Origin of the sequence: Rhodococcus sp. C3V, assembly GCF_029269915.1 — a bacterium.
GTDB lineage: Bacteria > Actinomycetota > Actinomycetes > Mycobacteriales > Mycobacteriaceae > Rhodococcus_F > Rhodococcus_F qingshengii.
The window spans coordinates 1-113,977 of sequence record NZ_JARJBE010000007.1 but is presented as its reverse complement, the minus strand read 5'-3'; the positions used below and the strand labels follow the sequence as shown (position 1 = coordinate 113,977).

General features: G+C 62.5%; 110 protein-coding genes, 2 tRNA genes and 1 pseudogene (1 of these 113 cut by a window edge). 64 read left to right on the top strand and 49 right to left on the bottom strand.

Going from position 1 to position 113,977, the window contains the following annotated elements:
* Positions 1-85, bottom strand: partial view of a MurT ligase domain-containing protein gene (locus tag P3G66_RS19090; RefSeq protein ID WP_276117000.1) — the start only. It extends 1,169 nt beyond the left edge of the window; only the first 85 of its 1,254 coding nucleotides appear in the window; its start codon is at positions 83-85; the stop codon falls past the left edge of the window.
* Between the two features lie 25 nt (positions 86-110).
* Positions 111-1,052 (bottom strand): EamA family transporter, encoded by a 942-nt coding sequence (locus P3G66_RS19085; protein WP_276116999.1) that lies wholly within the window; start codon positions 1,050-1,052, stop codon positions 111-113.
* Between the two features lie 89 nt (positions 1,053-1,141).
* Between P3G66_RS19085 and P3G66_RS19080 the strand changes: the two genes are divergently transcribed.
* On the top strand, positions 1,142-2,035 hold the full coding sequence (locus tag P3G66_RS19080; RefSeq protein ID WP_003943476.1) for a LysR family transcriptional regulator: 894 nt from the start codon (positions 1,142-1,144) through the stop codon (positions 2,033-2,035).
* Positions 2,036-2,179: 144 nt separating this feature from the next.
* Here P3G66_RS19080 and P3G66_RS19075 read toward each other — a convergent pair whose 3' ends face one another.
* Together P3G66_RS19075 and leuA are read right to left on the bottom strand one after the other, a co-directional pair.
* Positions 2,180-2,557, bottom strand: a complete 378-nt coding sequence (locus P3G66_RS19075; protein WP_003943489.1) for a PLDc N-terminal domain-containing protein — start codon at positions 2,555-2,557, stop codon at positions 2,180-2,182.
* Positions 2,558-2,797: 240 nt separating this feature from the next.
* Positions 2,798-4,606 (bottom strand): 2-isopropylmalate synthase, encoded by a 1,809-nt coding sequence (gene leuA, locus P3G66_RS19070; protein ID WP_003943488.1) that lies wholly within the window; start codon positions 4,604-4,606, stop codon positions 2,798-2,800.
* A gap of 270 nt (positions 4,607-4,876) precedes the next feature.
* Here leuA and P3G66_RS19065 point away from each other — a divergent pair, with 270 nt between their 5' ends.
* Genes P3G66_RS19065 through P3G66_RS19050 form a run of 4 tightly spaced genes read left to right on the top strand, consistent with a single transcriptional unit; the run spans position 4,877 to position 8,551 of the window.
* On the top strand, positions 4,877-5,242 hold the full coding sequence (locus tag P3G66_RS19065; protein ID WP_003943492.1) for a hypothetical protein: 366 nt from the start codon (positions 4,877-4,879) through the stop codon (positions 5,240-5,242).
* A complete protein-coding gene (locus P3G66_RS19060) occupies positions 5,242-6,195 on the top strand; it encodes a hypothetical protein (protein ID WP_054825738.1) in 954 nt (317 codons plus the stop codon). The genes P3G66_RS19065 and P3G66_RS19060 overlap by 1 nt, the downstream gene beginning before the upstream one ends.
* 49 nt (positions 6,196-6,244) lie before the next feature.
* Positions 6,245-7,510, top strand: a complete 1,266-nt coding sequence (locus tag P3G66_RS19055) for an aspartate kinase (RefSeq protein ID WP_003943494.1) — start codon at positions 6,245-6,247, stop codon at positions 7,508-7,510.
* 6 nt (positions 7,511-7,516) lie between these two features.
* The gene (locus P3G66_RS19050) at positions 7,517-8,551 is read left to right on the top strand and encodes an aspartate-semialdehyde dehydrogenase (RefSeq protein WP_003943474.1); all 1,035 of its coding nucleotides are present in this window, start codon (positions 7,517-7,519) and stop codon (positions 8,549-8,551) included.
* Positions 8,552-8,613: 62 nt separating this feature from the next.
* Here the strand turns inward: P3G66_RS19050 and P3G66_RS19045 are convergent, their stop codons facing one another.
* Entirely contained in the window at positions 8,614-8,955 is a 342-nt protein-coding gene (locus tag P3G66_RS19045) for an Imm51 family immunity protein (protein WP_003943507.1), read from the bottom strand.
* A gap of 43 nt (positions 8,956-8,998) precedes the next feature.
* Positions 8,999-9,640, bottom strand: coding sequence for a TetR/AcrR family transcriptional regulator (locus P3G66_RS19040; protein ID WP_037130914.1), 642 nt, complete (start codon positions 9,638-9,640; stop codon positions 8,999-9,001).
* Positions 9,641-9,798: 158 nt separating this feature from the next.
* Between P3G66_RS19040 and P3G66_RS19035 the strand changes: the two genes are divergently transcribed.
* Complete coding sequence (locus P3G66_RS19035; RefSeq protein WP_276116998.1) at positions 9,799-11,580, top strand: acyl-CoA dehydrogenase; 1,782 nt, start codon at positions 9,799-9,801, stop codon at positions 11,578-11,580.
* A 1-nt stretch (position 11,581) separates the two neighbouring features.
* Complete coding sequence (locus tag P3G66_RS19030; protein WP_007731493.1) at positions 11,582-12,514, top strand: oxygenase MpaB family protein; 933 nt, start codon at positions 11,582-11,584, stop codon at positions 12,512-12,514.
* Positions 12,515-12,602: 88 nt separating this feature from the next.
* Here the strand turns inward: P3G66_RS19030 and P3G66_RS19025 are convergent, their stop codons facing one another.
* Together P3G66_RS19025 and P3G66_RS19020 are read right to left on the bottom strand one after the other, a co-directional pair.
* Positions 12,603-13,907, bottom strand: coding sequence for an HNH endonuclease signature motif containing protein (locus P3G66_RS19025; RefSeq protein ID WP_276116997.1), 1,305 nt, complete (start codon positions 13,905-13,907; stop codon positions 12,603-12,605).
* A gap of 49 nt (positions 13,908-13,956) precedes the next feature.
* On the bottom strand, positions 13,957-14,733 hold the full coding sequence (locus tag P3G66_RS19020; RefSeq protein WP_042922815.1) for a TetR/AcrR family transcriptional regulator: 777 nt from the start codon (positions 14,731-14,733) through the stop codon (positions 13,957-13,959).
* Positions 14,734-14,798: 65 nt separating this feature from the next.
* Here P3G66_RS19020 and P3G66_RS19015 point away from each other — a divergent pair, with 65 nt between their 5' ends.
* From P3G66_RS19015 to P3G66_RS19000, 4 genes are read left to right on the top strand one after another with little or no spacing between them, the layout of a single operon-like run.
* Entirely contained in the window at positions 14,799-15,638 is an 840-nt protein-coding gene (locus tag P3G66_RS19015; RefSeq protein ID WP_042922817.1) for an alpha/beta fold hydrolase, read from the top strand.
* Positions 15,639-15,694: 56 nt separating this feature from the next.
* Positions 15,695-17,461, top strand: coding sequence for a multicopper oxidase domain-containing protein (locus tag P3G66_RS19010; protein ID WP_276116995.1), 1,767 nt, complete (start codon positions 15,695-15,697; stop codon positions 17,459-17,461).
* A gap of 35 nt (positions 17,462-17,496) precedes the next feature.
* Positions 17,497-18,711: a CoA transferase gene (locus P3G66_RS19005; RefSeq protein WP_007732303.1), complete on the top strand. Its 1,215-nt coding sequence runs from the start codon at positions 17,497-17,499 to the stop codon at positions 18,709-18,711.
* A 1-nt stretch (position 18,712) separates the two neighbouring features.
* On the top strand, positions 18,713-19,624 hold the full coding sequence (locus P3G66_RS19000; RefSeq protein ID WP_003943493.1) for a hydroxymethylglutaryl-CoA lyase: 912 nt from the start codon (positions 18,713-18,715) through the stop codon (positions 19,622-19,624).
* A gap of 6 nt (positions 19,625-19,630) precedes the next feature.
* On the opposite strand, the gene P3G66_RS18995 is transcribed toward P3G66_RS19000, so the two are convergent.
* From P3G66_RS18995 to P3G66_RS18975, 5 genes and pseudogenes are all read right to left on the bottom strand, one after another.
* Entirely contained in the window at positions 19,631-19,936 is a 306-nt protein-coding gene (locus P3G66_RS18995) for a hypothetical protein (RefSeq protein ID WP_073513342.1), read from the bottom strand.
* Between the two features lie 47 nt (positions 19,937-19,983).
* Positions 19,984-21,096 (bottom strand): hypothetical protein, encoded by a 1,113-nt coding sequence (locus tag P3G66_RS18990; protein WP_042922819.1) that lies wholly within the window; start codon positions 21,094-21,096, stop codon positions 19,984-19,986.
* Positions 21,093-22,307: an ATP-binding protein gene (locus P3G66_RS18985; protein ID WP_082920527.1), complete on the bottom strand. Its 1,215-nt coding sequence runs from the start codon at positions 22,305-22,307 to the stop codon at positions 21,093-21,095. Before P3G66_RS18985 ends, P3G66_RS18990 begins: the two co-directional genes overlap by 4 nt.
* A gap of 20 nt (positions 22,308-22,327) precedes the next feature.
* A pseudogene (locus tag P3G66_RS18980) lies at positions 22,328-22,549 on the bottom strand (LuxR C-terminal-related transcriptional regulator); the annotation flags it as partial.
* Positions 22,550-22,737: 188 nt separating this feature from the next.
* The gene (locus P3G66_RS18975; protein ID WP_007732315.1) at positions 22,738-23,448 is read right to left on the bottom strand and encodes a response regulator transcription factor; all 711 of its coding nucleotides are present in this window, start codon (positions 23,446-23,448) and stop codon (positions 22,738-22,740) included.
* Positions 23,449-23,571: 123 nt separating this feature from the next.
* On the opposite strand from P3G66_RS18975, the gene P3G66_RS18970 reads away from it, so the two are divergent.
* Genes P3G66_RS18970 through P3G66_RS18955 form a run of 4 tightly spaced genes read left to right on the top strand, consistent with a single transcriptional unit; the run spans position 23,572 to position 27,980 of the window.
* Positions 23,572-24,156, top strand: coding sequence for a TetR/AcrR family transcriptional regulator (locus P3G66_RS18970; protein ID WP_276116994.1), 585 nt, complete (start codon positions 23,572-23,574; stop codon positions 24,154-24,156).
* On the top strand, positions 24,153-25,637 hold the full coding sequence (locus P3G66_RS18965; protein ID WP_276116993.1) for an NAD(P)/FAD-dependent oxidoreductase: 1,485 nt from the start codon (positions 24,153-24,155) through the stop codon (positions 25,635-25,637). The genes P3G66_RS18970 and P3G66_RS18965 overlap by 4 nt, the downstream gene beginning before the upstream one ends.
* Positions 25,634-27,349: a GMC family oxidoreductase gene (locus P3G66_RS18960; protein WP_003943453.1), complete on the top strand. Its 1,716-nt coding sequence runs from the start codon at positions 25,634-25,636 to the stop codon at positions 27,347-27,349. Before P3G66_RS18965 ends, P3G66_RS18960 begins: the two co-directional genes overlap by 4 nt.
* The gene (locus P3G66_RS18955) at positions 27,333-27,980 is read left to right on the top strand and encodes a hypothetical protein (protein ID WP_054825733.1); all 648 of its coding nucleotides are present in this window, start codon (positions 27,333-27,335) and stop codon (positions 27,978-27,980) included. Before P3G66_RS18960 ends, P3G66_RS18955 begins: the two co-directional genes overlap by 17 nt.
* 258 nt (positions 27,981-28,238) lie before the next feature.
* On the opposite strand, the gene P3G66_RS18950 is transcribed toward P3G66_RS18955, so the two are convergent.
* From P3G66_RS18950 to P3G66_RS18920, 7 genes are all read right to left on the bottom strand, one after another.
* Positions 28,239-28,541 carry a hypothetical protein gene (locus tag P3G66_RS18950; protein ID WP_276116991.1) on the bottom strand — a complete coding sequence of 101 codons (303 nt, stop codon included), beginning with the start codon at positions 28,539-28,541 and terminating at the stop codon, positions 28,239-28,241.
* A 26-nt stretch (positions 28,542-28,567) separates the two neighbouring features.
* Entirely contained in the window at positions 28,568-29,401 is an 834-nt protein-coding gene (locus tag P3G66_RS18945; protein WP_054187020.1) for a mycofactocin-coupled SDR family oxidoreductase, read from the bottom strand.
* 49 nt (positions 29,402-29,450) lie between these two features.
* Complete coding sequence (locus tag P3G66_RS18940) at positions 29,451-30,302, bottom strand: mycofactocin-coupled SDR family oxidoreductase (protein ID WP_054825732.1); 852 nt, start codon at positions 30,300-30,302, stop codon at positions 29,451-29,453.
* The gene (locus P3G66_RS18935) at positions 30,299-31,312 is read right to left on the bottom strand and encodes an ABC transporter permease (protein WP_168421999.1); all 1,014 of its coding nucleotides are present in this window, start codon (positions 31,310-31,312) and stop codon (positions 30,299-30,301) included. The genes P3G66_RS18940 and P3G66_RS18935 overlap by 4 nt, the downstream gene beginning before the upstream one ends.
* Positions 31,313-31,320: 8 nt before the next feature.
* Positions 31,321-32,850, bottom strand: coding sequence for a sugar ABC transporter ATP-binding protein (locus tag P3G66_RS18930; RefSeq protein ID WP_158170264.1), 1,530 nt, complete (start codon positions 32,848-32,850; stop codon positions 31,321-31,323).
* A 17-nt stretch (positions 32,851-32,867) separates the two neighbouring features.
* On the bottom strand, positions 32,868-34,166 hold the full coding sequence (locus P3G66_RS18925; protein WP_143542547.1) for a sugar ABC transporter substrate-binding protein: 1,299 nt from the start codon (positions 34,164-34,166) through the stop codon (positions 32,868-32,870).
* Positions 34,167-34,238: 72 nt separating this feature from the next.
* Entirely contained in the window at positions 34,239-35,156 is a 918-nt protein-coding gene (locus P3G66_RS18920) for an alpha/beta fold hydrolase (protein ID WP_054187024.1), read from the bottom strand.
* A 279-nt stretch (positions 35,157-35,435) separates the two neighbouring features.
* Between P3G66_RS18920 and P3G66_RS18915 the strand changes: the two genes are divergently transcribed.
* The 7 genes from P3G66_RS18915 to P3G66_RS18885 all read left to right on the top strand — a co-directional run bounded on the left by P3G66_RS18915 (position 35,436) and on the right by P3G66_RS18885 (position 43,818).
* Complete coding sequence (locus tag P3G66_RS18915; protein ID WP_199267496.1) at positions 35,436-37,406, top strand: dehydrogenase E1 component subunit alpha/beta; 1,971 nt, start codon at positions 35,436-35,438, stop codon at positions 37,404-37,406.
* Positions 37,400-39,019 (top strand): AMP-binding protein, encoded by a 1,620-nt coding sequence (locus tag P3G66_RS18910; RefSeq protein WP_276116990.1) that lies wholly within the window; start codon positions 37,400-37,402, stop codon positions 39,017-39,019. Before P3G66_RS18915 ends, P3G66_RS18910 begins: the two co-directional genes overlap by 7 nt.
* Positions 38,988-39,716, top strand: coding sequence for an XRE family transcriptional regulator (locus tag P3G66_RS18905; protein ID WP_276116989.1), 729 nt, complete (start codon positions 38,988-38,990; stop codon positions 39,714-39,716). The genes P3G66_RS18910 and P3G66_RS18905 overlap by 32 nt, the downstream gene beginning before the upstream one ends.
* Positions 39,717-39,828: 112 nt before the next feature.
* Positions 39,829-40,383 (top strand): Fur family transcriptional regulator, encoded by a 555-nt coding sequence (locus P3G66_RS18900; protein WP_003943517.1) that lies wholly within the window; start codon positions 39,829-39,831, stop codon positions 40,381-40,383.
* 31 nt (positions 40,384-40,414) lie between these two features.
* On the top strand, positions 40,415-41,866 hold the full coding sequence (locus tag P3G66_RS18895; RefSeq protein WP_003943483.1) for a catalase: 1,452 nt from the start codon (positions 40,415-40,417) through the stop codon (positions 41,864-41,866).
* Positions 41,867-42,135: 269 nt separating this feature from the next.
* Entirely contained in the window at positions 42,136-42,822 is a 687-nt protein-coding gene (locus tag P3G66_RS18890) for an HAD family hydrolase (protein ID WP_003943463.1), read from the top strand.
* A 6-nt stretch (positions 42,823-42,828) separates the two neighbouring features.
* On the top strand, positions 42,829-43,818 hold the full coding sequence (locus P3G66_RS18885) for an LLM class F420-dependent oxidoreductase (RefSeq protein WP_007732341.1): 990 nt from the start codon (positions 42,829-42,831) through the stop codon (positions 43,816-43,818).
* On the opposite strand, the gene P3G66_RS18880 is transcribed toward P3G66_RS18885, so the two are convergent.
* Both P3G66_RS18880 and P3G66_RS18875 read right to left on the bottom strand, forming a co-directional pair.
* Positions 43,715-45,094, bottom strand: a complete 1,380-nt coding sequence (locus P3G66_RS18880) for a HAMP domain-containing sensor histidine kinase (protein WP_042446646.1) — start codon at positions 45,092-45,094, stop codon at positions 43,715-43,717. The genes P3G66_RS18885 and P3G66_RS18880 overlap by 104 nt on opposite strands.
* Positions 45,091-45,795 (bottom strand): response regulator transcription factor, encoded by a 705-nt coding sequence (locus P3G66_RS18875; RefSeq protein ID WP_042922831.1) that lies wholly within the window; start codon positions 45,793-45,795, stop codon positions 45,091-45,093. The genes P3G66_RS18880 and P3G66_RS18875 overlap by 4 nt, the downstream gene beginning before the upstream one ends.
* A 167-nt stretch (positions 45,796-45,962) precedes the next feature.
* Between P3G66_RS18875 and P3G66_RS18870 the strand changes: the two genes are divergently transcribed.
* The 3 genes from P3G66_RS18870 to P3G66_RS18860 all read left to right on the top strand — a co-directional run bounded on the left by P3G66_RS18870 (position 45,963) and on the right by P3G66_RS18860 (position 49,315).
* Complete coding sequence (locus P3G66_RS18870) at positions 45,963-46,427, top strand: hypothetical protein (RefSeq protein ID WP_050656940.1); 465 nt, start codon at positions 45,963-45,965, stop codon at positions 46,425-46,427.
* 220 nt (positions 46,428-46,647) lie between these two features.
* Positions 46,648-47,451: a metal-dependent hydrolase gene (locus tag P3G66_RS18865; RefSeq protein WP_047270024.1), complete on the top strand. Its 804-nt coding sequence runs from the start codon at positions 46,648-46,650 to the stop codon at positions 47,449-47,451.
* Positions 47,452-47,569: 118 nt separating this feature from the next.
* Entirely contained in the window at positions 47,570-49,315 is a 1,746-nt protein-coding gene (locus tag P3G66_RS18860) for a cholesterol oxidase substrate-binding domain-containing protein (RefSeq protein ID WP_042446738.1), read from the top strand.
* Between the two features lie 5 nt (positions 49,316-49,320).
* Here P3G66_RS18860 and P3G66_RS18855 read toward each other — a convergent pair whose 3' ends face one another.
* Together P3G66_RS18855 and P3G66_RS18850 are read right to left on the bottom strand one after the other, a co-directional pair.
* Positions 49,321-49,989: a hypothetical protein gene (locus tag P3G66_RS18855; protein WP_042446741.1), complete on the bottom strand. Its 669-nt coding sequence runs from the start codon at positions 49,987-49,989 to the stop codon at positions 49,321-49,323.
* Positions 49,990-50,093: 104 nt separating this feature from the next.
* Positions 50,094-51,710 carry a DHA2 family efflux MFS transporter permease subunit gene (locus tag P3G66_RS18850; RefSeq protein WP_058227113.1) on the bottom strand — a complete coding sequence of 539 codons (1,617 nt, stop codon included), beginning with the start codon at positions 51,708-51,710 and terminating at the stop codon, positions 50,094-50,096.
* A gap of 120 nt (positions 51,711-51,830) precedes the next feature.
* Here P3G66_RS18850 and P3G66_RS18845 point away from each other — a divergent pair, with 120 nt between their 5' ends.
* Positions 51,831-52,307: a helix-turn-helix domain-containing protein gene (locus tag P3G66_RS18845; protein WP_003943458.1), complete on the top strand. Its 477-nt coding sequence runs from the start codon at positions 51,831-51,833 to the stop codon at positions 52,305-52,307.
* Between the two features lie 57 nt (positions 52,308-52,364).
* On the opposite strand, the gene P3G66_RS18840 is transcribed toward P3G66_RS18845, so the two are convergent.
* The gene (locus P3G66_RS18840) at positions 52,365-53,396 is read right to left on the bottom strand and encodes an iron-siderophore ABC transporter substrate-binding protein (protein WP_042446652.1); all 1,032 of its coding nucleotides are present in this window, start codon (positions 53,394-53,396) and stop codon (positions 52,365-52,367) included.
* 189 nt (positions 53,397-53,585) lie between these two features.
* On the opposite strand from P3G66_RS18840, the gene P3G66_RS18835 reads away from it, so the two are divergent.
* Positions 53,586-55,142: an acyl-CoA synthetase gene (locus tag P3G66_RS18835; protein ID WP_007732369.1), complete on the top strand. Its 1,557-nt coding sequence runs from the start codon at positions 53,586-53,588 to the stop codon at positions 55,140-55,142.
* A 1-nt stretch (position 55,143) separates the two neighbouring features.
* Here P3G66_RS18835 and P3G66_RS18830 read toward each other — a convergent pair whose 3' ends face one another.
* The 4 genes from P3G66_RS18830 to P3G66_RS18815 form a co-directional block, all read right to left on the bottom strand.
* A complete protein-coding gene (locus tag P3G66_RS18830; protein WP_058227115.1) occupies positions 55,144-55,497 on the bottom strand; it encodes a VOC family protein in 354 nt (117 codons plus the stop codon).
* Positions 55,498-55,597: 100 nt separating this feature from the next.
* Positions 55,598-55,921 carry a hypothetical protein gene (locus P3G66_RS18825; protein ID WP_003943496.1) on the bottom strand — a complete coding sequence of 108 codons (324 nt, stop codon included), beginning with the start codon at positions 55,919-55,921 and terminating at the stop codon, positions 55,598-55,600.
* 74 nt (positions 55,922-55,995) lie between these two features.
* Positions 55,996-56,069 (bottom strand) — tRNA-Pro (locus P3G66_RS18820).
* A 54-nt stretch (positions 56,070-56,123) separates the two neighbouring features.
* On the bottom strand, positions 56,124-57,092 hold the full coding sequence (locus P3G66_RS18815; protein WP_042446661.1) for a metallophosphoesterase: 969 nt from the start codon (positions 57,090-57,092) through the stop codon (positions 56,124-56,126).
* 132 nt (positions 57,093-57,224) lie between these two features.
* Here P3G66_RS18815 and P3G66_RS18810 point away from each other — a divergent pair, with 132 nt between their 5' ends.
* Positions 57,225-57,701, top strand: coding sequence for a GatB/YqeY domain-containing protein (locus P3G66_RS18810; RefSeq protein WP_003943491.1), 477 nt, complete (start codon positions 57,225-57,227; stop codon positions 57,699-57,701).
* Positions 57,702-57,796: 95 nt separating this feature from the next.
* On the opposite strand, the gene P3G66_RS18805 is transcribed toward P3G66_RS18810, so the two are convergent.
* The gene (locus P3G66_RS18805) at positions 57,797-60,166 is read right to left on the bottom strand and encodes a transglycosylase domain-containing protein (RefSeq protein ID WP_003943525.1); all 2,370 of its coding nucleotides are present in this window, start codon (positions 60,164-60,166) and stop codon (positions 57,797-57,799) included.
* 291 nt (positions 60,167-60,457) lie between these two features.
* On the opposite strand from P3G66_RS18805, the gene P3G66_RS18800 reads away from it, so the two are divergent.
* Positions 60,458-60,781, top strand: a complete 324-nt coding sequence (locus tag P3G66_RS18800) for a WhiB family transcriptional regulator (RefSeq protein WP_007732375.1) — start codon at positions 60,458-60,460, stop codon at positions 60,779-60,781.
* Positions 60,782-60,799: 18 nt separating this feature from the next.
* Here P3G66_RS18800 and P3G66_RS18795 read toward each other — a convergent pair whose 3' ends face one another.
* Both P3G66_RS18795 and P3G66_RS18790 read right to left on the bottom strand, forming a co-directional pair.
* On the bottom strand, positions 60,800-61,978 hold the full coding sequence (locus P3G66_RS18795) for an ArsA family ATPase (protein ID WP_007732380.1): 1,179 nt from the start codon (positions 61,976-61,978) through the stop codon (positions 60,800-60,802).
* Entirely contained in the window at positions 61,978-62,991 is a 1,014-nt protein-coding gene (locus P3G66_RS18790) for an ArsA-related P-loop ATPase (RefSeq protein ID WP_037130910.1), read from the bottom strand. Before P3G66_RS18790 ends, P3G66_RS18795 begins: the two co-directional genes overlap by 1 nt.
* A gap of 53 nt (positions 62,992-63,044) precedes the next feature.
* Here P3G66_RS18790 and P3G66_RS18785 point away from each other — a divergent pair, with 53 nt between their 5' ends.
* From P3G66_RS18785 to P3G66_RS18745, 9 genes are all read left to right on the top strand, one after another.
* Positions 63,045-63,209 (top strand): hypothetical protein, encoded by a 165-nt coding sequence (locus P3G66_RS18785; protein WP_003943454.1) that lies wholly within the window; start codon positions 63,045-63,047, stop codon positions 63,207-63,209.
* A gap of 5 nt (positions 63,210-63,214) precedes the next feature.
* The gene (locus tag P3G66_RS18780; RefSeq protein WP_003943508.1) at positions 63,215-63,685 is read left to right on the top strand and encodes a RidA family protein; all 471 of its coding nucleotides are present in this window, start codon (positions 63,215-63,217) and stop codon (positions 63,683-63,685) included.
* Positions 63,685-64,470 carry an MBL fold metallo-hydrolase gene (locus tag P3G66_RS18775; protein ID WP_007732381.1) on the top strand — a complete coding sequence of 262 codons (786 nt, stop codon included), beginning with the start codon at positions 63,685-63,687 and terminating at the stop codon, positions 64,468-64,470. Before P3G66_RS18780 ends, P3G66_RS18775 begins: the two co-directional genes overlap by 1 nt.
* A 126-nt stretch (positions 64,471-64,596) precedes the next feature.
* Complete coding sequence (locus P3G66_RS18770) at positions 64,597-66,072, top strand: 2-hydroxymuconic semialdehyde dehydrogenase (protein ID WP_042446666.1); 1,476 nt, start codon at positions 64,597-64,599, stop codon at positions 66,070-66,072.
* A 42-nt stretch (positions 66,073-66,114) separates the two neighbouring features.
* Positions 66,115-66,888 (top strand): fumarylacetoacetate hydrolase family protein, encoded by a 774-nt coding sequence (locus P3G66_RS18765; protein ID WP_221742612.1) that lies wholly within the window; start codon positions 66,115-66,117, stop codon positions 66,886-66,888.
* Entirely contained in the window at positions 66,885-67,337 is a 453-nt protein-coding gene (locus P3G66_RS18760; protein WP_003943520.1) for a RidA family protein, read from the top strand. Before P3G66_RS18765 ends, P3G66_RS18760 begins: the two co-directional genes overlap by 4 nt.
* On the top strand, positions 67,334-67,855 hold the full coding sequence (locus P3G66_RS18755; RefSeq protein WP_003943511.1) for a 3-hydroxyanthranilate 3,4-dioxygenase: 522 nt from the start codon (positions 67,334-67,336) through the stop codon (positions 67,853-67,855). The genes P3G66_RS18760 and P3G66_RS18755 overlap by 4 nt, the downstream gene beginning before the upstream one ends.
* A gap of 3 nt (positions 67,856-67,858) precedes the next feature.
* A complete protein-coding gene (locus tag P3G66_RS18750) occupies positions 67,859-68,854 on the top strand; it encodes an amidohydrolase family protein (RefSeq protein WP_042446676.1) in 996 nt (331 codons plus the stop codon).
* A gap of 184 nt (positions 68,855-69,038) precedes the next feature.
* A complete protein-coding gene (locus tag P3G66_RS18745; RefSeq protein ID WP_003943460.1) occupies positions 69,039-70,397 on the top strand; it encodes an MFS transporter in 1,359 nt (452 codons plus the stop codon).
* A gap of 58 nt (positions 70,398-70,455) precedes the next feature.
* Here P3G66_RS18745 and P3G66_RS18740 read toward each other — a convergent pair whose 3' ends face one another.
* The 6 genes from P3G66_RS18740 to P3G66_RS18715 form a co-directional block, all read right to left on the bottom strand.
* Positions 70,456-71,382, bottom strand: coding sequence for a LysR substrate-binding domain-containing protein (locus tag P3G66_RS18740; RefSeq protein ID WP_003943516.1), 927 nt, complete (start codon positions 71,380-71,382; stop codon positions 70,456-70,458).
* A 50-nt stretch (positions 71,383-71,432) separates the two neighbouring features.
* On the bottom strand, positions 71,433-72,725 hold the full coding sequence (locus P3G66_RS18735; protein ID WP_058227135.1) for a carboxylesterase family protein: 1,293 nt from the start codon (positions 72,723-72,725) through the stop codon (positions 71,433-71,435).
* 85 nt (positions 72,726-72,810) lie between these two features.
* Complete coding sequence (locus P3G66_RS18730; RefSeq protein WP_276116988.1) at positions 72,811-73,371, bottom strand: TetR/AcrR family transcriptional regulator; 561 nt, start codon at positions 73,369-73,371, stop codon at positions 72,811-72,813.
* A 15-nt stretch (positions 73,372-73,386) separates the two neighbouring features.
* Positions 73,387-73,857, bottom strand: a complete 471-nt coding sequence (locus tag P3G66_RS18725; protein ID WP_054827457.1) for a nuclear transport factor 2 family protein — start codon at positions 73,855-73,857, stop codon at positions 73,387-73,389.
* A gap of 130 nt (positions 73,858-73,987) precedes the next feature.
* Positions 73,988-74,662 (bottom strand): Crp/Fnr family transcriptional regulator, encoded by a 675-nt coding sequence (locus P3G66_RS18720; protein ID WP_003943506.1) that lies wholly within the window; start codon positions 74,660-74,662, stop codon positions 73,988-73,990.
* A 255-nt stretch (positions 74,663-74,917) separates the two neighbouring features.
* Positions 74,918-75,190: a hypothetical protein gene (locus P3G66_RS18715; RefSeq protein WP_064112040.1), complete on the bottom strand. Its 273-nt coding sequence runs from the start codon at positions 75,188-75,190 to the stop codon at positions 74,918-74,920.
* An 80-nt stretch (positions 75,191-75,270) separates the two neighbouring features.
* Between P3G66_RS18715 and nth the strand changes: the two genes are divergently transcribed.
* The 4 genes from nth to P3G66_RS18695 are packed head-to-tail and all read left to right on the top strand — an operon-like array spanning position 75,271 to position 78,619.
* Positions 75,271-76,056, top strand: coding sequence for an endonuclease III (gene nth, locus P3G66_RS18710; RefSeq protein WP_003943471.1), 786 nt, complete (start codon positions 75,271-75,273; stop codon positions 76,054-76,056).
* Between the two features lie 6 nt (positions 76,057-76,062).
* The gene (locus P3G66_RS18705; RefSeq protein WP_116057385.1) at positions 76,063-76,716 is read left to right on the top strand and encodes a TlpA disulfide reductase family protein; all 654 of its coding nucleotides are present in this window, start codon (positions 76,063-76,065) and stop codon (positions 76,714-76,716) included.
* Entirely contained in the window at positions 76,713-77,432 is a 720-nt protein-coding gene (locus tag P3G66_RS18700) for a CoA pyrophosphatase (RefSeq protein WP_007732411.1), read from the top strand. The genes P3G66_RS18705 and P3G66_RS18700 overlap by 4 nt, the downstream gene beginning before the upstream one ends.
* Entirely contained in the window at positions 77,429-78,619 is a 1,191-nt protein-coding gene (locus tag P3G66_RS18695; RefSeq protein WP_003946095.1) for a MarP family serine protease, read from the top strand. The genes P3G66_RS18700 and P3G66_RS18695 overlap by 4 nt, the downstream gene beginning before the upstream one ends.
* 3 nt (positions 78,620-78,622) lie before the next feature.
* Here P3G66_RS18695 and P3G66_RS18690 read toward each other — a convergent pair whose 3' ends face one another.
* From P3G66_RS18690 to nhaA, 3 genes are read right to left on the bottom strand one after another with little or no spacing between them, the layout of a single operon-like run.
* Positions 78,623-79,558, bottom strand: a complete 936-nt coding sequence (locus P3G66_RS18690) for an alpha/beta hydrolase (protein ID WP_007732412.1) — start codon at positions 79,556-79,558, stop codon at positions 78,623-78,625.
* A gap of 15 nt (positions 79,559-79,573) precedes the next feature.
* Positions 79,574-80,083 carry a phage holin family protein gene (locus P3G66_RS18685; protein WP_007732413.1) on the bottom strand — a complete coding sequence of 170 codons (510 nt, stop codon included), beginning with the start codon at positions 80,081-80,083 and terminating at the stop codon, positions 79,574-79,576.
* Positions 80,080-81,330 (bottom strand): Na+/H+ antiporter NhaA, encoded by a 1,251-nt coding sequence (gene nhaA, locus P3G66_RS18680; RefSeq protein WP_039973295.1) that lies wholly within the window; start codon positions 81,328-81,330, stop codon positions 80,080-80,082. The genes P3G66_RS18685 and nhaA overlap by 4 nt, the downstream gene beginning before the upstream one ends.
* A 257-nt stretch (positions 81,331-81,587) precedes the next feature.
* Here nhaA and P3G66_RS18675 point away from each other — a divergent pair, with 257 nt between their 5' ends.
* Positions 81,588-82,979, top strand: a complete 1,392-nt coding sequence (locus P3G66_RS18675) for an MFS transporter (protein WP_276116987.1) — start codon at positions 81,588-81,590, stop codon at positions 82,977-82,979.
* Between the two features lie 55 nt (positions 82,980-83,034).
* Here the strand turns inward: P3G66_RS18675 and P3G66_RS18670 are convergent, their stop codons facing one another.
* The 5 genes from P3G66_RS18670 to P3G66_RS18650 form a co-directional block, all read right to left on the bottom strand.
* Positions 83,035-84,720 (bottom strand): hypothetical protein, encoded by a 1,686-nt coding sequence (locus P3G66_RS18670; protein WP_058227137.1) that lies wholly within the window; start codon positions 84,718-84,720, stop codon positions 83,035-83,037.
* Positions 84,721-84,855: 135 nt separating this feature from the next.
* Positions 84,856-85,914 (bottom strand): AAA family ATPase, encoded by a 1,059-nt coding sequence (locus P3G66_RS18665; RefSeq protein ID WP_007732419.1) that lies wholly within the window; start codon positions 85,912-85,914, stop codon positions 84,856-84,858.
* A 10-nt stretch (positions 85,915-85,924) separates the two neighbouring features.
* Complete coding sequence (locus P3G66_RS18660; RefSeq protein WP_003946093.1) at positions 85,925-86,962, bottom strand: aliphatic amidase; 1,038 nt, start codon at positions 86,960-86,962, stop codon at positions 85,925-85,927.
* A gap of 26 nt (positions 86,963-86,988) precedes the next feature.
* Positions 86,989-87,609, bottom strand: a complete 621-nt coding sequence (locus tag P3G66_RS18655) for an AmiS/UreI family transporter (protein ID WP_003946099.1) — start codon at positions 87,607-87,609, stop codon at positions 86,989-86,991.
* Between the two features lie 138 nt (positions 87,610-87,747).
* Complete coding sequence (locus P3G66_RS18650; RefSeq protein ID WP_221742616.1) at positions 87,748-88,827, bottom strand: substrate-binding domain-containing protein; 1,080 nt, start codon at positions 88,825-88,827, stop codon at positions 87,748-87,750.
* Positions 88,828-88,934: 107 nt separating this feature from the next.
* On the opposite strand from P3G66_RS18650, the gene P3G66_RS18645 reads away from it, so the two are divergent.
* Complete coding sequence (locus P3G66_RS18645) at positions 88,935-89,360, top strand: MarR family transcriptional regulator (RefSeq protein ID WP_276116986.1); 426 nt, start codon at positions 88,935-88,937, stop codon at positions 89,358-89,360.
* 38 nt (positions 89,361-89,398) lie between these two features.
* Here the strand turns inward: P3G66_RS18645 and acs are convergent, their stop codons facing one another.
* Positions 89,399-91,330: an acetate--CoA ligase gene (acs, locus tag P3G66_RS18640; RefSeq protein WP_276116985.1), complete on the bottom strand. Its 1,932-nt coding sequence runs from the start codon at positions 91,328-91,330 to the stop codon at positions 89,399-89,401.
* 364 nt (positions 91,331-91,694) lie between these two features.
* Here acs and P3G66_RS18635 point away from each other — a divergent pair, with 364 nt between their 5' ends.
* The 5 genes from P3G66_RS18635 (at position 91,695) to P3G66_RS18615 (ending at position 97,848) form a co-directional block, all read left to right on the top strand.
* On the top strand, positions 91,695-93,311 hold the full coding sequence (locus P3G66_RS18635; protein WP_037132624.1) for an ABC transporter substrate-binding protein: 1,617 nt from the start codon (positions 91,695-91,697) through the stop codon (positions 93,309-93,311).
* Between the two features lie 125 nt (positions 93,312-93,436).
* Positions 93,437-94,363 carry an ABC transporter permease gene (locus P3G66_RS18630; protein WP_007732434.1) on the top strand — a complete coding sequence of 309 codons (927 nt, stop codon included), beginning with the start codon at positions 93,437-93,439 and terminating at the stop codon, positions 94,361-94,363.
* Entirely contained in the window at positions 94,356-95,312 is a 957-nt protein-coding gene (locus P3G66_RS18625; RefSeq protein ID WP_019746638.1) for an ABC transporter permease, read from the top strand. Before P3G66_RS18630 ends, P3G66_RS18625 begins: the two co-directional genes overlap by 8 nt.
* 5 nt (positions 95,313-95,317) lie before the next feature.
* Positions 95,318-97,042 carry an ABC transporter ATP-binding protein gene (locus P3G66_RS18620; RefSeq protein ID WP_087503825.1) on the top strand — a complete coding sequence of 575 codons (1,725 nt, stop codon included), beginning with the start codon at positions 95,318-95,320 and terminating at the stop codon, positions 97,040-97,042.
* A gap of 56 nt (positions 97,043-97,098) precedes the next feature.
* Positions 97,099-97,848: a hypothetical protein gene (locus tag P3G66_RS18615; protein WP_003946100.1), complete on the top strand. Its 750-nt coding sequence runs from the start codon at positions 97,099-97,101 to the stop codon at positions 97,846-97,848.
* 391 nt (positions 97,849-98,239) lie between these two features.
* On the opposite strand, the gene P3G66_RS18610 is transcribed toward P3G66_RS18615, so the two are convergent.
* Positions 98,240-99,058 carry an HAD-IB family hydrolase gene (locus P3G66_RS18610; protein ID WP_276116984.1) on the bottom strand — a complete coding sequence of 273 codons (819 nt, stop codon included), beginning with the start codon at positions 99,056-99,058 and terminating at the stop codon, positions 98,240-98,242.
* A gap of 312 nt (positions 99,059-99,370) precedes the next feature.
* On the opposite strand from P3G66_RS18610, the gene ssd reads away from it, so the two are divergent.
* The 7 genes from ssd (at position 99,371) to P3G66_RS18575 (ending at position 103,984) form a co-directional block, all read left to right on the top strand.
* Positions 99,371-100,465, top strand: coding sequence for a septum site-determining protein Ssd (ssd, locus tag P3G66_RS18605; protein WP_003946126.1), 1,095 nt, complete (start codon positions 99,371-99,373; stop codon positions 100,463-100,465).
* Positions 100,462-101,643, top strand: coding sequence for a TadA family conjugal transfer-associated ATPase (locus P3G66_RS18600; protein ID WP_276116983.1), 1,182 nt, complete (start codon positions 100,462-100,464; stop codon positions 101,641-101,643). The genes ssd and P3G66_RS18600 overlap by 4 nt, the downstream gene beginning before the upstream one ends.
* Positions 101,640-102,428, top strand: coding sequence for a type II secretion system F family protein (locus P3G66_RS18595; protein ID WP_050655292.1), 789 nt, complete (start codon positions 101,640-101,642; stop codon positions 102,426-102,428). The genes P3G66_RS18600 and P3G66_RS18595 overlap by 4 nt, the downstream gene beginning before the upstream one ends.
* On the top strand, positions 102,425-103,009 hold the full coding sequence (locus P3G66_RS18590) for a type II secretion system F family protein (protein ID WP_007732447.1): 585 nt from the start codon (positions 102,425-102,427) through the stop codon (positions 103,007-103,009). The genes P3G66_RS18595 and P3G66_RS18590 overlap by 4 nt, the downstream gene beginning before the upstream one ends.
* A 65-nt stretch (positions 103,010-103,074) precedes the next feature.
* On the top strand, positions 103,075-103,278 hold the full coding sequence (locus P3G66_RS18585) for a DUF4244 domain-containing protein (RefSeq protein WP_007732448.1): 204 nt from the start codon (positions 103,075-103,077) through the stop codon (positions 103,276-103,278).
* Positions 103,278-103,637, top strand: a complete 360-nt coding sequence (locus P3G66_RS18580) for a TadE family type IV pilus minor pilin (protein ID WP_047270007.1) — start codon at positions 103,278-103,280, stop codon at positions 103,635-103,637. Before P3G66_RS18585 ends, P3G66_RS18580 begins: the two co-directional genes overlap by 1 nt.
* The gene (locus P3G66_RS18575; protein WP_007732450.1) at positions 103,634-103,984 is read left to right on the top strand and encodes an Rv3654c family TadE-like protein; all 351 of its coding nucleotides are present in this window, start codon (positions 103,634-103,636) and stop codon (positions 103,982-103,984) included. The genes P3G66_RS18580 and P3G66_RS18575 overlap by 4 nt, the downstream gene beginning before the upstream one ends.
* Here P3G66_RS18575 and P3G66_RS18570 read toward each other — a convergent pair.
* A complete protein-coding gene (locus P3G66_RS18570; RefSeq protein ID WP_276117031.1) occupies positions 103,977-106,265 on the bottom strand; it encodes a DEAD/DEAH box helicase in 2,289 nt (762 codons plus the stop codon). The two genes, P3G66_RS18575 and P3G66_RS18570, sit on opposite strands and share 8 nt — an antisense overlap.
* A gap of 456 nt (positions 106,266-106,721) precedes the next feature.
* Here P3G66_RS18570 and P3G66_RS18565 point away from each other — a divergent pair, with 456 nt between their 5' ends.
* The 8 genes from P3G66_RS18565 (at position 106,722) to P3G66_RS18530 (ending at position 113,682) form a co-directional block, all read left to right on the top strand.
* Positions 106,722-106,925 carry a cold-shock protein gene (locus P3G66_RS18565; RefSeq protein WP_003946117.1) on the top strand — a complete coding sequence of 68 codons (204 nt, stop codon included), beginning with the start codon at positions 106,722-106,724 and terminating at the stop codon, positions 106,923-106,925.
* A 183-nt stretch (positions 106,926-107,108) separates the two neighbouring features.
* Positions 107,109-107,693 (top strand): hypothetical protein, encoded by a 585-nt coding sequence (locus P3G66_RS18560; protein ID WP_003946106.1) that lies wholly within the window; start codon positions 107,109-107,111, stop codon positions 107,691-107,693.
* 192 nt (positions 107,694-107,885) lie between these two features.
* On the top strand, positions 107,886-110,822 hold the full coding sequence (topA, locus tag P3G66_RS18555) for a type I DNA topoisomerase (protein ID WP_003946104.1): 2,937 nt from the start codon (positions 107,886-107,888) through the stop codon (positions 110,820-110,822).
* A 33-nt stretch (positions 110,823-110,855) separates the two neighbouring features.
* Entirely contained in the window at positions 110,856-112,085 is a 1,230-nt protein-coding gene (locus tag P3G66_RS18550; RefSeq protein WP_019746652.1) for a DNA polymerase III subunit delta', read from the top strand.
* 30 nt (positions 112,086-112,115) lie between these two features.
* A tRNA-Thr gene (locus P3G66_RS18545) sits at positions 112,116-112,188 on the top strand.
* A 121-nt stretch (positions 112,189-112,309) separates the two neighbouring features.
* Positions 112,310-112,879, top strand: a complete 570-nt coding sequence (locus tag P3G66_RS18540; RefSeq protein ID WP_042446733.1) for an RDD family protein — start codon at positions 112,310-112,312, stop codon at positions 112,877-112,879.
* Positions 112,880-112,909: 30 nt separating this feature from the next.
* The gene (locus P3G66_RS18535; protein ID WP_276116982.1) at positions 112,910-113,332 is read left to right on the top strand and encodes a DUF2752 domain-containing protein; all 423 of its coding nucleotides are present in this window, start codon (positions 112,910-112,912) and stop codon (positions 113,330-113,332) included.
* 152 nt (positions 113,333-113,484) lie between these two features.
* Positions 113,485-113,682 (top strand): hypothetical protein, encoded by a 198-nt coding sequence (locus P3G66_RS18530; protein WP_003946112.1) that lies wholly within the window; start codon positions 113,485-113,487, stop codon positions 113,680-113,682.
* Positions 113,683-113,977 lie beyond the last annotated feature (295 nt).

The following is a 113,977-nucleotide window of genomic DNA, read 5'->3' as shown; positions in this document are numbered from 1 at the left end:
CGGCCTTCTGCGATGCCCAAGATGCTGCTGCGGCAGCTCGCATGGCGAGCTTTCCGCGCGCTGTGATCGATAGTCCAGTTCCCACGGCCCGAGTTTGGCACAGGGCGTCGTCAGACGCCGAGTCGCGCCGGTGGTGAGGCTGCAGGTGTGTCCGAGAAAACAGTGTTCGCGGGCTTGCGCCTCATCTGTGCGGCACTCGCTCCGGCGATCACGATTACTGCCCCGACCAGTGACAACGGGCTCGGATCCTCGTGCAGGAACAGCCAGGACGCGCCGATTCCCACGACCGGCACCAGGAGCGAGAGCGGCGCCACCATGCCGGCCGGGTAGCGGCCCATGAGCATCGTCCAGAGCCCGGATCCGGCGATGGTGCCGAGCAAGATGATGTAGGCCAGTCCGACCAGCGACGGCCAGGCGTCGGCGCTGAATGCGGTGCCGAGTGCGTGCCAGCCGACGGTGGGGCCTTCGACCACGGCTGACAGTGCGAGCATCGGTAACGGCGGGATGACACACATCCACAACATCAAGCGCATCGGTGCAGGCTCGCCGACGGTGTTCGCCGCGGCCAAGCGGCTGCCGAGATTGCCGAACGCCCAGGACAGGCCGCCGAGGAGTGTGAGGACGACGGGCAGCAGTGCCGCGTGGTGCGAGCGGTCCCAGCCGATCAAGGACATCCCGGCAACAGCGACGGCGATACCGGAGACCTGCCAGACGCTGAGCTTCTCGCGGAGCAGGAAAGCGCCGAGTAGGACGGTGAACGGTGCTGACGACTGCAGGACAAGTGATGCAAGGCCCGTCGGCATCCCCGAATGCATCGCCCAGAAGAGGAAGACGAACTGGCCGAATCCGAAACCGAATCCGTAGAGCAGCAGCCAGCGGAGCGGCACCTGTGGACGCGGCACGAAGATGACCACCGGAATCGCGATGATCAGAAATCGCAGCGCTGCGAAGAAGAATGGCGGGAAATGATCCAGGCCGACGCGAATGGCCAGGAAGTTCAGACCCCACAAGACGATCACGGTCAGGCCGAGGAGACGGTCGCGGGGAGTCATGCGTTAATCGTGAGCCGTACGAAGCATCAGAACAAGCGAATATAGATGCACTATCCATGTAGTTTTGCTACATGGATATTCGTCACCGTATGGATGCCACGCGCCTGCGAATCCTCCGCGAGCTCGCCGACCGAGGAACCGTCGGCGCTACTGCTCTTGCCCTCTCGATGACGCCGTCCGCCGTCTCGCAACAACTCAAGATCCTCGGACGAGAAGCGGGGGTCTCGCTCCTCGAACCGGACGGGCGCACGCTGCGCCTCACCGACGCGGGCAGAGCGCTGGTGCTTCGCGCCGACGACGTGGTGGCGGCGCTAGACCGGGCGGCGGACGAGATGGCGTCGTACCGAGGCTCGCCGCGGGGAAAGGTGCGAGTCGCGTTCTTTCCCTCCGGCGCGGCGCTCCTGCTGCCCGGTGTCCTGACGGCGCTGAAGAACTCGGACGTGGACATCGACGCCTACGACGTCGACAAACCGGCGTCGGCCGTCCCTGGGCTGTTGGCCGATCACGATGTGATCCTCACTCACCGTGACGAACGCGGAGCCGAGACGTCGTTTCCCCGGGTCAGCGTGCAACCGCTGATGCGTGAACCGATCGATCTGGTGCTGCGGCCTGATCATCCACTCGCCGAGCAGGATTCGGTCCGGCTGGAACAATTGGCCGACGAGAACTGGATAAGCGTGCGCGGCGGGTTTCCGGTCGACGACGTTCTGCTGTCGGTTGCGTCGGTAACCGGCGTCCAGCCTCGCGTCGCTCATCGGATAAACGATTTCCGCGTCATCGAAGAGCTGGTGGCGGCGGGCCACGGCGTGGCTTTGATGCCGCGATACGCGATCACGCATCCCGGAGTTTCGAGGAAACCGGTGGCGGGAGTGCGCGCTGCACGAGTTTATGAATTGGCAACTCGGTTACACGCCAACCGCAGTCCGGCTATCGGAGTCGTGCTCGACGCCTTTCGTGACGTCGCGCGTGCTGTCGGTGAATGAAGGCCGTTGGTGAATGAACGGCTGTCGGTGAATGGGCAGCTGTTGGTGAATGAACACAAAACGGGAGCGACACGATTAGTGTCGCTCCCGTTTCGCTAGTGCAATCCTCACGGTTTAGTGAGGGTCGCTTAGTGAGGGCCGGTATCAGGCGAGAGCCTTGGCCTTCAGTGCTGCGAATTCTTCTTCACTGATGGTGCCGGCGTCGAGAAGTGCCTTTGCATCTGCGATGGATTCGGCCGGGGACTTTCCGGCAACCTCACGAATGTAGCTGTCCTGCGCGTTCTTGACCTGCTGCGCAGCCTCGAGGGACCGCTGTGCCATTCCGTCACTGCGAACGATCAGGTAGACGAGCGAGGTGAGCAGCGGAATGAAGAACAGGAAGACGATCCAGATTGCCTTCACCCAGCCAGAGGTCTTGTGATCGCGGAACAGGTCGGTGATGATCGAGAAGAGCAGGATCAAGTACGCGATGAACGCGAAGCTGATGATGATCAGCCAGAGGAAGTCCCAAAAGGAATCCATTGTCGAGCTCCATTTCACAAGTCGGATTTGTCTGAGCTGACTATCTCACGCGCACGGGGCGTCTGCATCATCCTCGATGGGTGAATTCTTTTTGTTAACTTCGCTAACCGACTCTTTCGGGACCAATGTCATGCCGAATCGAAAACATCGACCGAAAATCTTCAGTGCTCTGAAAACGACCCTGGCCCCACCCGAAAATCGGGTGAGACCAGGGATTGTTCACGAGTCGGGAGCTGAGTGTCAGCTGGCGCGGTTCACTGCCGAGACCACAGCGCGCAGCGAGGCCGTCGTGATCGACGTGGCGATACCCACACCCCAGACGACGGTGCTCTGACCCTCCGGGCCCGTCACGGCGCACTCGACGTAGGCCGCGGCCTGGGCGTCGTCACCGGCGGACATCGCGTGCTCGGAGTAGTCGAGGACACGAACGTCGAAGTTGATGCTTCCCAGCGCGTCGACGAAGGCAGCGAGTGGGCCGTTGCCGGTACCCGAGATCTCCTGCTCCTTGCCGTTCACCTTGACGATCGCGGTGATCGCATCGGTGCCGCCGTCCTCCTCGGACGCGGTGACCTTCTGCTTCATGCGCTCGAGCGGGGTGATGGGAGCGAGGTACTCCTCGTGGAAGACGTCCCACATTTCCTTCGGCGAGACCTCGCCACCCTCGCCGTCGGTGATCTTCTGGACCGACTGCGAGAACTCGACCTGCAGACGACGCGGCAGCACCAGACCGTGATCGGCCTTCATGATGTATGCGACGCCGCCCTTGCCGGACTGCGAGTTCACACGGATGACGGCCTCGTAGCTGCGGCCGACGTCCTTCGGGTCGATCGGCAGGTAGGGGACCTGCCAGAGAATGTCGTCGACGTCGGAGTTCTGGCTGTCGGCGTCGACCTTCATGGCGTCGAGGCCCTTGTTGATCGCGTCCTGGTGGCTGCCGGAGAACGCGGTGTAGACCAGGTCGCCGCCGTACGGATGACGCTCGTGGACGGGCAGCTGGTTGCAGTACTCGACCGTGCGACGGATCTCGTCGATGTTCGAGAAATCGATCTGCGGGTCGACGCCGCGCGTGAACATGTTCAGAGCGAGAGTGACCAGGCAGACGTTGCCGGTGCGCTCACCGTTGCCGAACAGGCAGCCTTCGATGCGGTCCGCGCCGGCCTGGTAGCCCAGCTCGGCTGCAGCGACACCCGTGCCGCGGTCGTTGTGGGGGTGCAGCGACAGGATGACCGAATCGCGGCGGGCCAGGTTGCGGTGCATCCACTCGATGGAGTCGGCATACACGTTGGGTGTAGCCATCTCGACGGTGGCGGGCAGGTTCAGGATGACCGGGTTGGCCGGCGTCGCACCCAGGGTTTCGGTGACGGCGTCACATACTTCCTTGGCGTACTCGAGCTCGGTGCCGGTGTAGGACTCGGGCGAGTATTCCCAGCGCCAGTTCGTGTCCGGGTACTTCTTCGACTCGGCGAGGACCAGTTCAGCGGCGTCGGTGGCGATCTTCTTGATCGTGTCCTTGTCGGCGCGGAACACGACGCGGCGCTGCAGAATCGAGGTGGAGTTGTAGAAGTGCACGATCGCGTTCTCGGCACCTTCACAGGCCTCGAACGTGCGCTTGATCAGCTCGGGACGCGACTGCGTCAGCACCTGGATGGTGACGTCGGACGGGATGGCGCCGTCCTCGATGATCTCGCGAACGAAATCGAAGTCCGTCTGGCTCGCGGACGGGAAGCCGACCTCGATCTCCTTGTAGCCCATACGAACCAGGAGATCGAACATACGACGCTTGCGCGCCGGGCTCATCGGATCGATCAGCGCCTGGTTGCCGTCGCGCAGGTCAACGGCACACCACTGGGGTGCTCGGTCGATGATCTTGTCCGGCCAGGTGCGGTCGGGCAGCGTGACCGTCTCGACCTCTTCGGCGAACGGGCGGTAGCGGAACGTCGGCATCGACGAGTTCTTCTGCGTGTTCCACGCAGGCTGGTCGGACGGTGCCGGCTTCGTGGGCGGGGTGATGGTGCGAGTGCCGGTGGTGAATGCGTCAGCGGGGGACATGGGTGTGATCTCCAGGATTGTGGACCCGGCCTGTTGACCTGTTGGTCAAGACCATGAGTCCGGAAGGCTTGGTCGACCGGCGCACAAAAACCCCGCGGCGGGAGGCCAGTCTGGATCAGACCCCGTCGCGGCAACCAAGAAGGAGTGCGCGCTGCATGCACAGCACTCTACTCCTGGATTTCGCGAGAAATCGGTGGGGTTCGCCCTCATGTCCAATTTGTCGCCGAATTGTGCTGCCGTTTCGGCCCCGAAAATGGTGGACTGTCGTCCATGGATCCCCGAATCGCCGTGGCGAGCACGTACCTCGACGCGCTCCGCAGTCACGATGGCAGTTCCGTACCGCTGGCTCCGGACGCGGTACGCCACGAGGTCGGGCTCAAGACCGGATTTTCGGGGAATCATTTGCGGCGCAGCCTTTCCGGAGGTCCTCAGTATCGCGTGATCCGCGACATTCGTGAGGTGGAGTGGACGGTCGACGGGGACGACCTGACGGCTGACTACCTCCTCGACGCCGGGTTGTTCGGGCGGAACCTGATGACCGTTCGGGTTACCGAGACCTTCCGGATACCCGCTGACGATCACCGCATTCACCACATCACCGCGAAGATTCGACCGGCGCGCGCCAAGCACACGTGATGCGCTCGATCCGCTGGATCGTCTGTTCACTGCTGATCGTTCTCGCTGGTCTCGGTGCTGCCGGCTCGGTGCTCGCGCTGTTCGTCCACACCCAGGTGAACGACACCGACAGCTACGTCGAGACGGTTGCCCCGTTGGCTTCCGAACCTGCTGTCCAAGCGGCTGTCGTTGATCGGCTGACCGAGGAACTGACGCAGCGGTTGGACCGGTTTCCGCAGGTGGTGACGAGACAAGCCGAGAAACTTGTTCGGGAGGCGGCTCAGTCGTTGGTCTCCAGCGACCAGTTCGCGACGCTCTGGACCGCGGCCAACCGTCAGGCGCACGCGCAACTTGCTGCGATGGTGACCGGCAGAGCCACCGACGGCATCGTTCGGTCCGACGACAGCGGAACAGTCACCTTGTCCCTCGAGCCGATCATGACAGAACTGCGGACGAACCTCCGCGATCGAGGATTCACCGTCGTCGATCGTCTTCCGACGTTCGATCCGCAGTTCGAGATCCTGCAGTCCGACGAGCTGGTGCGGGCCCAGGACCTCTCGAACACTCTCGACCGGGCAGCGGCCTGGCTGCCGTGGGTATCGCTGGCCTGTGCGATCGCGGCCGTCGCAGTTGCGCCGAGGCGAATGCGAGCACTGTCCCTGGTCGGGCTGGCGACGGCGGTGGCGATGATCGCCCTGTTGGTGGCGCTGGCCGTCGTGCGGCGGGTCTATTTACAGAATTCAGACATACCGTCATCTGAGGCGGCAGTCGCGGTGTACGACGCGCTGGCAGTTTCGCTGGTCAGCAGTATTCGCGTGCTTCTCGCCTGCGGAGTTGCCGTCGCGGTGGTCGGTTACGTTGCCGGTGGCTCGCGTTCTGCGACGTTGATGCGAGCGCGGATCTCGCAACTGATCCCGCGCGGATCTGAGGCGAACAGCAGTACGCATCGGGAAGTCCCAGGACCACCTCGGTAAGCTCGACCTCTGGTATCTGTAAACAATTTCGACCTGGAGGTAGAAACGCGTGGCTCTCGTCGTCCAGAAGTACGGCGGATCCTCGGTGGCAACCGCCGAGCGCATCCGACGAGTCGCTGAACGGATCGTCGAGACCAAGAAGGCCGGCAATGATGTCGTCGTCGTGGTGTCAGCGATGGGCGATACCACCGATGAGCTGCTCGATCTGGCTCAGCAGGTGTGCCCTTCCCCGCCGGCCCGTGAAATGGACATGCTGCTGACCTCGGGTGAGCGCATCTCCAACTCCTTGGTAGCGATGGCAATTCACTCCCTCGGCGCCGAAGCTCGTTCGTTCTCGGGCTCACAAGCCGGAGTCATCACGACCGGCAGCCACGGAAACGCCAAGATCATCGACGTCACGCCGGGCCGTGTTCGCACTGCGCTGGACGAAGGCTCGATCGTTCTGGTCGCCGGATTCCAAGGCGTCAGCCAGGACAGCAAGGACATCACGACGCTCGGACGCGGTGGCTCGGACACCACTGCCGTGGCGTTGGCAGCTGCACTCAACGCCGACGTCTGCGAGATCTACACCGACGTCGACGGCGTTTTCTCCGCCGATCCGCGCATCGTCCCCGACGCTCACCGCCTCGAGACGGTTTCCTTCGAGGAAATGCTCGAACTCGCAGCGTGTGGTGCCAAGGTGCTCATGCTCCGGTGCGTCGAGTACGCCCGTCGTTACAACGTGCCTGTGCACGTCCGTTCGTCATACACCACCAAGCCCGGAACAATCGTGTCCGGATCGATGGAGGACATTCCTGTGGAAGAGGCCCTGATCACCGGAGTCGCGCACGATCGCGGCGAAGCCAAGATCACCGTTGTCGGATTGCCGGACACACCGGGACACGCTGCCAAGGTGTTCCGCGCAGTCTCCGATGCCGAGATCAACATCGACATGGTGCTGCAGAACATCTCCAAGGTGGAGACAAACAAGACGGACATCACCTTCACGCTTCCGACGGCCGACGGCCCCCGCGCCGTCGAGATCCTGACCAAGCGTCAGGAAGACATCGGTTTCACGCAGATCTTGTTCGACGACCACATCGGCAAGGTTTCCCTGGTCGGCGCCGGAATGCGGAGCCACCCGGGCGTCACCGCCACGTTCTGCGAGGCGCTGGCCAAGGCAGACATCAACATCGACCTCATCTCGACCTCTGAGATCCGCATCTCAGTGCTGGTCAAGGACACCGAATTGGACGACGCTGTACGTGTCATCCACGACGCTTTCGGGCTCGGTGGCGAAGAAGAAGCAGTAGTACACGCTGGAACGGGACGGTAATTTCTCATGACGACTATCGCTGTTGTCGGTGCGACCGGTCAGGTCGGCATCGTCATGCGCACTTTGCTCGAAGAGCGGAACTTCCCCGCGGACAAGGTGCGGTTCTTCGCATCTGCACGCTCCGCCGGTAAGAAGCTGCCCTTCCGCGGCGAAGAGATCATCGTCGAGGATGCGGCCGCCACATCGGATGAGGACCTGAAGGGCATCGACATCGCCCTGTTCTCAGCCGGTGCGACGCTCTCGCGCGCCCAGGCTCCGCGCTTCGCTGCTGCCGGCGCGACCGTTGTCGACAACTCTTCGGCATGGCGCAAGGATCCCGAGGTTCCCCTCGTGGTCAGCGAGGTCAACCCGCAGGACACGCAGAACCTGGTCAAGGGCATTATCGCGAACCCCAACTGCACCACCATGGCAGCGATGCCGGTGCTGAAGGTTCTGCACGACGAAGCCGGTCTGCAGCGTCTGATCGTCTCCAGCTACCAGGCCGTGTCCGGTAGCGGCATCGCCGGCGTCGAGGAACTCCTCGGCCAGGTGCGCGCCGTAGTCGGAGACGCGGAGAAGCTGGTTCACGACGGCAGTGCCGTCGACTTCCCGGCCCCGAACAACTACGTCGCCCCCATCGCGTTCAACGTCCTGCCTCTCGCAGGTTCGCTGGTCGACGACGGAAGCGGCGAGACCGACGAGGATCAGAAGCTCCGCAACGAGAGCCGCAAGATCCTCGGACTTCCCGATCTGTTGGTTTCGGGTACGTGCGTGCGCGTTCCCGTCGTGACCGGGCACTCGCTCGCGATCAACGCAGAGTTCGCCAACCCGCTCTCGGTTGCTCGCGCCAAGGAGATCCTCGCCGACGCTCCGGGCGTCGAGCTGGTCGAGGTTCCGACGCCGCTGGCCGCTGCCGGTGGCAACGCGTCGCTGGTCGGTCGTATCCGTCAGGATCCGGGTGTCCCGGAGGGACGCGGACTCGCGCTCTTCGTTTCGGGCGACAACCTGCGTAAGGGTGCCGCGCTCAACACGATTCAGATTGCCGAGCTGTTGGTCGGCTAGATCTTTCGTTCGGTACCGGCCCCGCACCTAGGTGTGGGGCCGGTGTCGTTTCGACAGGCGCTCTAGTCGAGTTCGGAAATGGCGACCAGGCCACCGAGGTACTCGGCATCCGAATACGCTTTGGCGAGTAGCGCTCCGAGCTCACCGAGAGCTCCGTTGTCGCTGCCGTACGCAACAAACATGCCCGCTTCGGGATCGGTGCCGAAGCGGCCCTCCAGATGCGGTGCATCGCGGCCTACCACTGCGTGGGCGACCGACGCCCAGTCGTAACCGGAGCCTTCGAAACCCTCTACCTGCTCGAATATCGATGCCACCTTGCCGAAATGCTGGTCGGTGAGCATCAGTGACCAGTTGCCCGGAGACGTTTCGAAAAGCTGTAGCGGTTCGATCGATGGTGATGTCATGCGTGTATTGAAGCAGATCCGACCGACAGGTTTCAGTCGGCCGCTAACGCCCGACTGATTGGGCGAGGGCCACGGCAAAACTGGAAAGTCGTTCTCGGGTATAGGTTTCGGGGTCGCTGACGGCCAGTCGTCCGAGCATTTCGGCAAACGACATCATGGTGTGTGCGAGGAGGACCGGATCAAGGCCTTCGAGCTTCGACTCGAGGGCAATCCCGGCGCGGGCCAGTTCTTCGGCGCGGGCGAAGACAGCTCCGCGAGAGAGCTTCAACAAGCCGTGATACTCGCTGGGGGCGTTCTCGACAGACGTCAGAATCAGGCGCCAGCGCGTCGGGTTCTCCAGTACGGCGTCGACGAAGGCGCCGACGGTCCCGGTGTACGACGCCGCTGGGCCGAGTTCGCTCAGATCTGTCGGCATGGTTTCGAGCACCTGAGCGATGGCACGCTCGTGCTCGCGGCGCAGCAGTGCAGCGACGAGATCGGTCCTGGTATCGAAAATCGTGTAGAGGACGGGCTTGCCGACACCGGCTTCGGCAGCGACGGATTCCATGCTGAGGTTGTGCAGGCCAACGCGGCCGGTGACCTCGAATGCTGCGTCGAGGAGCTGCTCGCGACGTTGCTCGGGCGCCATGCGAGGGGCGTACTTGCGCCGCGGTGTATCCGTTGCGTCAGCTTGTGACCTGGTCATCGTGTGCATCACCTCCGCTCTCACCCTAATCTGCCTGCCACTTCTTCGTGAATAATACGCAACCGTTGTATTCATCGTCTGCAATTGTTACGGTGGCGTTGTATTCGAATGGTGCTCAGTGAGGCGCCTCTGCCGAGATCTCGAGGAGAACAACCGCTATGACAGCGTCGACCTCTTTAGTGCCGAATGATCTGCTGCTCCATCCCTCCATGTACGATCGGCCGGAGTTCGACGCGACCACGCGGAGACTGCTGGGCGCGACCGTCGACTGGTTCGAGGCGCGTGGAAAGAACCGACTCCTGGCCGACTATCACAACAAGATCTTCTACTCCGATTTCCTCGATTTCGCGGCGAAGGAAGGTCTGTTCGCCACATTTCTGACGCCCGCCCGCGACAGCGGCGGTGACTCCGACAAGCGCTGGGATACCAGCCGTATCGCCGCGCTGTCCGAGATCCTCGGCTTCTACGGACTCAACTACTGGTACCCGTGGCAGGTGACCATCCTCGGTCTCGGGCCGGTGTGGCAGAGCGACAACGAGACGGCAAGGGCGCGAGCAGCTTCCGCTTTGGCTTCCGGAGGCGTTGCGGCATTCGGACTGTCCGAGAAAGAGCATGGCGCGGACGTCTACTCCACCGACATGGTCTTGACGCCCAACGGCAGCGGCGGGTACCTGGCCAGCGGTTCGAAGTACTACATCGGAAATGGCAACTGCGCCAACACGGTCTCTGTCTTCGGTCGTGTCGACGGAGTGGAGGGCACTGATCAGTACGTCTTCTTCTACGCCGACTCGGACCATCCGGCATTCACCGTGGTGAAGAACATCGTTCCGGCGCAGATGTACGTAGCGGAGTTCTCGCTCGTCGACTATCCCGTTGCGGCAGAGGATATCCTGCATACCGGCGAGGCAGCATTCAGTGCCGCACTCAACACCGTGAACATCGGAAAATTCAACCTGTGTTTCGGCGGAATCGGTATGTCGACTCATGCCTTGTACGAGACGATCACCCACGCGCACAATCGAATTCTATTCGGCAATCCCGTCACTGCCTTCCCCCACGTGCGACGAGAATTCGTCGACGCGTACGCACGCCTGCTGGCGATGAGGCTCTTCTCGGATCGCGCGGTGGACTACTTCCGGACGGCATCTCCCGAAGACCGCCGTTACCTCTTGTTCAACCCCGTCACCAAGATGAAGGTGACAACCGAAGCGCAGAAAGTGATCGGACTGCTCTCCGACATCGCTGCGGCAAAGGGCTTCGAGAAGGACAGCTACCTCGCGGTGGCCAAGATAGATGTCGACGGGTTGCCCAAGCTCGAGGGGACCGTCGCCGTCAATCTCGCCCTGATCGCCAAGTTCATGCCGGCGTACCTCTTTGCCCCCGAGTCATTTCCGGCGATTCCGACGCGCAACGATGCAGCCGACGACGAGTTCCTGTTCCGTCAGGGTCCGGCACGGGGGTTGTCGAAAGTTCGATTCGACGACTGGCGAGCGGTGTACGCGAAGTTTGCGGATGTTCCCAACGTTGCACTGTTCGTGGACCAGGCAGAAGCGCTCGTGACCCTTCTAGCCGAAGCTGCACCGGATGCGGCGCAGCAGGTCGACTTGGACTTCGGCCTTGCGATCACCGAACTCTTCACCCTCGTCGTCTACGGCCAGTTGATCCTCGAACAAGCCGAGATCTTGGGATTGGACGAGGAGCAGCGGAACGGTGGGGTGCTGGATCAGATCTTCGATGTCCTGGTCCGCGACTTCAGTGCTGCAGCGGTGGAGTTGTACGGAAAACCCAGCGCCAGTGAAGATCAGCAACGGTTGGCACTGGCATCTATCCGGCGCCCCACGTTCGCGGCGGAGCGATTCGAGTACGTCTGGCAGCAAGTAGTCGCCTTGTCTGGTGCCTACGAAATGAACGGTGCAGGCTCAACGAACGGGGAGGAATGAAATGTCTGAACTGACGATGAATCGACCGCGTGAGGATTACGGCTTCTTCGGCCCAGGATCACCCAGTTGGAAGATCTGGGCCGCGCCGACAGCGCTGATCGGGTTCCAGCGGTCGGTGGTGCTCGAGCACTTCGACCCCTTCTTGGCTGCCGCAGTGGCAGACATGAGCGGGATTTACAGCGATCCGGCCGGGCGACTCGACCGAACCTTGGCGTACTTCCTGACCGTCGCCACTGCCGACGGGCGGACGGCATTGGCCTTGTCCGACCACCTCATGACAGTTCATGCTCAGGCCACGGGCATTGAACCGATCACCGGAACTCGTTACAGCGCAAACAATCCGGCGTCACAGCTCTGGATCCACGTGACGGGTTGGCATTCGGTGCTCAAGTGCTACGAGATGTATGGGCCGGGCCCGCTTTCAGCTGTCGAAGAGCAGCGGTACTGGGAAGAATGCGTGATCGCTGCCGAACTACAGACATGCAAGACCTCCGACGTTCCACGCTCCCGAGAAGAGGTACGTGAGTACTTCGCTGAAGTCAGGCCCAGATTGTGTACCTCCGAGCGTGCCAACCGGGCGATGCACTACTTGTTGAGAACACCGAGAGCGCAGGGGAAGACGAAGTTCGCGACATTCAGCCGATTGGTCGCGCCGGCCACTATCGCGACTTTGCCCGGCTGGATGCGAACCATGGGTGGGTTCGATCAGCCAGCGTTGTTGGACAGAGCAATTGCGCCCGCGGTGCGAACGGCAGTCCGGTTGGGTAGTTCACCGAAGAACATGACCACTGCTCTGAAAGTCATTGCGCCGATGACGGGCAAGGTGTTGGAGCGCCACCTGCGTGACGAGCAACCCCTGGACCCGAGAGTTGTCACGCCAGCGGAGATTCGGGAGCGATTCCCGCGAGCCGCCAAGGTTGCGCAGGCCGTCTGACGGGTTCGCCACGGTCTGTTGGCACCGCATCGGGGGGATCCCTTCGATGCGGTGCTCGGCCGTGTTCTGTTGTGCCTGAGGTTCGTTCTCAGGTTTTGAATGTGGTGTTCGCTGGGCGCGGTTGCTGCCCGGGGTCGATCGAGGGCGGCGGGATGAACCAGGGTTTGTTGTCGACTCCGATTCGGATTTCCCATTTCCCGACGAACCCTGATTTTCGGTGCATCAGTCGGTGGTGTGAACGGCACAGCAGGACCAGGTTGTTCATCACCGTCGGGCCACCGTTGGCCCAGTGCTTAATGTGGTGCGCATCGGTCCAGGCGGGTACGCACGTGCAGCCGGGGAAGGCGCAGCCCTTGTCTCGGGCGATCAACGCCACTCGCTGTTCGGGGGTGACCAATCGTTTTCCGGGTTTCGCATCGAGCGGTGCGCCGTGATCGTCGAGCAGGACGGTGGAGAGGAAACAGTCACACCCGAGGAGCCTGGTCTGCGACACCGACAGCGGCCCCAGCCAGGGCATGTGCCCGACATCGAGATCCGATACAGCCATTCCGTCATCAGCAGTGGAGGGTGTTGCGGCGCAGTCCCGGTGCTCGGCGAGATCGCAAGCATTGATGTGCACGTTCACGTGCGGGCGTTGACCACCGTCGGTGCCTGTTTTGGCGCAGTCGAGATAGCGGCGGATCAGTTCGGTGAACCCGTCGGCAGTTCGTTTCGCTGCCGACCGAGCATCCGGGGTTCCATCGGGTGCCGGGGTGGGCATCGTCAGATTCGACAACGCCGACAGCAGCATTTCGCCGGTGAGGGCGTCGAAATCGCCGCGCACCACCACTCGACCGTTCAATGTCGACGCGATCCGCAGCTCATTCCGGTCGACGTCTTCGGCGGGTGGAATTTCATCGGATTCGAAGATTCGCTCCAAGGTCGCGATCACGTTCCGCACTTTCGTGGTCGTCGCTTCCACGCCCGACGCAGCCGCAAGCAGTAGGTCGATACAGCGAGGGAGCGCGGCGTCTGGCATGCCTTTCGGCGGTGACTCACAGAACGCCACGATCAACACCGCATGCTCGAACGAACAGTCCCCGCAATCGAACCGAGCCGCCACCGCCGGAAACGGCCGCAAAGCTGCACCCAGCGCGGCGATCTTCTTCCCGTCCCGAACCTGCAGCATCGTGTTGGCCGCCAACCAGGACCCCACACCGCGGCTGGCAATCACCTGATCATCGGAACGCAACGAGAGTTCGTCGACCACGGCCACTCGAACGGCTTCCAGGCGCAGAATCTCCGCGCTCGCCGACACCGCAGCCGCACGTAACTCAGAAGCAGGTAACCGCCACAGACGTCCGCGTAACCCCACCGCAGAACCCGACACCACATCCGACAACAAGACGCTCATTGAACCCCCCCGATCCCCTCCCCAAATCATACTCGAACATGCGTTCGAGTCAAGAGCGTTTTCGAATCCTCGATTCGATACCGTCAAGGAGGATCTGTAGGCCCTGAGTAAATGACTCTTCGGTTTCTCGTTCGAGATAGAAGTCGCCGCCCGGTACCGGTGGGGCCTCCCGACCCAACTGCATCGTGTGGGGGAAGTCGTCCGCGAAATCCGGTGCAGCATCGGCCAGTGCAGCAGAAGACTCTGCCCACCAATGAGATTCGGAATCTCCGATGGTCGAGGCGCTCCGGATCTCAGCTAAGGTCCGCGCGGACCCCCGGATGAAATGGAAAAGCATGCTCACCGATCTGCGGATGGTCGGAGCATCGAGACCTGTGGAGTAGAGAATGGACAGGAGTGATTCGAGTCCTGTCTGCTCGTGCGGACCCAGGACGGGGCGCGCCAACGAGACATCCAATGTCCACGGATGGCGTGTATGTAGGGCGAAGAGTGCGGCGGCCCAGTCGGAGAGTGCCATGCGCCAGTCGCCGGTGTCTGCGATCGGCGGTAGCTCGGCATGCACCCGGTCGTACATCAGGTCCAGTAGTTCGTCCTTTCCCGGTATGTAGGTGTACAACGACATCGCAGTTCGGCCGAGGTGGTCGCCGATCATGCGCATCGACAACGGTGTCGTGGGGTTGGCGTCGGCGACTTCGATCGCGGCGTCAACGACTGTGTCAGTGGACAGCGCGGGCTTCGGTCCTCGGCGGCCGGAAGGCGCCTCGGGTTGACGCCACAGAAGTGAAATCGTGCGTGCGATATCGCGTCGGCCTGCCTGTTTGTTCATCTTGTCGCTTTCGTGGAGTCGCGCTATTCTTAATTACTTTACAGTGTAAAGATTTGGGAGTGGGCATGGTTGAGGCAAGACTTCACGACGGGACAACTATCGATGTCGAGGTTCTCGGACATGGCCCTGCCGTGCTGATACCTGTGAATCCGATTTCGGCTACCGGCATCAAGGCGGACGAACTGCGCGCCTGGGGCGTTGACCCCTCGCTCGGTCGAACGTTCCTGGAAGGGTTGGCGTCGAACTTCACTGTGGTTGCCTTCGACTACGAAGGGCACCGGATGGCGTCGCCCGCGCCGGACACGCTCACTCCCGACAACATCGCGTCCGACATTCTGGCTGTGGCGAATTCGGCTGGGATCGACCAGTTCGCCTACTACGGATACTCCTGGCTGGCTCTGTGCGGATTGCAGTTGGCGCTGCGCACCGATCGTCTGACCGCACTGGTCATGGGTGGTTTCCCGCCGGTGGATGGGCCGTACAAGGCGATGCTCCAGGTTACCGAAGCTACACACCGCATGGCGAGTGAACCGCCCCAGCACACATCACAGCCCACGGCATCATCAGACGAATTCGATTGGAACTCCATCGACATTGCGTTGACCGGAGCGCAGACCCGGCAGTTCGTGACGCTGTACCGCGCACTTGGTGAATTCGACGATCGAACGATTCAAGGGCGCATCCTTTGTCCGCGAATGTGTTTCGTCGGTTCGCGAGACGTCATCGAATACGGTGACCGATGGGGTGGGGTACGGGTCGCGCCGGCCGATCTCGACCTCGACGCCGTTCGGTCGGCAGGGTGGGATATCGAGGTACTCGACGGTCTGGATCACACGCAGGCAATGCAACCGGCTCATGTTCTACCCATTCTCAAACCCTGGTTGGAGAAGGTGGTCGGTGTTTGACCGTGCGAGCACGCGGGTAACCCGCTCCGGATGCCGTCAGCGTGAGGGGGCCGTGAGTGGACGAGTCACACAAGATCCGTCGCCGATCGTTTGTTCAAGGGCTTGGCCTGCTGGCCGGTCTGAGCGCGTTGTCCGCTGGATCAGCGACGGCTCGACCACCTGATGTCGATCCACTGCGCCCGTTCCAACTTCCGTCGCCCCGTCTGGAACCGTTTCGGGAGACCCTTCCTGTCCTGCCGGGCATTTCGGGTGGCAACCTGGAGCTTCGTGCGGCATCGTCGATGCACCGATTCCATCCGGACCTACCGTCGTCGCCGTCGCTGGGTTACGGCGGAATGGATTATCTGGGCCCCACCATCGAAGCTCACGTCGATCAGCTCGTCACAGTCCGATATGCCAATGACATTTCTGCGTATCCGCTTGCCGCGGATGTCGATCCGGGTCTGCACGGCGTCAGCGACCTCGACCGCACACAGGTCCCCACCTCGCTTCACCTGCACGGAGGAGTTACTGCACCGCAGTTCGACGGGCATCCGGAGCTGATTCAGCGTCCGGGCGAAGGTTTGGTTCACGAGTACACGAATGGTCGTGCCGCCGGCAATCTTTGGTATCACGATCACGCCATGGGAATGACGCGCCTCAACGTCTACGCCGGGCTGGTCGGGATGTATTTTCTCCGTGACGACGCAGATACAGGCACCACCGGGAATTCTCTCGGCTTGCCGTCCGGCGAATTCGAGCTTCCGATGATTCTGCAGGACAAGGTCTTCACCTCCGACGGTCAACAGAGTGTCCGTTCCACGTGGCTCACTCCGCAGGGTTCCTGGGATCCGGCGACTCCCGGTGACGTGGGTGTAGTGAACGGCGTCGTATGGCCGAAAGTGGAGGTGGCTCGCGGACTGTACCGATTGCGACTGCTCAATGCCGCAACCTATTCGGTGTGGAATCTGCACTTCGCAAATCGTATGCGGTTCTGGGTGATCGGTTCCGAAGGCGGTTTTTTGGCCGCTCCTGCGCCGACGGATCACGTCCGGCTTGGTCCGGGTGAACGCGCTGATCTGCTGGTCGACTTCAGCATGCTCGAGCCGGGCGCGACGGTGGAATTGCGCAACGACGAACCGGTACCCCTTGCGGTGGCGCAACGCGGCACACAGGTGATGCCGGTCTTCTGTCGGTTCGACGTGGGCAGCGCAAAGGGATTCACCGGCTCGATCCCGCAGCAGCTGAATTCCGTTGCTGCCGAACCGGCGTCCCCGGATATGGTGCGAAATCTCACGATCATGCAGCTGTCGCGTCCCTCGGATTACCCGTCGATCACTATGTCGCTCAACAATTTGCGGTTCACTGATTCAGATATCGAACTGCCGCGTCAGGGAACCATCGAGCAATGGAATTTGATCAACATCACCACAGAACCGCATCCGATTCATCTGCATCTGGTGGCGTTCCGCGTTGTGGGGCGCCAGAACATCGACACTGCAGCGCTCATGCAGCGGTATCCGGTACCTGACCTGGGAGTCCGGTGGACGCCGTCGGCAGAGGAATTCGTGACCTCTTCGCTGCGGCCTCCCGAAGTGTGGGAAACGGGGGAGAAGGACACGGTCATCGTGGATGCCAACTCGATCACCCGCGTGATCGTGCGTTTTCCGACGGCCGACGAGTTGGGCTTCGATCCGGATGCAACTTTCGCGAGAGGTTCCATGGCAGATCACTCGGCACACGGAGAAGTCGGCATGGGGGACCTTCAGGGGTACGTCTGGCACTGCCACATGCTCGATCACGAAGACCACGACATGATGTTGCGATATCGGGTGGTGACGTAGCCTTCAAGGGGAGAAAAGTTCCAGAGGAGGCAGCTGTGTCGGAAGGTGCGCCCACCGGGCCCCTGGACGGATATCGGGTGATTGAACTCGGAACCTTGATCGCCGGGCCCTTCGCCGGGAAACTGCTCGGCGACATGGGCGCCGACGTGATCAAGATCGAATCGCCGGACCGCCCGGACCCGCTTCGTACCTGGGGTCAGGCCGAGCAGGACGGTCATCGATTCTTCTGGACGGTTCACGCCCGCAACAAGCGGTGTGTGACGTTGGACCTTCGCGTCGACGCGGGGCGAGACCTGTTTCTGAATCTGATCGAACATGCCGATGTGGTGGTCGAGAACTTCCGGCCGGGCACCCTCGAGAAGTGGGGCCTGGGATTCGACGTTCTCAGTGCGCGCAATCCGAAGTTGGTGTTGGCCAGGGTATCCGGTTACGGGCAGAGCGGACCGCAAGCCAAGAGCGCCGGCTACGCCTCGGTTGCCGAAGCGGTCAGCGGATTTCGGCATCTGAACGGTTATCCAGGGCAGGCGCCTCCGCGTATTGCCCTTTCGCTCGGAGATTCTCTCGGCGGGATGTTCGCCGTTCAGGGAGTGCTGGCGGCGTTGCTCTCACGAGAGCGGACCGGCCGTGGTCAGGTGGTCGACGTTGCCCTCACGGAATCCTGTCTGGCGGTGCAGGAATCCACGATCCCGGATTACGATCGGGGCGGGATCATCCGGCAGCCCTCGGGAACGAGATTGGAGGGTATTGCGCCGTCCAACATCTATCAGACCTCTGAAGGAAACTGGGTGGTGATCGCAGCCAATCAGGATACGCTCTTCGTGCGTCTGTGCACCATCATGGGGCGACCGGAACTAGCGCATGACGACCGCTTCTCCAATCATGTTGCCCGTGGCAAACATCAGGACGAGCTCGACGAACTGATCAGCGCCTGGGTCGCGCTCCAAGATCCCACCAGCCTGGTGGAACGCCTCACCGAAGTGGGAGTTGTTGCCGGGCCGATCAATACGGTTGAAGATGTCGTCAAGGATCCGCAGCTGATCGAGCGGGGGATGCTCGTCGACCACTACGACGAGCGGATCGGTGAAAACGTCCTCGGCTTGGGCGTCGTGCCTACCTTCAGTGAGACACCCGGATCCGTGCGCAACGCGGGAGCGTCGGCGCCGGGTCACGACAACTCCTCGGTGTGGGGCGGGCTCCTCGGACTCTCGGACGACGAGCAGGCAGAACTGAAGATGAAGGGCGTGATCTGACATGTCGGTACCTGGCGTGGGTATTCCAGCAGTCAGTATTCGTGAAGTCGGACCACGGGACGGGTTGCAGATCGAAGACCCGGTGTCGCTGGCGGAGAAACTTCGTCTTGTCGACGCTCTGGCTGCGACGGGTGTTTCGCGTATCGAGGCGACGTCGTTCGTCTCACCGCGCGCTGTGCCGGCGTTGGCCGACGCGGAATTGTTGGCAGCAGAACTGCACCAGTGGCCCGGCATCGAGTTCTCGGCATTGGTCGCCGGAATCGGTGGAGCGAAACGGGCCGTCGCCGCAGGAATGAAAACCGTCGAATATGTTGTGTCGGCATCGAATGGCCACAGCGAGGCCAACACTCGGTCGACGACGGAGCAAGCGACCGAACGTATCGGAGAGGTCGTCAGGATCGTCCACGACGCCGGAGGACGGGTGGAGGTCATCGTGGCCACAGCCTGGGACTGTCCGTTCGACGGTCCAACCGACCCGGATCGTGTTCTGCGGATTGCGGAGCAGGCCAAGGAGTTCGGTGCTGATCAGTTCTCGATCGCAGATACCATCGGCACTGCCACGCCGGGACGTGTCGGACGATTGATCGACGCTGTGGGCGAAAGAGTAGGTGACTTCGGCTTGGGTGCGCACTTCCACAACACGCGTGGCGCTGGTCTTGCTTGCGCGTTTGCGGCTGTGCAGCACGGTGTTCGAAACCTCGACGCGTCCACCGGAGGTCTCGGCGGTTGTCCGTTCGCTCCCGGTGCCAGTGGCAACATCGCGACGGAGGAACTGGTCTACATGCTCGAAGATATGGGCATTGCGACGGGTATCGACCTGGATGCGAGCATTCGTGCCGCTGCCGTTGCAGAGGAGATAGTGGGCCATACGGTTCCCAGTAATCTTCTCCGCGCCGGCGATCGGAAGCGGTAGGGACCTTTACTCTTCTCGGTTGGGTGATGCCAGCTGCAGTCTGACCAGCTGCTCGTGCGCCGCCGGCGGCCAACCGATGCGCTGCTTCTCCAGATACCAGGCACCGGCGGCAAATGCGATCGCGAGGACGATCCAGATCGCGACGCTTCCGATCTGAGAGCCCAGGTCGCTCGACGAGGACACTTCGCCTGTGCTGTAGTCGTATTCCGTTGTCGTGGTGATTCCCTCTACTGCGAAGGTCCACAGAATCGGAAGGGCACACAGTGCGGCGAGGGCACGTGCGACATGCGCTGGACGCAGTTCGAAGATCATTCATTTCTCCTGGTGATCGACCCGGTGAATCTCACTCTCCTCGAAAGCTATTCGGGTTCGACGGCGCTGTCTGTAGTCGGATCGACGGACATGGACGAGGTGCCGAGCTCTCCCCGGTCCCCCTGCCGTAGCAGCTGCATGCCGTTGTGATCGAACTCGATTCGTCGAACGTCTTCAGTGTCGACCAGCATCGTGGCCATAGCGGTACGCCGAGGTGGAAGGATCCGTATGGTCACTTTTCCTCGCGTGATCGCGGTGAGTTCCCGGACGATGCTCGAGTGGATTCGGTCGCGCACGTCGGCGTTCGCGCCATCCATTCCGTGGTCGTCGAGCAGGACTACTTCGACGCCGCGGTTTCGAGCGGCACGCACAGCATCGATCACGTGATTCTTCTGAAATCCCGGCGCTCGGAGCGAGTCACGTAGTTGAGCTTCGAGTAATTCACATGCCAATTTCTCGGTGGAATCCATTGGCACGCCTGAAGCAATCCGCTCGAGCAGAGGCCGGGCCAGTATGTTGAGTCTGTCGAGTTGGGCGTCTCTTTCTTCGATGACTGCCGACGTGGCTGCTCCTGCGGCGATGCGTTCGGTAGACGCTTGGCGTAGTTCGAAGATCGTCTTGGCTCGTGGCCGAATCGTAAGTGCGAAGACCGTCGACATTAGAACTGGTCCGACGTTGGCGAAAGACTCGGCGAAGCCGTACAACGGTCCTTGACCTGTCACAGTCGCCCAGGCAACCGAGGAGGCAATCAAAAGAATCACGCCAAGCCAGGCGTAGCCCGTCCTTCCCCGCACACACATGAAGGTGAAGACGACAGTACACATTCCGAAAGGCCAGAGTTGGGCCGGATTATGCACAGGTACCGGCAATACCATGAACACCGCGCCGCAGGCGACTAAGCCGGTAGCACTGAGCAGGATGCTCTGGTGAAGGGGCATGGGGTCCCCGTCAGTCAGGACGATGGAGAAAGCAGCTGCTGACCCAACGAGTACCGCGACTGCCAGCGGCCACGAGGACCTGACTCCGCTTGTCCCGTACGCGGCGGAAATCGAATACGTGACGGTGAAGCAGGCAACGAGAAGGAGAGCGGATCTACTACGCATTCCGAGTAGGTCGCGGATGTCTTTGCCTACGGCGATGTTTCCCGCATCGAAGTTCATCGAGGAGCCATCTCAGCTCGTTGCCAGGACAGAGTGACTTTGGTTCCTGCTCCTGGAGAAGACGCGACGTCTGCTGCCCCTCCGGGGATACTGCGTACCCTGGCATGAATGCTCACGGCGATGCCGAGTCGATGCGTCGGTACGGTGCGAGGATCGAAACCGATTCCGTTGTCACATACCGTCACCTCCATTCGAGTTTCTTCGACAATTGCGTCGACCGAACGACGTGCGTCCGGCCCGGCGTGTTTCTTACTGTTACGCAGTGCTTCACTCAAGGCTCCTGCGAGAGCACTCACCGGTTCCGACGGGAACTCGGCATTGTTGGCGTTTGACTCCACGTGTGATGTGAAGGTGACATTCTCATCGACTTCCGAGGCTGCCGAACGGAGTTGAGCAAGAACCGCATCCGGGTCCAATCGCTCTGCGGTCTCGACTCCCGAACGAAGATGGTCCAGGCGGGCCAGTGTGCGCCGTGACTGCCCGGCGACGGTGGAGTCGGAGTCCGTTCGTGCAGCAGCCAACAAGGTCGACATCACGGTGTCGTGGATCAGGGCGTTGAAGCGTTCGCGTTCGACGTCTTTTGCAGCTGCAGCCGCGGCTCCGGCGGCCGCAGCGTGGGTACTCGCGATGGTGGCGTCAAGGGTTTGCCCGGTGCGAAGTGCGACAACAGATGCTGCAACAAAAACTGTGCAGAACATCAGCGCAGCACTGAGATCCGGAATCAGAAGATAGAACAGGGGTGCTTCGCGGATGGCGTGATTGATCAGTTGGACGAGCGTGACTCCCACCCCGAGGTATAGCAGAGCCCAGGCAGGCTGCCATGCAGCTGCGGCTGCTAGCCCGGCGACACCAGGGATGTTGGCGAGCCACGTCCCGAAGCCTTGGACATGTTCACCGGTCCAGGCAGGCCACCACGCGCACGCAACGAGAATATAGGCAATCGCATTAATTGCGGCAGCTCGACGAATCCAGATTGTCTGGGGCAGGAACGTCGAAAGTCCCAACACCATGGCTGTTCCGAATATCGCGAAGATGGCCACAGGTGTCCACCAGGCCGCGGTGGTTGCCGCTGCGTCTCTGATATTCGGAATCAGGATGAGCAGGTAGAACAGGTAGCCGGCGCACACGAATCTACCGAACAGACGAAGGATCTTGTCGGTGAAGGTGGAATCGGTAGTACTTGATTGACTCTCTGCTGAATCATTCGCCAAGGATGGGTGAGGCAGTCTGATCAGAGTTCGTCGATCGTCACTATCTGATCTTGTATCGCTCGCACGAGTAATTCGCATTTCGTCGGTGCGTTCCTTCCAACGTCGGCATACTTCTCGCGAATCCGCGACAGGTGGGTCCCCACCGTTCCCACGCTGATGTAGAGGTTTTGAGCAACGCGTGACTTCGAATCACTCAGTAGCCATTCCCGGAGAACCTCGATTTCGCGCTCCGAAAGGTGCGGTCCTACGGGATCCTGTGCCATGCAGTTTTCCACAGTGACTGTCATGAGTTTCGTCCTTACTTCTCTGTAGCGGAATGACAGACCCCCGACAGTGCCGTCTTCTTGTCAGATGAATGTAATTCGAAGAGGGAAATTTTTCCCAGACATCAATTCCTCTGCCCATATTTTCAGGGGCAGCGCTGTGAGAGTTATTGTTGCCGAACCTCATTGTTAGTCAAAGTCAGCTTTTTTCCGGAAGTAGGCCGTTCAGGAATTGGTAACACCCCGTCTTCGACCGCGCGTTTGTACAAATCCGTTTTTGTCGGTGCGGGTCGTCCGACAGCCGCATATTTCTGCCTGATGCGCTGGAGGTAGTCGTTAACCGTCTGCGGCGCCAAACCGGTGAGTCGCGCAACTCGATCCGCCTTCTCTCCGGATGCGTAAAGTTCGAGGACCTCGAGTTGTCGAGGGCTCAGACCCACTTCGTCGAGACCTGGATCCCCGTCGATTGCGGCAGCCCACTCTGTCGTCACCACCTGCCTTCCCGACGCGGCGGCGCGTATCGCATCAACCACGACGGCAGTCGGTTCGGACTTGCGTACAACACCCAGTACGCCGGCACGGGCGGCCGAGCGAACGAGGTACGGGTTTTCCGCCCCGGTGAAGATCAATGTCTCGAGCCCAGCGGCCCGCAGTTGCTCGACATTGCTCTTGGGCGATGAACCGTCGGCCAGCCGGAGGTCGAGGATTGCCAGATCCAAGGCGACGTTCTGAGCGAGCATCTCGGACACAGTGGTCGCGATGCACACCAATTCGAGGTCCGGCTCGTCCTCGAGCATCACGGACACGCCGATTGCTACCGACTCGTGGTCTTCCACCAACCCGACACGGCGGTGTGGAAATGCTGTTTGCTCTGGCATAGCGATTGTTTCCCTCCGCTCGATGCGAGGACGTTATCAGGCAGAGCTGACTGACCGGTATGTTACGTGTCAAGATTTGAAGTCAGCCTGGACTGTTTTACGTTTCGGCTCTACAGTTATCTTGTGACCGAGACCACTCCCGATGCGAAAGTAAGCCGTACCCAGGCCGAACGTACAGCGGCGATGCGTGGGCGCCTCCTCGACGCCGCCGTCGAATCGTTGGTCGAGCTGGGCTACGCACGGACCAGCACGCAAGAGATCGCCCGCCGCGCAGGCGTCTCGCGGGGTACGCAACTGCATCATTTTCCGACCAAGGAATCGCTGGTCGTTGCGGCCGTCGAGTATCTGGTCGACAAGCGGCTGGAAGAAATCCTCACCGCTGAAGTGGATCGTGGTCGAGGCCTCGAGGTCCTGTCGGACGCGTTCTCCGGGCCGCTGTTCTATGCCGCCCTCGAATTGTGGGTCGCGGCGCGGACCGATCCCGTTCTGCATGCGGCGACGGTGCCCCTCGAACGCAAGGTGAGTGAGGCGCTCGAGTTCGGCAGCGCCGAGTTGTTCGGTGATCGGTTCGATTCCGAGTCGGTCGAACTCACCATCGAACTCGTTCGTGGGCTTGCAGTCTCAGCCCTGTTTCGTACATCCGAAGCCGACGACGCGCTCAGAGCGCGACTGTTGCCGGCCTGGCAATCCCGAGTGGAGAAGAAGTGAAGCTTCCCGAACATGTCGAAACGCTGATCGTCGGTGCCGGATTTGCCGGTATGGGCTTGGCGGCCAGAATGCTTCGCGACAACCGCGCTGCAGACGTCGTGTTGATCGAGCGTGGAGCTGACATCGGCGGCACTTGGCGCGACAACACCTATCCAGGCTGTGCCTGTGACGTGCCGACGGCGTTGTACTCGTATTCTTTTGCGCCGAGCGCCGATTGGAGTCATACCTTTGCTCGTCAACCCGAGATCTACAACTATCTGAAGAAGGTGGCCGCAGACACCGGCATCGTGGAACGCGTAGTCCTGAACTGCGAGCTCGAAGCTGCTGTGTGGGACGAGGATGCGGCGCTGTGGCGTATTCGGACATCTCGAGGGTCGTTGACGGCCAAAGCTCTGGTCGCCGCGACCGGAGCGTTGTCGACGCCCAAGATCCCGGATTTCCCCGGTCTCGACCAATTCTCCGGGACCACTTTCCATTCGGCGACGTGGAACCACGAACACGAACTGCGTGGTGAGCGCGTAGCCGTGATCGGAACGGGAGCGTCGGCGGTTCAGTTCGTTCCCGAAATTGCCGACCCTGCTGCCCATGTCACCGTGTTCCAGCGAACTCCGGCCTGGGTGATTCCGCGGATGGATCGCACCCTGCCTGCTGCACAGAAGGCCGTGTACTCGCGGATTCCCGTTACACAGAAGGTGATTCGAGGGTGGGTTTACGGCTTCCGCGAGCTACTCGGTGCCGCGATGTCGCACGCGACGTGGGTGCTGCCTGCCTTCGAGGCGGCCGCGCGCCTCCATCTGCGCAGACAGGTGAAAGATCCGGAGTTGCGCCGGAAACTGACTCCCGATTTCACGATCGGTTGCAAGCGCATGCTTCTGTCCAACGACTGGTTGCGCACCCTTGACCGCGCGGACGTGAGTCTGGTCGACAGTGGGCTCGTCTCGGTCACCGAAAACGGAGTGGTCGACGGACGCGGAGTCGAGCACAAGGTCGACACCATCATCTTCGCCACGGGGTTCACGCCGACGGAACCGCCTGTTGCGCATCTGATCACCGGAAAACGTGGCGAGACGCTGGCCGCACATTGGAACGGTAGCCCCAGCGCGTACAAGGGTACTGCGGTCAGCGGGTTCCCGAATCTGTTCCTCATGTACGGTCCGAACACCAACCTCGGACACAGTTCGATCGTGTACATGCTCGAGTCCCAGGCCGAGTACGTCAACGACGCCTTGAACACCATGAAGCGAGAGCGGATCGATGCCCTCGACGTGAACGAGACGGTGCAGGTGCACTACAACAAGGGAATTCAGCACGAGTTGCAGCACACGGTGTGGAACAAGGGCGGATGCTCGAGTTGGTACATCGATCCGGAGGGGCGCAACTCGGTGCAGTGGCCGACGTTCACTTTCAAATTCCGTTCGCTGCTGGAGCATTTCGATCGGGAGAACTACTCCGCTCGCAAGATCGAAAGCGTCGAGGCATGACCACGACGCACTACGACGTGGTGGTTATCGGTTCGGGATTCGGTGGCAGTGTCGCCGCTCTTCGCCTGACGGAGAAGGGCTACCGTGTCGGGGTGCTCGAAGCCGGTCGACGGTTTGCCGACGACGAGTTGCCCGAAACCAGTTGGAGACTTCGAAAGTACCTGTGGGCGCCGTGGATCGGATGTTATGGGGTTCAGCGCATCCATCTTCTTCCGGATGTGCTCGTGATGGCGGGGGCCGGCGTCGGAGGTGGGTCGTTGAACTACGCCAACACGTTGTATCAGCCACCCAATCGGTTCTTCGAAGACCGTCAGTGGGCGCACATCACTGACTGGCACGACGAACTGGCGCCGTACTACGACCAGGCCAAACGGATGTTGGGTGTTCGCACCAATCCGTCCTTCACTCCTGCCGATGCGGTGATGAAGGACGTAGCCGAAGAGATGGGCGTGGGGGAGACCTTCACGTCCACCCCCGTCGGGGTTTTCTTCGGGGAGGCAGGAGTTTCCGTGCCGGACCCGTTCTTCGGCGGAAAAGGACCCGAACGCACAGGTTGCACGGAATGCGGGGGATGTATGACCGGCTGCCGAGTCGGTGCGAAGAACACGCTGGTCAAGAACTACCTCCATCTCGCCGAGCAAGCGGGCGCCAGGGTTCATCCGCTCACGACCGTCACCGACCTTCGGCCGGCGGCAAGCGGTGGTTACCGCCTGCTCGCGAGGCGAACGGACGGCGTCCGCCGGCGAGAAGTTCGGTTCACCGCCGATCAGGTGGTGGTTGCCGCCGGAACGTACGGAACGGCGAGACTGCTGCTCGGTATGAAGGAATCCGGTGCCCTGCCGGGCCTGTCGGACACTCTCGGCACCGTCGTACGTACCAATTCCGAAGCCGTACTGGCCGCAACGTCGAAGTCGCGTCGACGGAACTTCACGCAGGGCGTAGCCATCACGTCGTCCTTTCACCCGGATGATCACACGCACATCGAGCCGGTGCGATACGGCAAGGGCAGCAATGCAATAGGACTTCTGCAGACCGTCCTGAGTGACGGCGGTGGGCGAACTCCCCGGGTGCTGAAGACTCTGGCAGTCGCGGCCCGGCACCCAGGAGCGTTCTTGCGATCGTTGTCGGTACGGAACTGGTCCGAGCGAACCGTCATCGCGCTGGTGATGCAGACCGACGACAACTCCCTCGAACTTTCCAAGAACACCAAACGATTCGGGCGCTCCCTCACCAGTAGACCGGGACCGGGCGATCCACCTCCTCAGTGGATTCCGCAGGGTCATACAGCCATTCGCAAGGTCGCCGAGAAGATCGACGGCGACCCGGGTGGTTCCATCGCCGAGATCGTGAACATCCCGATGACGGCACACTTTCTGGGTGGCTGCGCGATCGGTGACAGCGCGTCGAGTGGCGTCGTCGATCCGTATCTGCGTGCATACGGTCATGAGGGACTGCACGTCATGGACGGTTCGGTGGTGAGCGCAAATCTCGGAGTGAATCCTTCCCTGACCATCACTGCGCAGGCGGAACGAGCGTGCGCGATGTGGCCGAACAAGGGTGGCGCGGACGCCCGCCCGAAGACCGGCGAGCCATACGTACGTATCGATCCGACTTTGCCGTCCGATCCGGTGGTGCCGACGCATGCACCAGGCGCTTTGCGGCTTCCCCTGACCATTCGAGCTGAGAAGGTGTCCGATGTGGAGCGTGCCTGAATCGACAAGTGACCGCGTCGACTGGCCGGTGAGTGATCCGCCGCCGTGGCCGGCTCGCGTTCGCGCGACACTGTGGTGGCACCGCAGTACGTCGGCGGCGCGGGAGCTCGGCCCGGATGGTCGAACGATTCCGATGACGGTGGCCATGATGGTGGACTACCTCGATTCGCCGGTCGGCCCGTATCGCGAGATCCTCGCCAGTCCGGTCTTGCATGCGCCAGGGAAACGGATCGGGCCTATGCCGCGGATGGCGGTCCCTTTCATCGCGGTGGATTCGGAACCGTCGGTGCACGGTGGGCGAGTCCACTGGCAACTACCCAAGGTTCTGGCCGAGTTCGACGGAGACGTGCAGCAGAAATTCACTGCAACCGGCGACGGATGGCGGGTGCGTTCGGATACGCGGATGCTCGGGCCGCGTCTGCCGATTGCCGGGGGGTTGGGATTTGCGCAGCCGGAGTCCGGTGGGGGTCTGGCGATCGCGTCGGCAAGGCTGACGGGATCGTTCCGATACGCGCGCGTGAGCGTCGAGGCAGAGGGGCAGACCCTGCCGGACTGGTTGGCTGCGGGCACCCATCACGGCGTCGTGATTCTGGGCGGAAAAATGACTACGGGAGCGGCCAGGCGTCGGTAACGGGGGTTTGACCTGCGAAAAGCGACCAAGGCCGCCCGTCAGTGACCGGGCGGCCTTGGTCGTGTGGTGTGAAAGTCAGGTGTCGACGTCCCACAGGCGCCTCTCGGCGGGTGGTCGCTCGCAGCGACAAAAGGGGTGGGGCCCGGGGCTTGTTCGGACGCCGACAGGGTGTTCAACGGCGGTCTCCCCGGATTTGTTCCCGGGGATCGTGAAGTATTTCCGACGCGGTGTGTAGTGATTCAAGCAGGGCCGTCGAGTTCAGGCAGCGCCGAGCTGGGCGAGTTCCATCTTCAGTGCCGTGCACAGGTCCGATCCGGCCGGCCCACTCAGAGCTGATCGCAGTCGGTTGTAATACGTCCGCGTCGACAGGCCGAAGGTGACGAAGATGTCCTCGGCAGCGGCGCCGTTCCACGGGCGCCACAGGATTGCGAAGTCGATGAGGTCGTCCGCATACGATCCACGGTTTCGCGAGCGTTTGGCACGTCGAACCTGGCATTCGTGGGTGTTTGCGACGCTCGTCCCTCCACAGAGCTGAGGTGGCATCTTCGTCACTCGGTTCACGAGAGTCTCCTGAACTGGTCGGTCACTCACATGACCAGCACGCCGCCGTCCACGGGCAACGCGACGCCGGTGATGTAACGCGCTTCGTCGGAGGCGAGGAATTTGACGGCGTTGGTGACGTCGTCGTTTTCTACCCACGGGATCGGGTAGAGGATCATGTCGCCGGAGGCCTTGGCGAAGTCGTCGCGACCCGGATTGTCGGTGCCGGGAACGAATTGGTTGTACATCGCCTGGTTCTGCACCATCTCGGTGTCGACCTGCGTCGGGTTCACGGTATTGACGCGAATGCGATGCGGAGCGAGTTCCTGGGCGAGGGTCTTCATCAATCCCACGACGCCGTGCTTGGCCGAAACATAGTGTCCGACACCCGTGTACGCGCGCAACCCGGCAACGGAGGCGGTGAGGACGATCGCGCCGCCGGTGCCCTGTTCGATCATGTGGGGGATCGCGGCCTTGACGGTGCGCCACACGCCGCTGAGGTTGACGTCGATCATTTCGCCCCACTTCTCCTCGTCCAATTCGTGCGCGTTCCCGAAGGAGAGGATGCCCGCGTTTGCGATGACGATGTCGACGTGGCCGAAGCGATCGAGCCCGGCTTCGAGGGCCAGCTTGACCGAGTCGAAGTTGCGCACGTCGGCGTGCGAGAAGATGATCTTGCCGCCTGCTTCTTCGACGAGACGGATTGTTTCCTGAAGGTCGTCCTCCGTGGCCAAGGGGTACGGCACGGTGTCGTTGTCCTTGACGGAGTCGAGAGCGATGATGTTCGCGCCCTCCTGCGCCAGCCGCAATGCGTGATTACGCCCTTGCCCGCGAGCAGCACCCGTGATGAATGCGACCTTGCCTTCGAATCGTCCGGTCATGGGGATCCTCCTGTTGCTGAAATTGTTGTGTACGTGGGTGATCGGAGAGCTATTTGACGAGTACGCCTGCGTCGACGGGCAGTGCGACGCCGGTGATGTACCTGGCTTCGTCGGACGCGAGGAAAAGCACGGCATTGCTGACGTCGACGGATTCGACCCACGGGATGGGCAGCGCATTCATCGCTTGCGACAACGGGGCGAAATCCTCCCGGGTCGGCTCGTCGATGTCCGGACAGAACAACTCGTACATGGCGTCGTTCATGATCATCGGAGTGTCGACCTGGGTGGGGTTGACGGTGTTCACTCGGATTCGGTGGGGAGCCAGTTCCTGCGCGAGAGTTTTCATCAACCCGTTGACGCCGTGTTTCGCGGCTGTGTAGTGCGCGATGTTGCCGTATCCCTTGAGCCCGGCCGCCGAGCTGGTCAGGATGATCGCGCCCCCGACGCCCTGTTCGATCAGGTAGGGGATTGCTGCCTTGGCGGTTCGCCACGTGCCGCTGAGATCGATGTCGACGACAGTGCCCCACTGGCTTTCGGTGAGTTCGTGTGTAGAAGATGGGATGTTGATACCGACGTTGGCACAGACGATGTCGACGTGACCGAACTGGTCGACTCCGCGGCCGAGGACACCTTTGATCGCGGTGAAGTCGCGAACATCGGCCACCTCGGCCAGAATTCGTCCGCCGACCGCCTCGACCGACCGGACGGTCTCGGCGAGGTCGGCTTCGCTTGCCAGCGAGTACGGAACGCCTTCGACATCGGCGCAGATGTCGAGCGCGATGATGTCTGCGCCTTCCTCGGCCAAGCGGATCGCATGTGCCCGGCCCTGGCCGCGTGCTGCGCCGGTGACGAACGCGACCTTGCCCGAAACTCTTCCGGTGGTGCGTGCTCTGGTGGTCACTTGATCACTCCGTATCGGCGTCGGTCGATGGTCAGTGCAACTGCGGCAATCACCACGATGCCCTTGATGACGAGTTGTGTGTAGGGGTCGACCGAGGTCAGGTCCATTCCGGCGCTCAGCAACACGATCACGAGTGCACCGAGGATCGTTCGATGTGGGCCGCCGACGCCACCGGACAGTGCGGTGCCGCCCACCACCACGGCTGCGATGGAATTGAGCAGGCTGGGGCCTGCACCCATCGGGACGCCGGTGCTGGCCTGGCCGGTGAAGATGATTCCGGCAATCGCGGCGACGGCTCCGGCGACCGCGAAGACCGCAAGTTTGGTGCGTCGTACGCGAACACCGACGAGTGCCGCGGCGCGTTCGTTGCCGCCCACCGCATACATGTGGCGACCGAACGACGTACCGAATGCCAGGACTGTCGCGCCGATGGTCAGCAGGATTGCGATCAGTGCCCCGTTGGGGACGTTGGGGATCATCGACTCGTTCACCAGGCTCTGGAGAAGATTCGAATTATAGGAAACAGGACCGCCTTTGGAGACGGTGTTGGAAATGCCGTCGAGTACGGACATCATTCCCAGCGTCACCAGGAACGACGGAACCTTGAGCATTGTCGTGATCAATCCGTTGACCAGTCCGACCACCGCCCCGGCGGCGATCACCATGACTATCGCCAACGGGCCGCCGAACTTGTCGATCCACGTGGCGATCAGAATTCCGGCGAGAGTGGCCGTCGCCGCCACCGAAAGATCGATACCACCGATCAGAATGACAAACGTGCCGGCGAGCGCGAGCACAGTCAGGAAAGCCATCTGGTTGAGAATGTTCTGCGCGGACGTCGCAGTGATGAAACTTTCCGTGCGCCACTGGAAATAGATGATCAGGACCAGCACTGCAACCGTCGGTACAACTATGTTGCGGTGCTGATCGAGTCGACTCAGCAGACCGCGCGCGCCTGACGGCGCTGCGGCATCGCTGGCCGGCGATTGCTTCGAGAGTGTCTGGGTCACTGCATTCCTCACATCATGTGCTTGATCACGTCGACTTCGGCGGGCTTGTGCTCTGCAGGGGCCGCCAGCTCTGCGCTGATGACTCCGTCCTTCATGACCACGATTCGGTCGGACATTCCGATCACTTCTTCGAGGGATTCGGCGCACAGCAGCACACCGACCCCCGATGCAGCCATCGACCGGACCAAACCGTAGATCTCCTCTCGCGTTCCGACGTCGATTCCACGCGTCGGATCGCTGAGGACCAGCACTTTGCATTCGCGACCTTGCCACCGAGCGAAGATCGCCTTCTGTTGGTTTCCGCCACTGAGTTCCCCGATGGGCGTCGACAACGACGGGGCCTTGACCTGCAGCGCGCGGGCTAACTGCGTCGTCCGTTCCCTTTCGGTCCGTAAACGCAGTAGCCGCGTCCACGGGTGGCGGAGGAGATCGAGGAAGCCGATCGAGATGTTGTTTCTGATCGACGCGCTGCGGAACAGGGAGTCCTGGGCACGCTCCGGCGGGACGTACAAGACTCCGGCTGCCACGGCAGCGGGAACCGACCAGTGCTCGTGCGCAGTACCGTCGACGTGAATCGAACCCGCCGACAACGACTCCGCACCCGCGACTGCTGCAGCCACCGACGCTTTCCCCGAACCTATGACTCCGGCCAGTCCCACTACCTCGCCCGGTCGGACGACAAGATCGACGGACTCGAACTCGCCTGCGCTGCTTGCATCTCGGAGTTCGATCAACGGCTTCGTCGACAGCACTCCGGTCTGTTCGCCTTCGCGGTAGTAGTCCGCGCTGCGTTCGCTACCCACCATCAACTCGTGCAGTTGCTCCGCCGTGACGCCGTCAGCGGAGAGCGTTTCGATGGACCGCCCGTCGCGAAGTACGAGTAGCCGTGTGCTGATCCGCAGGACGTCTTGCAGGATGTGAGAGACGAAGATGAACGACACCCGATCGCGCCACCCCTCGATCAACGCGAAGAGGATTTCCACCTCGGTCTCGGTCAACGCGCTTGTCGGCTCGTCGAGCAGGATCACCGGCGCTTCGGTGGCGTCGGTGATCCGCGAGAAGGCACGTGCGATCTCGACCAGTTGCCTTTGCGGGTAGGTCAATTCGGCGACAACGGCGTCGGCGCGCAGCCCCTCGATGCCGAGTGTGTCGAGTAGCGACTGGGCGGCGTCGCGCATTCTCCGACGCCGGCCGGGTCCCCAACCACCTATCTCGCCCTCACGTCCGAGATAGATGTTCTCGTACACCCGCAGTGCATCGACCAATGACTGCTCCTGGACCACCACGGAGATTCCGAGTTCGCGGAGAGTACGCGAGTCGCCGAGTTCCACGTGTGTCCCGTTGACATCGAGGCTTCCGGCGTCGGGACGCACCGTTCCCGTCAAAACGCCGATCAGCGTTGACTTTCCGGCGCCGTTCTCACCGATCAAGCCGAGAACGTCACCTCGGCTGACGTCGAGTGAGACGTCCTGGAGGGCGTGAACGGGTCCGTAGCTCTTGCAGACCCCACGCAAGCTGATGGTTGCTGTGTCGCTCACCTTCGTATCACTCATTCTCAGGCCACGAGTTGGTCTTTGTACTGCAGCAACGGGCCCGAGCGGAACGCGGCTGCGTACTCGGTGCGTACTCCGGTGATATCTGCAGAGTTCCAAGCGCTGTTCAGCGTGTATTGGTCCTGCGATACGCCGGCGTAGTACTCCCGCGGATCGATCGGGTTGAGTACGGTCTGCGGGTCCCAATCGTCAGGATGCAGGGCCTTGCTCATTTTTGCCCAGTCGAACGGAAGTGTGGGTGCGTACACGGTTTTCAGTACGTCGTCGGCGATCTCCGGAGTCACCAGGAGTGCTCCCTGTGAAAGGAATCGCTCCGGCAGAGACAGGTCGACGCCGTTGAGTTGATCGAAGATGGTGACACCGAGAATTCCTGCCGTGAGTCCGCCGACCGTCGCACTGGTCAGGTATTGCTTTCCCTGCGCGATGTATTCGACGTTCTGCTTGTTACCGTCGAATCCGACCACGATCTTGCCGGTGATCTTCGCGGCGTCCAGTGCCGCAATGACTCCTGCAGCTTGACTGTCGTTCTGCGCGAACACCCCGACGAAGTCCGGCACCGAAGGCAAGATGTTCGTGAACGCCTTTCTCGCGTCTTCCGAAGTCCAGTTGCCCGGCGACGCGGTGACGATCTTGATTCCCGGGTAGTCCTTGGCCGCGGCGTTCAGTCCAGCTGTCCGTTGATCGTCGGAAGACGAACCCTTCTGCCCCGGAACATGAATGATGGTTCCGTTGCCGCCGACCTTGTCGAACAAAGCCTTGGCGGTTGCGACGGCGATCTTGGTGGACGGCGGTGTGATGAAGCGGACCCACTTGTCCGCGTCGGCCGGTGTGTACCAGGCGGGCGCCGTGTACGAGCTGGCATACAGAATCCCGGCTGCCTGGCAGGCTTTCGTGACAGCTGCCGCTTGAGCTTCGGTGGCGGGAGTACCGAAGATCGACTTGCCGCCCGAAGCGCGGACGTTGCCTACCTGTCCCAGCGCAGTGTTGACGTTGCCCTGGTCCTCCACCGAGGACATGCTCACGCCCAGCGCGTCCATCGCCTGCTTGCCGCCGTCCGAGAACGCGACGAAGTAGTCGTTGGAGAGAGTTGTGACCTGGCAGAGGGTCTTTTCCTGGACTTTGCCCGCGCCAGCGCCACCGCCGGCGGCGGTACTGGTGGAACTGCCGCCTGCTCCGCAGGCCACTGCGCCGAGGGTGATGCCTGCTGCGCCCATTGCGGCGAAGAAGGAACGTCGGGTCAGTGGATGAGAGAACGTCGCGTTTCGCGCGACGTCCACGATCTTCGATTCGATCGAAGGCATGATCACATCCTTGGTCTCACAAGAGGGGGCTCGAGAGGTTGTCTCGAGGTGTGGAGGAAACGGGAGATTTCGCTACTTCGCCAGCAGATGCGTTGTGAACCAACGGGAAGCGTGTTCGGCCGCTACTGCGAGCTTGGACTGATCGCTGTAGAGCGTCATGTGCGACGTGTGCGGTAGGACGACAAGTTCTTTCTTCGGAGTCGGGATGTTGTTGAAACTCTCGATCTCCAAGTCCCACAACGTGAGGTCGTCGCCTTCGGCGACGATCATCATCGACGGCGTGTCGAGAATCCGGGGTACGAAGTAGTTGACGTCGTAGTCGAGCAGGAGATCGACGGATTCCATGGTCGAACTGTTCTGGTAGAGAGGAGCTTCGGTGGCTTGAAGTGCCGCGAAGGTCGTCTTCGTCTCGGGGAACGGCCAGGACGACAGTTCTTCCTCGGGGTTCTCGCTCGCATGCGCGATGTGCAGTCGCTGATCCGGATCGTCGAAGCGGAGTCGGCGATCTTCGAGAATTGCGTCCCACAGCTTTCGATAACCCATGGTCCCGTGGATCCGACGCATGTTGCGGTACCCGTCGATCACCGGAATCTGAGACACGATGGCCTTCACCCGGGGATCGGTCGCGGCGAGAATCATCACGTGGCCGCCGGAGTAGGAAATTCCCCAGGCGCCGAGACGGTCGTTGTCGATGCCGGGAGTGCGCTCGAGAAAGCTGAGCGCGTTCTGATAGTCACGAATCTGTTGCTTCGGGTCCAGATGTTGGCGGGGCTCACCGTCCGAGACGCCCAGGTTGCGGTAGTCGAAGACCAGCGCAGCCATACCGGCCGTCACGAAGGCCTCGGCGTAATAGGGCATGACCAATTCGCGGACGTAGCACCAACCGCCTGCCAGTACGACGGCCGGAACGTCGTCGTCGGTGTCGGGTCGGTACAGCCAACCGCGAACGGTGACTCCGTCGCTGGAGAATTCGACATCTTCACGGCGCATTGCGCGACTCCTCATGTAACGAGTGAAAGCTGAACGGAAGTAGGTACGAAAGAAAACGGAAGGTCTTGTCGCCGTGCGTATTACGGCATCGACGCGGTTCGCTCGTGCCAACTGCCCCGAGCGGATCGTCGCGGATCCGAAGTACTCCGTAATCGTGAGTCACCTCACAGCCTTTGTCAAGTGCCACTGGACAGCAAGGAAAATCCGTCGGTATAGTCCTGCTCACCCACTGCGCATGTATTCGTAACGAGCGCAGCATTATTGGAGGTGTTCCGGCTCGTGAACGGCGAAGAAGTTCTGTGTGCCTACGAAAAGATGTTGTTGATCCGGATGATGGAGGAGCGCATCTCGGCGCTCTACAAGGGCGACACCATTCCGGGGTTCGTTCACACTTCGATAGGTCAAGAGGCGTGCGCGGTGGGGGCTCTCACTCATGCGCGGGTCAGTGACGTCATCACCTCGACGCACCGCGGGCACGGCCATGTTCTGGCAAAGGGTCTCGAGCCCGACCGGATGATGGCGGAGTTGATGGGCAAGGTCACCGGAGCCAACAACGGCCGGGGTGGCTCGATGCACGTGGCGGATCCCCGCTTGGGGATCTTCGGTGCGAACGGGATCGTGGGCGCGGGGTTGCCGATTGCCGTCGGTGCGGCTTTCGCTGCCAAGGATCGCGGTGAGGGCGATCTGGTGGTGGCGTTCTTCGGTGACGGGGCGATTGCGACCGGTGCGTTCCACGAGGCGATGAACATGGCTGCTCTGTGGAAGCTGCCGATCATCTTCCTGTGCGAGAACAACGGATTCTCGGAGTTTTCCTCGACGGTGGATCAGCATCCTGTCCCGATCTCTGCGCGCGCAGCGGGATACGGGATGAAATCGATCACGCTGGCAGGCAACGACGTCGAGGCGGTCGCCGACGGTATTCGGCCGGTGTACGAGCAGGTGCGAGGCAGCGGTGGTCCGGTGTTCGTGGAGGTCACGACTCTGCGGGTGCACGGGCACTACGAGGGCGATCCGCAGGTGTACCGCGACAAGGACGAGATGGCGCGAGACATTCTCGCGGCCGATCCACTGACGCTGACGCGTGGCCGACTCCGAGAGCTCGGCATCGGGGACGAAGTACTCGATCTGGTGGACAAGCGGGTGAGGGCGGTGGTCGCCGAGGCGGAGCGTTTCGCGCGGTCGTCGCCGCAACCGGAGGCGTCGAGCGTGATGGAGTACATCTTTTCGCCGCGTCGCATCTACCCGCCGGACCGCCTCGACGTGGGTGTCGGCGCGGGCGGCGCGGCCGTGTCGCAGTCCAAGATCCTCAAGGCGGCGCTCGACGACTCTCTGGCGGCCGATCCGGATGTGTTTCTTGCCGGCATCGACGTTGCCGGCGGAAATGTTTTCGGTCTGACCAGGGGATTGGCCGCAAAGTATCCGGGTCGAGTGCTCGATACGCCGATCTCCGAATCGGCAATCATGGGTCTTGCCGTCGGCTCCGCGATGGCGGGCCGTAGGCCCGTCGTGGAACTGATGTACCTCGACTTCCTCGGGGTGTGCCTGGATCAGTTGATGAATCAGGCGGCAAAACTTCGGTTCATGACGGGCGGCGCAGTGAGTCTGCCGTTGGTGGTGCGGACGCAGTTCGGTTCCGGCAGATCGTCGGGTGGTCAGCATTCGCAGAGTCTCGAGGCGCTGTTGGCGCACATCCCGGGACTGACTGTGCTCATGCCGAGTTCGGGCGCGGATGCATACGGGTTGTTGCGGGCAGCGATCGAGGACGACAACCCGGTCATGTTCATCGAGCATCGACTGCTGTACGAGAAGAAAAGTTTGTTGCCGAGCAAGGATTTTCGGGTTCCGATCGGAAAGGCAGCGGTGACGAGACCAGGTTCGGACGTCACCATCGTCTCGTGGTCGCGTATGGCATTGCACGCCTTGGTCGCGGCGCAGACGTTGGCAGACGAAGGGATCGATGCCGAGGTCATCGATCTACGAACGATTGCTCCGCTCGATCGGGAGACGATTCTCGAATCATTCAGTCGGACGAACCGGATGGTCATTGCCCAGGAAGCCGTCGTGGACTTCGGCGTCGGAGCCGAGATCGCAGCTATGGCGGTGGATTCCGGGTTCTATTCACTGGACGCGCCGGTAGTGCGGGTGGGAGCACGGTACGCGCCTGCGCCCTATGCGCCGGTGCTCGAACGTGAGTGGGAAGTCGGACCTGACGACATCGTTGCAGCCGTTCGGCGGGTGATGTCGTGCTGAGCGCTACCCGCCCGCGGGCAATGACCGGCGGCGGGGTGCTGCCCGAGATGCTTCTCGACGCCCTGCGTCGCGATCCCGAAGCACTGGCCCTTGTCGACGAGAGTGTGCGGTGGACTTACCAGGAATTGGTGGACGCTGCAACGAGCTTTGCAGGCGCACTGCATAAATCGGGATTCGAGCCTGGAGAAGTGGTACTCGTTCAACTGCCGAACTGGTGGGAATCCGTGGTTGCGGCCTGGGGCACGTGGCTTGCCGGCGGCATTCTCCTTCCGGTGGTCCCGATTTACCGCGCACACGAGTTGTCCTTCATCGTCGAGCAAGCTGAGCCGTCGGTGATCGTAGCCCCGCAGGAATACCGCGGATATCGTCACGTCGAGCAACTCGGGACGGTGCTCCGTGATCTGGGCCGAGAGGTTCTTCTGGTGGAGGCTCGAGGCGAAGGTGGGTTGCGACGCACAACGTTCGACGACTTCCTGGACTTCGGGATGGAGTCGAACCGGCCCGACCACCGCGCGGATCCCGACGATGTCGCCCTCGTTCTCTACACGTCGGGAACCACCTCGGCTCCGAAAGGCGTGCTTCACACACATCGGACCCTGATGGCCGAGAGTTCGAGCATGATCGCGCATTGTGGCGTGGATTCGCAGGACCGAATCTTCATGCCTTCGCCGTTACCCCACATCACCGGAATTTCGTATGCGGTAGTTCTGCCGGCAGCGGCAGCCTGCTCTACCGTTCTGATGCAACGCTGGGTTCCCGAAGTGGCAGTTGCGTTGATCGAACGCGAGCAATGCACGTTCACCGTGAGCGCGACACCGTTTCTCCGTGGTCTCGCCGACGCCTACGAGAAGGGCGGATATCGACGATCTCAGCTGACCCGATTCGTGTGTGGTGGGGCCGGGATTCCGCCCGAGTTGGTGCGTCGGGCCCATCGCGTGATGGGGACGGCGGTTGTTCGCACCTACGGATCGACGGAACTTCCGACCCTCGTCATGGGTGATCCTTTCGGTGACATCGACCTGCAGGCAGAGGACGAAGGAGCTGTGATCGGCGGAAACGAATTCCGGCTCGGCGAAGACGACGAGCTGTTGGTGCGGGGCCCGGAACTGTTCGTCGGCTACGTCGACAGCTCGATCAACGAGGAATCGTTCACCGAGGACGGCTTTTTCCGGACCGGCGACGTAGCCACCGTGGACGGACCCGGTCAGATCCGGATCACGTCACGGATCAAGGACATCATCAACCGGGGCGGAGAGAAATTCAGCGCTGCCGACATCGAGTGGGCCCTCGAGGCTCATCCCAATGTGGGAGAGGTGGCGGTGGTCGGGTATCCGGACGAGGATCTGGGGGAGCGCGCGTGCGCCTTCGTGGTTCCGGACGGTGATCCGCCAAGCGTTCGAGATCTGCGGATCTTCCTGCTGTCCGAAGGATTTGCCGTTCAGAAAGCTCCGGAGAGAGTCGAGACCGTTGCGTCGCTTCCTCGGACGGAGAGTGGGAAGGTTCAGAAGTTTCTCCTACGTCGAGCGCTAGGCTTGGGCTCCGCACAGGCGGTCCCCGAGACCTACGGAAGCGAGTTCGGACATGACGGCAACCGGCGCAAAGCCACCTCGTAAGACGGCTGAGTCGACAGCGGCTGCATCGAAGAAATCGCAACCGCGCAAGACGACTCCCCAAAAGACGACGGCACAGAAGAAGTCGGCGCCGGCCAAGGTGGCGGCGCGCAAACAGAAGACGGAGGACAACGGTTTGGGGACGTCGGTAGGCAAGACGGTTCGTGCCGAACGCACGAGACAGGGAATCCCGGTTCGTGAATTGGCGAGGCGGCTCGGCGTATCGCCGTCCTTCCTGTCGCAGTTCGAACTGGGGCAGAGTCAGGCCGCGGTGAACACGCTTTTTGCGATCGCGACCGAACTCAACCTGTCCTTGGACGTGCTGCTCGGCAACAGCGTCGATCCGGAACGGGAATCCGCATCCGAAACGAAGACTCACGAACCGCGGATCTCCGACTGCCTCACCTTTCGGTCGGGTGTTCGCTGGCAACGGTTGGCGAACACTCCCGCGAACCATCACGTCCAGTTCCTCCTCACGGAGTACGAGCCCGGCGCCGATTCCGCACCGGGCGATGCACCGCAGACTCATTCGGGTGACGACTACGGGTACGTGCTGGAAGGGACTCTGACGATCGACATCGACGGAATGCGTCGGCTCCTCAAGGCGGGTGAAGCGATACACCTGGTCGGGAACGTTCCCCACCGGTTGCGCAACGAGACGGACGAGACGGTCAAGGCGATCTGGTTCGTCCTGGGCTGAGTAACCGGGTGCGATGCACTGGGTGTGATGCCGCTAGGTGTGACACCGGTCTCGATTCAACTTAGGCAATCCTTTTCTTGACTAATTCCAGAAAAGCGGCATACTGGGAAACATGCGAGACGGAGAGCATGACTTCGACCCCCGAGCGCAACTGCGCGCCGTCGGGTTGAGGGTCACTGCTCCGCGCCTCGCCGTGCTGGATGCGGTTACAGCCCAACCGCATTCAGACGCCGATTCTGTTGCAGCACTCGTGCGGCAGCAGCTCGGATCGGTATCCACACAGGCCGTTTACGACGTGCTGAAGGCATGCGTGAACGCAGGATTGCTGCGACGCATCGAGCCGGCGGGTTCGCCCGCACGGTTCGAGACGAGGACTGGTGACAACCACCATCACCTCGTCTGTCGCGGCTGCGGCAAGGTCGTCGACGTCGATTGTGTTGTCGGCCAAGCTCCCTGCCTCGAACCTTCCGATAATCACGGCTTCGAAATCGACGAAGCCGAGGTCGTGTTCTGGGGCCGTTGCGAAGATTGCCTGAAGAATTCTGCCGAATCCGACACCGAGTCGGACGCGGTCTCGCAGAATCGAATTGATGCGTCCAGAACCTCCGAGTCAGCCACCTCGCATGCAGCCCATGCGTTCGACTCGGATGCAGCCCCGCTCCTCTGACGCCCAGCCCACAACGCTAGGAGGCTTCGCCATGACCAAGCCCACCACCAACAATTTCGGTATCGCGGTCGCAAGTGATGACGAATCGCTGACCGCGGGTATTCAGGGGCCGGTGCTCCTTCACGACCACTACCTGATCGAGAAGCTCGCGCAGTTCAACCGCGAGCGTGTCCCGGAGCGCATCGTCCACGCCAAGGGCGGCGGCGCTTTCGGTGAACTCGTCATCACACACGACGTCAGCAAGTACACCAAGGCCGCGTTCCTGCAGCCGGGTAAGAAGACCGAGTCCCTCGTCCGCTTCTCCACCGTCGCCGGTGAGCAGGGCAGCCCGGACACCTGGCGCGATCCGCGCGGTTTTGCGATGAAGTTCTACACCGAAGAGGGAAACTACGACCTCGTCGGCAACAACACCCCGGTGTTCTTCATCAAGGACGCCATCAAGTTCCCCGACTTCATTCGTTCGCAGAAGCGACTGCCCGGCTCCGGTCTTCGTGACCACGACATGCAGTGGGACTTCTGGACTCTGCGTCCCGAGACCGCTCACCAGGTGACCTGGCTGATGGGTGACCGCGGTATCCCGAAGACCTGGCGCAACATGGACGGCTTCGGATCGCACACCTACCAGTGGGTCAACGCTGCGGGTGAACGCTTCTGGGTGAAGTACCACTTCAAGACCGATCAGGGCATCGAGTTCCTGACGCAGGCCGAAGCAGACAGCCTCGCCGGTAGCGATCCCGACTACCACCGCGCGGATCTGTACAACGCCATCGAGGCCGGTAATTTCCCGAGCTGGACACTCAAGGTTCAGATCATGCCGGTCGACGAGGCCGAAGGCTACCGCTTCAACCCGTTCGACCTCACCAAGGTCTGGTCCCAGAAGGACTACCCACTGATCGAGGTCGGCAAGTGGACGCTGAACCGCAATCCGGAGAACTTCTTCGCGCAGATCGAGCAGGCATCCTTCGAGCCGTCGAACGTGGTGCCCGGCATCGGATTCAGCCCGGACAAGATGCTTCTCGGCCGCGTCTTCTCCTACGCCGACGCACATCGTTACCGCATCGGCACCAACTACGCCGACCTGCCGGTCAATGCCCCGAAGAACGAGGTGAACTCCTACTCCAAGGAGGGCGCCATGCGTTACAGCTTCAATTCCCCGTCGACGCCGGTGTACGCACCGAACTCGTACGGCGGACCGCATGCCGATCCGTCGGTTGCCGGTGACGAAGGACTGTGGGCGTTCGACGGCAAGGCAGTGCGCGCCGGATACATCGAGCACGCCGAGGACGGCGACTTCACGCAGGCCGGAACGCTGGTCCGTGAAGTTCTCGACGACGCAGCTCGTGAGCGCCTGGTGAGCAACATCGTCGGCCACGCCCTTGCCGGCGTCAGTGAGGAAGTTCTGTTGCGTGTCTTCGAGTACTGGAAGAACGTCGACGCAGATTTGGGCAAGCGCGTCGAAGAAGGTGTACGCGCAGGTCAGTGACCCGCTGACATGAGCATCGCTTAGGTCTACCGAATGCGGACCGCTGCAAGGGAAATCACTTCCCGGCAGCGGTCCGTTTCCGTCTACCCAACTACAGAAGCGCAAACCAATAGACGAAGCATGCGAGAAGGAATACAACGACTGACTCCATGACGACACCCCTGTTCGACGTGCACTTCTGCTGTTCGCACTCTCCATGATCCGCTTCTCGAGCTGAGAATGCTCGGGGCACAAGTTTCGCGAACCGAGGTGTTGGGCAGTCAATTCCCATGGCAATAGGTGCGGTTCTCTTCGACATCGACGGAACGCTCGTCGATTCCAACTATCTGCACGTAGAAGCGTGGTCGCGAGCTTTCTTCGAGGTAGGTCGCCCGGTCGACGCGTGGCGGGTACACCGCAGCATCGGCATGGACGGAGACCAACTACTGGAGTCCTTGCTCGGCGAAGACATCGACGGGTGCGGACCGCGAGCCAAAGAACTTCACACCACGTACTACCGGCAGTCGGCCGACCGTCTCCGAGTACTGCCGGGAGCGCGCGAGTTGATCCGCCGAGTTCACTCGCTCGGACTGCACGTGGTGCTCGCTACCTCGGCGCCGGACGACGAACTGAAGTTGCTACGCCGGACGCTCGACATCGACGAAATGATCTACGCCGCCACCTCTTCGGAATCCGTCGACGAGGCCAAACCTGATCCGGACCTGATCGAGGTCGCGCTCGCGAAGGCAGGTGTCGACGCGGGCAATGCGGTCATGGTCGGGGATGCCGTCTGGGACATGAAGGCGGCGACATGGGCGGGCGTTGTGGCTGTGGGAGTGCGCAGCGGCGGCATGTCGACCGACGAACTCGAAGGTGCGGGTGCGGCTGCCGTGTACGACGACGCCCGCGACCTCCTCGACCACCTCGACGGCAGTGTGATTTCCGAACTCGTTTCAGGCCTAGATACCGGGAGTTGATCAGTGATGGCACGATTCGGCTACACCTTGATGACGGAGCAGGCAGGTCCGAAAGAACTGGTTCGCCATGCAGTTCGGGCCGAAGAAGTCGGCTTCGACTTCGAAGTGATGAGTGATCACTACTCGCCGTGGCTGACCGAGCAGGGGCATGCACCCTACGCCTGGTCGGTGCTGGGGGCAGTCGCCCACGCCACCGAGCGAGTCGGTTTGATGACGTACGTGACTTGTCCGACCGTGAGGTACCACCCCGCCGTCGTCGCTCAGAAAGCTGCGACGATCCAGATCCTCGCGGACGGACGCTTCACCCTGGGATTGGGAAGTGGCGAGAGCCTGAACGAGCATGTGGTCGGCGAGGGTTGGCCGTCCATCGACACCCGCCAGGACATGCTGCAGGAGGCGGTGAGCATCATTCGCGCACTGCTCGCCGGAGATCTGGTGAGCTGGAAGGGGGAGTACTTCGACGTCCAGTCCGCCAGGATCTGGGATCTCCCCGAGAACCCGGTTCCGCTGGCGCTGGCCATGTCCGGAGACAAGTCCGTCGAGCGTTTCGGTCCGATGGCCGACGATCTGATTGCCGTGCAACCGGATTCGGAGCTAGTGCACTTGTGGAAGCACGTGCACGGCCGAGCATACGGATTGGCTCCCGCAGGCCGGACCATCGGTCAGATTCCGATCTCGTGGGACCCTGATCGCGACACGGCAATTGCACGAGCTCATCAGCAGTTCCGGTGGTTCGGCGGAGGGTGGTCCGTGAACTCCGAACTGCCGACGCCGGCGAGCTTCTCGGGTGCGACTCAGTTCGTGCGCAAAGAGGATGTAGCTGAAAGCATTCCGTGTGGTCCCGATCTCGATGTGATCGTCGAAGCGGTCAAGGCATACACGGACGCCGGATTCACCGATGTGGCACTGGTACAGATCGGTGGAGATACCCAAGACCGATTCTTCGACGAGGCGGCCAAGCCGCTGCTCGAGGCTCTGCACGTCGAATTGGGTTGATCGAGAAGATCAATCGAGTTCCGCCGAGTGGGCTCTTGTCGAGTCGCGCGCTACCGCCGTGCAGCCTCGCCTGCTGCGCGACGAGGGCCAGTCCCAAACCGCTTCCGGCGTCGCCCGCACCGGTACCACGAACGAATCTCTCGAACATCGCTTCGCGTTCCGAAGGCGCGATCACGGTGCCGTTGTCGTCGACGAATACCGTCGCCGAACCCGTCGCAGCCCCTGATCGGACGGTGATCTCGACTTCGTCGGCATTGCCGTGCCGAACGGAATTGGTGACGGCGTTGGTCAGCACCAGACGGATACCCGCGGGAAAGGCCTGAACCGAAAGTTCTTCCGGTGCTTTCAAACGAACGTCGACCTGCGGGTGCAGACGGCCTGCGTCAGCAACGGCGCGATCGGCAACCTCCACGAGATCGACGTCGGCACAATCCTCGGGATCGGCCACGTCACCCAGGGCTAGAGTCTCGAGGTCGGTCAGGGTGCGCTCGATCTGGCGCTGCGCTTCCAACAATTCGCCGGACAGTTCGCGCCGTTGGCTCTCCGTGAGATCGAGTGTTGCGAGAACTTCGAGATCGGTACGCATCGACGTGAGAGGTGTGCGCAGTTCGTGGGCGGAGACGCGAGCGAAATCGCGTGCCGACTCCAACGCCTCCTCGGTGCGGCTTCGATCGCTTTCGATGCGACTGAGCATGCTGTGGATTGCCTCCGACAGTTCTTCGGCTTCTCGCGTTCCACGTACCGACGGTGCCCGGCGCGAGAGTCCGTCGACGTCGAGGTTGTTGCCGATCGAACTGGTGGTCTCGGTCAATTGCTGTAGTGGCCGGACGGCTCGGCCGGTGAGGAACCAACCGAGCCCGGCCGCGGCAAGGATGGCGACCACTGCTGCAGCGGCCACTTGGAACTGCTGCTCACGGATTGCCTGGGTCAGTGGGTCTTCGGGGATGCTGACGGCCAGTGCGGCGCCGCTGTCGCCGGGCACCAGAACATCACGACTGCGAACATCGGTGGTAGCCAAGGCGCTGACGGTCGCGGCGTTGAATCCGGGGCTGACCACGGATGGTTCTGTTGTTGCAGTTGGTGTTTCGATGAATAGCGGGCTCGGCGCACTCGCCGCGACGCCCAGGGTGACGGAATCGAGAGTGCGTTCGAGTTGTTCGGATCCGTTGACACGCAGAAAGACCGCGAACGCAATTCCGATCGCGGCAATCACGATTCCGGCGGCCAGGCCCGAGGCGATGGCTACGCGAGTCTGAAGTGACAGCGGCCGCTTCATCGTTCGGCCCTCAGGACGAAGCCCACCCCACGCACTGTGTGGATCACGCGGGGAGTCCCGTCGACTTCGAGTTTCTTGCGTAGATAGGTGACAAAGACGTCGACGACATTGGTGTCGGCAGCGAAGTCGTAACCCCAGACGAGTCGCAGGAGTTGTGCGCGACTGAGTACGACACCGGCGTGCTCGGCGAGTACCGACAACAGGTCGAATTCTCTTTTGGTGAGTTCGATTCGTCTACCGTCGATGTGCGCTCGATGGCCACGGAGATCGACCGTCAGCGGTCCCACCGTGATCGGATGGTCGACCGACGGGGTGGCTCGCGTCGTGCGTCGAAGTAATGCGCGGAGTCTGGCGACGAGCTCGGCCAACTCGAAGGGCTTGGTGAGGTAGTCGTCGGCGCCCGCCTCCAGCCCCGCGATGCGATCACCCACGGAACTTCGGGCGCTGAGTACGCAGATCGGAACCTCGTTGCCGATCGCGCGCAGGGCGGTCACCACCCCGACGCCGTCGAGGCCGGGCATGTTGACGTCGAGAACGAGCGCGGCCGGGCATTGCTTGTTCACCGATGACAAGGCCGATCGTCCGTCGACGGCAGTTGCCGTGTCGAAGCCCGACAATCGGAGTCCACGTTCGAGCGAATTCAGAACCTTCGCGTCGTCGTCAACGATCAGGATGCGCTCGCGTGTACTCACCCCAGCCATGGTGCCATCGGATCAAGGCCTGGGGCCTCGCTCGGAGCGAGGGCCGTCGCATTCTCATCAACTCCTAAGAAACCGACAACAGATCTGCAGTGTTGGCTTCATAACCTCGGGTTTCTCGGATGCGACCGCGCCGAGAACTCGAGAACGTTCGATCAAGGAGAACTACGATGACGCGATTGAAAGTGAACGGCAAGCGGGCCCGCCGGACCGGTGTGGTGGTGGCGTCCGTGGCGGTCCTCGGTATGGCAGTGGCGCCGGGAATCGCCTGGGCTTCCAATCCGATTTCCGACGGGTCACCGGTGGCGGTGCGGTCGATCGCGACCGCTCCGTCCGAGTTGGGTGTGGCTCCCGAAGTAGCGTGTGGTGTCGCGGCGCCGATTTCCGACGAGGAGCTGCAGAAGCTCATCGACGAGGGGAAGGTCGTGCGCGCGGAGGAGGCCGGTACGGCCGCAGTCACTATCGAAGTGCCGAGCGAAGCTGCGACATTCGTTGCGCGTGAAGGGGTGCCGGCGTTGCCGACCGTCGAGTGGGCTCCGACGACCGAAGGTGTTCCGGCAGAGGTGCTCGACATGGCAGGCGTCGCTCCGCTGGAGGAGGGCGTTGCCCTGTCATGCACGGTTGCCGCGGGCTGACGAGCGAAAAAAGCTCCGCATGAACCGCTTTGACCTGGAACGGTACGGCCGTACTCAACTGGGTCTGGAGGTTGGTCAAGCCTGTCGGTAGCACTTGCTACGTTCGGGGCGGTCTCGGCGAGCATGCCGGGGCCGTCGCCGACGGCGTCATGTGTGTGGTGTCTTGCAGAGGGTGCGGTACGGCCTGATGCGGGGCGCGTTTCGAAAGGTGTTGTGTTTCATGGTCATGGGCCCCACCCACGCGATGTCCGGTGCTGCTGTGGGGTTGGTGGTTGCGGAGTTGTTGCCTCTCGACTGGGGAGGGCCCACATCCACTGCGGAAACTTTGACCTTTGCCGGAGTGTGCGCCGGAGCCGCCTTGCTTCCCGACCTCGATACCGGTCAGTCGACGGTTTCGCGATCATTCGGTCCGCTCAGCAAGGCTCTGGCCAAAGGCATCGACGCAATTTCGGTGACCTTCTACCGCATCACCAAAGGCAAGAAGGACGGCAAGCGTCGTGGTGGGCATCGGACGCTCACGCACACCGCGCTGTTCGCCGCCGGGTTGGGTGCCGGGGTCTCGGCGCTGGTTGTTCAGTTCGGGAAGCCAGCCATCATCATCACCCTGTTCTTCTGCCTCGGGTTGGCCATCCGAGGATTGGCGGGTGAATTGGCCAAGGAGAAGGGATGGCTCGCGGTCTCCGCCGTTGCGTTGGTGCTCTCTGCCCTCACCTGGCAGTGGTATCCCAGCGAGGCCGGATCCACGGGGCTAGGTGTTGCGGTGGCACTGGGCTGCGCCACGCACTGTCTCGGCGATGCGATCACCAAGGAGGGAGTGCCGTTTCTTGCACCTCTGATCCCGCTCGGCGGCAAGCGATGGTGGGAGCAACGGCTGCCGTCATTCCTGTCCATCCGTGCAGGTGGGAACCTAGAGAAGGTTCTGATCGGGCCGGCTCTGACGGTTCTGACTGCCTGGTTGATCATCAGTGCGTTCGACGGTGCCCCGGAAGCGATCTACGCGGTATTCGCTCCGATGGTGCAGTGAGCTTCGGAAAACTTTTATTACGGAACCACTGGCATCGTAATCATATTTGTTCTACGTTCGTCCCTGACATGAACCGAGTCGGCTGACGGAGTGAGCAGTGGTGCATCAAGCAGAGCGCATGGCAGAGCACAGCTCGAGCGAAGACGGTGTGAGCCGGCGCGGATTTCTCGCAGCGAGTGCCGGCGCAGCTGCTCTCGCGGGCATTTCCTGGGCGCCGGCTGGAGCAGTTCCCTGGGGTTCGGCATCGACCATCGCGCCACCGCCCGGATTTCCGTCGGACATTCCGTTGTCACAGCAGGCGTACGCGAACTGGTCGCGAGAAATCATGCTCGACAGCGTGTGGACGGCCACGGCACGTCACAGCGATGACGTCGTCACCCTCGCCAACTGGGCGTTCGACAACGGGTACACAGTGCGTGCGAAGGGAACGATGCACGGGTGGAGTCCGTTGACGGTGGTGCCCGGCGCGCCTTCGGATCGAGTTCTGCTGGTCGATACGATGGCCAAACTGAATTCGGTTGTGGTGCAGCACGGCACGCCCGCAACGGTCACGGCGGGCGCCGGCGCCAGTATCGAAGCGATTCTGACAGCGCTCGAGCGAGAAGGGCTCGGCTGGGCCAACTCTCCGGCGATCGGTGAGCTGTCCATCGCCGGCGCGCTGGCGATCGGTGCTCACGGGGCAACCTATCCGGCTGTGGGGGAGACGATCACCCCTGGTCAATCGTATGGTTCGCTGAGCAACCTGATCACCGAGATCACGGTGGTGGCGTGGGACGAAGGCATCAATCGGTACGCACTGAAGACATTTCACCGATCGGACGTCGAGAGCACCGCCTTCCTGACCCATCTGGGTCGAACCTTCGTCACCTCCGTGACGCTGCAAGCCGGGGAGAATTATCGGCTGCGGTGCCAGAGTTTCACCGACATTCCGTGGCAAGAACTCTTTGCTGCTCCCGGTTCGCCAGGGCGTACCTACGAGAGTTTCGTCGAGAAATCCGGACGGGTGGAAGCAATCTGGTTCCCGTTCACGCAAACACCGTGGCTCAAGGTCTGGACACCGACCCCGGTCAAACCGCCGGAGTCCCGAGAGGTGAGCGGGCCGTACAACTACTTCTTCTCCGACGCGATTCCCGAAGAGGTCACCACCCCGTTGGGGATGGTGGCACAGGGTCTCCAAGCTGCGACACCGCTGTTCGGCGCCTCTCAGTTCGGCGCTGTAGCAGCAGGATTGGTGCTGACCGACACCGACGATCTCTGGGGCTGGTCGAAAGACGTTCTGTTCTACCTCCGGCACACGACCTTGCGCGTCGTAGCCGGGGGCGGAGCCGTGATCACCAAGCGGTCCAACATCGGCCGAGTCGTCCACGAGATGACGAGTTGGCTGAACGAACGAATGACGCACTACGCGTCGCTGGGGCAGTATCCCGTCAACATGCCGTTCGAAGTGCGTCTCTGCGGTGTCGACGATGACGGCGAGGTGTTGGTCGACAGCGCCGGAGTGCCGGACCTGTCAGCGGTGCGGCCGCGGGCGGATCGTCAGGACTGGGACACAGCGATCTGGATGAACGTGGTCTCGATTCCCGGCACCGCGGGATTGCCTGCCTTCCTTCGCGAAATGGAACGGTGGATGGTCGCGAACTACTCCGGCGATTACGCGACCTTCCGTCCGGAGTGGTCCAAGGGGTGGGCATTCACCGATCAGGCGGCGTACCAGGACGACGAATTCCTCACCAGCACAGTGCCTGCCACCTTCCGTGCCGGTGGCGACGGGAATTGGGACTTCGCTCTCGCCACTCTCGACGAACACGACCCACACCGCGTCTTCAGCAATACGTTCCTCGACCGCGTATTGCCACCCAGCTGAATCTCCTACTGCGGAAGCGGTTTGCGCCAACATACGTCGGTGACACGGATACGCTGATTGTTGTCACCGTTCCAATCGACGCTCAGCCCCTGAGTTCGGAGTGCGTCGGCTACCTGGCGCCCGACGGTCTGATCGGTGTGCGCGATCATGTGTGCCTTGGCGGTTTCGTCGCCGCCGAAGGCAGCGGCGACCAGTGCGGGATCGAGATCGTGGGCCGGACGAAACGCACTGTAGGACAAGTAGAGATCGGACGGCTCGTCGCCGAGACGCTCCGCATCTTGCATGTGGAAGAACGTGTACGCCCACTGAGCAAAGGGATACCCGTTCTCGTCGGGTTCGGACGGCGTGCGTTCGTCGTCGATTTCAGTAGTGCCGCACTGCATGCAGCAGGTGAAGTTCATCCGGGCTACGATGCCGTTGCGCTCGAGATCAGCGAAGGCTGCGGAGAGGCGCTCGAAGTCGCCGGGAGCCGTCCACTGGGTCTGCTCCCCGAGTCTGTGGTCCCAGACCTCACGCACTACTGCGTCGATCTGTCTGCCGAGTTCGTCGTTCTCGAAGCCGCCCTCGACACAGTCTCGGGCGGCTTCGCAGATTTCGTCGAACGTCGCGAAACCTGGGAGTACCAGTTCGCGTGCTTGCTCACCTACGGCGACGATGTCGGCCTCACTGAGCACCGGTGCTGACCGTGACTGTGCTGACCGTGACTGTGCTGACCGTGACTGTGATGACCGTGACCAGGGCAATCGCATACCGGCACCGTACTGCACCGATCCGACCGTCAGGCGACGTCGGCTGCTGCTTTCGTTTCCTCCTCGTTTGACGGGGCCGGCTTGTTCGGGATGAGCGCCGTGGCGATCAGGCCCACCACGACAAATCCGGCCGCAAGGTATCCGCCGAGTGTGATGCCGTGAGTCATCGCAGATTGGGCAGCGTCGGCGACGAAGGCAGTGTTCGGTGAACCGGCCAGCGAGTCGATGGCGGCGCCTGCGCTGTCGGTGACTGCCCGCGTCAACTGATCAGCCTGAGCTTGGTCGACACCGGATCCGGTGAGGTCGTTGTTCAGCGTCGAATTGAGAGTGCTGAAGAAGACCGTGGTGAGGACAGCGATGCCCAGTGCGGATCCGAGTTGGCGGAACGCGCTCTGAATGCCGGAGCCTTGACCGGCGCTCTGCTCGGGAATCTCCTCGAGCACCACGTTGGTCACCTGGGCAGTCGCAAAACCGACGCCGATTCCGTAGAAGAACAGCACTGCGGCGATAGTCCACCAGGGGCTGTCTGTCGCAGCGATGAATCCGAGGCCGGCGAGACCGAGCGCTTCGAGAGCCAGGCCGATACGGACCAAGCCCAACGGCGAGACCTTCGATGCCAGCCCGAAGCTCGCACCACTGGCGACAAAGCTGCCGATGGCAATGGGAACCAGCGCGAGCCCTGCCTGGAGGGCGCTGTATCCGAGCGTGAACTGGAGCCAGAGAGGAAGCACCGCAACGATTCCGAACTCGCCGAGTCCGATGATCAGCGTCGCGATGTTGCCGTTGCGGAACGACGAGATGGAGAACAACCGTACGTCCATCAGTGCCCGCGACGGATCGGCGCTGCGGGTGAGCATGGTTTGACGGTAGGCGAACGCACCGAGCGACAGAACGGCGAGAACCAGCGCCACCAGAACCGGCGACGGTCCGCTGGACCATGAAAGACCGAACAGATCGAAGGGTTCCTTCGTCGTCAGCCACCCGTACGTTCGTCCCTCGACGAGGCCGAAGGCCAGCAGGCCGAGCCCGGCGATGGACAGTGCTGCTCCGGTGGCGTCGATGCGCCCAGCGGTGCGGGGTGAGGGCGCGATGAACAGCACTGCGCCGATCAGAATGAGCGCAGCAAGCGGAATGTTGATCCCGAATGCCCAACGCCATGAGGCATGTTCGGCAAGCCAGCCGCCGAGCAATGGGCCGAGGGCGGATGCAGCGCCGATGGTGGAGCCCCAGACCGCGAAGGCCTGGCCGCGCGCCTTTCCGGTGAACATCGCGTTCAGAAGCGACAGTGACGTGGGCAGGATCATGGCCGCGCCGGCGCCCTGCAGGAAGCGCGCCAGGATGAGCAGACCGCCGTTCGGCGCCAGTCCGGCCAGCAGGCTCGTCGCGCCGAACACGATGACACCGGCAATGAAGATGCGACGAGCGCCGACCAGATCGGCAACTCTGCCGACCAATAGCAGAAGTGCCGCGAACACGATTGCGTAGGACTCTTGGATCCATTGAGCCTGAACGGAATTGATCCCGAGATCTTCGATGATCGAGGGAACTATGACGTTGACGATCGTGGTGTCGACGACGATCAGTGCCACGCCGAGTGCAATGGCGATCAGGCCCAACCACTTGCGGGTGGTGGGTGAGATGTTCACGAATAAACCTCCATTGTGAAGTAACTTTACAATGAAGGTATATTTGAGGCGGTAAGTTGTCAACGTGCGCGCTGGGCTCGACCGGCCGCCGTCTGGCACAGGAAAGGTGGGATCACCGAGGTGGAGGCACCGCGCGACATCTCCGTGGAGCGGGAGCGGCTGATGGACGAATTCCGCGCGTACGGTGGCACGTTCACCGAATTCAGCCATCGATTCGCGTCGTGGCTCGGCCTGCATTCCACCGACGCGACTGCCTTGATGGAAATCACCGCTGCCGAGGAGAAGGGGACGCCGCTCTCACCCGCCCGCCTCGGAGAGCGGATCTCGCTGACGTCGGGTGCAACCACCGCGTTGCTCAACCGCCTGGAGAAGGCGGGACATATCGTCCGGACCCGAGAGAATGCCGACCGGCGAGTGGTCACGCTGCACAGCAGTGCGCATGTGCAGGACCTGGCGGACGAGTTCTTCGGGCCCCTTGCCGTGCGACTCGACGCCATGATGGCGAAGTACCCGCCCGAACTGCTCAGTCGATTCGAGGAATTTCTCGTCGACCTTCACTCGACGATGAACGAACACCTCGAGCAGGACAACCGCTGAACAAAAAACGCCGCTCGACTCCGGAGAGTCGGGCGGCGTTCTTTGTGCCGGTGACGGCTACTTGCCGAGCTTGGCTTGCAGGTCGTCGAGAACCAGGCCGGCACCTGTCGGGCCGAGGCCCAGGAACCAGGTCTCGTCGCTCACCTCGGTGGCGCGTCCTTCCTTGACTGCGTCCATGCTGGCCCACAGCGGTCCGGCAACAACCGTGGTCTGGCCCGTGTCGGCGGGATTTCCGTAGCTGGAGTAGAAGATTCGGTCACCCTCCGCCTCGGTGATCGTTTCCGGGCTGACCTCGACGGCCAGTTCGTCGATGTCCTGGATCGCCGGGCGGGGCAGGCCGACGTCCTTCAAGATGACGCCGATGAACGACAGATTGCCGTACAGGCGCAGCTTCCCGGACATGAAACGAACCAGTGAAACGGTCGGGGAGCCGTCGATCGACTCACGTACCTTATCGGCGTGCTCTTGGTAGTCGTTGAGAACCTGCTCAGCCTTGGTCTCCTCGCCGAGTGCGTCACCGGCAAGGAGGAAGTTCTCCTTCCACGGAAAGCCGGGGCGGATGCTGAAGACCGTCGGAGCGATTGCCGCGAGTTGCGGGTAAAGCTTGTCCTGGCGCAGCTTGCTGCCGAGGATCAGATCGGGCTGCAGTGCGGTGATCGCCTCGAGGTTGAGGTTGTTGGTCGTGCCGACATCGGGGACACCGACCAACTTGTCCGCCAGGTACGACGGCTGACCGGCGGCGCTTTCCGGGCTGGCGATGCCGACCGGGGTGATCCCGAGCGAGAGAACCTCGTCGAGTTCACCGCTGTCGAGGACGACGACGCGGGTCGGCTTGGCCTCGAGGGTGGTCTCGCCCAGGGCATGGGTGATGGTGCGAGGGAACTCGCCTGGCGCGGCATCGCTGCCGAGCTTCGCGGTTTCCGTGTCGGCGGTGCTGAACAGCTTGCCGCCGGTCGCGACATCGGTGTTGCCGTTCGCGTTGCCGCCGGCGTCGGAAGAGCCGCAGGCCGTAGCGAAAAAAACAGTCGCCAAGGCAACCATGGCGACCCGGACCGACGTGCGGCTCCGGAGAGTGGTGCGTGAGTGCATTAGGCTACCCTACCTTTCGGCTATCGGGCTTGGTCAGGGAGGTATCCGCACCGTTGACGCCAGGTGAGCGGCGCGTCAGGTCTCGCTCAGCGGGACCGCTACGCAATTCGGACTACAGGGTGCGACCAACGTGTTAGCTTCGCGAAAGACCTGTACTGGTAAGCGAAGACGCGTGTAGTGAGGATTTCGATGACCCTGAACATTGCCGATCTGTTCGAGGCCGTTGCCGATGCGATCCCCGATCGAGTTCCCTTGATTCTGGAAGACGTGCGATTGAGCTACGCCGAACTCGAACTGCGATCGAACCGACTCGCTCATCACCTGCAGTCGGTGGGCGTCGAGCCTGGGCAGCACGTCGGTATTCACATGCGTAACTGCGTCGAGTACGTCGAAGCGCTCCTGGCTTGCTTGAAGATCAGAGCGGTACCGATCAACGTCAACTTCCGCTATACCGATGCAGAACTCCTGTACATCTACACCAACTCTCAAATGGTGGCACTGCTGGTCGAAGAGGAATTCGCGCCGACGGCATTGGCCGTGGTTCCGCAGTGTCCGGAGATCACCCACGTGTTGATCGTCGGCGAAGACTACGAGAACGCCCTTGCCGCGCAGACTGATACCCGCGACTTCGGCCCTCGCAGCAACGACGACCATTTCATCATCTACACCGGCGGCACAACCGGAATGCCCAAGGGTGTGGTGTGGCGGCACGAGGACTTCTTCTTTGCCGCCCTGTCCGGAGCGAACCTCAGCGGGCCGCCGCGTCGTAGCCTCGAAGAGGTTGTGGATGCAGCTGTAGCGAACACCAATCCAACTGTGCTGCTACTCATCCCGCCGCTCATGCATGGAGCCGCAATCTATTCACTGCTCACGGCATTCCTCATGGGAGCGCCCCGAGTGCTGACCCGCAGCTTCGATCCGATGGAAGTGTTGCGACTGGTCGAGGCCGAGAAGATCACCGGAATCACCGTCGTCGGCGACGCAATTGCTCGGCCGATCGCCGACGCCATCACCGCAAGCGAAGGGCGCTACGACCTTTCGACTCTCCAACTGATCGGGTCGGGTGGCGCGTTGTTCTCCCCGAACCTGAAAGCAGAACTGACAACCCGACTACCGGGGTTGGTGATCAAGGATGCATTCGGTGCTTCGGAATCCGGCAACGACGGCGTCGTCGAATTCGGTGAGGACGGTTCCAAGCGAATTCGATCCAACCCCAACATGATTCTTGTCGACGACGAATTCCGTCGCATCGAACCAGGCTCGGACACAGTCGGTTTCATCGCCCGGGCCGGCCATGTTCCCGTTGCCTACTTCGGCGACCCGGCCAAGACTGCTGCAACTTTTCCCGTCGTCGACGGGGTTCGTCTGGCGGTGCTCGGGGACATGGGCACGATGGAAGCCGACGGAACCATCGTGCTGCTCGGGCGCGGTTCGATGTGCATCAACTCCGGCGGCGAGAAGGTCTACCCCGAAGAAGTGGAGCAGGCACTCAAAACTCACCCGGCAGTTTTCGACGCTTTGGTGGCGGGTGCGCCCGACACTCGATTCGGTGAGAAGGTCGCCGCGGTGGTGCAGGTTCGACCGGGATTCGAAGATGTTGCGACGGAATCATTGTCGGAGCATTGCCGCACCCACGTCGCCGGGTACAAGATCCCCCGCTCGATCGTGCTCGTACCAACCATCCTCCGCTCGCCCAGCGGTAAGGCCGACTACCGTTGGGCTCGCGAAACCGTAGCGGGAGCGTAAATCACCTTCCGGCACTTCGGACGACGCACCACTCGTTTCCCTCGGGATCCAGCAGCACCTGAAAGGTGCCGGCCGGGTCCTCCTGGACAGTGCCGACCCGAGTTGCGCCGAGGCGCTCGGCAGCTTCGGTCGCAGCGACGACGTCATCCACACTGACGTCGATGTGTAGACGATTCTTCGTCAGCTTGGATTCCGGTACACGTTGGAAGGCGAGGCGAGTCCATCCTGGAGGGTCGACAAACGCCCACTCCGCGCTCCGCTCCACCGGCTGCCCACCGAGGATTCCGGCCCAGAAGATCGCCAACTGGGCTGGTGCGGAGCAATCCACAACTACTTCATCGACCTGCCCGATCACCGGTTCACAGCTCCGCTGAATTCGGCTGTCACAGCTGCACTCAATTCGGCTGTCACACCTGCGCTGAATTCGGCTGTCACAGCTGCACTCAATTCGGCTGTCACAGCCAGGGCTCGATCGGCTTCTTCACCCACATGATCTTCTCGTCGGGATGCTCACGCCGAGCTTCGGGACGGTCTGGGTTGGCTGCTGCCCACACGGCTTTCTCGTCGAGCAGTCCGGCCGCGATCGTCCAGGTCTCCCGCGTGCTCGGCGGATTGGCGCCCGCCGCCCGCGCAAGCTTGCGCAGCCGATCGTCGGGCATGTCGAGCAACTCTGCACTACTGATATCGCGATCCCAGGCGAACTTGGCAAGACCGACAGCTTTCTCACGTCGGCTACGGCTCGCCATGTCGTTGTGCGCGAAGTCTGGTTCGGATGCCACGGCTTCACCTTATCGTCAACGAAATCGAGGCCCTCCCGCGTAAGCGGAAGGGCCTCGATTTCTGTTCTTCACTGTCGGGGTGGCGGGATTTGAACCCACGACCTCTTCGTCCCGAACGAAGCGCGCTACCAAGCTGCGCCACACCCCGTGTCGAACCTCGGTTAGCTTACATTACCGAGTCGACTGACATTAAATCCGCAGGTCAGTTGCGTAGAACCGACGCTGGAGACTCTGCGGAACTGTGTGCGGAGACATGCTCCGGTTCGCGCCTGGTCGCCGGAACCAAAGTCAGCAGAGTTGCCTCGGGGCGGCAGCAGAAGCGTGCCGGAGCCCACGGCGAAGTGCCGATGCCCGCTGAGACGTGCAGCTGGGTGTGCGCGCCCCACTTCGACGGTCCCTTGACCCGGGATCGGTCGATCTGGCAGTTGGTGACCAGCGCGCCGTAGAACGGAAGGCACAGCTGACCACCGTGCGTGTGGCCGGCGAGCACCAGGTCGTAGCCGTCGTCGGCGAACCGGTCGAGAACTCGAGGTTCGGGTGAGTGCGTCAGGCCGAGCTTGAGCTGGGCGACGGGATTCGGTGTTCCGGCGACGGTGTCGTAGCGATCGCGCTTCAGGTGCGGATCGTCGACGCCGGCGGCAGCAATGCGAATACCGGCCACTTCGAGTTCGCGGCGCACGTGGGTCATGTCGAGCCATCCACGTTCGGTGAACGCGGCCCTCAGATCGCCCCAGGGGAGGGGATCGCCGGTGATGCGCTTGTCCTTGTTGAAGATGTAGCTCAGTGGATTCTTCGGTTTCGGAGCGAAGTAGTCGTTGCTGCCGAAGACGAACAGACCCGGCCGAGCCAACAGATCGCCGAGCGCCTGGACCACTGCCGGGACGCTGCGCTGATGCGACAAGTTGTCGCCGGTGTTGATTACGAGGTCGGGGTCGAGGCCTTCGAGCTCACGCAACCAATTCTGTTTCAACCGTTGGTTCGGCATCATGTGCAGGTCGCTGAGATGGAGGACCCGCAGCGACGACGAACCGGGCGCCAGGACTGGCATCGTCACCTCACGCAGTGCAAATGCATTGCGTTCGATGCCGGATGCGTACCCGATCCCTAGTGCAGCGGCGCCCGCGGCACCAAGTGCGGTGCGGGTCAGATTGGTGCGGAACTGGGAAGACACCTCTCAAGGATACGGGTGTGGCGTTCTTCTGCGTCGCTCTCGCCGCCTTTTACAGCTATTCCACAGAGAATTGTGTCCGGGCGGAGGTAACTATCGGCACGCTCGAAACGCCGAGCGCGTAGCGTTTCCACCATGTCCGACACGACACCATCGCTCAAAGCCACCCTCCGAACCGACATGGTTGCATCCATGAAGGCGAAGGATCCGCTACGTACAGCCACCCTTCGGATGCTCATGGCAGCCATCCAGACCGAAGAGGTTGCCGGTAAGGAAGCACGGGTCCTCACCGACGAAGAAATCATCAAAGTCCTTGCAAAGGAATCGAAGAAGCGCGGCGAATCGGCCGAGATCTACACCGAGAACGGCCGCGGTGAACTTGCCGCGAAAGAGCGCGCCGAAGCTCAGATCATCGACGAGTACCTGCCGACGCCGTTGACCGACGCCGAACTCGTCGACGTCGTCGACACCGCCCTCGCTCAGGTGTCCGAGGAGCTTGGTGAGCGTCCGGGTATGCGTCAGATGGGCCAGGTCATCAAGGCCGCCAGCGCGCTGGCCAAGGGCAAGGCCGATGGCGCACGTATCTCTGCAGCAGTGAAGTCCCGCCTGTAGAAGCGCGCCACCGGAAACCGAAAACGGCCGCGAGCTCCGAGTCACTCGGAGATCGCGGCCGTTCTTGTTTTCAGAGCCGTCAGTTTTCAGGGCCGTCAGTTCGGTGGGGTCCCCGCAGGCGGTGCGGGTTCGCCTCCCGGCGGAGTCGCATCCGGGGGAGTCGCGCCCGGTGCCGGAGCTGCTGGAGCTGCCGGGGATGCGGGTGCTGCCGGAGCCCTTACGGACCCGTCACTGATGTAGATCGTGACGGTCGAACCCGGGATCGCGGACCCGGACGGCGAAACTCCGGTGACCGTTCCCGCCCGTGCTCCGGATGCCGTGGTCACGGAATTGACCGTGAAGCCGGACGCCTGCAACCTCGACGTCGCCGCCGACTGGCTCAGGCCGACAACCTCGGGAACCTGGCCGTTCTGTGATCCCCGTGCGTACTTCTCGTCGATCGGGGGCAGCGAGGTGGGCCCGAAGTTGTTGGCGACCGGGTTCATTGCCGCGAACCAGGATCTCGCCGGTTCGGTACCGCCGTACAGGTTGCCGCTGTAGCAGGGACGTAGCGGGCTCGAGCAGATCTCGCCGGGTGTCGGGGAGTCGCCGAAGATGTAGACGGCCGCAGCGAGGTTGTTGGTGAAACCGAGGAACGCCGAGGACTTGTGGGTCTCGGTGGTACCCGTCTTGCCCGACATCGGCAGGCTCCATCCGGCGCTGCTCGCGGCACCGGCAGACGTACCGGCGCCGACGTCGTCACGGCTCATAGCGTTGGCGAGTGTGTCTGCCAAGCCGGGCTCGACGACCTGCTCACAGCCCTGCTCGGTGACGGCCACCGGCTTGCCGTAGCGGTCGAAGACCGAATCGATGGGACTCGGCGGGCACCACTTGCCGTGCGAGGCGAGAGTGGCCGCGACGTTGGAGAGTTCGAGCGGGTTGATCCAGGTGGGGCCGAGGGTGAACGAACCGAGGTTTTGTTCCTTCTGGAAGTCGGCCATGCTGCGCTCGTCGAAGCCCGAGGTGTTGGGATCGGCGTACGAGCGCATGCCGAGACGGACAGCCATGTCGACGGTCGGCGTGACGCCGGTCGCCTCGATGAGCTTGACGAAAGCGGTGTTTGGGGACTGTGCCAGGGCGTCGGTCACGGACAGCGTCGGCGGATAGTTGCCGGCGTTCTCCACGCAGTACGTCGAGACCGGGCAGCCTGCCGCACCACCGCTACCCATGCCCTTGGCTTCGAAGCGCTTGGGCACGTCGAGGGTCGCGTTGATGCCGAGGCCCTTCTCCATCGCCGCAGCGGTCGTGAAGATCTTGAAGACGGAACCCGCACCGTCACCGGCAAGGGAGTACGGCTGCGCCTGGACGGTTTCGTCGGCGTCGGCATTGAGTCCGTACGTGCGACTGCTGGCCATCGCGATGACCTTGTGTGAATCCTGGCCCGGCCTGATCACGTTCATCACGTTCGCGATGCCGTCGAGGTTGGCGCTCGCGTTCGCGTTCAGTCCGGCCTTGGTGGACGCCTGGACCTGCGGATCGAGAGTGGTCTTGATGAGGTAACCACCCTCGTTGATCTGGTCGCGGGTGATTCCGGCATCCGAGAGGTACTTCAGTGCGTAATCACAGAAGAATCCGCGATCGCCTGCAGCGATGCAGCCGCGCGGCAAGTTGTTGGGGGTTTCGAGGACGCCGAGGGGCTCTTCCTTGGCTGCACGGAACTCGTCGGCACGATCCGGAATGTTCGTGATCATGGTGTCGAGCACGGTGTTACGACGCTCGGTCACGCCCTCGACGTTCGTGTACGGGTTCAGCGCGGAGCTGGACTGAACCATGCCGGCCAGCATCGCGGACTGCGGAACGGTCAGATCTGCGGCGTCGACGCCGAAGTAGGTCTGAGCCGCGTCCTGAATGCCGAAGGATCCGTTGCCGAAAGGTACGAGGTTGAGGTACCGGGTGAGGATCTCGTCTTTCGTGAGTTCCTTGTCCAGCGTCAGCGCCATCCGGATCTCGCGGATCTTTCGGGCCGGGGTGGTCTCGATGGCAGCGCGGCGCTCGGCATCCGTCTTGGCCACGACCAACAGTTGGTAGTTCTTCACATACTGCTGATCGAGTGTCGACGCGCCCTGCTGCACTTCACCGGTCGTCGTGTTGGTGAGGAAGGCGCGCAGCGTTCCCTGCCAGTCGACGCCCTTGTGGTCGGGGAACCGGCGGTCCTCGATGGAGACGATCGCCAACTTCATGTTGTTGGAGATCTTCTCGCTCGGGACTTCGAAGCGTCGTTGGTCGTACAGCCAGGCAATGGGATTGCCTGCCGCATCGACCATGGTGGACACCGCGGGGACCGTGCCTTCGACCAGTTCGGCCGAGACGTTGTCGACGGTATCGGCAGCGCGATTGGACGCGAATCCGAATCCGCCGGCCACCGGGAACATCACCCCTGCGACCAGGACACCCGCCAATGCGGAGCTTCCGGCGAGCTTCGCCACTGTTTTTGCAATCGACACGATCTACAGAGTACGTGTGCCCACCCATTGGAACCGGTTTCAGTGTTTTGCGGGTGTTCAAAACCTCCTGAACACGCGCTTTGTACTGCCGTACCAAAAAATGCTCCCGACCGTCTTGCGTTAGGGGCGTTCTTTACCTAAATTGTGATCAGTGTGATCGACGTAACACTCGATCACGAATGTGTCTCAGCTTTCACGTGCTACCGCGAGACGGCTGAGATGGTGCGCTGCTCGCCTCATGGCGACGGTCAGACTTTGTAGAGGGGACCCAGAATGTACACAGCCACCCCGAGTAGCCGTTTGGACATCGAGCAGGCCGAGGCACGAATTGCCTGGGTAACTCAGGCGCGATGCCGCGAGGTCGATCCCGACCAACTTTTTGTTCGTGGCGCCGCACAGCGCAAGGCAGCCACCATCTGCCGTCACTGCCCGGTCCTCATGCAGTGCGGAGCAGATGCTCTCGACAACCGTGTCGAGTTCGGTGTGTGGGGCGGAATGACCGAACGTCAGCGCCGTGCACTGCTCAAGCAGCACCCCGACGTCGACTCCTGGTCCGAGTTCTTCGAAGACCAGCGCCAGCATCACTCAGCAGTCTGATCCAGGTCGATCGGGGGATCAGCCCTTACGAGTGAGCTGATCTCCCACCGCGCGCAGCGCCTCGAGGTCCGAGACCTCGAACGGTAGCGACGGAACACCGATCAGCGGCACCCTCGGGTGAGCTGCGGTGAATCGACTCAGCAAGGCGATTTCTCGCTTCGCGATCACTGCCCGATGGGCATGGATGCGGAGAACGGCTGCGGTGAGGGCTTCGGCCTCGGTCGCATTTTCCTTCGCTTCCAGTTTGTCGGCGGCGGTCACCGCATGATCGGCAGGCAGAGCCGTCAACGTCGGGTGAGTGCGGTTGAGAACCAGACCGGCCAACGGCATCGAGTCACCCGCAAGGCGATCGACGAAGAACGCCGCCTCACGGAGAGCGTCGGGCTCGGCCGCTGCGATCACCAGGAAATGAGTCCCCGGCTGACGCAGCAACTCGTAGGTCTTCGTGGCGCGTTCACGGAAACCGCCGAACATCGAGTCGAGCGACTGCACGAATGCCGATGCATCCGAAAGCATTTGGCTTCCCACGATGGTCGAGACACCCTTCAGGGCCAATCCCATCGCGCCGGCCACGAGCCTGGTCAGGCCACGGCCGGGTGCCGAGAGCAGCCGGATCATCCGTCCGTCGAGGAATGTTCCGAGCCTCTGTGGAGCGTCGAGGAAGTCGAGCGCATTGCGCGACGGCGGGGTATCGACGATCACCAGATCCCACGCGTCGTTCGACGCCAGCTGCCCCAACTTCTCCATCGCCATGTACTCCTGCGTTCCGGAGAACGATGTGGCAACGGTTTGGTAAAAGGGATTCGCCAGGATCTGCTCGGCCTTCTCAGGGCTCGAATGCTCGATGACCATCTCGTCGAAAGTCCGACGCATGTTCAGCATCATCGCGTGGAGTTCGCCCGTGGCCTCGGGACCCAGCTTCACCGGCTGCGGAGTGTTGTCGAGTTCGGCCACACCCAAGGCCTGTGCGAGGCGACGGGCCGGATCGATGGTGAGGACGACTACGCGTCGGCCCTCTTCGGCTGCCCGCAACGCCAGCGACGCAGCCGTCGTGGTCTTGCCGACGCCACCTGCGCCGCAACACACCACGATCCGGGCCGTCGGGTCCTTGATGATCGCCGAAATATCGAGGGCAGGAGCTGCGCGTCGGCCGGTCCTGGAACTGCCGACCGTCACGTTCTCGGTGGTCTCGGTCATCACACGCCCTGTTCCGTGAGGTATTCGGCCAGCTCGTAGAGCCCACCGAGATCGACGCCGTCGGCGAGTGCGGGAAGTTGCACCCGCGCGCCGTCGATCTCGCGGAGCTTCTCCGCACTGGATTCTTGAGCTTCGAGCACCGACGCGTGCTCGATCGTCTCGGTGAGCAGGCCGGCGAAGTCGTCGTCGGACAGATCGATGCCGACATCGGAGAGCGTCGACCGGATCGAAGCTGCATCGATGTTGCCGGCTGCAGCACCGGAGAGTTGGTCTTCGGGCAAGAACCTCGGGCTGGCGCGGTTGACGATGATGGCACCGAGGTTGAGGTCGTCACGCGCCAGTTCTGCGGCGGCGTCGGCGGTTTCCTGAACGGGCAGCGCTTCGAGAAGCGCAACAAGATGTACGACGGTCTCCGGCGAGTGCAGCAGCCGAACGACGCCTTCACTCTGCGAATGCACCGGGCCGCCCTTGGCGAGGTCGGCCATCGCCTTGGTGACGTCGAGGAAGCTGCCGATCCGCCCGGTCGGGGGAGCATCGACGACAACGGCGTCGTACACGCGTTTGCCGGTTCGATCGGTGCGGATGACGCACTCCTTGATCTTGCCGGTGAGCAGAACGTCGCGAAGGCCTGGAGCGATTGTGGTGGCGAATTCGATGGCGCCGAACTTACGCATCGCCCGGCCGGCGAAGCCGAGGTTGTAGAACATTTCGAGGTATTCGAGGAACGCGGTCTCGATGTCGACGGCCAGAGCCATCACTTCACCGCCACCTTCGGCGGCCGCGACCTTGGTCTCCTGCGGTGGAAGCGGTGGTACGTCGAAGAGCTGCGCGATTCCCTGGCGGCCCTCGACCTCCACGAGGAGAACGCGCTTGCCGCCTTCGGCCAACGCGAGCGCCAACGCGGCGGCAACCGTGGACTTACCGGTTCCGCCTTTACCTGACACAAAGTGCAGGCGGGCCTTCGTCGCAGACTCGGGCCAGGTCCTGCTCAGCTCATCTTGGGATGCAACCACACCGCGAGCCTATAAGTCTGGGGCCGAAGATGTACGCGGGATAGGCTCACCGCATGAGCGAAATAACTTCCTGGGAATACACCGTGACTCCGTTGCTGGTCCACAATCCGAAGGCAATTCTCGACAACTGGGGTGTCGACGGCTGGGAACTCGTCGCCGTCCTGCCGAGCGCGTCGGGCGAGCAGCACGTCGCGTACATGAAGCGTCCGAAGGGCTGAATCACATGGCAGAGGCAACACAGACCTGGTCGGAGCGTCTCGCCGAACTGGGCATTGCACTTCCCGCCGTCGCGGCACCCGTCGCTGCTTACGTTCCCGCGGTTCGCAGCGGCAACCACGTGTACACGTCGGGTCAGCTCCCGTTCGTCGACGGAAAACTGGCGCTGACCGGCAAGCTCGGCGCGGGCGTGTCGGATGAGGACGCCAAGGCCGCGGCTCGCACCTGCGCGCTCAACGCTCTCGCTGCCATCGACGCCCTGGTCGGCATCGACAACGTCGTTCGTGTCGTCAAGGTTGTCGGCTTCGTGGCATCCGCCGAAGGATTCACCGGTCAGCCCGGCGTGATCAACGGCGCATCCGAGTTCCTCGGTGAGGTGCTCGGCGACGCCGGTATCCACGCCCGTTCGGCAGTCGGCGTGGCAGAACTTCCCCTCGGCTCTCCGGTCGAGGTGGAACTGATCGTCGAAGTTCGCTGATGTCGACTGTCCATCCCGCCTACGCGCAGCTTCGCCGCGTCACCGACATCGCTTCGGTTTTGCTCGAGAACAACCCGGGCATGATGACGCTGGACGGTACGAACACTTGGATTCTGCATGCTCCGGGCAGCGTCGAGTGTGTTGTCGTCGATCCAGGCGACAACGACGAGGAACACCTGCAACGTGTCGCTGGTATCGGTCCGGTAGCGCTGACCTTGATCACGCACCGGCACTACGACCACACCGGCGGGGTGGACCGTTTCCACGAATTGACTTCGGCTCCAGTGCGTTCCGTCGACCCTACTTTTCTTCGCGGGGGCGCTTCGGCGCTTGTCGACGGTGAAGTGATCGAGGTAGCGGGCCTGAAGTTGCGGATCCTCGCGACGCCGGGTCATACCGCGGATTCGGTGTCGATAGTCATCGAGAACGATGCGAGCGTGCTGACGGGCGACACCATTCTCGGCCGCGGCACGGCAGTTCTCGACGACTCCGACGGCGATCTGGGGGACTACCTCACCTCGCTGCGATCGCTGGCCGCACTCGGCGAAGGACTGACGGTTCTTCCCGGGCACGGTCCGGACCTGCCCGATCTGCAGGCGATTTCGCAGCAGTACCTCGCCCACCGCGAGGAGCGTCTGGATCAGGTGCGGGCCGCTCTGTCGACGTTGGGGGAGTCGGCCTCGGTGCGCGACGTAGTCGAACACGTCTACTCAGACGTGGACCCGAAGTTGTGGCCGGTCGCGGAGAAATCCGTCAACGTGCAGTTGGCGTATCTGCGACGCTGAGGCGCTCGGCGCCGACATGCAGAGCTGAGTTGTGTGGCCGAACTGCCGCCATCTATGCCGATCGAGGTATAGCTGGCGGCAGTTTTTGCATTTGTTTGATATGGGTCACGGGCCAATAGTTAGTCCATGACCTCACAATGCGACGGATGGATCCGCAATTACGTGGACGGCTCCTATGTCGAACCCGACGAGTCGTCGAGCTTCGATCAGGTCGACCCAGCAACGGGCCGTGTTCTCGCCCGGGTCCACGAGGCCGACAAGGCCCTGGTCGATCGGGCCGTGACCTCTGCCAGACGTGCTCTGGACAACGGTTGGGCCGATACGCCGGTTCGAGAGCGGACGGCTCTGCTGCGACGCGCCGCCGACCGGATCGAGGAGCGATTCGAAGAGTTCGTCGCCGCAGAGATGGCGGACACAGGCAAGCCGATCACGCAGGCACGCGAACTCGACGTCGCGCGCGCCCTGACGAACTTCCGCACCTTCGCCGACATCGTCGCCGCGGCGGGACAGGAATCGTTTGTCACGGATCTCGCGGGCGGCAAGCAGGCGCTGAACTACGCGATCCGCAAGCCGCTCGGCGTCGTCGCCGTGATCGTTCCGTGGAACCTGCCGCTGCTTCTCCTGACCTGGAAGGTTGCGCCCGCGCTCGCGTGCGGAAACTCCGTGGTGGTCAAACCTTCCGAGGAGACCCCGGCGACTGCGTCGTTGCTGGCCGAGGTGCTCGAAGAGGTCGGCCTGCCTGCCGGCGTCTACAACGTCGTCCATGGATTCGGTGCGAACTCGGCCGGCGAGTTCCTCACCACGCACCCCGGTATCGACGGGGTCACCTTCACCGGATCTTCGGCAACGGGTTCGCATGTCATGAAAACCGTTGCGCCGCGAGTCCGTCCGGTCTCGTTCGAGCTCGGCGGCAAGAACGCCGCGATCGTCTTCGACGACGTCGACATCGACGAAGCCCTGACGGGCCTGACCAAATCGGTGTTCACCAATACCGGCCAGGTCTGCCTGTGCACCGAGCGGGTGTACGTGCACCGCAGCATTTTCGACGACATCGCCGGTGGACTCGTCGAGCGGGCAGCAGGACTGCGTCTGGGCGACCCGACGCTCGATGCAACGACGACCGGACCGCTCATTTCGCAGGCACACCGGAAGAAGGTACTCGACTACTTCGAGATCGCCGAGCAGGAAGGCGCGAAAGTGCTGACCGGCGGCGGTATTCCGGACCTCGGACAGGAACTGTCGGGCGGATCCTGGATCGAACCCACCCTGTGGACAGGCTTGACCAACAAGGATCGCGCCGTGCGCGAGGAGATCTTCGGACCCGTCGCAGCACTCATTCCGTTCGAGACCGAAGCCGAAGCGATCGCCCTCGCAAACGACACCGAGTACGGCCTTGCTGCCTCCGTGTGGACCAACGACCTGCGCCGCGGGCACCGCGTCGCGCAGAAGATGAACGTCGGAATCTCCTGGGTCAACACGTGGTTCACCCGCGAACTGCGATCTCCCTTCGGCGGCATGGGCCTGTCCGGCATCGGACGTGAGGGCGGCGAGTCCTCGCTGCACTTCTACACCGAACCGACGAATGTATGTGTGCAACTGTGAACATCGAAACCGCAAAAGTTTTCCAGAAATGAGCGAGGCGTGATGACAGCCCCCGAAGACACCGTATCCGCGCTCGCGCGTCGCCTCGACGACGCTGCGCAGACTCGCACCGACACCCCGAGCCTCGCCGACGAACACACCATCGACATCGACGAGGCCTACCGGATCCAGAACGAACTCCTCGAACGGCGGACCAGCCGTGGCGAATCGATTGTGGGTATCAAGCTCGGTTTCACAAGCCAAGCGAAGATGGCGCAGATGGGTGTCTCCGAAGTGATCGTCGGTCAGTTGACCGACGCGATGTGCGTGAGCAACGGCGGCGAAGTCGACCTGAGGACGTTCATTCATCCCAAGATCGAACCCGAAGTGGCATACCGCCTGTCGAAGGACGTCGATCTCGACGATCCGAACGTCGACATCGAAACCTGCGTCGACGCGCTGGCTCCCGCAATGGAGATCATCGACTCGCGCTATCGCGACTTCCGCTTCACCTACACCGACGTCGTCGCTGACAACACCAGCGCTGCCGGATACGTGATCGGGCGGTGGCTGCCGCTACAGAACGTCGAAGACCGTTCCGTACGTATGGAAGTCGGCGGTGAGACGGTAGTCGGTTCCACGTCGGCCATTCTCGGCGATCCGGCGCGCGCTTTGCATGCACTGCTCGACATCGCCCGCCGACGCCGAATTCCGTTGCGCGCCGGTCAGGTAATTCTGGCCGGTGCCGCCACAGCAGCTGTGCGACTCGACGAGGGCGTCGCACAGTGCACGATCGACGGACTCGGAACCGTCACGGTGAAAGGTGTGAAGCGATGAGTGGGGCGCAGGTCATCGAGAAGCTGGCGAAGCCGCGCGGAAAGTTCCCCCACGTCAAGGTGGTCGGCGATTTCGTCTATGTCTCCGGGACCAGTTCGCGTCGACCCGACAACACGTTTGTCGGCGTCGAGGTCGATGAGATGGGGACGACGGCGCTCGACATTCGGGCGCAGACGCGTGCCGTCATCGAGAACATCGCGGCGATTCTCGCCGAAGTGGGTGGAGAACTGAGTGATCTGGTTCAGGTCACCTCCTACCTGGTGTCGATGAACGACTTCGGCGGATACAACGAGGTGTACGCCGAACTGTTCGACGAAAACGGTCCGACGAGAACGACTGTGGCTGTTCACCAGCTGCCCCACCCTCACCTGCTCATCGAAATTTCCGGCGTGGCGTACGTGCCCGCCTCCCGACGCTCGGCGTCCGAAGATACGGAGAATGCATCATGACCACGATTCCTCCCGTCATCGACTTCAAGAAGTGGATCGACGACAACCGCCACCTCCTGCAGCCGCCCGTCAACAATCAGACGATGGCGCTCGGAGACGATTTCATCGTGCAGGTCGTCGGCGGCCCCAACCAGCGGACCGACTACCACCTCGATCCGTACGAGGAGTGGTTCTACCAGCTCGAAGGCGACATCCACGTCAATGTCATGACCGAAGACGGTCCTCAGCGCGTCGACATTCGCGAGGGTGAAACTTGGTTGCTGCCAGGAGACATTCCGCATTCGCCGCAGCGTCCCACCGCGGGCTCGATCGGCCTGGTCATCGAACGCGTCCGCAAGGAAGGCACGCTCGAGAAGTTCCAGTGGTACTGCCTCGAATGTGATCACAAGATTCACGAGGTCGAACTTCAGGTGCGCGACATCGTGGCCGACCTTCCGCCGGTGTTCGTCAAGTTCTACGAGAGCGAAGAAGCCCGCACGTGTGACAAGTGCGGCACGCTCCATCCCGGCAAGGGCTGAGCTATGAGCAACCTGATCGACATCCACACCCACTACGTGCCCAACGGGTGGCCGGATCTGACCGAAGACGCGGGGCCGCAAGCGCCGTGGCTGAAGGTCGAGTCGGAAACCGAAGCAATGATCATGATGGGCACCAAGGAGTTCCGTCGCATCCAGTCCGATGCCTGGGACGCCGAGGTGCGGCTTCGGGACATGGATGCCGACGGCGTGCAGAAGCAGGTCGTCTCACCTACTCCGGCGTTCTTCAACTACGGCCGGAGCGGTGAGCAGGCAAGTCGCATTGCACGGATCTTCAACGACCTCGCACTCGAGATCGTGGAGCCGGCGAAGGATCGGTTGATTCCGTTCTGCCAGGTGCCTCTGCAAGACACCGACGCAGCGTGCCGTGAGTTGGAGCGGTGCATCGCGAACGGGCACCGCGGTGTCGAGATCGGCAATCATGTCGGCGATCTGGACCTCGACAGCGAGGGGGTGGTGACGTTCCTGCAGCACTGCGCGTCGCTGGACGTGCCGGTATTCGTGCACCCGTGGGACATGGCCAACTCTCCGCGCCTCGATCGCTGGATGGCGCAGTGGCTCACTGCGATGCCGGCCGAAACGCACCTGTCGATACTCGCACTGATTCTCGGTGGGGTGTTCGACAAGATCGACGATCGTCTCAAGATCGGATTTGCGCACGGTGGTGGATCTTTCGCGTTCTGGTTGGGCCGGATGGAAAACGCCTGGCACGGCCGCAACGACATCATCGGTACGTCGCAGTTCCCGCCTTCGCACTACCTGGGAAGGTTCTACGTGGATTCCGTCGTCTTCGACGAGCGTGCGCTGCGACTGTTGGTGGACACGGTGGGGGTGGACCGTGTGATGGTGGGTAGTGATTACCCGTACCCCTTGGGGGAGCGTCCGGTCGGTGAGGTGGTTCGCAAGAGTGAGTTCTTGGACGATACTGCGCGCCAACTGATTTCGCGGGGGAATGCCGAACGTTTCCTGGGTCTCGTCTGAGGCCCCGGCTATACCTTTTCCGGTATGGCGGACGGTGAATTCGGCATTTGTGAGTCATGTCTCGAGCGAGCACAATTCCAAACACAACGATCGACGACGCTCGTGATACCGACAATCCCGAAGACGGGGTCGGTGACTACAGACTTCATCGTCCGCCTGCCCCATCCAATCGATAGGTTCCGCGATGTCAGACAAGATATCCAACAGCACTACGAGCGACGGAAAGCCGTTGCCGGAGAAAGCGGCCCGTAGCCGAGTTGCCATGGCAACCCTGGCCGGCACAACTCTCGAATGGTACGACTTCTTCCTCTACGGCACAGCCGCCGCGTTGATCTTCAACAAACAATTCTTCCCGAGCCTGAGCCCCACGGCCGGCACGCTGGCTGCCTTCAGCACCTTCGCCGTCGGGTTCATTGCACGGCCGGTGGGTGGACTCGTGTTCGGGCACTTCGGTGACCGGATCGGGCGCAAGGCCACGCTCGTGGTCTCATTGGTGATGATGGGCGTCGGGTCCACACTCATCGGCCTCATCCCGAACTACGACTCCATCGGTTTCTGGGCGCCCGTCCTCCTGGTGGCAATGCGCGTCGTTCAGGGCATCGGTCTGGGCGGTGAAGGCGCCGGCGCGACACTCATGTCGATGGAGCACGCGCCGGCGGGGCAGAAGAATCTCTATGCAGGTTTCCCGCAGATGGGCACACCCGCCGGACTGGTTCTCGCCAACGGCATCTTCCTGACGACCAACGCCGTGATGTCGGACTCGGCATTCGCTTCGTGGGGTTGGCGAATCCCGTTCCTGCTCAGCTTCGTTCTGGTGGCGATCGGTCTGGTGATTCGCCTGCGCGTCACCGAGTCGCCGTCTTTCGCCGGGATCATGGAGAAGGGCGAAATAGTCCGCTTCCCGCTGCGTGAGTCGCTCAAGGTCGGCTTCCCCCGTTTGTCTCTCACGCTTGCCGCGTGCTTGGCGAACTCCGCCGTGGCGTACGCCTTCATGGTGTTCACCCTGTCGTACGGAACTCAACATCTGGGCTACGACAAGCAATTCCTGGTGCTCAGCGTGACCGCGGCAGCAGTCCTGTGGTTCCTTTCCATCCCGTTCTGGACAAAGATCGCCGACAAGTACGGGCGTCGGCACATGTTCATCGGCGGATCAGCTGCAATCCTGTTGTGGTGCATCGTGTTCTTCCCGCTCCTCAACACCGAGAACAAAATGGTCGCCGTCATCGCGTTCCTGGGCATGGGCCTGATCGTTCCGGTCACACATTGTGTCCAGGGCAGCATCATCGCCGATACCTTCCCGGCCAAGGTCCGCTATTCCGGCTCGTCTCTGATCCTCCAGAGCGGCGCGATTCTCGGCGGTGGACTGGCACCGATGATCGCCACGGCTCTGCTCGACGCCACCGGATCTTCGGTCGGTGTGACCTGGTATCTCGCCGGGGTGTGCACGATCAGCCTGGTCGGTGCCATCGCACTGTTCAAGATTGTCCCCGATTCGTCGCGGGGCTTGGAGCACGAGGAGATTCGCGTCTCCGAAAACGCCTGAGTCCTGGTCGATCCGACATCGGCCCGTTCCCTCCAGAGGGAACGGGCCGATCGGCGTTTCACGGTCGCATGAGCTCAGTTGCAAAGGACTCCAGCGTCGCGATCAGGGCCTGCGCGGACGGACTCGACGTGCGAGTCGCCGACGAGGTGATGCCGACGCTGTGCCCGATCGGATCGAGTGTGATGGACAGGGTGGTCAAGCGCGCGTCGTCGCGGGGGATGAGGCTCGGTAGTACCGCGATCATGTCGGTCTCGACCAGTAGCTGACGCACGGTGAGGAAAGAGGTTGCCTCGACCCGATTTTCGGGCAACGGCAAGCCGTTCCGGGCGAAGAACTCCTCGAGTTCGCGTCGGAGCACTGTCTCGACCCCGGGAAGGATCCAGGGGAAGCCGCGTAGTTCTTCGAGTTGGACGTCCTCGCGGTGAGCGAGCGGGTGATCTACGCGGGTGACGAGTTCGACGGATTCGGCGTAGAGGTTCCGTCTTGTCGCGGTGTCATCGGTAGGTGAGGTGAGCCGGCCGACGATCAGGTCGATTCGGCCCGCTTCCAGATCGGTGAGCAACTGCTCTGGCGTACCTTCGCGCACGACGACGGTGAGCAACGGGTGGTGAACCTTCAGGCGCGCGATAGCGCCGGGAAGCAGCACGTTGGATCCGGCGAGATGTGTTCCCACGATGACGGTTCCGCGATTGGCGTCGGCAAGTTCGACGACGTGTCGCCCGGCTTCGGTCAGCTGCGCGATCACGGCCCGTGCATGAGTTGTGAAGGCCTCGCCGAAAATGGTCGGGGTGATGCCGCGTGGGCCGCGGTCGAAGAGCGAGACGCCGAGAATGGACTCGATGTCGTGCAGACTGCGGGTCGCGACGGGTTGCGTGATGTGAAGTGCGGCAGCGGCGCCGACCACACTGCCCTGACGGCTCAATGCGTCGACGAGCAGGAGATGGCGGAGTTTGAGTCGCCCGTCGAGGAGCTTGGGCATGTCCATGGAGCAATCCTAGACGGGATTTCTCCGGGTGGGTAGGCGCCCGAAGTTGCTCAGGAGAAGGTGATTCCGATCGATTGGGACGAGGCGTACTTCTCCCAGGTTTCGCTGCTGTCCGGACTTCCCGTGTGCGCAAACGACGTCCAGTGCCGGCGTATCCGACGGCCCAGTGCGTCGATGCTCTGCCAGTCGCTGCTGCCCAGCATCGGTGAGCCCTGCCAGGACTGCTCGGTTCCCAACACGAAGGGTAATTCTATGCAGTGAGTTGCTCCGAAGACGTCGTCCGTCGGTGCCCAGTCGAAGCGGTACGTGTACACCGACGCGCCGGCCGCTGTGAAGGTCTCGGCCAGCTCCATTGCCGGTTCGGCAAACATGTTCTGTGTCAGTGCCTTTTCGGCGACGTGTTCGGGATCGGGTACTCCCGCTAGGTCGCGCACGAAAGCAGATCCCTCGTCTCGGGTGTATCCCACGATGACGTCAGGCGCTGTTTCGAAAGTTCGGATCACCGGTTCCAGTTCGGAGATCGGCGCGAAGGGCGGTTGCACGACATTGGGGGACCGCCGGCTGAACTCGACAGCCGTGCCGCGGAATGCGTCGAGAATGTGGGAGAGCGGCGCGGTCCGAGGATCTCCGTCGAGCAGTCGAGCAAACGTCTCCCCGTTCTCGATCGCGGCAGCCTGCGTGAAGTTGAGGTCCGGCCGTGGGGTGCTCTGCAGAATTGCTCGATGGAACAGGGTTCGAGAGTTGTTACTGCTCAACAGATTCACAATGGAATGGGCGCCGGCCGACTGCCCGAATACGGTGACCGAGTCTGGGTCGCCGCCGAATGCCTCGATGTTCTCGCGCACCCACTCGAGCGCCGCGATCTGATCGTGTACCCCGAGATTGCCTTCGCTGACGCCGTCGAGGAGGAGGTATCCGAGCACGCCGACGCGATAGTTGACCGACACCACGACGACGTCGCCCTCGGCTGACAAAGCGCCGCCGTCGTACCAGGGGAGTGAGCCGCCGCCACTGGAGTACCCGCCACCGTGAAGCCACACCATCACCGGGCGATGACCGGTCAGCGACGGGGTTGTGACGGTGACGGTGAAGCTGTCCTCGCTGTGCTCCGGTTCGGGGAGCGGTGGCCCCATGATGCGTTCGAGTCGTGAAGGTGGTTGGGGGAAGACCGTTCCAAGCGCTGTGGCGTCGAAGACGTCGGAGAACGGTTCCACCGGTCGAGGCTTCTCGAAGCGCGGTGCGCTGGCGTAGGGGATCGCACCGAAGTAGTAGGAACCGTCACGCTTTCGGCCGCGGACCTTCCCCGAAGGGGTGGATGCGATCACCGTCTCGAACGAGGGCATGGGTTCCTTTCTTCTTGTGCATGCTTTTTCGAGCATGCCAGGTGGATGCCGCGGCACAAATGCCTTTGTGGTCGTGCGGTATGCGTTACGGCGTGAGTGCCTGTACCAGTCGATCTTCGAGTCGCGTCGTCACTCGGCTGTATACGGAACCGTCGTCCAGTGCCCGGGACATGACGATCGCCCCTTGGATCCCGGCCACGGCTTCTTCGGCGAGTCCGATGGAATCTTCGGCACCGACGAGTGCCGCCTCGAGAGCCGCTGTCCATTCGTCGAAGTATGTTCGGACCCTGGCGCCGAAGCGGTTTCGCTCTTCACCGAGTGCAAATGCGCCGAACAGGCAAATGCGTTGCCCTGACCGAAAGTAGTCGCCCGCGGTAGCGAACATGCTCTGGATGCGCTGCCTCGGTGGAACCGATTCTGCTCGAAGAGGTTCGAAGACTTCGGCGCGAAACCATCTGTCGACCTCGTCGAGCACCGCCTCGGCCATCTCTTCCTTCCCGCGCGGAAAGAAGTTGTAGAGACTGCCTTTGCCCAAACCGGTGTGTTCGCTGATCACGGCCAGGCTTGCTCCGTCGAACCCGTAGGTTCGAAACACGTTCGCGAGAGCGGGAATCGTGTCCGAGCGTTCAGCTACCTGTCTGGCCATGGATTCATCCTTTCATCACAGACCCAACTCGCTCAGGCCCGGATGATCGTGCGGGCGTGGTCCGGTCGGATCCCAGAAGAACTTTCGCTCGGACTCCTCGATGGGAACGTCGTTGATGCTGGCATGACGGTGGTGCATGAGTCCGTCGGCGTCGAATTCCCAGTTCTCGTTGCCGTAGGAGCGGAACCACTGCCCGTCGTGATCGTGCCACTCGTACGCGAATCGCACTGCGATGCGGTCGTCGCTGTGTGCCCACAACTCTTTGATCAACCGGTAGTCCAGTTCGCGGGTCCACTTCTCGGTCAGAAGTTCGACGATCTCGGATCGGCCGGTGACGAACGTCGACCGATTACGCCACCAACTGTCCGGCGTGTAGGCCAGCGACACCTTGTGTGGATCGCGTGAGTTCCATCCGTCCTCGGCGAGGCGGACCTTCTGGACGGCAGCTTCGTGAGTGAAGGGCGGAATCGGTGCTCGGACGGTCATTGCGGGGCCTCTCGATCAGATGTGTACCTATCGGTACAGACTTTACCGATAGGTACAACAAGAGTCCAGTGAACGACTTCGGCCGCCCCCACCGAAGCGGGAGCGGCCGAAAGAGTCGAACAGGAAGAAACTAGCGCGCGCGACGAGCGAGACGCTCGGAATCCGAGATCAGGACGCTCTTGCCTTCGAGGCGAAGCCATCCGCGGTGTGCGAAATCGGCGAGCGCCTTGTTGACGGTCTCGCGGGAAGCGCCGACGAGCTGGGCGATCTCTTCCTGCGTGAGGTCGTGAGTGACGCGCAGGGCGCCACCTTCCTGAGTGCCGAAGCGCTGCGCGAGCTGCAGGAGCGCCTTGGCGACACGGCCGGGAACGTCCGTGAAGATCAGGTCGGCCAGGGTGTTGTTGGTACGACGCAGACGGCGGGCGAGAACGCGCAGAAGCTGCTCGGCGATCTCGGGGCGCTGCTGGATCCATGCCTTGAGAGCGTCGCGGTCCATGCTCACGGCGCGAACCTCGGTGACGGTCGTAGCCGTCGAGGTGCGGGGGCCGGGGTCGAAGATGGACAGTTCGCCGAACATGTCGGACGGGCCCATGATCGTCAGCAGGTTCTCGCGACCGTCGGGTGAGCGTCGACCGATCTTCACCTTGCCGGACACGATGATGTACAGGCGGTCACCGGGTTCACCTTCGTTGAAGATGACATGTCCACGGGGGAAGTCGACGGGCTGCAGCTGCTTTGTCAGCGCCGCTACCGCTGAGGGCTCGACTCCTTGGAAGATGCCGGCTCTTGCCAGGACGTCGTCCACGTGCGCTCCTTGTTGGGATTTGTTCGTTTGTGGTGTCATTTTTGCGCTATCTATCTTTGTACCCTCGCTGCGCACAAACCGTCGTACACAGGCTCAGCCCTCATGAGTGAGACACTGTGTCCAATGCAATCTGTGTTCAATGCAACAGGTACGGCATCGAAGTCTACGTCCCGTTAGCTCGCGACGAGTGATTGATGCCACGTAAGAGCCGAAAATTCTTCCGGAATCTGCTGCGGTGACTACTTTGTATGGCCGTCAACTTGCCCGTTGTGTCCGGATTTCGTCCAGGCTGGCGCTCTCGGGAGCCTCCGACTGACGGCCCTTACGCCTCCGGTGGAAGCGGGCGAACGCATGGGGAAACCCATCGCTTGCCAGGCGGGCGACGTCGTCGTGACTTGCCTGGTCGAGGAAGTCTTCTACTTCATGCTCTTGGACCGAGAGCCGACGCAATCGCCCTTCGACTCGTTCCATCGCCAGGGCAAAGAGCATAAGCAGTAGCGGAAAGAGAATTACTGCGAGTCCTTGCATAGGGGGAAGTAAACACGTCGAAGGTCTCAGAATCGACACGACGGAGTCTCCACTCATGTCGTATCCGTACAGTTGTCTGAGTGCAGACCACCCCGACAGGCAGTTCAGAGCAGCGGAAGAAACCGCGTTCGGGGGGTGCGCGGAAGGAAGAATCACACCTCGGATTGGTACGCCGGGCGCGTCGGATGAATCGTGAGCTCGCTGTGGCTTTCCCGCACGTGTACTGCGAACTCGACTTCACGACTCCGTTGGAACTGGCAGTGGCGACAATTCTGTCGGCGCAATGCACCGACGTCCGCGTCAACATGGTCACGCCGGCACTCTTCGCCCGTTATCCCGACGCAAAGGCATACGCGGAAGCCGATCGGACCGAACTCGAGGAGTACATCCGCTCCACCGGCTTCTACCGGAACAAGACGACGTCGCTGATCGGACTCGGTCAGGCGCTACTCGAACGCCACGACGGGCAGGTCCCGAACAAGCTCGAAGATCTGGTGAAACTCCCAGGCATCGGACGCAAGACCGCGAACGTCGTGCTGGGCAATGCCTTCGACATTCCGGGAATCACCGTCGACACCCACTTCGGTCGGCTCGTGCGTCGGTGGAAGTGGACCGAGGAAGAAGATGCCGTCAAGGTGGAACACGCCGTCGGGGCACTGATCGAACGTAAGGAATGGACTCTGCTCTCGCATCGCGTGATCTTTCACGGCCGACGGGTCTGCCACGCGCGCAAGCCCGCATGCGGTGTGTGTGTTCTGGCCAAGGACTGCCCGTCGTACGGTCTCGGCCCGACCGACAAAACCGAGGCCGCGGCCCTGGTGAAAGGCCCCGAGACCGATCATCTGCTCGCCCTGGCAGGGTTGTGATCGCCGATGACAAGTGCCGGAAGATGGTCTCTCGCTGCGCTCGTGGTCGTCGCGGCTCTCGTCGTGGCGATCTGGCCGCGCGGAGGAGACGACACGACGCCCACGTCGACGGGCCCGTCCTCGTCCGCGTATCAGCCGCCGACGTTCACTCCGTCGTCGGAATCGCTCGATCAACTCCGTAGCCAGGCGGCTCTGGCCTCCTGCCCGACTCCGACCGGCGAAGCGCCTGCCGGCTCGGCTCTCGCCGGAATCACCCTCGACTGCGTCGCCGACGGAGCGCCCGTCGACCTTGCCGCAGCGGTGGGCGGAAAGCCGACTCTGCTCAATCTGTGGGCGTACTGGTGCGCGCCATGCGCCGAAGAGCTTCCGTACCTTCAGGAATTCGCGGAGCGCGCCGACGGCAGCATCAACGTGCTGACCGTGCATTCGGATCCGAATCAGGAGAACGCTTTGACGCGACTCATCGACTACTCGGTGCGTTTGCCCGGCGTCCAGGACGGTGACGGCAAGGTACGGATCGCAGTGGGCGCACCGCCGGTGCTGCCGGTGTCGGTGCTCGTGCGCGCGGATGGAACAGTCGCCAAGGTCTTGCCCCAACCCTTCCGCAGTGCGGACGAGATCGCCGCCGCTGCGGCGCAATATCTGGGAGTCGTCGTATGAGTACACCGGTTCCCGAGTGGTTGCGCGCTGTCGCCAGCACCCAGCCCACCGATCCCCATCGGATCAACCCCGTCCTCGAGCGTCGCGCGCCGCGCGGCACCGTGACGCGTCCGGCCGCGGTGCTCGTGCTCTTCGGCGGACCGCGTGAGGCCGACCCTCTCGCCGTCGGCGGCTTGCCGGAGGGCGCAGACGTCCTGCTGACCCAACGGGCGTCGACGATGCGTCAGCACAGCGGACAGGTCGCATTCCCGGGCGGCGCCGCCGATCCGGGCGACGACGGCCCCGTCGGCACCGCGCTGCGTGAAGCGCAGGAGGAGACCGGGCTCGATCCGAGCGGAGTTCAGCCGCTCACCGTGCTGCCGGAGATCTTCATCCCGCCGTCGGGTTTCGACGTGACGCCGGTGCTCGGCTACTGGGAGCAGCCGACGACGGTGGGCATTCAGGACGAGGGCGAGGTCGGACGGGTGGCCCGGGTGCCGCTGCGCACGTTGCTCGACCCAGACAACCGGTTTCAGGTTCGACATCCCCTCGGATACCAGGGCCCGGCGTTCCGCGCCGACGGCATGCTGGTCTGGGGGTTCACAGCAGGAATCCTCGCGGCGCTGTTCACGGTGTCGGGCTGGGAGATTCCGTGGAATTACGAGGACGTGAGAGACCTGGACACAGCGCTGTCCGAGTTCGGTGAAGGTGTCGAGGATTCGGCGGTGCCGCGATGACAGGTTCTCGTTGGGTGGACATCGCCATCGTTCTGGTCGCCCTCATCGCGGCCACGTCCGGATGGCGTCAGGGCGCGGTGGCGTCGGCGCTGGCGTTCGTCGGCGTGATCCTCGGTGCCGTCGCCGGGATTCTGTTGGCGCCGCACCTGCTCGTGCACGTCACCGAAGGCAAGCTGCGCATCCTCGCGGGCATCTCGCTGATCGTCGTGTTGGTCATCATCGGCGAGGTCGCCGGCATGGTGCTCGGACGCGCGGCGCGCAGCGGAATGCACAGTCCGACGGCGCGATCCGTCGACAGCGTCATCGGTGCGGGTCTACAGGCGGTGGCTGTCGTGGTCGCGGCGTGGTTGCTCGCGATTCCGCTCACTTCCTCGTCGCAGCCGAATATTGCCGCCGCTGTTCGTGGTTCGGACGTTCTCGCCAGCGTGGACGAAGTGGCGCCGCAGTGGCTGCGCCGCATCCCGACCGAGTTCTCGGCGCTGCTCGACACCTCCGGCCTGCCTGACGTCATCGGCCCGTTCGGGCGCACGCCCATCACCGAGGTCGAAGCACCCGACGCGAGCGTTCTCGCCAGTCCGTTGGCGGCGCAGTTGCGTCCGAGTGTTCTCCGCATCAACGGCGTAGCACCGAGTTGCCAGCGCGCGCTCGAGGGATCCGGATTCATCGTCGCCCCCGAACGCGTCATGACCAACGCCCACGTGGTTGCCGGAACCGAGAGCATCACCGTGGACACCATGGAAGGCGCACTGCCCGCGCAGGTGGTTCTCTTCGACTCCGCCGTGGACATCGCGATTCTGGCGGTTCCCGGATTGGACGCGCCGGTGCTGCCGTTCGCTCCGGAGCAGGCTCGGACCGGTGACAACGCGTTGGTGCTCGGCTACCCCGGCGGTGGTCCGTACACGGCCAGCGCAGCCCGCGTTCGTGAGGTCCTCAACCTGAACGGGCCGGACATCTACAAGGCCGGAACCACCCAGCGTGAGGTCTACACCGTCCGCGGATCCATCCGGCAGGGCAACTCGGGTGGACCGATGGTCGATGATCAGGGGCGGGTCCTCGGCGTCGTGTTCGGTGCTGCCGTCGACGACAGTGACACCGGATTCGTCCTCACCGCGCAGGAAGTCTCGCGCCAGTTGAACGCGGCTGCCTCGGCATCGACGCCCGTACCGACGGGCGCGTGCATCCTGTAGCGGTCACTTCTCCGTAAGGAGGAAGTCCCCGAGTTCGCGATTGACGCGCTCGGGGGCTTCCTGATGCGCGTAATGACCGACTCCGGCAATGGTGCGCAGTTTCTCGCCGGGAGCCCAGTGCTTGTCGCGACGCACGGTACGGGTGAGCACGTACGGGTCGAGTTCGCCGTGAATCTGGACAATCGGAATGCGAAGAACCTGATCCATCAAACGCATGAAACGTCGGCCCTCGGGGCGGAGCTGGCTGCGGAAGGCCCAACGCTGGTACTCCAACGTGGAATGCGCGACGCCCGGGATCCGGATCGCGGACCGCATCTTGCTCATGACGTCTGCGAATTCGGGTTGCTGCGGCCAGGTGGGGCCGGACCGCGAGCGAACCAGACGCTCCACTTCGGCGCCGTTGTCGGCCGTCAACCGACGTTCCGGGCGTAGCGGTACCTGATAGGCCAGGAACGAGGGCAAAAGCGCGCGGCGCTGATAGGGGTCGCGGACGACTGCTTTCTTGAGCGCCATCGGGTGTGGAGACGAGATCAGCGCGATCGACCGCACCAGGCGTGGATGCAGGAGCGCGGTCGCCCAGCACACCAACCCGCCGTCGGCATGACCGATCAGCGTGGCCTTGCCGTAACCCATCGCACGAATGAGGCCGGCTACGTCACCGGCGAGCGTCCAACCGTCGTAGCCGCGAGGGGGCTTGTCGGAATCGCCGTACCCACGAAGATCCATGGCGACGACGCGGAATCCCTGCTCCGACAGTGCCGTCAACTGATGGCGCCAGGACCACCAGAAATCGGCGAATCCGTGCAACAGGACCACCAACGGAGCATCCGGCTCCGCGTCGCCTACCTCGACGACGTGAAACCGGATGCCGTTGGCGTGAATGTCCCGGTGAATCCAGGGGCCGTCGAACCTGACGGTGGATGGATCTGGGGCTGCCACTTTCGATCAGACTCGCTACCGGCGCGCGTTGAAATCGACAGACGGCTTTGCGTCGTCATGGCTGCCGGGGATGACGTTCTTGGCCTGCTTGAGCGATTCGATCGTCTTCTCCGGAGCCCTCAGCTTGCGCACGCGCAGATAACCGAGCAGCGCCAGAATCGCGGTGGTCACCACCATGATCAGGAAGACGATGAGGAACGCCAGCCAGCGCGGCACCCAGGTGTCGAGCATCTCGGCCAGGAAGAAAAAGAAGAAGAACGAGCTGAACAGCAGAACCGTGAAGGCCAGGATGAAGAAGACGCTGCCCTGCAGACCCTTCTTGACCTCGCCCGTCACCTCGGCCTTGGCAAGTTCGACCTCGGCGCGCACGAGGGTGGAGACCTGTGCGGTCGCGTCCTTGACGAGGGCCCCGATGGTGGCCTCGCCCGGCGTGCGGGCGTCCACATCGGTGAGAGGGATGGAAGAGACCGTGTTCGGTACTCCATCTCCGGTGAAGCGCTGGCTCTCTCCGTTGGTCAAGCTCACTTGTCGACCTCTCCAGGTAGTTCTCTCGCGTCCGTGGCAATGGCGGTGGAAGCGTCGTCTCGAGCCGCATGAACTCGTCCACGTCGCCACAGCAGCGCTGATCCGATCAGCGATGCCACCAACGATGTCACGAGAACTGCGGCCTTCGCTATCTCGGCCTCGCTACCATCGCCGACCCCGTCCAATGCGAGGTCTGCTACAAGCAGGCTAACGGTGAACCCGATGCCACCGAGAACTGAGAGGGCAAACATGTCTCTCAATTCCAGTGTCTTGGGTTTGGTTGCTATCCCCAATTTGATCGCGAGCAGGGAAATTCCGAAGATTCCGACGGTTTTGCCGACCAGAAGACCGACGACAACCGATTGCCCGACTGGGTCGGTGAAAATGTCGCCGAGCACCGCCGCGTTGATCGGAACACCGGAGGCGAACAGTGCGAAGACGGGGACACAGAAGCCTGCAGAGTAGGGCTGAATACGGTGCTCGAGACGGCTACCGGGCGCGTACTCCTCGTCCGGATCGCGCCTCACCCGGGTGAGTAAGCCGAGCGCGACGCCCGCGAGTGTGGCGTGTATCCCCGCTTCGTGCATCGCGTACCAGGTCAGTAGTGCCAGCGGGACGTAGAGGAACGGCGTCGTGATGCGTTTGTGTTGGGCGTAGGCGTAGGCAGCCAGGGCTGCGGCCGCGGTCAGCAGCCACAACATCGCGAGGGAACCGGTGAACAGTACGGCGATGAGGATGATCGCGAGCAGATCGTCGACGACGGCCAGGCTGAGCAGGAAAACTCGGGCGCTCGCCGGGATCTTCGAGCCGGTCAGCGCGAGCACGCCGAGGGCAAAAGCGATGTCCGTCGCGACGGGAATGGCCCAGCCCTTGTCCATGCCGGGCGTGCCGAAGCCGATGGACGCCGCGATGATCGCGGGGACCAGGACGCCGCCGCACGCCGCGATGATCGGGAGCATCGCGGCTTTGCGGTCCGCGAGTTCGCCGACCACCAGTTCACGTTTGAGTTCGAGGCCGGCGACGAAGAAGAAGACGGCAAGCAGTCCGTCCTGCGCCCACGTGCCCAAGCTGAGGTCGAGATGGAGTGCGGACGGACCGATCTGGAAGTCACGTAGTGCGATGTAGCTCTCACCGAAAGGAGAGTTCACCCAGATCAGAGCGAGGGCGGCAGCGATCAGGAGGATCGATCCGCCCACCGTTTCGGTGCGGAGGTAGCGGGACAGTTCGGAACGCAGGGTGGAGATCACGCGTGGGGACGACCTTTGTTCGTGCAACCGAATTCGGATGCAACAGACATGAACGTGATCGACGTTGTGACGCATCGAATGCACGTGCCGACCAGACTTCCCGGCTCACCTTTACGGAATTTTATCGCGGATTGCCCGCTGAGCCGAATTCGCGAACCGAATTTGCGTCGGAAAACCCCGCGGGTGTTCAATTCCTACTGATTGGGACACTATCCCACCAATTGGACATCTTTCGTATAACGGCGCAGGAGCATGTTTTGAGCACGTCAGTCAGTGAGAATCCACCCAAGCCGGAGGGCGGCGACGCAGATACCGTCGCCGGAGTGCCGCGCAGCCGAATCGTGGTTGCCAGCATGGTGGGTACGTCCATCGAGTTCTACGACTTCTACATCTATGCAACAGCGGCAGTATCGGTGTTCCCGCACCTGTTCTTCCCGAAGGGCAACGACACCACCGCGCTTCTCGCGTCGTTGGCGACGTTCGGACTCGCGTTTGTCGCCCGTCCCCTCGGCTCGATTCTCTTCGGGCACTTCGGTGACCGCGTCGGACGCAAGGCAACTCTGGTCGGCTCGCTGCTGACGATGGGCATAGCGACCTTCCTCATCGGACTGCTGCCCACTTATCACCAGATCGGTCTACTGGCCCCGGCGCTGTTGGCGCTCATGCGTTTCTGCCAGGGCCTCGGACTCGGCGGCGAATGGTCGGGCGCGGCTCTGCTCGCAACCGAGACGGCCAAGGAAGGCAAGCGGGCCTGGGCGGCGATGTGGCCGCAACTCGGTGCGCCCATCGGCTTCTTCATGGCCAACGGACTGTTCCTGATCATCACGTTGTTCATGAACCACGACAATTCCAGCCCGGACCTCGAGGGTGCCTTCCTGAGTTGGGGATGGCGAATTCCGTTCCTGCTCAGCGCAATCATGGTGATGATCGGCCTGTACGTCCGGCTCAAGCTCGAAGAAACCCCGGTGTTCGCGCGTGCAGTCGAGCGCGGCGAGAAGGTCAAGACTCCGGTGGCCGAGGTGTTCAAGACCAGTTGGCGTCAGCTGATCATCGGTACGTTCGTGATGCTCGCGACGTACACGCTGTTCTACATCATGACCACCTGGGTTCTCAGCCACGGAACCGGCAAGACGCCGGCCGACGGTGGAACCGGTGCGGGCTTCAAGTACACCGATTTCCTTGTCCTGCAGTTGATCGCAGTCGTGTTCTTCGCTGCCGCCGTGCCGGTCTCGGGTTGGCTCGCCGACCGTTACGGGCGTCGTATCACCTTGCTGATCATCACCGGTCTGATCATGGTGTTCGGCTTGACCTTCGGCGTGTTCCTCGAACCGGACGGAATGAACGACGGTCGCATGTTGGCGTTCCTCATCGTGGGCATGCTGCTCATGGGCCTGACCTTCTGCCCGATGAGTGCCGTTCTCCCGGAACTCTTCCCGACCAACGTCCGCTACACGGGCTCGGGAATCGCGTACAACACGGCCAGTATTCTGGGCGCAGCGGTGGCGCCGTTCATCGCCGTCTACCTCGCGAAGAACTACGGCGTCGGTTGGGTCGGCATCTATCTTCTCGTAGCGGCGACGCTGACTTTTGTCGCGCTGCTGGTCATGCGTGAGACGAAGGGTGAGTCGCTCGACGATGTAGGGGCATAACCCTGCTGTGCGCCTTTATTAACCCCCGGCGGTTAATAAAGGCGCACAGCAGTTGTCAGGGAAGCTGAGCAGGCAGGACGTGCTCACCGGTCTTGTCGGTGCTCAAGGCCAGGGAGCTGATGTACTGCTTCTCGCCGTTCGGACCGGGCACGTTCGACGCGAGCATGTCGGGACGCTCGAATTCGATTCCGCTGACGCAGCACAGAAGCGTTTCACCGGAGGGGTTCCCGTACTCGTCGAACATCGGCAGATCGATGCCGTCGTCGGTGCGTCGTAGGTAGTACTTTCCCTTGGTGGCGACGGCCAGGATCGGCGGCATCACCAGTGCGATGACGATTGCGACGATCGGGGAGAACGGCTTGATCGCCGAACCGAAAGCACCGAAGAACACCAGGATCGAAATGCCCGCGGCCAGCAGCATCGACACGAAGCCGACGGGGTTGACGTCGTAGAGCATCCCGCGTCGGAACTCGGGGACTTTCGGGGAGAGCTTCAACCAGTACTTGTTGATCGCGATGTCCGAGGCGACGACCACGACCCAGGCGATACCGCAGTTGGCGTAGAACCCGAGGATCGTGTTGAGGAAGTCGAACATGTTGGCTTCCATCAAGATCAGTGCGATCGCCAGGTTGACCAGAACGAAGACCATGCGTCCGGGGTAGGTCTTGGTGACGCGGGTGTACGAGTTGGTCCAGGCCAGTGAGCCGGAGTACGCGTTGGTGACGTTGATCTTGATCTGGCTGATGACCACGAGGATCACGGCCAGCGTCATGGCCAGCCAGTGAGGCATCATGTCCTGGTAGATCTCGAGGAACTGGTGCACGGGCTGGTTGGCGATCGAGGATCCGTCGACGACGTTCGCGATGATGTACACGGCGAGGAACAGTCCGACGATCTGCTTGAACGCGCCGAAGATCACCCAGCCGGGGCCGGCGAGAATTACTGCAGCCCACCAACGGCGGGTGTTTTCCGGCGTCTTGGGCGGCATGAAGCGTAGGTAGTCGATCTGCTCGGCGATCTGTGCGATCAGCGACAAGCAGACACCCGCGGCCAGCATCACCGATCCGAAGTTGACGCCCTTGCCGTTTGCGCCGTCCTCACCGCCGAAGGCGAAGAACGCGCTCACCGAATCAGGGTGCTTGAACAGCAGATACAGGAACGGCAGCACCATCATGACGAGCCACAGAGGCGTCGTCCACACTTGGAGCTTTGCCAGAGCCTTCATTCCGTAGATGACCAGTGGAATGACCATCAGGGTCGAGACCGCGTAGCCGATCGAGAGTGGGATCCCGAGCCCCAGTTTCAAACCCTGGGCCATGATGGAACCTTCGAGCGCGAAGAAGATGAAGGTGAACGTCGCGAAGATGACGTTGGTGACCACCGAGCCGTAGTAGCCGAAACCGCTTCCACGAGTGATCAAATCGAGGTCGATATTGTATCGCGCGGCATAGTAGGCGAGTGGGAAGCCGGTCGCCATGATGACGACGGCAAACACGGCGATGCCCAGCAATGCGTTACCGGTGCCGTACGAGATGCCGATGTTGGCGCCGATCGAGAAGTCTGCGAGATACGCGATTCCGCCGAGCGCGGAGGTCGCGACGACGCCGGTTCCCCATTTGCGGTAGCTGCGTGGCGCAAATCGGAGGGTGTAGTCCTCCAGAGTCTCCTTCAGTGCGGCATTCTCACCGAGATCTACCCTGTCCGGTGCGCCGGCGGACACCTGCTCGTTCACTGCTGTCATGACGTCACTTCCCCTGGGTGCCTGTGCATGTGCACTTTGTGGTGCAGGCACCCAACCTAGGGAGGTGGCGTTACGCGGACATGTTTGAAATGTGTCGCCCACGTTGCGGATTCGATCCGCAACGTGAGCGAGCACTCATGGGACTTTCTTTACCTGTATCTGATCACCAACTGCCCGCGCCTGCAAGGCGAGTGGTTGCGTCCCGACCGGCCGAAGGTCGAGAACGGCGGCGGCCACCGGGTCGGCCAAGACGTTCCGGATGGTCCGGCGCAGGCCACGTGCTCCGTACACCGGGTCGAACCCGCGCCGTTGCAACAGGGCGACGGCGCTGTCCTCCACCTCGACGTCGATGCCTCTCCTGGCCAACCGAGTCGTGATCAGTTCGATCTCGAGACGGGTCACTTGTTCCGCGGTCTGTTCGTCGAACTCGTCGAGGATCACGGTTTCGTCGATGCGGTTGAAGAATTCGGGGTCGAAGAACTTCTCCAACGCGCGTTGCACCAGATGATGACCATGGCGCGGTCGATCGATCCGGACGCGATCGGCGAGCTGCCGCAGGTGAGATCGCCGACGTTCTGCCACCGCAGCAGAGCCGAGATTCGAGGTCAGGAACACGTAGCTGTTGCGGAACGAGATCTTCTGCTGACCGTTCGCCAACCGGAGTTCGCCGTTGTCGAGGACCTGCAGGAGCGCACGCAGCACGGTGGGGTCGGCCTTCTCCACTTCGTCGAACAGGACGATTCCGGGGGTGTACGGATCGCCCTCGACGGTGTTCTTGTCGAACAGCGTGAAGGACTCCTTGCTACCGGCATATCCAGGTGGAGCCCCGGAGAACGACGCCGCATAATGCTCTTGCGCAAGAGCATTCATGTCGATGCGGCACAGATCATCAGGTCCTGACCGTAGTTCTGCGGCCACGCGCCGCACCAATTCCGTCTTGCCGACGCCGGTCGGGCCAACGAGAAGGATGTTGGCGAGCGGACGCGTCGGATCCGTTGCACCGACATGCGCGATCGAAATCGCACGAACCACTGCGTCGACGGCGGCCTGTTGTCCGACGATCTTGGAACTCAGGGCTTTCGAGAGCTTGCGAGCGTCGAAGGCCCCGACCGGTACGGGTTCGGTTCGTTCCTCGGCCGGCGGTGGTGCTGCTGCACTGTTCCGGTCATGGAGCATGTCGGTGATATAAGGCACAGTGAGATCCTTACGCTTCGATTGTCTTCTCGACCGGCAGGTTTCCGACGCGACAATCCGCTACACCCACTGTGTCTCGGGTGATGGCCTCGACGCGTTCCTGAGCCTTCTGGGCGTCGGTGACCCACAGCTTGTAGAACTCGAACGGGCAGTCCGCGACGCCCTTGTCTCCGTCACCTGCTGCGTGGACACCGGAGTAGCCGCGATGGAGGAGTTTGAAGATGTGGTTCTGGGACTGATCGTTCTCGCGTGCGTCGCGAATGGCTGAGACGGAAAGCTGCGCGTACTGGATTCCGTATTCTTCTTCGCCGGTTTCACCCAGCGTCCGGCCGTCGAATCCGATGATCGCGGAGTGTCCGAAGTAGGAGTAGACGCCGTCGAATCCGGCCGCATTGGCAACTGCCACATAACAATTGTTGGCCCAGGCCATTGCCTTGGACATCATCACCTGCTGGTCCTTGGCGGGGTACATGTATCCCTGGCAACGGACGATCAGTTCTGCACCCTTCATCGCGCAGTCGCGCCAGATCTCCGGGTAGTTGCCGTCGTCGCAGATGATGAGCGAGATCTTCAGCCCCTTCGGGCCTTCGGTGACATACGTCGTGTCTCCCGGGTACCACCCTTCGATGGGGCACCAGGGCAGGATCTTTCGGTACCTCTGAACGATCTCGCCCTTGTTGTCGATGAGGATCAACGTGTTGTACGGGGGCTTGTTCGGGTGGTCTTCGTGCTGTTCGCCGGTGATGGAGAAGATTCCCCAGGTGTCGGCTTCGCGGCACGCTGCGGAGAAGATCGCGGTCTCGTCGCCCGGGATGGTGGCTGCTGTCGCGTACATCTCCTCCTCGTTGTACATGATTCCCTGCGTGGAGTATTCGGGGAAGACCACCAGATCCATTCCGGGGAGGCCGGTCTTCATGCCGATCATCATGTCGGCGATCTTGCGCGCGTTCTCGAGGACACCGGCGCGATCGTGCAGGCGGGGCATCTTGTAGTTGACCACTGCTACGCCGACCGTGTCGTTGCTCGAGGAGATGTCACCGTGTCGCATTGTCTTTCACTCCTTGGTTGTGTCGATCAGTTGAAGACTGGACGGGATTGGGGTACTGCGGTTTTGGGTGCAGCGAGGATCTTGGCCAGGCCCAGGAGAACCAGAAGTGCTCCGGCCCAACCGGCCGCGACGGCGGGTGTGGTGTGGAAGTTGTCGGTCAGGATCAGAAATGCGGGGACCGTGCACGTGGGCTGGCTCAGGAGGACCGCTGCCCAGCCGGTGAAGCGACTGAGATTCTCGCGGCCGAGCCCGAGTACCAGGAAGAACAGCGTCCACAGCGCTGCCCATGCGAGCCAGATGACCCCGAAGACGGGGTCGTTGCTCACTGTGAAAGAGAGGAAGGAGTACACGAGCGCGGCGCACGCGACGAACAGCGAGAACCACCCGATTCCTTCCGGCTCGAAGCCGGCGAGATTGCTGATGCCCACGTAGAGATAGGTGAATCCGAACAGATAGAGCCCTGAGGCCGCCAGGACGGCACTCGAATCTCCCTGAGCCTGAATCAACATGACGGTGGGGACGACGCATTGAAGTGCGCCGACGAAGAGGTTGAGGACCGAGGCGGATCGAACGGGAACTGTGCCGAGCAGCATCAGTCCGTTGACGAAGAGGACGGCTCCCACGTAAAGCAAACCAACACTGCCCATCGGGCACCTCCGGTTACTTCGGGACGGTTACTTCGGGACGGTTACTTCGGGACGGGTTACTTTCAAATGAAATGATTCCAAATGAAACTAAGTGATGCGCGCCACAGAAGTCAAGAGCGAGATCTCAGTGGGAAAATCTCAGAGCGTTGCGATGATCGAGAAGTCGAGTCCGTCGGCGACGGCGAGCTGAATCTTCTGCCGTGCAACACGATCACGAAACTCGACGGTTCCGCGAGGCCCGTCGTACGCGGCACCCTCGACGACGGCGTCCAGGTCACGCGGATGAGTGCTGTCGGCGCGCCGCACCAGGGCCGAAAGGGTATGTATCCCTTCGTAGCACGATTCGGCGGCATTGTTCAGCGCCGGAGCGTGCGCGCCGTGCAGTGCAACGTAGCGCCCGAGAAGATCCATGGAGTTGCCGTCGACCATCGAACGGAAGTACGCGGCGGAGGCAAACAGGTTGCGGGTTGCCCTCGGCCCGCTCGCGAGCAGCATGTTCTCTTCCATCAACGGGCTGAATCGGATCATCGACTCGTCGAGGCCGCGGCGGGCGAAGGCGCGGTTGAAATCGACGGCGTCCTGGCCGACGAGGAGCATGATCACGCCGTCGCAACCGGAGTTCGAGACGGTCTCGACCAGTTGTTTCATGTTGCCGCGCCCCAGGTCGACAAACGAACCGCCGACAAGGCTGAGATCGAGTTCGGTGGCGAATTGCCTCACGGCTCCGAGAGAGCTGTGTGGCCAGATGTAGTCGTCCCCGACGACAAACCACTTACGCGCTCCGACGTTGTCGCGCAGCCACTTCAGCGCCGGCGCGATCTGCTGCCGTGGTGTTTCGCCGGAGCAGTAGATGCCGGATCTGACCTCGCCGCCCTCGTAGAGCGAGGTGTACGAGTACGGAATGCGGTCCGCGACCACGGGTGCAAGAGCGTGGCGGACAGAGGAGATGTGCCAACCGCTGACCGCGTCGATGTCGCCTGCGTCGAGTAGCTGTTGCACGCGGGCTGCGACGACGCTCGGCGAAGCGCCGCCGTCGATCACTTCGATCTGGACTTCGCGTCCCAGTACGCCACCGGAGTTGTTGAGGTCGCGGGCGGCCAATTCGCTGATTGCTTCGCAGGAGGGGCCGAACAGTCCGGCAGGTCCCTGGAGGGGAAGCACCATGCCCAGGCGCCACACCGCGCTGCGCGCGCGTTCGAGCGCGCCGGTAGCGCTCATGCGTCGCCGCCGGAATCGGGAGTCAGCGGCCTGGCCTGGGTTACTATCATTTCATTTGAAAGTATTGCCCGAGAAGTGTGAACTGCGCAACAGCGGGGGAGCGATCAGTGGGAAAAAGTGACTCCGGAATTCTTGATGCGTCGCTGACGACTGCGCTGGTCCGAGCAGCTCGAATGGCCGCGGCAGCGGCGGAGAAGGCGCTGGCGGCAGAGAATCTCACTCTCGATCACTGGATGACGCTCGAAGCCCTGGCGTCGACCGAGGGGCTGACGATGGCTGAGTTGCGCGATCGAACGGGAACACCGGCTCCGACGCTGACGCGAGTTGCGGACAAGTTGGTCTCGCTCGCGCTCATCTACCGCGAAGTCGGGGAGGACGACCGTCGGAAGGTACGCGTGTTTCTCTCCTCGCGCGGAAAGTCCTTGCACAAGCGGGTTGCCGCAGACATTCGCGTGGCCGAGGAGTCTTGGCTGACGTCGAAAGAGGAAGTGAAGTTGCGAGAGGGGCTCCGCCCCTGTGCGCCTTTTTGGTAGTTCCCACTACCAAAAAGGCGCACAGGGGGCCGAAGGCCCTACTTGCCGCGGATTGCGTCGAATACCTTGGGGTCGACCAGGGTCGAGGTGTCTCCGAGGTCGCGGCCTTCGGCGACGTCGCGCAGGAGGCGGCGCATGATCTTGCCGGACCGGGTCTTCGGTAGTTCCGGCACGATCGTGATCTGACGCGGTTTGGCGATGGGGCTGATGTCGGTGGAGACCTGAGCCTTGAGTTCGGCGATGAGGACGTCGCCGGTGTTCTCGACGCCTTCACGGAGGATGACGAACGCGACGATGCCCTGTCCGGTGGTCTCGTCGGCGGCACCGACGACGGCGGCTTCGGCGACTCCGTGATGGTTCACCAGTGCTGATTCCACTTCGGAGGTGGAGATGCGGTGACCGGAGACGTTCATGACGTCGTCGACGCGGCCGAGGACCCAGAGTGCGCCGTCGTCGTCGTACTTGGCGCCGTCACCGGCGAAGTACCAGCCTTCTTCGGCGTAGCGGGACCAGTAGGTGTCGCGGTAGCGGTCCATGTCGCCCCAGATGCCGCGGAGCATCGCCGGCCACGGCTCGTCGAGGACGAGGTAGCCGTTGCCGCCGGGGCCGAGGGGCTTGGCGTCGTCGTCGACGATCTTGGCGGAGATACCGGGCAGCGGTGCCATCGCGGATCCGGGCTTGGTGGCGGTGATACCGGGCAGCGGGGAAATCATGATCGCGCCGGTCTCGGTCTGCCACCAGGTGTCGACGATGGGGGCCTTGTTGCCGCCGATGACGTCGCGGAACCAGCGCCACGCTTCGGGGTTGATGGGCTCGCCCACAGATCCGAGCAAACGGATCGAAGACAAGTCGTGGGCGTCGGGGATTTCCCGGCCCCACTTCATGAACGTCCGCACGAGGGTGGGGGCGGTGTAGTAGATGGAGACGCCGTACTTCTCGATGATGTCGAAGTGGCGGTGCTCGTTCGGGGAGTTGGGGGTGCCTTCGTAGACGACCTGGGTGACACCGTTGGAGAGGGGCCCGTAGACGATGTAGGAGTGTCCGGTGACCCAGCCGATGTCGGCGGTGCACCAGTAGACGTCTTGTCCCGCTTTGTGATCGAAGACGTTGTGGTGGGTGTACGACGCCTGGGTGAGGTAGCCGCCGGAGGTGTGGATGATGCCCTTGGGCTTACCGGTGGTGCCGGAGGTGTAGAGGATGAACAGGGGATGTTCGGCGTCGAAGGCCTGCGCTTCGTGCTCGGGCGAGGCCGCCGCGACGGTCTCGTGCCACCACAGGTCGCGGCCGTCGGTCCACTCGACGTCGATGCCGGTCCGGTTGACCACCAACACGTTCTGGACGGAGTCGGCGCCGGCGACGGATTCGTCGACCGCTGTTTTGATGGGTGCTGCGGCGCCGCGTCGCCACTGGCCGTCGACGGTGACGACGAGCTTGGCTTGGGCGTCGTCGATGCGCGAGCGTAGGGCGGTGGCGGAGAATCCGGCGAAGACGACCGAGTGGGTCAGGCCGAGGCGGGCGCAGGCGAGCATGGTGACGATCGCTTCGGGGATCATCGGCATGTAGATCGCTACGCGGTCACCGGCGACGAGGCCGAGGTCGGTGAAAGTGTTTGCGGCGCGGCTGACTTCGGCGAGGAGGTCGTTATAGGTCAGATCCCGGGAATCGCCTGGTTCGCCTTCGAAGTGAATGGCGACGCGGTCGCCGTTGCCGGCGAGGACGTGGCGGTCGACGCAGTTGTAGGCGACGTTGAGTTTGCCGCCGACGAACCACTTGGCGACGGGGGCGTCGGTCCAGTCGAGGACTTCGGTCCATTTCTCGTGCCAGTGAAGGCGCTCAGCCTGATTCGCCCAGAAAGCGAGGCGGTCGGTATCTGCGGCAGCCTGCAACTCCGGTCCCGCGTTGGCGGCCGCAGCGAACTCTGCGCTCGGCGGATATGCCTGGGGGACGTCTGTTTCGGCTGCGCTTGTCATGGCTGACGGCCTTCTTTCCACTTTGATCGACACTTTTCTGACTCCGTGTGAGGGTAGTCACAAGCTCGCGTAAACGCACCGTTGCATCACGTTGCAACCCGTTGTCCTGCGACGATCGGTCGAATTGATGCGACGGGTGGTCGCTTCCGCCGACGAGTGAATGGGCGCGGACAGATTTCCCTCGGAATTGCGGACAATGGGTGCGATGCGCGCCCCGCGTCGGATGTGTCTATTGTCAAACCATTATTCGACCACAACTCGAAGTCACGTTCACTTTCAGTTGTAGGCGACACGACGCCGGCAGTTACGGCTGTCGGCAGGCCGCGAGCATGCTCGGGGTCACTTAGATGTGGAAGGAATTCCTTTGCGTATCTCACGCATAGCGACCGGCGCGGTCGCGCTCGGAATGACGGCAGTGCTGATCACGGCATGTTCGTCCGGCGATTCGTCGGGCGGATCGTCCAGCGGTGTCGTCAACGCCTGGGCGGGCGAGCCCCAGAACCCGTTGATTCCCACGAACACGAGTGAGAACCAGGGCGGCCGCGTCCTCGACTCCCTGTTCGCCGGTCTCGTTTCGTACACCGCCGACGGTGGCACGGAGAACGAGGTTGCCGAGTCCATCGAGAGCACCGACGGTCAGAACTTCACCGTCAAGCTCAAGGACGGTTGGACCTTCACGGACGGCACCCCCGTCACCGCGAAGTCGTTCGTCGACGCGTGGAACTTCGGAGCCCTCTCCACCAACGCCCAGATCCAGGCATCGTTCTTCGATCCGATCAAGGGCTACGACGAAGTTGCCGCCGAGGTTCCGACGGCTCAGACGATGTCGGGTCTGAAGGTTGTGGACGACTCCACCTTCACCATCGAACTCAAGCAGCCCGAGTCGGCGTTCCCCGATCGCCTCGGTTTCACGGCGTACTACCCGCTGCCCGAGGTCGCGTTCAAGGACATGACCGCATTCGGCGAGAACCCGGTCGGCAACGGCCCGTACAAGCTCGACGGCGCCGGCGCGTGGCAGCACAACGTCCGCATCGACACGGTCGTGAACCCGGACTACAACGGCAACCGCAAGCCGAAGAACGCCGGCGTCGACTTCATCATGTACAACAGCCTCGACACGGCGTACACGGATCTCCTCGCCAACAACGTCGACGTTCTCGACCAGGTCCCGCCGAGCGCGGTCACGACCTTCGAGTCGGATCTTGCCGGTCGCACGGTCAACCAGCCGTCGGCAACCATCGAGACGTTCACGATCCCGGGGCGCCTGGCGCACTTCAGTGGCGAAGAGGGCATGCTCCGCCGTCAGGCGATCTCGATGGCGATCAACCGCGATCAGATCACGCAGCAGATCTTCAACAAGACCAGGACGCCTGCACTCGACTTCACCAGCCCCGCAATCGAGGGTTGGAACGACTCGCTGACCGGTAACGGCAACCTGAAGTTCGACCCCGAGGCAGCCAAGGCCGCTTGGGCCAAGGCCGACGCCATCGCTCCGTGGTCCGGCAGCTTCGAGATCGGATACAACTCCGACGGCGGACACCAGGAATGGGTCGACGCCACGGCGAACAGCATCCGCAACACGCTCGGCATCGACGCAAAGGGCAAGCAGTACGCCACCTTTGCGCAGATCCGCACCGAAGCCACCGACCGCACCATCCAGAGCGCGTTCCGCTCCGGCTGGCAGGGTGACTACCCGCAGCAGTACGGCTTCCTGGCGCAGAACTACCAGACCGGCGGCAGCTCCAACGACGGTGAGTACTCCAACCCCGAGTTCGACCGCCTCCTGCGCGAATCGGCCGGCCAGACGGACAAGGCGAAGGCTCAGGAACTGCTCGATCAGGCTCAGGAAGTGCTGCTCAAGGACCTGCCTGCAATTCCGACGTGGTACCGCAACGCAGCCAGTGGATGGTCGGAGAACGTTTCCAACGTGACCATCAGCTGGAACGGCATTCCGGTCTACGAAGACATCGAAAAGAACTGACGCGTAGAACGATCCGCATCTGAAACGTGAGTTCGGGGCGGCAGGCGCCCTGCCTGCCGTCCCGAACTCGTGTTCACACCGGACTGTCCGCTGACGTACACGATCATCGACAAGGAGGTGATCCGATGCTCTGGTACATCGGTCGCCGAGTGCTTCAAATGATCCCGGTTTTTCTCGGGGCCACTCTTCTGATCTACGCCATGGTCTTCCTGCTTCCCGGTGATCCGATTGCCGCGTTGGCGGGCGACAAGGCGCTCAGTCCGGCTGTGGCAGCACAGCTTCGGGAGCGCTACCACCTCGATCTCCCCTTCTATCAGCAGTACCTGCTGTACCTGAAGGGCATCTTCACGCTGGACTTCGGCACGTCGTTCTCCGGACGACCTGTCAGTGAAGTTCTGGCACAGGCATTTCCGATCACGATGAAACTTGCCTTCATGGCACTGATCGTCGAGACCGTCTTCGGTGTCGGCTTCGGCCTCATCGCCGGCCTGCGTAAGGGCGGATTCTTCGACAGCACCGTCCTGCTGTTCAGCCTCGTTCTCATCGCCATCCCGATCTTCGTGATCGGCTTCCTGGCTCAGTTCTTCATCGGCGTCAAATGGGGCATCGTCCCGCCGACGGTCGGTGGCAACACCAGCTTCACCAATCTCCTGCTCCCCGCCCTGGTTCTGGGTTCGGTCTCGTTCGCCTACGTCCTGCGACTGACCCGAACATCCGTGGCGGAGAACCTGAGTGCCGACTACGTGCGCACTGCCACCGCCAAGGGACTTTCCCGTGGACGAGTGGTTCGCGTGCACGTGTTGCGCAACTCGCTGATCCCCGTGGTCACGTTCCTGGGCGCCGACCTCGCAACGTTGATGGGCGGCGCCATCGTCACCGAGGGCATCTTCAACATCAACGGCGTCGGCGGCACGATCTACCAGGCCGTGACCAGAGGTGAAGCGCCGACGGTGGTTTCGTTCGTCACCATTCTCATCGTGATCTACCTGATCGCAAATCTGCTCGTCGACCTCTTGTACGCCGCGCTCGATCCGAGGATCCGCTATGTCTGAGACCGTGAAGACCGGACGCGCCGTCCGGCAAAGTCATTTCGTGGCACCGCCCGAAGTTGCGGCACCGGGGGAGACGGACGCCGTCAAACTCGATCAGGCGCCGACGAGCATGTGGACCGACGCGTGGCGCGACCTACGCAAGCGCCCCCTGTTCATCATCTCGACGATCATCATCCTCGCGGTCATCGTCATCGCAGCGTTTCCGAGCTTGTTCACGAGCACCGATCCGCGGTTCTGCGACCTCACCTACAGCATGCAGGGACCGACCTCAGGGCACTGGTTCGGTTTCGACCGCCAGGGCTGTGACGTGTACTCGCGCACCATCTACGGTGCTCGCGCATCCGTACTCGTGGGCGTCGGCGTCACGGCGTCGGTGCTGGTGATCGGAGTGATCTTCGGTGCACTGTCCGGGTTCTACGGCGGCTGGACCGATTCGATCCTCTCCCGCGTCGCCGACATCTTCTTCGGCATCCCGCTGATCCTGGCTGCCATCGTCCTGATGCAGCTGTTCACCGATCGCACCATCTGGACCGTCGTCGGCGTGCTGGCGCTCTTCGGCTGGCCGCAGATGGCAAGAATCGCTCGAGGCGCGGTGATCTCGGCGAAGAACAACGATTACGTCATGGCCTCGGAAGCGTTGGGTGTCTCGAAGCTCAAGACACTGATCCGCCACGTCATCCCGAACTCGTTGGCGCCCATCATCGTGGTCGCCACCATCTCGCTCGGTACGTACATCGTTGCCGAGGCGACGCTGTCCTTCCTCGGTATCGGTCTTCCGTCCACCGAGGTTTCGTGGGGCGGCGACATCAGCAACGCTCAGGTGACGCTGCGTCAGGGTTCGACCATTCTGTTCTACCCGGCAACGGCTTTGGCGATCACCGTTCTCGGATTCATCATGATGGGTGACGCTCTGCGCGACGCCCTCGATCCCAAGTCGCGGAAGCGGTGAGCACGATGACCACCAAGGAAACTCTCACCTCGGAGGAAACTCCGTTGCTCGAGATTCGTGATCTCGAGGTGTCTTTCCAGTCCAATTCCGGTCCGGTTCCGGCAGTTCGAGGCGTCAGCCTGACCGTCTACCCGGGTCAGACGGTCGCGATCGTCGGCGAATCGGGCTCCGGTAAGTCCACCACCGCCCACTCGATCATCAATCTGCTTCCCGGCACCGGCAAGGTGACGGCAGGCGAGATCATCTTCGACGGCAAGGACATCTCGAAGGTCTCGGAGAAGGACTTCGTCCACATCCGGGGAAGCCAGATCGGTTTGGTTCCGCAGGACCCGATGTCGAATCTGAATCCCGTGTGGAAAGTGGGCTTCCAGATCGAGGAAGCACTGGCCGCCAACGGGATCGCCAAGGGCAAGGCAGCCAAGGTTCGGGCCGCCGAACTGCTCGAGGAGGCAGGACTCGCCGAAGCCGAGAGCCGGTTGGGGCAGTACCCGCACGAGTTCTCGGGCGGTATGCGTCAGCGCGCACTCATCGCGATCGGGTTGTCCGCTCGTCCGAAACTCCTGATCGCGGACGAGCCGACGTCGGCGCTCGACGTCACCGTCCAGCGTCAGATCCTCGACCACCTCGACGGTCTGACTACGGAACTCGGCACCGCCGTTCTGCTCATCACTCACGATCTTGGCCTGGCCGCCGAGCGCGCCGAGCATCTGATCGTGATGAGCAAGGGTCGTATCGTCGAATCCGGTCCGGCACTGGAGATTCTGAAGCGCCCGCAGCATCCGTACACGCAGAAGCTGGTCGCGGCTGCGCCGTCGTTGGCGTCGAAGCGGCTCAGCTCGTCGGTGGCGCGCGCCGAGATTCGCGAACAGGCGGAAGAGGTCGCCGAAGCGGTCAAGGCCGAGGAAAGTGCGGCAGAGTCGTTCGGCAAGGTGACCGACGACGTTCTTGTCGTCGATCATCTGACCAAGGTGTTCAAGCTGCGCAAGGGTTTCCGCAAGACCACCGACTTCACAGCCGTGAACGACGTGTCCTTCAAGGTCCGCCGCGGAACCACGACTGCAATCGTCGGCGAATCGGGTTCCGGTAAGTCGACGGTCGCACAGATGGTCCTCGGTCTGCTCGAGCCCACTGCAGGCAACGTGGTCTTCGACGGTCAGGACGTGTCGAAACTCGGTGCGAAGGAAACATTTGCGTTCCGTCGTCGAGTGCAGCCGATCTTCCAGAACCCTTACGGCACGCTCGACCCGATGTACTCGATCTACCGCACGATCGAAGAGCCGCTGCGTACCCACAAGGTCGGGACCAAAGCCGAACGGGAGGCTCGCGTCCGCGAACTTCTCGACAAGGTCGGTCTGCCCCAGTCGGTCATGCGACGGTTCCCGAACGAGCTCTCCGGCGGACAGCGTCAGCGCGTCGCAATTGCGCGAGCGTTGGCACTGCAACCGGAGGTCGTGATCTGCGACGAGGCGGTCTCCGCTCTCGACGTGCTCGTGCAGGATCAGATCTTGACCCTGCTCAACGACCTGCAGGCAGAGTTCGGGTTGACGTACCTCTTCATCACGCACGACCTGGCCGTGGTTCGTCAGATCGCGGACAACGTGTTGGTGATGTCGCGTGGCTCGATCGTCGAATCGGCACCGATCGACGACGTGTTCGGTAATCCGCAACAGGACTACACCCGCAAGTTGCTCGACGCGATTCCCGGTGGGTCCATCAAGCTGGGAAGCTGACGCAACAGGTAGGTAGGCAAGTCCGCAGAGGGGCTGCAAGGGTACCGTCGTTGATCGTGACGGACCCCTTGCAGCCCCTCGTCGATCTTCCAGGCGTACGCGCCGCCGCCGATCATGCGCGCGATGCTCTGGGTGAGGTTCATCGGCACAAGACCAACCGTCGCGGTTGGCCCACCACTGCCGCCGAAGCCGCGGTTCGTGCCGCGCGCGCTTCCGCATCGCTCGCCGGTGGCACCACCGAATTGCCGACCGAGGGCATGGCCGGTGATCCGATTCTCGCGGGTGCTCTGCGCGTGGCTCAGGCTCTCGACGGCGACAGCCTTCCGCTCATGGAGTCGACGTGGAAGCGCGCCCCACTTCAGGCTCTGGCCCGGCTGCACCTGTTGGCCGCGGCGGATCTCGTCGAGGACGCAGATCAACTGGGGCGGCCACGGTCGGATCGCGGAGTGGGGGAGCGGTTGGACGCTCTCGCCCAACTCGTTACAGGCGGAACCAGTGCACCGGCACCTGTTCTGGCGGCCGTCGTACACGGAGAACTCTTGGCGCTGAGCCCGTTCGGCACCGCTGACGGCATCGTCGCCCGCGCGGCCTCGCGTCTGGTTGCGGTCTCGTCGGGACTGGATCCGCACAATCTCGGGGTCCCCGAGGTCAGTTGGCTTCGGCGGCCACAGGCGTACACGGACGGCGCGGCAGGATTCGCTTCGGGAAATCCGGCGGGCGTCGGCAGCTGGGTGATTCTGTGCTGTGGTGCTCTCGAAGCCGGTGCGCGAGAGGCGACTTCGATTGCCGACGCCGCTACCGGATAGTCCGGCAAATTGCGCCTGTCGGAACATAACGAACGGGCGGCGCTGCCGATAAATCGACTTCGCCGCCCGTCAGCACGGACTACTCGTTACCAAGCGTGCTCGGTGGGTTGTGTGGGTGGCCTCGGCGAGGGATCGCGCTTTCTGAGGTCGTCCCCGCAACCTGTGCGGGGTCCTCGCTCAAATTGAACGAATCTCGCAGGCCCACAACGCTTCTGCCCTTATAGTGGCTTGTGCTCCGCGTGGGTGCCCTAGTGCCCGTGCTAGGAATTTCGGTTGGGGAAACGGTCCTTCTCTTCCGAGCCGTTCCTGGCCTTCCGTTCTTCCGTAACTCCTTTGTACCCTGTGTCCGGGCTCACAGCAAGTACCAATTTTTGTTTGTGGGCCTTGGATTTCAGCGTTTCCGGCGCAGTAGCCCGAAGGTCATGGCGCCGGCCACCAGAGCTGCGATTCCCACCGCAGCGGTAGTGGCCACCGTGGTCGTGGACTGGGCCGACAATCGGGCACGAAGTGAGACCGGATTCGAGAAAGTCAGTATGGGCCAACCGTTTACGGCTGCTTCCTTGCGCAACGCTCGATCGGGGTTGACTGCGGTCGGATGTCCGACAGCCTCGAGCATGGGTAAATCCGTCACCGAGTCGGAGTAGGCGTAACTGGCGGCGAGGTCGTAACCGCACTCCGCGGCGAGTTTTTCCATGGCTTCGACCTTGCCGGGGCCGTAGCAGTAGAAGTCCACCTCGCCGGTGTAGTGGCCGTCTTCCTCCCTCATCGACGTCGCGACGGAATGGGTGGCGCCGAGGGCGCGGGCGATCGGTGCGACGATCTCTTCACCCGAAGCAGACACGACGATGACGTCGTGTCCACGCAGCTTGTGATCTGCGATCAGATCGGCCGCCTCGGCGAAGACGAGTGGATCGACGATGTCGTGCAGAGTCTCCGCGACGACGGCCTTCACCTGTTCCACGTCCCAGCCCGCACACATCGCCGTCAGATGCTCGCGCATGCGCTCCATCTGATCGTGATCGGCGCCGGACAGTAGAAACAGGAATTGCGCATAGCTGCTCTTGAGAACCGAGCGTCGATTGATCAGACCCTGTGCGAAGAATGGCTTGCTGAACGCCAGGGTGCTCGACTTCGCGATGATCGTTTTGTCCAAATCGAAGAAAGCGGCTGTCCGCCCGGTATTCAGTCCGTTCGCAGGCTTGTCGGTCACAGGATTGAGGATAGTCCGACAGGCGGTTCGTGTGCTCTTCGGCAAGCGTCCTCTTTCGGCGAAAAACAGCAGTTCAGTGCAGCTCAGGCTTGCATTTCTCGCCGATGGCGGGTGTAAGATCGTTGCTGTTCGATTCGTTCGAACTAGTTCAGCCCGACCCCCCGGGGCTGAACTCAGACGGCCCCCGCCTCCTCCCCCCATTGGCGGGGGTCGTCCTCTGTCTCAGGCCTGTTTCTCCCCAACCTCCCAGTTGTCCACAGGGTTGTTCGGCCCACTGTTTTCGGTGCCGGTGCTCGTTCAGGCTCTGCAGTCATGAACACGACGATCAGCTCTCAGGAAACCGGGGCTCCCATTCTGGTTCTCGTCGACGACGCGAAAATCCTCGCGAGCGTGCGACGCGTCGCTGCCGCGGTGGACCGCCGGCTGGACGAGGCCGAACATCCCGTGTCCCGGCAACAGTGGAACCGGGCCTCGGCGGTGGTACTGGACGCGTCGGCGGCGCGAGATGCTCTGGCTCGTTCCCCCAAGCGAACGCGAGTGTTCCTCGTATGCGACGGCACACCGACCGTCGACGATTGGAAGAGCGCCACCGCGATCGGAGCCGACAGCGTTCTGTCCTTGCCCGAGGAAGAGAACGCGCTGGTCGCAGTTCTGGCCGATCACGTAGACGTCAGTGGTGACGGCACCGTCGTGAGCGTGGTGGGTGGTTGTGGCGGCGGCGGAGCCTCGGCAACTGCTGCGGCTGTCGCGTTGACGTCGGCGGCACGTCACGTCCCGACGCTGTTGGTGGACGTCGACGCACTCGGTTCCGGCGCCGACGTGCTGTTGGGTATCGAGACTGCTCCCGGATTACGTTGGGGTGCACTGACCGTCGAGGGCGGGCGGTTGTCCCCGGATGCGCTGCGCGATGCACTGCCGGCGAAGGGAAAGTTTCTGAGGGTTCTGGCGAGCAGTCGCCGGGAGATCGACGGTCCGACAGTGACCGCCGTTCGCGCCGTGCTGGACGCAGGTCGCAGTTCCGGCGGACTCGTGGTCTGCGACGTGCCACGTCATCCCAGCGAGGTAGGTCAGGCCGTGTTGGAGATGTCGGATTCGGTGCTCGTGGTGGTTCCGGCCACCGTGGCCGCATGCGTCGCGGCCGAGAAGGTCGGAGCCTGGGTGGTGCGACACAACTCCAACGTCGGTCTCGTCGTGCGTGGGCCGGCACCGGGAGGCCTACGCGGCGCCGATGTGGCAGACATGCTCGGCCTGCCCCTGACGGCCGTGATGCGCGGCCACCGATCGCTGGCGCCGATGCTCGAGCGTGGTGGCCTCGAATTGACCCGCGGTTGTCCGTTGAGTGTGGCGGCAACAGCGGTACTCGACGCCGTCGAATCCGGCGCACGCCCGCGCAGGGCTGCCGCATGAGTGCGTTGGTCACGGCCGAACTGCTCGACCGAGTTCGCGAGCGATTGACGGCGTCGTCGGTCGGCGAGCCGACGGCGGCCACCGTTGCCGATGCCGTGCGAGCTGAGTCCTCGGGCGTTCTGGCGGACACGGATCTGTTGGAGGTCGTCAGGGTGCTCCAGACGGAACTGACAGGCGCGGGGCCGCTCGAACCTCTACTGCACGAACCCGGGGTCGCCGATGTACTGGTGACCGCGCCGGATCAGGTCTGGGTGGACCGCGGGGTCGGCCTCGAAAGGTCGGGGGTCCGGTTCACCGACGAGGCAGCCGTGCGTCGACTGGCGCAGCGGTTGGCACTGTCGGCAGGTCGACGCCTCGACGACGCCCAACCGTGGGTCGACGGCCGCCTGCGGGGCGTCGGCGACGGGCACTTCGGGGTACGACTTCATGCCGTACTCGAACCCGTGGCCCAGGGTGGAACCTGCGTGTCACTGCGAGTGTTGCGGCCCGCGACCCAGGGTCTCGACGCGCTGTCCGCCCACGGCGCCGTGGAACCGGACGCGCGCGAACTCCTCAATCGCATCATTTCTTGTCGCTTGGCTTTTCTGGTGATCGGCGGAACTGGCGCGGGAAAGACCACGTTGTTGTCCGCGATGCTCGGTGCCGTCGACCCGCGCGAGCGAATCGTCTGCGTCGAGGACGCGGCCGAACTGGCGCCGCCGCATCCGCACGTCGTCCGCCTCGTCGCCAGAGCTCCCAACGTCGAGGGAGTCGGAGAGGTGACGGTGCGCGATCTGGTTCGGCAGGCACTACGAATGCGTCCCGATCGCATCGTCGTCGGTGAGGTCCGCGGCGCAGAGGTGACGGATCTGCTCACGGCGATGAACACCGGCCACGACGGCGGCGCCGGCACCGTTCACGCCAATTCGCCAGAAGAGGTGCCGGCCAGACTCGAGGCGTTGGCGGCGCTCGGCGGGATGGATCGCCACGCGTTGCACAGTCAACTTGCCGCGGCAGTTCAAGTGATCCTGCACGTGCACAGATTGGCTGACGGATCGAGGCGTCTCGAACAGATCGGTGTCATCGACCGCGGTGCGGACGGGTATGTACGAATCATGCAGGCGTGGCCGGACGGCGGTTCGGGTCGTGAGCGGCTCGAGCGGATGTTCCGGCTTCGCAATCGGGAGGTCGGGACGTGACGGTTTCCCTCTTGGCCTTCGCGTTGGCGGTCTCGATTGCGCCGGTGCGGGATTCACGTGCTCGGCTCGCTACCTACACCCCGAGTGTCCGCAAGCCCTCCCAGCAGATTCCGTGGCAGTTCGTCGCCGCATTTCTCGCGATTTCGGCCGCGTGGATCCTCGGAGGTCTTCCGGCAGGGTGCGCGGCTGTCGTCCTCGCCGGGACCCTGATCCTCCGTGGCCGACGCGCGAATGCAGCCGAAACCCGGGACCTCTCACAGAAGATGCTGCTCTCCGGTCTGGAGGTGCTGATCGCCGAGCTGAGCGTCGGCGCGCATCCTGCAGCGGCCAGTTCTGTTGCAGGCGAGGAATGTACCGGAGAAGTGAGTGCCGTATTCCGTTCCGCTGGGGCCAGGGCGCGTCTCGGTGGTTCTGCCGCAGCGGCCTTCGCGGTACCGGATTCGTGCATCGAGCGTGAGTTCTCCCGCATCGGATCCGTCTGGCGGGTCGCCGACCAACACGGGCTGGCACTGGCGGAACTACTCGGCGCCGTCCGGACGGACATGTTGGGACGTAGACGCTTTCGTCAGCGTACCGAGGCCGGGTTGGCGGGCGCTCGGGCGACCGCTGCGGTGTTGGCCTTTCTCCCGCTGTTGGGGATCGGTCTCGGGCAATTGATGGGTGCTTCGCCGCTGCGCGTGCTGTTCGGAGGTGGGCTCGGCGGCGTGCTCCTGGTGATCGGAACCGCTTGTGTCTCAGCTGGTCTGCTCTGGACCGACCGGATAACTGCGAAGGTCACGTCGTGAGTTGGGCATCCGTGGCGATGATGGCGTTGGCGTTCGCGATCATTCCCGCTCGTCGCGGTGCTTCGGCCAGGGCGGCAGAAATTCTCTTCGCGGACACAACAACAGAAGATTCGGTTCCAGTCCCGGACAAGCCGGATCCACTCGCAGTTGCCGCAAGTCTCGACCTTCTCGGGGCCTGCCTACGAGCGGGGCTTCCCGTCTCCGCCGCGATCACAGCGATGGCGTCGACGGCGCCGAAACCGATGGCCGACTCGCTTCGTCGCGTCGCCGACCTTCTGGCGCTCGGTGCCGATCCCGACGCCGCGTGGAGCGAAGCCGCTCTCGATCCCGATACCGAGGCGCTCGCCAGAATGGCTCGGCGTTCCGCCCGTTCGGGTTCGTCGCTGTCCTCATCCATGGCCGAACTCGCCGAGCGCAGTCGAGGTGACGCCGAGGATCTTGCTGCTGCCGCAGCCGAACGCGCGGGAGTGCTGATCAGCGGTCCACTCGGGCTGTGTTTCCTGCCGGCGTTCATCGCCTTGGGCATCGTCCCGGTGGTGATCGGGCTTGCCACGACTGTGCTCGGTAACGGCCTGCTGTGAGCCGGATCCGAGTGAAAGCTCCTGCGGCAGAAGTGCTGCCACAGGTTTCGATTGAAGGGGGAGAAATGATTTCGAAGACGTTGAGGACGGTGTCGGCCAGATTTGCGCTGTTGGTTGCCGAGGACGACGGCATGTCCACCGCGGAGTATGCGATCGGCACGATTGCGGCTGCCGCATTCGGTGCCGTCCTGTACACGGTTGTCACTGGCGACTCCATTGTCTCGGCGCTGACAGGCATCATCGACAAGGCGCTCAAGACAGCTGTGTGATGTTGTCCACGAGAGGTATTCGGCAAGCCGACGACGGCGCCGTGACGGTGGAGGCCGCGATTGCTCTGGCTTCGATCGTCACGGTGGTCGTGCTGTGTGTCGGTGGAGTCCTGGCGGTGTCGATGCAGGTTCGGTGTGTCGACGCCGCTCGTGAGGCCGCGCGGTTGGTGGCACGTGGTGATCGTGAGTCTGCGGTCGCCACGGCCCGCCGGATCGCACCCGAAGATGCGTCGATCTCGGTGGAGATCGTGGACGGTTTTGCCGTTGCCGTTGTCAGCGCCGAGAGTGCGTTGCTGCCGTTGGTCGACATTTCTTCCGAGGCGGTGGCAGCAGTGGAGTCGGGAGTGGAGGAGGGGTGAACCTACGTGACGACGAAGGTGTTGCCACGGTTCTGGCGTGCTGCGTTCTGGCGGCGATCGTTATGGTGACCGGCGGGATGCTGCATGTCGGTTCCGCAGTGGTGGCTCGGCACACGGCTCAGTCGGCCGCTGATCTTTCGGCTCTCGGCGGTGCGGGCGCCTTGGACGGCGGCGACGAGTCGGCGTGTGAGATGTCCGCGGTGATCGCGGAGCGGATGCGCACGGTGCTCGAGGAGTGCGAGGTGCAGGGTTGGGATGTATTGGTCGAGATACGCGCACCGGTGTTGTTGTCGGGCTTCGGGATCGGGGATGCGCAGGCTTACGCGCGTGCGGGTCCGGTCAGCTGATGGTGTCGATGACGGCGGTCAGAACCTTGACCGCGCCGTCTTTGTCGAGTGGGTCGTTTCCGTTGCCGCACTTGGGTGAATAGACGCAGGACGGGCAACCGTGAGCGCATTCGCAGGACAGTATGGCGTCGCGCGTCGCGGTGAGCCATCGGGACAGTTCGCTGTGCCCTCGGTCGGCGAACCCGGCGCCGCCGGCATGACCGTCGTAGACGAAGACGGTCGGGAGTCCGGTGTCCGCGTGCATCGCGGTGGACACTCCGCCGATGTCTCCGCGGTCGCAGATCGCCACCAGTGGCAGCAGGCCGATTGCGGCATGTTCGGCGGCATGCAGTGATCCGGGGAACCGTTCGGGCGGGACCCCGATGGATTCGAGGAGTTCCGGCGTGACCGTGTACATCACTGCCCTGGTGGGCAAAGTGTGTGCGGGCATGTCGAGTTCGATCGAGTCGAGGACTTCACCCGAAGTCAACCGTCGTAGGTATCCGACGATTTGATGTGTCACCTCGACCTGGACGAGAGCGACGGCGATGTCGCCGTAGTTCTTGTGCTCGAGTTGTTCGGTGATCGTGATTTCGGTGGTCTCGCGGGCCGAGGTGGTCCAGTCCGGATTCTCGGTGTGTACCAATGCGAGTCCGACGTCGAGGTCCAGTTCGTCGACGACGTAGGTCTCGCCTTGATGGATGTGCACGGCGCCGGGATGAACTGTGGCCGGAGCGCGGCCCGCGTCGACAGTGCCCAGCATCCGGCCGGATTCCCCGTCGACAATGGCCACCTGAGTTCCGATGCCGCCGCGAATCTCCAAAGAGCCGTGGGGGTTCGAATCGGCGGTGACGAACCATCCGTGCTTTCGGCGCCGGATCTTGCCTTCCTCCGACAGCCTGGTCAGAACCTCGAGAGCCCCGAACGCGTCCACCTCGGCATCGGAAAGTGGGAGTTCCATTGCAGCGCAGAGAAGTTGTGGTCCCAGGACGTACGGATTTCCGGGATCTGTCACCGTCGCCTCGACGGGTTTGTCGAGTACCGCTGACGGATGGTGAACGAGGTAGGTGTCGAGTGGATCGTCGCGGGCGATCAACACGACGAGTGAACCCTCACCGCGTCGCCCGGAGCGACCGGCCTGCTGCCAGAACGAGGCAACGGTCCCCGGGAAGCCTGCCACGACAACGGCGTCGAGGCCTGCGATGTCGACGCCGAGCTCCAGCGCGTTGGTGGTGGCTGCGCCCAGCAGCGTGCCGTCGGCGAGCGCAGCTTCCAGTTCGCGACGGTCCTCGGCCAGATATCCGGCGCGATACGACGCGACTCGCTCGGCGAGGTCCGGGTCCACCTCGGCGAGTAGACGTTTGGTGGCCATCGCGGTCAGCTCGGCGCCGCGGCGGGAGCGGACGAAGGTGAGAGTGCGGGCGCCTTCGATCATGAGGTCGGCCATGATCCGCGCGGCTTCCGCGCCCGCGGGACGTCGTACCGGGCTACCGTTTTCGCCGGTCAATGCCTCCAGTAGCGGTGGTTCCCACAGTGCGACGGTGCGTGGGCCGTGCGGCGATCCGTCTTCCGTGACCTCGGTGCAGTGTGCGCCTATGAGCCGCGAGGCCGCCGCGCCGGGATCTGCTGTGGTCGCGCTGGCCAGAATGAAGGTGGGTTCGGCGCCGTAACGGGCTGCAATTCTGCGTAATCGCCGGATCACGAGCGCGACGTTGGATCCGAAGACTCCCCTGTAGGAGTGGCATTCGTCGATGATCACGTATTTCAGGTTGCGGAAGAAGTGTGCCCATCGCTGATGGGTTCTGAGCAGAGAAATGTGGATCATGTCGGGGTTGGTGAAGAGCCAGCGTGAGTTCTCACGTGCCCAAGTGCGGAGTTCCTGAGAGGTGTCGCCGTCGTACGCACTGGCGTTCGTGCTGCGAAGTTCGACGTCGAAGTCGGTGAGGGACAGCACTGCTCGCAGTTGATCCGAGCCCAGCGCTTTGGTGGGGGAGAGGTACAGGGCAGTTGCGAGCGGATCGGTCGCCATGGCCGTCAGCACCGGGAGTTGGTACGCCAGTGACTTACCCGACGCCGTACCGGTGGCCACGACCACGTGTTTTCCGGCGTAAGCGAGGTCGGCGGCCTCACTCTGGTGGATCCACGGGGACCGCACGCTGTGCTCGGCGAGCGCACGTACGACGCTGGGGTGCACCCACTCCGGCCATTCGGTGAACTCGGCTACGCGAGCAGGTAACTGCGCGGTGAACATCAGTGGTTTTTCGCTTCCACTGACCCCGGCGACGACCCGATCGAGCAGCATCTGCCCGTAGGTCTCGCCAGGCTTCCCTCCCGGGGCGGGGATCGGGGAAGGTGCGTTCACGTGACTCTCCGGGCTCGGCGTTGGGGTGTGGCGGCAATCGGAAACTGTCGCTACCTGCAGTTTTGATGATACGCAACGGTCGGCGGTCTTGGTGGAACCGGGTGCTCGGCGCGCGCGCGGGAAACCACGATCGTGGGCTGTTTTTCTCGTAGCGAACTTTTAACGTTTTTAGTTCCCTTTTCGACTGTTGTGCACGCGGAGAACATGGTTGACTGACAATCGGTCGCAGCTTCTGTGTTCGTAGGCTTGAGAAAGTGCACGCTCGCAGGATCGTTGTTGCGGGCGCGGTGCTCTGCCTTTCCTGAGGGGGAAATAAAGACGTACAGCGGTCGGAACCGGCCCGGTGGACTGTAAGGGCTGTTCACCGAATCCGGTGTTAGAAAGAGAAGGAAAAGCATGGCACAGGGCACTGTGAAGTGGTTCAACGCTGAAAAGGGCTTCGGCTTCATCGCTCCCGAAGACGGTTCCGCAGACGTCTTCGTTCACTACTCCGAAATTCAGGGCAACGGCTTCCGTACCCTCGAGGAGAACCAGCGTGTGGAGTTCGAGGTCGGCCAGGGCACCAAGGGTCCCCAGGCTACCGGCGTTCGCGCGGTCTGATTTTTCCGCTCACTCGCTGAGCGATTAGTTCGGACAGTATTTGTCCCCCATCGCATCCGTGCGGTGGGGGACAAATCTTTTCGGGCTGAGCCAGTCTTTCTCTGTCCGAGGTAATGCACGCAGCTGTCCGACCACGGCCGGTCGTCTATGCCGTCAGTACCTTCGTGGCTTACGTTTCACTCTGTGAGCCAACTGTCCTTTTTCTCTGCCGAGTCGATTCCACCTGCCGTGACGGACCTCGCCGGAATGCTGGCCGGACCGGGTCAGGTCGTGACCTCGGAGGACCGTGCCCGGATCTCGATCGTCGTGGATCGGGACTGGAGAGCGCAGGCCGTTGCCGAGTTGATCGCGCAGTGCGGACTCGGGGCCGAGGTGACGCGTAGTGAAGAAGGCAGCCCATTGGTCCGCACTCAGTCGACGCCCGCACTCCTTCCGCTGTCCGTGCAGTGGACCAAGGGAGCTGTGAAGGCGGTGCCGGTCGGTTGGGTACCGAACTCCCGCCAACTCCGGGTGTGGGCCGTCGCGGCCGGCAGGCTCGAAGAAGGCGGCGAGCGATTCGTGTTCGGCCTCGACCCTCATGCCAAGGAGACGCATGCACCGCTGGCTCAGGCCTTGATGCGGGTTGGTATCGCGCCGACTCAACTGGGTAACCGGACACCGGGCCCGGGGCTCCGTGTGTCGGGAAAGAAGAGACTGACAAAGCTCGTCGAATACCTCGGTGAGGCGCCGAAACACGTCGACACCTCTGTCGCCTGGCCACACGTCTGACAGTGCTGATGCCGCGTGTCCGCCGGTGCTGATGCCGCGTGTCCGACGGAGCCCATACTGTACTGATCTGCACGAATGTCTTGCGGGTATGTCACTCTGTAAAGAGAGACACGGGGTATAACTTGCTCCACACGTCTAGTTCTGAAGATCTGCCGACGGCAGTGAACGTCCAAAGGAAGGCTCGGGCAGCAGGTGGCTAAAGCGGACAACGGCAGCGGTCAGGGAGCGTCCGGTAACCCTCGTCGCCTCGTGATCGTCGAGTCACCGACCAAGGCGCGCAAAATCGCTCCCTACCTCGGTAAGGACTACGTCGTCGAGGCATCGGTCGGTCACATTCGCGACCTCCCGCGCGGCGCAGCGGACGTCCCGGCCAAGTACAAGGGCGAGTCCTGGGCCCGTCTCGGCGTCAACGTCGATCACGACTTCGAGCCGCTCTATGTCGTGAGCCCGGAAAAGAAGGGCAAGGTCGCCGAACTCAAGTCTCTGTTGAAGGACGCCGACGAGCTCTTCCTCGCAACTGACCCCGACCGCGAGGGCGAGGCAATCGCCTGGCATCTCCTCGAGACCCTCAAGCCCAAGATTCCGGTTCGTCGAATGGTCTTCCACGAGATCACCGAGCCGGCAATCCGTGCTGCTGCCGAAGACACCCGCGAACTCGACACCGACCTCGTCGATGCTCAGGAAACCCGCCGCATCCTCGACCGTCTCTACGGTTACGAGGTCAGCCCGGTTCTCTGGAAGAAGGTCATGCCGAAGCTCTCGGCCGGCCGCGTCCAATCGGTGGCCACTCGCGTCATCGTCCAGCGTGAACGCGAGCGCATGGCGTTCAAGTCGGCGTCGTACTGGGACATTTCCGCGACGCTCGACGCCGGTGCAGAGGCCAGCCCGCGTAGTTTCGGTGCTCGCCTGGTCTCCGTCGACGGTTCGCGTGTCGCCTCCGGCCGTGATTTCGGAGCTGACGGAAAGCTCAAGGGCAGCGCGGTCACTGTGCTCGACGAGGCGTACGCGCGTCGTCTCGCGGAAGCATTGCAGGGCGTCGACCTCACGGTTTCCTCCGCCGAGGACAAGCCGTACACCCGCAAGCCTTACCCGCCGTTCATGACGTCGACGCTCCAGCAGGAAGCCGGACGCAAACTTCGTTTCACGTCCGAGCGTGCAATGCGCATCGCACAGCGTCTGTACGAAAACGGCTACATCACCTACATGCGTACCGACTCGACGACTCTCTCGGAGTCGGCGATCGCTGCCGCTCGTGCGCAGGCCACCGAGTTGTACGGTCCGGAATACGTGCATCCGACGCCGCGTCAGTACACCCGCAAGGTCAAGAACGCGCAGGAAGCCCACGAGGCGATCCGCCCCGCCGGCGACGTGTTCCAGACCCCGGGTCAGCTGCACTCCAAGCTCGATTCCGACGAGTTCAAGCTGTACGAACTGATCTGGCAGCGGACCGTCGCTTCGCAGATGGCCGACGCCCGCGGTACGACGTTGACGCTTCGCATCTCCGGCACGGCAGGCACCGGCGAGGACTGCACGTTCTCCGCTTCGGGTCGCACCATCGTGTTCGCCGGCTTCCTCAAGGCTTACGTCGAGAGCGTCGACGAAGAGGCCGGCGGTCAGTCCGACGACGCCGAATCCAGGCTTCCGGTGCTGGTCAAGGGTCAGGAAGTCACGGCCACCAAGCTCGATCCGGACGGGCACAGCACCAACCCGCCCGCTCGCTACACAGAAGCCAGCCTGATCAAGACGCTCGAAGAACTCGGCATCGGCCGTCCTTCGACCTACTCGTCGATCATCAAGACCATCCTCGATCGCGGATACGTCTACAAACGTGGCAGCGCGCTGGTTCCGTCCTGGGTGGCGTTTGCCGTCATCGGGCTGCTCGAGGTGCACTTCGGCCGGCTGGTCGACTTCGATTTCACGGCAGGAATGGAAGACGATCTCGACGCGATCGCCGGTGGCCGTGAGCAGCGTGGCAACTGGCTGAGCAGCTTCTACTTCGGCGGCGAGACAGGCGCTGAAGGTTCGGTCGCCCGCGAGGGCGGGCTGAAGAAGATGGTCGGTGTCAATCTCGAGGAGATCGACGCTCGCGAGGTCAACTCCATCCGACTGTTCGACGACGCCGAGGGTCGCGAGGTTCACGTGCGCGTCGGCCGGTTCGGGCCGTATCTCGAGCGCATGGTTCAGAATCCGGACGATCCCGAAGGCGATCTGATCTCGCAGCGGGCAAATCTTCCCGATGACCTGCCACCGGACGAGCTCACTCCCGAGTACGCCGAGAAGTTGTTCTCGACACCTCAAGAGGGCCGCAAGCTGGGCGTCGACCCACTGACGGGCCACGAGATCGTCGCGAAGGAAGGCCGCTTCGGTCCCTACGTGACCGAGATCCTGCCCGAACCGCCGGCCGAGCCGGAACCGGACATCGTTCCCGTCACCGCTCCCGAGCCGGAAGAAATCAGCTCGGGCAGCACCAAGACTGCGGTGAAAAAGGCCGCGGCCAAGAAGGCGCCTGCGAAGAAGGCTGCCAAGAAGGTCGCAGGCCCCAAGCCTCGGACCGGATCGCTGCTCAAGTCCATGGACTTGGCGACGATCACCTTGGAAGATGCGCTGCGCCTGCTGTCGCTTCCGCGCGTCGTGGGTGTCGACCCCGAATCGAAGGAAGAGATCACCGCGCAGAACGGCCGTTACGGTCCGTACCTGAAGAAGGGCACGGACTCACGCTCGCTCGCCAACGAAGAGCAGATGTTCACCGTCACGCTCGACGAGGCGCTCAAGATCTACGCCGAGCCGAAGCGTCGTGGGCGTCAGGCGTCGGCAACGCCTCCGTTGCGTGAGTTGGGCGTCGATCCGGTCAGTGAGAAGCCGATGGTGATCAAGGACGGCCGTTTCGGTCCGTACGTCACCGACGGCGAGACCAACGCCAGCCTTCGCAAGGACGACGACGTCGAATCCATTTCCGATGCTCGTGCATCGGAGTTGCTGGCTGATCGTCGTGCGCGCGGCCCGGTCAAGAAGAAGGCAGCAGCCAAGAAGGCTCCGGCAAAGAAGGCCGCTGCCAAGAAAACAGCCGCAAAGAAGGCCCCGGCAAAGAAGGCCGCCGCCAAGAAGGCTCCGGCGAAGAAGGACTCGTAAGGCTTCGTCGGTGCCGACGGTTAGGGTTTTTGCATGAGTACTGAAGTGGCCGAACGAGGTGTGTTCGGTCGGCTGGTGGGTCAGCACGACGTCGAGCAGAGCCTGCGTGATGCTGCACTGTCGGCTCGTGGAGATTCCAGCGGCTCGGAGATGACCCACGCGTGGCTCTTCACCGGGCCACCCGGCTCTGGTCGTTCGGTGGCTGCTCTCTGCTTCGCCGCTGCCCTGCAATGCACCTCCGACGGTGCACCAGGGTGCGGTGAGTGTCATGCATGTACGACGACGATGGGTGGAACCCACGGTGACGTACGACGGATCATCCCCGACGGCCTGAGCATCAGCGTCAAAGGCATGCGCGAGATAGTCAACATCGCTTCGCGTCGGCCGACGACGGGGCGGTGGCAGGTCATCGTGGTCGAGGATGCCGATCGTTTGACCGAAGGCGCAGCCAACGCCCTCCTGAAGGTTGTCGAGGAGCCGCCGGACCGCACGGTCATCCTGCTCTGCGCGCCGACGACCGATCCGGAAGACATGTCTGTCACCCTCCGATCGCGGTGTAGGCACATGCCGTTGGTGACGCCGTCCGTCGAATCGATCGCCCAGGTACTGATCGACCGCGACGGGCTGGATCCGGAACGGGCGAGAATCGCCGCATCGATCAGCGGCGGACATGTCGGCCGGGCTCGGCGTCTCGCCACCGACGAGAGCGCGCGCGACGAGCGTCAGCGTTCGCTTCGACTAGCTGCCGACGCGATCGGGGCTTCGACGGCGTACAAGGCCGCAGAGAACTTGGTGAAGTCGATCGAGGCTGACACCAAGGCGTTCTACGCCGAACTCAAGGAACAGGAGCTCGAGGAGCTCAAGGTTTCCTTGGGTGGTGGTGGAACCGGCAAGGGAACAGCCGGGACTCTGCGCGGATCGGCTGGTCTGATCAAGGACCTCGAAGCGCGCCAGAAATCGCGCGACACCCGGGCCCGCCGCGATCTTCTCGACCGGACGCTGATCGACCTGGCCGGCATGTACCGGGACGCGCTTTCCTATTCGCTGGGGTCGACGTCGACGGCGACCCATCCCGACATGGCTCGGCAGGCCGCCGAGTTGGCTGCACGAACGTCCCCGGAGGGGTTGCTCAAGTGCATCGAAGCGGTGCTCGAATGCCGCGAGGCCGTCGACTTCAACGTCAAGTTGCAGTGGGCGCTCGATGCGATGGTTGCCTCCATCGGAGCCGCTTTCCGACCCCCGTTTTCGCGATCCGGGGGTTGACCAGATAGACTCGCCACCGCCGAAAGGCACGCTGCCTTAGCTCAGTCGGTAGAGCATTTCACTCGTAATGAAAAGGTCGAGAGTTCGATTCTCTCAGGCAGCTCAGCCAAGAGCCCCACACCCGGAAATCCGGATGTGGGGCTCTTGTCGTTAGTTCCCAATTCTTGCGTATGTGCGGTTTATCCTGAGTTCGGCGAACACGTGCCTGAACAGGAGAGACCTCGATGTCGGATCAGAACTGGGGACCAGGCCAACCATCGCAGAATCAGCCGCCGTACGGGCAGATGCCGCCGATGCCGCCGCAGGGTTATCAGCCGCCGACGCCCGCCTATCCGTACGCAAGCTGGATCTCTCGGGTGTTTGCGTCAATCCTCGACGGCTTTGTCATTCCGCTCCCCGGCGTCATCCTCGCGGGCATCGGAGCAGTGATCGCGTTCTCCGGATCCGAAGTGACCACATACGACGACGGCAGCGTGAGCGCTGAAGGCGGTAATCCGGTCGGGGTGATCGTCATGGTCGTCGGCATACTGGCGATCTTCTTGATCGAGGTGTGGAATCTCGTCTTCAGGCAAGGGAACACCGGACAGACGCTCGGCAAGAAGTGGCTGGGAATTTCGGTGATTCGGGAGTCCGACGGTGTGCCTCTCGGCCCGGTGATGGCGCTGCTTCGTTGGATCATGATGGCGATCCTGGGTGGCGCCTGCTTCCTCAACTATCTCTGGCCGCTCTGGGACTCGAAGCACCAGTGCTGGCACGACATGGTGGTCCGGTCGGTAGTCGTTCGCGCGCGCTAGTCGCTGCCGAGGTCTCTTACAGTGGGTGCCATGGAGTTGGAAGCGGTCGCAAGTCGACGACGCTCGCTGGCCGCACCTGTCGGTGTTGCTGCAGTGGCCGTGACGGCCGCCGCGGTACTCCACTTCCGTGATCCCCACAGCGCGGGTAGTTACGGCGTTTGTCCGATGTACGCGTTGACGGGATTGTGGTGCCCGGCGTGTGGTGGCCTTCGTGCGGTCAATGACCTGACTAATCTGGATATTGGCGCCGCAGTGTCCAGCAATGCCTTGATCGTGCCGCTTATCGCGGTGTTGGTGATCGCGTGGATCGGTTGGACAGTGCGCCGTTGGAAAGGCACGCGGGATCGCATGATCGTGCTTCGGCCGACTGTGACGATCGTGGTGCTCGGAGTTCTCGTTGCATTTACGGTTGTTCGAAACACCCCGTGGGGGAGCTGGCTCGCGCCGGCGTGACGGTAAGAGGTCGACATGGCACTGCAGGTTTTTTCGCTCATCGTTCTGCTCGGCGCGCTGATCATCCTGATTCCGACGGCACGACGTGTCTTCGGCAAGAAGGACGACGAGTAGGCCTCGACAACTGAGCCCGAGCGGCACATGCTGGCGGTATGGCTGATTCGTTGAAAGCCCGCGTCAAGGAAAAGCTGCTGAGGCAACTCGCCGAGGACGGTCGGCACCCGATTCAGGAAGCTGAGGGTGACGATCCCCGGCTGGTTTCGATCAACGACGATCTCGAAGCGTTGGAACAGGCCGAGGAAGGCGATCCGATCGTCGAAGAACTGGCCGAGAGGTACTGGGTTCCGTGAAGTTTACCGACCGCAGTGCTCTGACCTGGCGATTTGGTGTTGTGTTGATCTTCGCGTAACTTTGTCCAGGTCAGAGCGACACGGACACCGACTCCCACCTGCGAGGGTGAGTGACACGAGGTTGTACGAAGTGCCTGGCGAACACAATCCAGTTTTTCTTCACGGGGTTCCGGTTTGCGCCGGTGTCCAGGTTGGGATAGGCTGGAAAAGTTGCCCCGGAGCGGCGGCCATAGGGTCGTGGTGATGGTGTGTGCGTGTTCTTTGAGAACTCAACAGTGTGTCGATGAATGTCAGT

Bases quoted from the DNA above. Each gene is read 5' to 3' on its own strand.
- P3G66_RS18715 (WP_064112040.1), bottom strand. From the start codon at position 75,190: ATGCAAGGACTCGCAGTAATTCTCTTTCCGCTACTGCTTATGCTCTTT.
- P3G66_RS18810 (WP_003943491.1), top strand. From the start codon at position 57,225: ATGTCCGACACGACACCATCGCTCAAAGCCACCCTCCGAACCGACATG.
- P3G66_RS18920 (WP_054187024.1), bottom strand. From the start codon at position 35,156: ATGCGCCGTGAAGATGTCGAATTCTCCAGCGACGGAGTCACCGTTCGC.
- P3G66_RS18705 (WP_116057385.1), top strand. From the start codon at position 76,063: ATGACAAGTGCCGGAAGATGGTCTCTCGCTGCGCTCGTGGTCGTCGCG.
- P3G66_RS18975 (WP_007732315.1), bottom strand. From the start codon at position 23,448: ATGCCAGAGCAAACAGCATTTCCACACCGCCGTGTCGGGTTGGTGGAA.
- P3G66_RS18945 (WP_054187020.1), bottom strand. From the start codon at position 29,401: ATGACCGGACGATTCGAAGGCAAGGTCGCATTCATCACGGGTGCTGCT.
- P3G66_RS18540 (WP_042446733.1), top strand. From the start codon at position 112,310: ATGTCGGATCAGAACTGGGGACCAGGCCAACCATCGCAGAATCAGCCG.
- P3G66_RS19040 (WP_037130914.1), bottom strand. From the start codon at position 9,640: ATGACCAGGTCACAAGCTGACGCAACGGATACACCGCGGCGCAAGTAC.
- P3G66_RS18785 (WP_003943454.1), top strand. From the start codon at position 63,045: ATGAGCGAAATAACTTCCTGGGAATACACCGTGACTCCGTTGCTGGTC.
- P3G66_RS19035 (WP_276116998.1), top strand. From the start codon at position 9,799: ATGACAGCGTCGACCTCTTTAGTGCCGAATGATCTGCTGCTCCATCCC.
- P3G66_RS18780 (WP_003943508.1), top strand. From the start codon at position 63,215: ATGGCAGAGGCAACACAGACCTGGTCGGAGCGTCTCGCCGAACTGGGC.
- P3G66_RS18925 (WP_143542547.1), bottom strand. From the start codon at position 34,166: ATGCCTTCGATCGAATCGAAGATCGTGGACGTCGCGCGAAACGCGACG.
- P3G66_RS18650 (WP_221742616.1), bottom strand. From the start codon at position 88,827: ATGAGCGCTACCGGCGCGCTCGAACGCGCGCGCAGCGCGGTGTGGCGC.
- P3G66_RS18620 (WP_087503825.1), top strand. From the start codon at position 95,318: ATGACCACCAAGGAAACTCTCACCTCGGAGGAAACTCCGTTGCTCGAG.
- P3G66_RS18865 (WP_047270024.1), top strand. From the start codon at position 46,648: ATGGTCATGGGCCCCACCCACGCGATGTCCGGTGCTGCTGTGGGGTTG.
- P3G66_RS18655 (WP_003946099.1), bottom strand. From the start codon at position 87,609: ATGGGCAGTGTTGGTTTGCTTTACGTGGGAGCCGTCCTCTTCGTCAAC.
- P3G66_RS18530 (WP_003946112.1), top strand. From the start codon at position 113,485: ATGGCTGATTCGTTGAAAGCCCGCGTCAAGGAAAAGCTGCTGAGGCAA.
- P3G66_RS18875 (WP_042922831.1), bottom strand. From the start codon at position 45,795: ATGGCTGGGGTGAGTACACGCGAGCGCATCCTGATCGTTGACGACGAC.
- P3G66_RS18905 (WP_276116989.1), top strand. From the start codon at position 38,988: ATGACGGCAACCGGCGCAAAGCCACCTCGTAAGACGGCTGAGTCGACA.
- P3G66_RS18995 (WP_073513342.1), bottom strand. From the start codon at position 19,936: ATGATCTTCGAACTGCGTCCAGCGCATGTCGCACGTGCCCTCGCCGCA.
- P3G66_RS18550 (WP_019746652.1), top strand. From the start codon at position 110,856: ATGAGTACTGAAGTGGCCGAACGAGGTGTGTTCGGTCGGCTGGTGGGT.
- P3G66_RS18755 (WP_003943511.1), top strand. From the start codon at position 67,334: ATGACCACGATTCCTCCCGTCATCGACTTCAAGAAGTGGATCGACGAC.
- P3G66_RS19060 (WP_054825738.1), top strand. From the start codon at position 5,242: ATGCGCTCGATCCGCTGGATCGTCTGTTCACTGCTGATCGTTCTCGCT.
- P3G66_RS18580 (WP_047270007.1), top strand. From the start codon at position 103,278: ATGTTGTCCACGAGAGGTATTCGGCAAGCCGACGACGGCGCCGTGACG.
- P3G66_RS18870 (WP_050656940.1), top strand. From the start codon at position 45,963: ATGACGCGATTGAAAGTGAACGGCAAGCGGGCCCGCCGGACCGGTGTG.
- P3G66_RS19045 (WP_003943507.1), bottom strand. From the start codon at position 8,955: ATGACATCACCATCGATCGAACCGCTACAGCTTTTCGAAACGTCTCCG.
- P3G66_RS18700 (WP_007732411.1), top strand. From the start codon at position 76,713: ATGAGTACACCGGTTCCCGAGTGGTTGCGCGCTGTCGCCAGCACCCAG.
- P3G66_RS18670 (WP_058227137.1), bottom strand. From the start codon at position 84,720: ATGACAGCAGTGAACGAGCAGGTGTCCGCCGGCGCACCGGACAGGGTA.
- P3G66_RS19065 (WP_003943492.1), top strand. From the start codon at position 4,877: ATGGATCCCCGAATCGCCGTGGCGAGCACGTACCTCGACGCGCTCCGC.
- P3G66_RS18735 (WP_058227135.1), bottom strand. From the start codon at position 72,725: ATGCCCTCGTTCGAGACGGTGATCGCATCCACCCCTTCGGGGAAGGTC.
- P3G66_RS18565 (WP_003946117.1), top strand. From the start codon at position 106,722: ATGGCACAGGGCACTGTGAAGTGGTTCAACGCTGAAAAGGGCTTCGGC.
- P3G66_RS18795 (WP_007732380.1), bottom strand. From the start codon at position 61,978: ATGACCGAGACCACCGAGAACGTGACGGTCGGCAGTTCCAGGACCGGC.
- P3G66_RS18775 (WP_007732381.1), top strand. From the start codon at position 63,685: ATGTCGACTGTCCATCCCGCCTACGCGCAGCTTCGCCGCGTCACCGAC.
- P3G66_RS18745 (WP_003943460.1), top strand. From the start codon at position 69,039: ATGTCAGACAAGATATCCAACAGCACTACGAGCGACGGAAAGCCGTTG.
- P3G66_RS18725 (WP_054827457.1), bottom strand. From the start codon at position 73,857: ATGACCGTCCGAGCACCGATTCCGCCCTTCACTCACGAAGCTGCCGTC.
- P3G66_RS18730 (WP_276116988.1), bottom strand. From the start codon at position 73,371: ATGGCCAGACAGGTAGCTGAACGCTCGGACACGATTCCCGCTCTCGCG.
- P3G66_RS18960 (WP_003943453.1), top strand. From the start codon at position 25,634: ATGACCACGACGCACTACGACGTGGTGGTTATCGGTTCGGGATTCGGT.
- P3G66_RS18625 (WP_019746638.1), top strand. From the start codon at position 94,356: ATGTCTGAGACCGTGAAGACCGGACGCGCCGTCCGGCAAAGTCATTTC.
- P3G66_RS18760 (WP_003943520.1), top strand. From the start codon at position 66,885: ATGAGTGGGGCGCAGGTCATCGAGAAGCTGGCGAAGCCGCGCGGAAAG.
- P3G66_RS19015 (WP_042922817.1), top strand. From the start codon at position 14,799: ATGGTTGAGGCAAGACTTCACGACGGGACAACTATCGATGTCGAGGTT.
- P3G66_RS18860 (WP_042446738.1), top strand. From the start codon at position 47,570: ATGGCAGAGCACAGCTCGAGCGAAGACGGTGTGAGCCGGCGCGGATTT.
- P3G66_RS18750 (WP_042446676.1), top strand. From the start codon at position 67,859: ATGAGCAACCTGATCGACATCCACACCCACTACGTGCCCAACGGGTGG.
- P3G66_RS18840 (WP_042446652.1), bottom strand. From the start codon at position 53,396: ATGCACTCACGCACCACTCTCCGGAGCCGCACGTCGGTCCGGGTCGCC.
- P3G66_RS18695 (WP_003946095.1), top strand. From the start codon at position 77,429: ATGACAGGTTCTCGTTGGGTGGACATCGCCATCGTTCTGGTCGCCCTC.
- P3G66_RS19030 (WP_007731493.1), top strand. From the start codon at position 11,582: ATGTCTGAACTGACGATGAATCGACCGCGTGAGGATTACGGCTTCTTC.
- P3G66_RS18885 (WP_007732341.1), top strand. From the start codon at position 42,829: ATGGCACGATTCGGCTACACCTTGATGACGGAGCAGGCAGGTCCGAAA.
- P3G66_RS18660 (WP_003946093.1), bottom strand. From the start codon at position 86,962: ATGCGACACGGTGACATCTCCTCGAGCAACGACACGGTCGGCGTAGCA.
- P3G66_RS19085 (WP_276116999.1), bottom strand. From the start codon at position 1,052: ATGACTCCCCGCGACCGTCTCCTCGGCCTGACCGTGATCGTCTTGTGG.
- P3G66_RS18535 (WP_276116982.1), top strand. From the start codon at position 112,910: ATGGAGTTGGAAGCGGTCGCAAGTCGACGACGCTCGCTGGCCGCACCT.
- ssd (WP_003946126.1), top strand. From the start codon at position 99,371: ATGAACACGACGATCAGCTCTCAGGAAACCGGGGCTCCCATTCTGGTT.
- P3G66_RS19000 (WP_003943493.1), top strand. From the start codon at position 18,713: ATGTCGGTACCTGGCGTGGGTATTCCAGCAGTCAGTATTCGTGAAGTC.
- P3G66_RS18955 (WP_054825733.1), top strand. From the start codon at position 27,333: ATGTGGAGCGTGCCTGAATCGACAAGTGACCGCGTCGACTGGCCGGTG.
- P3G66_RS18570 (WP_276117031.1), bottom strand. From the start codon at position 106,265: ATGCTGCTCGATCGGGTCGTCGCCGGGGTCAGTGGAAGCGAAAAACCA.
- P3G66_RS19050 (WP_003943474.1), top strand. From the start codon at position 7,517: ATGACGACTATCGCTGTTGTCGGTGCGACCGGTCAGGTCGGCATCGTC.
- P3G66_RS18765 (WP_221742612.1), top strand. From the start codon at position 66,115: ATGACAGCCCCCGAAGACACCGTATCCGCGCTCGCGCGTCGCCTCGAC.
- P3G66_RS18900 (WP_003943517.1), top strand. From the start codon at position 39,829: ATGCGAGACGGAGAGCATGACTTCGACCCCCGAGCGCAACTGCGCGCC.
- P3G66_RS19075 (WP_003943489.1), bottom strand. From the start codon at position 2,557: ATGGATTCCTTTTGGGACTTCCTCTGGCTGATCATCATCAGCTTCGCG.
- P3G66_RS18990 (WP_042922819.1), bottom strand. From the start codon at position 21,096: ATGAACTTCGATGCGGGAAACATCGCCGTAGGCAAAGACATCCGCGAC.
- P3G66_RS18770 (WP_042446666.1), top strand. From the start codon at position 64,597: ATGACCTCACAATGCGACGGATGGATCCGCAATTACGTGGACGGCTCC.
- P3G66_RS18880 (WP_042446646.1), bottom strand. From the start codon at position 45,094: ATGAAGCGGCCGCTGTCACTTCAGACTCGCGTAGCCATCGCCTCGGGC.
- P3G66_RS18890 (WP_003943463.1), top strand. From the start codon at position 42,136: ATGGCAATAGGTGCGGTTCTCTTCGACATCGACGGAACGCTCGTCGAT.
- P3G66_RS19080 (WP_003943476.1), top strand. From the start codon at position 1,142: ATGGATGCCACGCGCCTGCGAATCCTCCGCGAGCTCGCCGACCGAGGA.
- acs (WP_276116985.1), bottom strand. From the start codon at position 91,330: ATGACAAGCGCAGCCGAAACAGACGTCCCCCAGGCATATCCGCCGAGC.
- P3G66_RS19020 (WP_042922815.1), bottom strand. From the start codon at position 14,733: ATGAACAAACAGGCAGGCCGACGCGATATCGCACGCACGATTTCACTT.
- P3G66_RS18895 (WP_003943483.1), top strand. From the start codon at position 40,415: ATGACCAAGCCCACCACCAACAATTTCGGTATCGCGGTCGCAAGTGAT.
- P3G66_RS18600 (WP_276116983.1), top strand. From the start codon at position 100,462: ATGAGTGCGTTGGTCACGGCCGAACTGCTCGACCGAGTTCGCGAGCGA.
- P3G66_RS18740 (WP_003943516.1), bottom strand. From the start codon at position 71,382: ATGGACATGCCCAAGCTCCTCGACGGGCGACTCAAACTCCGCCATCTC.
- P3G66_RS18835 (WP_007732369.1), top strand. From the start codon at position 53,586: ATGACCCTGAACATTGCCGATCTGTTCGAGGCCGTTGCCGATGCGATC.
- leuA (WP_003943488.1), bottom strand. From the start codon at position 4,606: ATGTCCCCCGCTGACGCATTCACCACCGGCACTCGCACCATCACCCCG.
- P3G66_RS18800 (WP_007732375.1), top strand. From the start codon at position 60,458: ATGTACACAGCCACCCCGAGTAGCCGTTTGGACATCGAGCAGGCCGAG.
- P3G66_RS18630 (WP_007732434.1), top strand. From the start codon at position 93,437: ATGCTCTGGTACATCGGTCGCCGAGTGCTTCAAATGATCCCGGTTTTT.
- P3G66_RS19025 (WP_276116997.1), bottom strand. From the start codon at position 13,907: ATGAGCGTCTTGTTGTCGGATGTGGTGTCGGGTTCTGCGGTGGGGTTA.
- P3G66_RS18585 (WP_007732448.1), top strand. From the start codon at position 103,075: ATGATTTCGAAGACGTTGAGGACGGTGTCGGCCAGATTTGCGCTGTTG.